Origin of the sequence: Rathayibacter sp. AY1A5, from assembly GCF_002930875.1 — a bacterium.
Lineage (GTDB): Bacteria > Actinomycetota > Actinomycetes > Actinomycetales > Microbacteriaceae > Rathayibacter.
Genome location: NZ_PSTM01000006.1, coordinates 110,776 through 204,934 on the forward strand (window position 1 = coordinate 110,776; position 94,159 = coordinate 204,934).

Here is a 94,159-nt window from a genome sequence, read left to right on the forward strand (position 1 = left end):
AGGTAGAGGCTGGTCTCCGGCTCCGAGGGGACCCAGTCGCCGTCGACCGCGATCAGCTGCCGCAGCGACTCGACGAAGAGGTCCGTCGGGAGCTCCGGCAGCGCGAGGCGGCGGGCCGAGCGCTGCAGGCGGCGCGCGTTCGCCTCCGGGCGGAAGGTCCAGACGGAGCCGTCCTCGTGGCGGTAGGCCTTCATCCCCTCGAAGATCTCCTGCGCGTAGTGCAGGACGGCGGCGGCGGGGTCGAGCGCGAGCGGGCCGTAGGGCTCGACGCGGGCGCTGTGCCAGCCGTCCGTGCGGGTCCAGCGGAGGCCGACCATGTGGTCGGTGAAGTGCATGCCGAAGCCGGGGTTCGCGAGGATCCGGGCGCGCTCCTCGGCGGAGCGGGGCGCGGGGGCGGCGGTCACCTCGAAGGCGAGGTCGGCGGGGGCGGAGTCGGTGCTCATCGTGGTGGTGTCCTTCTGCGGGGGATCAGCGGAGGCGAGCGACGACGGAGTCGCCGATCGCGGCCGTGGAGCGCGGAGTGCCGTCGCGCGACTCGATGTCGGCGGTCACGGCCGCGGTGACGCGGGCGGCCTCGTCGCTCCGGCCGAGGTGGTCCAGCAGCATCGCCGCCGAGAGGATCGCGGCGGTCGGGTCGGCGAGCTGCCGTCCGGCGATGTCGGGCGCGGATCCGTGGACCGGCTCGAACATGCTGGGGAACGCGCCGTCGGGGTTGATGTTGCCCGAGGCCGCGAGTCCGATGCCGCCGCTGATCGCGCCGGCCAGATCGGTCAGGATGTCGCCGAAGAGGTTGTCGGTGACGATGACGTCGAACCTAGCAGGGTCGGTCACGAGGAAGATCGTGGCGGCGTCCACGTGGAGGTAGTCGACGGCCACGTCCTCGAAGGCGGCCCCCACCTCGTCGACGATCCGCTTCCAGAGCGAGCCGGAGAAGACGAGGACGTTCGTCTTGTGGACGAGCGTCAGCCCGGAGCGGCGCGTGCGGGCGAGCTCGAACGCGTGGCGGACGACGCGCTCGACCCCGTAGGCGGTGTTGACCGACACCTCGTTGGCGACCTCGTGCGGGGTGCCCTGCCGGATCGAGCCGCCGGTGCCGACGTAGGGGCCCTCCGTGCCCTCGCGGACGACCACGAAGTCGACCTCCCCGGGAGCCGCGAGCGGCGAGGGGACGCCCGCGTAGAGACGGGTGGGCCGCAGGTTGACGTAGTGGTCGAGCTCGAAGCGCAGCCGCAGGAGCAGCCCGCGCTCGATGTTCGCGTCCCGGAGGCGCGGGTCGCCCGGTGCTCCGCCGACGGCGCCCAGGAGGATCGCGTCGTGCCCCGCGATCGCCGCGAGGTCCTCGTCGGTGAGGACGTCGCCGGTCTCGAGGTAGCGGGCGGCGCCGAGCGAGAAGGTGGTCGTCTCGAGCACCAGGTCGGAGTCGGCGGTGACGGCGTCGAGGACCTTGACGGCCTCGGCGGTCACCTCGGGCCCGATCCCGTCTCCGGGGATGACGGCGAGCTTCACGGTGCGGGGCATGGCGGTCCTCAGGCGTACGGGGTCGGAGTCCCCCCAGCGTACTCGCGGCCCGCCCGCGCCGCGGTCCGGGGCACGCGCCCCCCGTCGGGCTGGCGAGGGCCGCCCGGGAGGCGCTGCGCGTCCCGGGCGGCCTCCCTCGGGAGGAGAGGAGGAGCGTCAGCTCCGGCGGAGGCGCCAGGCGCCGACCGCGGCGGCGGCCAGCACGAGGACGACACCGAGCCAGGCCGACCAGCCGACGCCCGAGTCGAACGCCGCGCTCGCCGACGCGACGAGGCTCGCGGCGGAGTCGGCGGGCAGCTCGCCGGCGACCGAGACGGCGCCGCCGAGGGTCTCCCCGGCCCGCTGCGCCTGCGCGGCGTCGAGACCCTCGGGCAGCACGACTCCCCCGCGGTACACGGCGGTGAGGACCGTGCCGAGCGTCGCAGTGCCGAGGACGGCGCCGAGCTCGTAGGCGGTCTCGGAGACGGCGGAGGCCGCACCGGCCTTGTCGGCGGGCGCGTTGGCCAGGATCAGCTCGTTCGACACCGTCTCGGCCGCACCGATTCCCAGGCCGAGGAACGCGAAGGCGACGGCGACGGTGAGCGCGGACGCTCCTCCGGGCGCCCCGCTGCCGAGGGCCAGCAGGATGTACCCGACGGCCGAGACCAGCAGTCCGGCCGGGACGACGAGGCACGGAGCGACGCGGCGCGCGATCGGCACCACGCCGAGCCCGGCCAGGATCATCACGGCGAGGCCCGGCACGAGCACGAGGCCCGCCTCCAGGGGCGAGAGCCCGACCACGAGCTGCAGGTGCTGCGAGAGGAAGAAGAGCCCGCCGACCAGCGCGGTGACGCTGAGGAGGTTGACCACGATCGCCGCGCTGAACGAGCCGCGGCGGAAGAGCGAGAGATCGAGCATCGGCGAGGTCCGGCGCTGCTGGCGGCGGACGAACAGAACGCCCGAGACGACGCCCACGACGAGCGCCGCGACGCCGACCGCGTCGATCCCGTGCTCGGCGAAGGACTTCACCGCGTAGACGACCGGCGCCATGGTCGCCAGCGACAGCAGGATGCTGACCACGTCGACCGGGCCGGGCTGCGGGTCGCGCGACTCCGGCACCAGGATCGGCACCAGGACGACCAGCGGGAGCAGCACGGGCACCGCGAGCAGGAACACCGACCCCCAGGGGAAGTGCTCGAGCAGCACGCCGCCGACCAGAGGGCCGACGCCCGAGCCCACGGCGAAGCCGGTCGCCCAGATCGCGATCGCGAGGCGGCGCTGGTCGCGGTCGGGGAAGACGCTGCGCAGGAGCGAGAGCGTCGAGGGCATCAGCATCGCGCCGAAGAAGCCCAGTGCCGCGCGGGCGCCGATGAGCGCCGCGGCGGTGGGAGCGAACGCGGCCACGACCGAGACGGCGGCGAAGCCGACCGCGCCGACCAGCAGGAGGCGCCGCCGCCCGACGCGGTCGCCGAGACTGCCCATCGCCACCAGCAGGCCCGCGAGCACCAGCGGGTAGGCGTCGACGATCCACAGGAGCTCGGTGCCGGAGGGGCCCAGATCCTCGGCGATCGAGGGGAGCGCGAAGTTCAGCACCGTGTTGTCGACCGAGACCAGCAGCACCGGGAGCATCAGCACCGCGAGCGCCACCCAGGCGCGTCGCCCGACCCGGTCGGCGGCGCCGGCGGTGTCGTGGGTGGAGACGGGAGCGGTGCGCGCGGACACGGGGACGACCTTTCAGAGGAGAACGGAGAGAGTATACCGTCCAGCCGGTACAGTCGCCACTGATCCGCCGTAGGATGGTCGCTGTGCCTCCTGCCCCCGCCCGCGACCGCGTCCTCGACGCGTTCGAGCAGCTCCTCATCGAGCAGGGCGAGCGCGCCGCGACCCTCGACGCCGTCGCCCGCGAGGCCGGAGTCTCCAAGGGCGGGCTGCTCTACCACTTCCCCTCGAAGGACACCCTCGTCGACGGGCTCCTGCAGCGCCTCGACGCGCGGCGGGAGGCGGACGTCGCGCAGAGCCTCGCCGCTCCCGAGGGCGTGGTCGCCTACCTGCTGCGCACCTCCTTCGCCGCCGACTCGGCCTTCGACCGCACGATCCTCGCCGTGTCGCGCATCGCGCAGGGGCACGACGAGCGCGCCAGCGGCGGCCTCGCGCGGATCCACGACAGCTGGAACGAGGTGGTCGCCGACGCCGTGGGCGACCCGCTCGTCGCCCGGGCGATCGTCCTGATGAGCGACGGGCTCTACTACAACTCCGCCCTGCTCCCCACGGGCTCGCAGTCGCGCGGCGAGGCCGAGGACGTCCTCGCGGTCGTCCAGCGCCTCCTCGGGAGCTGAGCCGCGCCGCCCCCGGCGTACCCGCTACAGCTCGACGACCCCGTCGATCAGGGTCACCGTCGCGCCGCCGATCCAGATCGCGCCGTCCGTGCTCTCGACGCGCACGCGCCCGGCTCGGCCCAGCGCCGCCCCCTGAGCGGCCGTGTAGCGCTCGGGCAGCACGCCGCTGCCGATCAGCCACTGGGCGATCCCCGCGTTGAGGCTCCCCGTCACCGGGTCCTCGGACACACCGGCGTCGGGGATGAACGCCCGCACCTCGACCGCGCACTCGCCTCCCGCCGGATGCTCGCCCACGACGCCGACGGGGAGCCCGGCGAGGAGAGCCTGGTCCGGCCGCAGCGCGAGGACCTGCTCCGCCGACGCGAGCCGCACGGCCAGCCAGCCGGGACCGTTGTCGACCCACTCGTGGTCGAGGATCTCCGCGCGCGGGATCCGCAGAGCCGCAGCCACCCGCTCGAGCGTCGCCTCGTCGACCGGTCCGGTCCGCCGGCGGGGCGGGGCGGCGAAGGCGATGCCCTCCTCCGTCACCCTCAGCCGGACGAGACCCGCGGCGCACTCCTGCACGAGCTCCCCCGCCGCGCGGGCCGTCCCTCCGGCCGCGAGCCAGGCGTGCGCGCTCCCGAGGGTCGGGTGCCCGGCGAAGGGCAGCTCCCCGCCCGGCGTGAAGATCCGCAGCCGGTAGTCGGCCGCGGGGTCGCTCGGGCGGAGGAGGAAGGTCGTCTCGGAGAGGTTCGTCCAGCGCGCGAACTCCGCCATCGCGGCGTCGCCCACGCCGTCGCCGTCGACGACGACCGCCACCGGGTTGCCCCGGAACGGCGCGGCGCCGAAGACGTCGACCTGAGCGAACCGCCGCGTGCTCACTGCTCGGTGATGTCGATCTCCTGCATGAGGTCGGCGTCGATCGCGACGCGGACCTTCTCGAGCAGGCCGTCAGGGGCGGGAGAGTCGATGGTGATCACCGAGAGCGCCTTGCCGCCCGCCTCGGTGCGCGCGATCTGCATGCCCGCGATGTTGACCGCGGCGTCGCCGAACTCGCGGCCGTAGACCGCGACGATCCCGGGGCGGTCGACGTAGCTCATGACGACGAGGTGCTTCGCGAGGGGGACCTCGACGTCGTAGCCGTTGATCGCCACGATCTTCTCGACCTGCTTGGTGCCGGTCAGCGTGCCCGAGACCGAGATCTGCGAGCCGTCCGAGAGCGCGCCGCGCAGCGTGATCACGTTGCGATACTCGTCCGAGACCGGCTCAGTGATCAGGCGCACCTCGATGCCGCGCTGCTCCGCGAGCACCGGCGCGTTGACGTAGGACACCGTCTCCGAGACCACGTTGGTGAACACGCCCTTGAGAGCCGCCAGCTTGAGGACCTTCACGTCGTAGCCGGCGAGCTCGCCGCGCACCTCGACGTCGATGGACGTGACCGGCGAGTCCGCGAGGCCCGAGAAGACCTGGCCGAGCTTCTCGACCAGCGGGATGCCGGGGCGCACGTACTCGTCGATCACGCCGCCGGCGACGTTCACGGCGTCCGGCACGAGCTCGCCCGAGAGCGCGAGGCGCACCGAGCGGGCGACCGAGACGCCGGCCTTCTCCTGCGCCTCGTCGGTCGAGGCTCCGAGGTGCGGAGTGACGACCACGTTCTCGAGGGCGAGCAGCGGCGATCCGGTCGGCGGCTCCTTGACGAACACGTCGAGCCCGGCGCCGGCGATGGTCTTCGCGACGAGCGCGCGGTGCAGCGCGTCCTCGTCGATGAGGCCGCCGCGGGCCACGTTCACGATGAACGCCGACGGCTTCATCAGCGCCAGCTGATCGTCCGAGATCATGCCCGTCGTCTCGGGGGTCCTCGGCATGTGGATCGTGATGAAGTCGCTCTCGGCCAGCAGCTCCTCCAGGGAGAGGAGCGTGACGCCGAGCTGCTGCGCGCGGGCGCTGGTCACGTAGGGGTCGTAGGCGACGACGTTCACGCCGAAGGCCTGCAGGCGCGCGGTGATCAGCGCGCCGATGCGGCCGAGGCCGATGATGCCGACGGTCTTCTCGTAGAGCTCGACGCCCGTGTACTTCGAGCGCTTCCAGAGGCCCTGCGCGAGCGCGCTGTGCGCGGCGGGGATGTGGCGGGCGAGGCTCAGGATGTGGCCGACGGTGAGCTCGGCGGCCGAGATGATGTTCGAGGTCGGCGCGTTCACGACCATGACGCCCGCAGCGGTCGCGGCGGTGATGTCGACGTTGTCCAGACCCACACCGGCGCGGGCGATCACCTGGAGCGAGGGGGCCGCGGCGATCGCCTCCGCGTCGACCTGCGTCGCGGAGCGCACGAGGATCGCGTGCGCCGTGGCGAGGGCCTCGAGCAGCGCCGGGCGGTCGGTGCCGTCCACGGAGCGGATCTCGAAGTCGGGACCGAGCGCGTCCACGGTGGCGGGCGAGAGTTCTTCGGCGATCAGGACGACCGGCTTTGTCACGAGAGGCGCTTCCTTCGGAGAGGGGACGGAGCGGGCACCGAGGCGGGGGCGTCGGCAGCCCCCCGTCACTGTAGCGGAGGGGTGCGCGCGCCCCGCGCCGTGTGACGCCGCCGGTCAGCTCAGCGAGACCAGGCTCTCGACGCCGAGGACGAGCTGCTCGTCGAGCGAGAGCGCCGCCGAGAGGCAGAGGGCCGCCGCGAGCAGTCCGACGCGCGCCGGGAGCCCCCGGCGGCGCCCGAGCAGGACGGCGGCGACGAAGCAGGCGACCGGCAGCACCAGGCCGAGCAGGAGCACCGCCCAGCCCGTCGGATTCAGGTCGGTGCCGAGGGAGGCCGCGTAGCTGCGCAGGCCGATCAGGTTGCCGACCGCCTCCCAGACGTCCCAGGCGAAGAAGAGCGCGAACACCACGGCGACGAGGACGGAGGCGGCCAGGCGCCGGCCGGGCCGGTCGCGCCGGCCGGTCCCGCCGAGGGTGGCCCGGGTCGAGTCGGTCATCAGGCCCCCTTCAGGAACGGCAGCGGAGCGAGGAGGACGAGTCCGGCGACCAGCCAGAGCACGCGGGTGCGCACCCGGGAGTCGCGGGTGGCGAGGAGCACCACGGCGAACCACACCGGCGGCGCCAGGACCGCCAGCCAGAGCCCGAGCGAGTAGAGGGCGCCGCCGAGCGCATCGCCCGCGAAGCCGGCCGCGGCGACCGGCGACTGCCGCGTCGCCGTGATCGCCCAGGCGATGGCGTACAGGAGGTAGAGGCCGGCCGCGATGCCCGCGGCGATCAGCAGAGCCGACGAAGACGCGGCCTCGTCGTCGGGGTCCTCGTCCTCGGAGTCGTCGTCGTCCGAGCCGTCGTCCGCCGGGCCCGCCCCCGCGACCGTGCGGGGCGTCCGGCGCACGCGCGCCGTCCCCGCGGCGAGCGTCGGGTCCGCGCCCTCGCCCGCCCACTCCAGGGCCTCGTCGTCGGCGTCGTCCTCCGGGCCGGCGTCCGGCCCGCGGTCCGCCGGCGGGGTCGCCGCGTCGTCGTCCTCCGGGGAGCGGCCCGGTCCACCATCGATCACCGCAACACCCTAGCCGCGCGCACCTCGCAGGAGGCTCGGAGCCCGCCGCCGCCTCCCCGACACCCGGCGGACACCCCGCGTCCTCCCCCGGGGGCGAGGCTGAGCGGATGGACGACCGCCGCCGCCGCTTCGTCGCCCTCGGCGACTCCTTCACGGAGGGGGTCGGCGACCCGCACCCGCGCCTGCCGAACGGGGTGCGCGGCTGGGCCGACCGCGTCGCCGAGCGCCTGGCGAAGGCCGAGCCGGGCTGGGAGTACGCGAACCTCGCCGTCCGCTCGAAGCGCCTCGCCCAGATCACCGAGGACCAGCTCGCGCCCGCCCTCGCACTCCGCCCCACCCTGATCACGCTGTACGCCGGCGGCAACGACATCCTCGACCTCGGCACCGACACCGTCGATCTGATCACCCGCTACGAAGCGCTCGTCGACGCGCTCGCGACCACCGGCGCCTCCCTCGTGCTCTTCACCGGCGTCGACATCCCGGGACTGCCCGCCCCGCGGATGTTCCTGCGCCGCAACCACCTCTACAACAGCGCCGTCCGCCGGATCGCCCGCGAGCGGGGCGCGATCCTCGTCGACTACTGGGCGATGCGGGAGTTCCACTCCCCCGTGCTCTGGTCGCCCGACCGGATGCACCTCTCCAAGCGCGGGCACCGCGTCCTGGCCGGCCGCGTGCTCGACGCGCTCGGCGTGCCGCACACGATCTCGACCGGGCCCTGGGACGCTCCCGAGCCGCTCCGCCTCCGCGCACGGCTGCGCGAGCAGCGCCGCTGGGCGGCCGACTGGGTCCTCCCCCTCGTCGGCCGCAAGCTGCGCCGGGTGACGCTCGGCGACCACCTCTCGCCCCGGTGGCCGGACCCCGTCCTCGTCCCGCCGAAGGGCGGTCTCCGCCGTCTCGTCCGCGAGCTCGAGCGGTAGTCGCGCCCCGGACGCGGAGGAGCCCCGGCCCGGCGAGGGGTCCCGGTGGACGGGTCCCTCGTCGGGCCGGGGCTCCCCCGGTCGACGCGGTGCGACTAGCGCGCGACGCTGCCGTCGGTGTAGTCCTCGTCGGTCTGCTTCCAGGCGAAGAGCTTGCGCAGCTCGCGGCCGGTCTCCTCGATCGGGTGCTTCTCGCCCTTGGCGCGCAGCTCCTGGAACTCGGGTCCGCCCGCGTCCTGGTCGCCGATGAAGCGCTTCGCGAAGGCGCCGCTCTGGATGTCGCCGAGGACGGCCTTCATGTTCTCCTTCACGCGCGGGTCGATGACGCGCGGGCCGGAGACGTAGTCGCCGTACTCGGCGGTGTCGGAGACGCTCCAGCGCTGCTTGGCGATGCCGCCCTCCCACATGAGGTCGACGATGAGCTTGAGCTCGTGCAGCACCTCGAAGTAGGCGATCTCGGGCTGGTAGCCGGCCTCGACGAGGGTCTCGAAGCCGTACTGGACGAGCTGCGAGGTGCCGCCGCAGAGCACGGCCTGCTCGCCGAACAGGTCGGTCTCGGTCTCCTCGGTGAAGGTGGTCTTGATGACGCCGGCGCGGGTGCCGCCGATGGCCTTCGCGTAGGACTTCGCGGTCTCCCAGGCGGTGCCGGTCGCGTCGTTCTCGACGGCGATGATGTCCGGGATGCCGCGGCCGGCGACGAACTCGCGGCGCACGGTGTGGCCGGGGGCCTTCGGCGCGATGAGGATGACGTCGACGCCCGCGGGCGCCTCGATGTAGCCGAAGCGGATGTTGAAGCCGTGCGCGAAGGCGAGGGTCTTGCCCTCGGTCAGCGCGGAGGCGATCTGCTCGCTGTAGATCGCGCGCTGGTGCTGGTCCGGCGCGAGGATCATGATCAGGTCGGCCCAGGCCGCGGCGTCGGCGACGCTCTTGACCTCGAAGCCGTCGTCCTCGGCCTTGGCGGTCGACTTCGACCCCTCCTTCAGCGCGATGACGACCTGGACGCCGGAGTCGCGGAGGTTCTGCGCGTGCGCGTGGCCCTGCGAGCCGTAGCCGACGATCGCGACCTTCTTGGACTGGATGATGGAGAGGTCGGCGTCGGCGTCGTAGATGAGCTCGGTCACGTGGTGAGTCCTTTTCTGTAGTGGAGAGTTCGCGGTCAGTTCTTGAAGACGCGCTCGGTGATCGACTTGGAGCCGCGCCCGATGGCGAGCAGGCCCGACTGCGCGATCTCCTTGATGCCGTAGGGCTCGATCACCCGCAGGAACGCGTTGGTCTTGCCGGTGTCGCCGGTGACCTCGATCACCAGGGCGTCGGTCGCGACGTCGACCACGCGGGCGCGGAAGAGCGTGACGGCCTCGAGCACCTGCGAGCGCGTGACGTTGTCGACGCGGACCTTGACGAGCAGATGCTCGCGCTGGACCGACTGGTCGGTGTCGAGCTCGACGATCTTGATCACGTTGACGAGCTTGTTGAGCTGCTTCGTGACCTGCTCGAGCGGCAGGTCCTCGACGTCCACGGCGACCGTGATGCGGGAGAGCCCGGCCAGCTCGGTCGGACCGACCGCCAGCGACTCGATGTTGAAGCCGCGGCGGGCGAACAGCCCGGCGACACGGGTGAGCAGTCCCGGCTTGTCCTCGACGAGCAGGGAGAGAACGTGGTGCGTCATGCGGGTCTACTCCTCGTCGTCCCAGGTCGGGCTGTGGTCTCGGGCGTACTGGACGTAGCTGTTGGACACGCCCTGCGGGACCATCGGCCAGACCATGGAGTCGCGGCTGACGACGAAGTCGATCACCACGGGCCGGTCGTTGGTGGCGATGGCGAGGCGGATGGCGTCGTCGATCTCCTCCGGCTTCGTGACGCGGATGCCGAGCGCGCCGTACGCGTCGGCGAGCTTCACGAAGTCGGGCACCCGGACGGTGTCGTGACCCGTGTTGAGGTCGGTGTTGGAGTAGCGGCCCTCGTAGAACAGGGTCTGCCACTGGCGCACCATGCCGAGCGAGGAGTTGTTGATCACCGCGACCTTGATCGGGATGTCGTTGATCGTGCAGGTGGCGAGCTCCTGATTGGTCATCTGGAAGCAGCCGTCGCCGTCGATCGCCCACACGGTGCGCTCGGGCTCGCCGACCTTGGCGCCCATCGCCGCGGGCACGGAGTAGCCCATGGTGCCGGCGCCGCCGGAGTTCAGCCACGAGTTGGGGCGCTCGTACTTGATGAACTGCGCCGCCCACATCTGGTGCTGGCCGACGCCGGAGGCGAAGACGCCCTCGGGGCCGGTGATCTCGCCGATGCGCTTGATGACGTACTGCGGCGAGAGCAGGCCGTCGTTCGGCTCGGTGTAGCCGAGCGGGAACTCCGTCTGCAGGCCCTTGAGGTAGCTCCACCACTCGGAGGTGTCGGCGCGGCCGTCGGCGGAGGCCTTGGCGAACGCGTCGGTGAGGTCCGGGAGGACGTCCTTCAGGTCGCCCACGATCGGCACGTCGGCGGTGCGGATCTTGGAGATCTCGGCCGGATCGATGTCGACGTGCACGACCTTGGCGTGGGGCGCGAAGAGCGCCGCCTTGCCGGTCACGCGGTCGTCGAAGCGCGAGCCCAGCGCGAGGATCAGGTCCGCCTCCTGCAGCGCGAGCACCGCGGGGACGGTGCCGTGCATGCCGGGCATGCCCAGGTGCTGCTCGTGCGAGTCCGGGAACGCTCCGCGCGCCATCAGCGTGGTCACCACGGGAGCGCCGCAGGCCTCGGCGAACGCCTTCAGCTCGGCGGCCGCGCGGGCGCGGATGATGCCGCCGCCCACGTAGAGCACCGGCTTCCTCGACTCGACCAGCAGCTGGGCCGCGGCCTGGATCTGCTTGCCGTGGGCCTTCGTGACCGGCCTGTATCCGGGCAGGTCGATCTTCGGCGGCCAGAGGAACGGCGCCTGGTCCTGCTGCGCGTCCTTCGTGATGTCGACCAGCACGGGGCCGGGGCGGCCGGTGGTGGCGATCAGCGCGGCGGAGGCGAGGGCCGAGGGGATGTCCTCGGGACGCGTCACGAGGATGGAGTGCTTCGTGATCGGCATCGTGATGCCGACGATGTCCGCCTCCTGGAACGCGTCGGTCCCCATGAGCGTCGAGAACACCTGGCCGGTGATCGCGAGCATCGGGACCGAGTCCATGTAGGCGTCCGCGATCGCGGTGACCAGGTTGGTCGCTCCGGGGCCCGAGGTCGCGATGCAGACGCCGAGCCTGCCGGTCGCCGAGGCGTAGCCCTCGGCGGCGTGGCCGGCGCCCTGCTCGTGGCGGACCAGGATGTGCCGGATCTTCGAGGAGTCCATCAGCGGGTCGTAGACCGGGAGGATCGCGCCGCCGGGCAGGCCGAAGACGTCCTCGATCCCGAGCATCTCGAGCGAGCGGACGACCGCCTGCGCTCCGGTGAGGACCTCGGCCGCGGGGGCGGCCCCGGGAGCGTGGGCGGGTCGGGGTGGCTGGGGCGTCGGTGCGGGCTGCACGGCGGACGGATCCGGAGTCATGCGGGTGTCGATTCCTTCAGGAGGTGGTGCGGCGGCGGGCAGAGCCGGAGGCGAGTGCCCGGGAACGCGAGTGCGCGGCCGGCCGGAGCGGGCCGGGTCACCCGGTGACGGCGCCCTCGGCTGCCGAGCGGACGAGCTTGGCGTACTTGGCGAGGACACCGCGGGTGTAGCGCGGAGGGAGAGGGGCCCAGCCTTCTCGGCGGGCGGCGAGCTCGGACTCGTCGACGAGTAGGTCGATCGAGCGAGCGGCGATGTCGACCCGAATCGGGTCTCCGTCGCGAACGAATGCGATGGGACCTGCGTCCACCGATTCGGGAGCTATGTGGCCGATGCACAGGCCGGTTGTGCCGCCTGAGAATCGTCCGTCCGTCAACAGTAGTACATCTTTTCCGAGCCCGGCCCCCTTGATGGCGGCGGTGATGGCGAGCATCTCGCGCATGCCGGGGCCGCCCTTGGGGCCCTCGTAGCGGATGACCACCACGTCGCCCTTCTCGATCCGGCCCTCGGTCAGAGCGTCCATCGCGGCGCGCTCGCGCTCGAACACGCGGGCCGGACCCTCGAAGACGGAGGCGTCGAAGCCGGCGGTCTTGACGACCGCGCCCTCGGGGGCGAGCGAGCCCTTGAGGATGGTGAGCCCGCCGGTCGCGTGGATCGGGTTGTCGAGGGTGCGGATGACCTCGCCGTCCAGCGGTGCGATGTCCATCGCGGCGAGGTTCTCGGCGACCGTCCTCCCGGTGACCGTCAGGCAGTCGCCGTGGAGCAGCCCGGCGTCCAGGAGCGCCTTCATCACGGCCGGGACGCCGCCGTGGCGGTCGACGTCGTTCATGACGTACTTACCGAAGGGCTTGAGGTCGCCGATGTGCGGGATCGTGTCGCCGATGCGGTTGAAGTCGTCGATCGTGAGGTCGACCTCGGCCTCGTTGGCGATCGCGAGCAGGTGCAGGATGACGTTGGTCGACCCGCCGAAGGCCATCGCCACCGCGATCGCGTTCTCGAACGCCTTCTTGGTGAGGATGTCGCGGGCCGTGGTGCCGTTGCGCAGCAGCTCGACGACGGCCTCGCCGGACTTGCGGGCGAAGTAGTCGCGGCGGCGGTCGGCGGCGGCGGGCGAGGCGGAGCCGGGCAGGCTCATGCCGAGCGCCTCGGCCACGCTGGCCATGGTGTTGGCGGTGTACATGCCGCCGCAGGATCCCTCGCCCGGGGCGAAGGCGCACTCGATGCGCTTGGCGTCCTCCTCGGACATGATCCCGGCCTTGACGCCGCCGACGGCCTCGAAGGAGTCGATGATCGTGATGTCCTTCTCGGTGCCGTCCGAGAGCTTGACCCAGCCCGGGGCGATCGAGCCGGCGTAGACGAACACGGCGGCGAGGTCGAGGCGGGCCGCGGCCATCAGCATGCCGGGCAGCGACTTGTCGCAGCCGGCCAGCATGACGGTGCCGTCCAGGCGCTCGGCCATCATCACGGTCTCGACGGAGTCGGCGATGACCTCGCGGGAGACGAGCGAGAAGTGCATGCCCTCGTGGCCCATCGAGATGCCGTCCGAGACGGAGATGGTGCCGAACTGGAGCGGGTAGCCGCCGCCGGAGTGCACGCCCTCCTTCGCGGAGCGCGCGAGGCGCTCGAGCGAGAGGTTGCAGGGGGTGATCTCGTTCCACGAGGACGCGATGCCGATCTGGGGCTTCTCCCAGTCGTCATCGCCCATCCCGACCGCCCGCAGCATCCCGCGCGACGTCGTGGCCTCGATGCCGTCCGTGACGGTGCGCGAGCGGGGCTTCCAATCGATTTCCGGCATGCGATGAGGCTACCGCCTCGCGCGCGGTGCCCCTGCTCGCCGGGCGGACCCGGACCGGCCCGCGCACCCGTTCCTGCCCCGGCCTCCGGCAGCGGCACCGGATGCGGACGTCCTCGCGGATCTCCGACTCGTCGCGAACGGCCGCTCCCCGCGTCGGCGGACGGCCGTCCTCGGCGAGTCGGCGATCCGGGACCCGCTGGCGCTGACCGCCGGAAGGGGGCTGCTACTCCGCGCGCAGGTCGGCGAGCAGCCGGAGTGCGTGCGCGACCTGCTCGGGACCGCGGACCCGGTAGGAGGCCGCGGTGGTGCCCTCGCCGCTCTTGATGCCGACGTCGCCGGAGCCGAGGACCGCGAAGGCGTCCTCGTCCGTCACGTCGTCGCCCGCGTAGAGCACGGCGGTCGCGCCGGTGTAGCGGCGGAGGTGCTGCACGGCCTCGCCCTTGGTGGTCGAGCGGACCGAGAACTCCAGGACGTTCTTGCCCTCGCGGACGGTGACCCCCTGCACCTCGGCGCGCGCCTCGGAGAGGGCGACGACGTGGGCGACGCGGCTGTGGCGCTCGGTCGCGAGGCGGGTGTGCAGGGCGAAGCCGGCCGGCTTGTCCTCGATCCAGACGTTGTCGATCCCGCGGGCGATGCCCTTCAGGACGTCCTCGAGCACTCCCACCTTCTCGAGCTCGTCGTCGTCGAGCCGGACCGCGTCCTCCTCGGGGTCGAGGCGGATCTCGATGCCGTGGGAGCCGACCAGCAGCGCCTCGTCCGGCAGCTGCGAGACCTCCTCCAGGCTCCCGAGCGCCCGGCCGGAGACCAGCGCGACCCGGGTGCCGGGGAGGGCGAGGAGCCGCAGCACGGCCTCGCGCGCCTCGGGGAGCGCCCGCGCGCGGGCGGGGTCGTCGACCTCGGGCGCGAGGGTGCCGTCGAAGTCGAGGGCCACCAGGAGCCGGTCGGCCGCGGCGAGCTCCCGCAGCGCCGCCGCGAGCCGCTCGGGCACTCCCTCGCTCATCGCGCGCCGCCGTCGAGCTCGCGGTCGTCGGCGGCCTCCCGCTCGAGCTCGGCCGCCTGTCCGTGGGCCGCGTCGTCGCGGTGCTCGGCCTCCTGGCCGTGCGGCGCCTCCTGCCCGCGGGCGGCGGGCCGCACGTCGAGCTGCTGGCCGGCCGCGTGCTCCGCGAGAGCGGAGAGGAACGACTCGGACCAGCGCGCCACGTCGTTCTCGAGCACGCGGCGACGGAGCGCGCGCATGCGCCGGGTGCGCTCGACGCGCGGCATCCGCGCCGAGGCCTCCATCGCGTCCTTCAGCCCCGAGATGTCGTGCGGGTTCACCTGCACGGCCTGCTTGAGCTCGTCGGCCGCTCCGGCGAACTCGCTCAGCACGAGCACGCCGTCGTTGTCGAAGCGGGACGCGACGTACTCCTTCGCGACGAGGTTCATCCCGTCGCGCAGCGCCGTGACGAGCATGACGTCGGCGGCGAGGTAGAGCGCCACCATCTCCTCGCGCGGGTAGCCGTGATGGAGGTAGCTGATCGCCGGGTGCCCGAGCGTGCTGTAGTCGCCGTTGATCCGGCCGACCTGCAGCTCGATGTCGTCGCGCAGCTGCCGGTAGGTGTCCACGCGCTCGCGGCTCGGGCTCGCGACCTGCACCAGCACCGCGTCCTCGGAGGTGAGGCGGCCGTCCGCCAGGAGCTCGCCGAAGGCCTTCAGGCGGTGGCCGATCCCCTTGGTGTAGTCGAGCCGGTCGACGCCGAGCATGATCGTCGCGGGGTTGCCCAGCTCGGCGCGGATCTCGGCGGCGCGGGCCTGGATCTCGGGGGTGCGCGCCATCGCCTCGAACGACGCGGAGTCGATCGAGATCGGGAAGTGCCGGGCGACGACCGGGCGCACGCTCGCCCCGCGCCGCGAGCGGTTGACGCGGCGGGTGCCGCCGACGGCCTCCTCCTCGACCGGGACCTCGACGACCGTGCTGCGGGTGTCGTAGCCGAGCAGGCGCCGGACCGCGCGGAGGAAGCTGCCCGCGTCTCCCTGGCGCTGGAAGCCGATCACGTCGGCGCCGAGCAGGCCCTCGACGATCTGCCGGCGCCACGGGAGCTGCGCGAAGATCCCGTAGGGCGGGAACGGGATGTGGTTGAAGAAGCCGATCGTGACGTCGGGCCGGAGCTCCCGCAGCATCTTGGGCACGAGCTGGAGCTGGTAGTCCTGCACCCAGACCACGCCGTCCTCCTCCGTCACGGCCGCGGCCGCCTCGGCGAAGCGCTGGTTGACCCGCACGTAGGCGTCCCACCAGTCGCGGTGGTAGGTCGGGGGCGCGATCACGTCGTGGTAGAGCGGCCACAGCGTGTCGTTCGAGAAGCCCTCGTAGTAGTCCTCGAGCTCCTGCGCGCTGAGGGCGACGGGGACGATCTGCACGCCGTTGTCGACGAACGGGGCGACCTCCTCGTCGGCCACGCCGGGCCAGCCGACCCAGGCGCCCTCGTTCGCACGCATCACGGGCTCGAGCGCGGTGACCAGCCCGCCGGGCGAGGTCTTCCAGGAGGCGGTGCCGTCCTCGGCCACGACGCGGTCCACGGGGAGGCGGTTCGAGACGACCACGAACGCGTTGCGCTCGGTTCCTCCCGAGGTCCCGGCGTCGGTCCTGTCAGCGGCGGAGGAGGCGGAGGCGGAGTGCGGAGGAATGGTGGTCCCTTTTCGTCGGTCGAGCCGTCGTCGTGCCCGTCGAGGCTATCAGCCGGCCCCGCACGGGGGACGGGGGATCAGCCCTGCACGAGGGCGAGGGCGAGCGTCGCTCCGCCCACCGTCGGGACGACCGCGACGAGTCCGAGGAGCGCGTACTGGCGCCACGAGACGTGCACGCCCAGCGCGGTCAGCCTCTGGTGCCAGAGCAGGGTGGCGAGCGAGGCCCACGGGGTGATCAGCGGTCCGGCGTTCACGCCGATCAGCAGGGCGACCAGGCGGAGCGGATCCGCCGCGACGGGCTCGAGGGCGAGGTAGGCGGGCAGGTTGTCGACCAGGTTGGAGGCGACCGCGCCGGAGCCGGCGAGGCGCAGCAGGTCGAGCGTCCCGCTCCCCTCTCCCGCGACCACGGCGAGCGCCGCGCCCAGCCCGAGCTGGTGCGCCGCCTCCATCGCCACGAAGAGGCCCGACGCGAACACGACGAGCTGCCACGGCAGGAGGGCGGGCGTGAGCGCCGCGGGACGTCGCACCGCGAAGAGGACGATCAGCGCGACCGCGGCGACCGTCGCCGGGATCCACACCTCGAGGCCCGAGACGAGCGCCGGCAGGAGCAGAGCTACGACGATCCCCGCGCCGACCAGCAGCACCCGGTCCTCCACCGGCGTCCGCTCCCCCGGGGTGTAGCGCCCGGCCAGCTCGCGCCGGTACCGGATCGCGAGGATCAGCACGGGCACGACGGCCGCGACGAGCGCGGGCACCGCGGTCAGCGCGGCGAAGGCGAAGGGGCCCTCGACCCCCAGGCGCCGCTGCGCGAGCAGGTTGGTGAGGTTCGAGACGGGGAGGAGGAGGGAGGCGCAGTTCGCCAGCCAGACCGTGGCCATCGCGAACGGCAGGGGCGGGACGCGCACGTGCGCCGCGAGCAGGACCACGACCGGGGTCAGGAGCACGGCGGTCGTGTCGAGCGAGAGGAACACCGTGCTGACGACGGCCATCGCCACCACCAGCAGCCAGAGCACCGCGGTCCGCCCGCGGCCCCACTCGGCGGAGCGCTCGGCGACCACGGTGAAGACGCCGGCCTCGGAGGCCAGCTCGGCGACCACGGTCACCGCGACCACGAAGCCGAGGATCGGCGCCGTCCGCTCGACCAGCTCGCCCAGCGCGTCCATCGGGAGGACCCCCGTGACGACGGCCACCGCCCCGACGACGAGCAGCACCGCCCCGATCACAGCCGTGCGCATGTCGTTCCCGTTCTCCTCGGTGTGCCCCGGCTCGAGGATTCGGGTCCCGGCGGCGGTCCACCGTAGCGGGACAACCCCTCGGTGCTGTCAAGCGTTCCTCTGAGAGCTTTCGCACCCGCTAGCGTCGGGGTGAACACGGGAGGCACACGCATGCGCAAGTTCATCCTCAACTCCAGCGTCATCAGCGCGATCGTCGGCGGCTGGTCGATCCTGCAGACCACGCGCAAGGGCCCGCGCGACTGGCGCCTGGCCCTCCAGTGGGTCAGCTGGGCCATCTCGGTCACCGTCGCCCTGGGCTCCGTGTCCTACGACTCGAAGGAGATCGTCAAGGAGGAGCGCGGCAAGAAGCGCGACCACTAGGCCCTCCTGACGCGCCGCCTCCCCGCGGGGCGGCGTGTCAGCCGGTCTCCCGACCCGGTGGCGGCGACACTGTTCCCAGTCGCTGCCGGCACGGGAAACGGGGTTCGTCATGAGGTTTCGTCTGAGGCGTCGCAAGGCGGCCCCCGAGGTCGTCGATGCGGCCCCCGTTCTCACGCAGGACGAGCTCTTCGCCGTCGTCCACGAGCGGCTCGCTGCCTTCGTCGGATCCGAGGGCGCCTGGGTCGTCACGCGCCGCAGCCACGACGACCGCGACCCGATCTTCCACGGGATGCTCGCGCGCTCCCTCGCCCACGAGCTCTCCGCCGCCATCCAGGAGGAGCAGCTCCGCGCCGGCGCCGAGCGGACGTCGTCCCCGGTCACCGAGGCGATCCCCGTGATGCGCGCCTCCACTCCCCCGGTGGAGCCGGCCGCCCTCACCTGGGAGCCGAAGCCGATCGCCGTCTGGGCGGAGCCGGCCCCCGCCGACGTCGCCGTCGACACCCCCGTCGCGACCCGCTCCTGACCCGAGCGGTCGGCCGGCGGGCTCGCCCTCCGGCCGACCCGACGAGCGACGTCGCCCTTCCCGCTGATCGAGGAGGCGGCGCGGCCGCCGTCTCGAGATCCCCCGCGGCCGCCCCTCCCCCGGCCGCCCGTCAGAGCGTCGGCCAGCTCCCGGGTCCCTCGCTGCCCGCCGGGTACTCGTCGAGCGGCACCCGGTCCGCGTGCCACGCGTCGATCGCGGGCTGCACGATGCGCCAGCACTCCTCTGCGGCGTCCCCGCGGACCGAGAGCGACGGGTCGTCGTCGAGGATCCCCGAGATGACCTCGCCGTACGCCAGCAGCTCGCCCGCGCCGAAGGTCGCCTCCAGCGAGGCGCGCTCGAGCGTGTACGGGTCGCCGGGGCCGTTGATGTTCAGCTCGAGCGACATCTGGTCGGGCGCGAGGAACAGCCGCAGCACGGACGGCGCCTCGGTGCCCACGAAGCCGCGGGGCAGGTGCGGCACCGGCTTGAAGCGGATGACCACTTCGCGCCGCCGCTCCCCGAGCGCCTTGCCGGAGCGGAGGGTGAACGGCACGCCGGCCCAGCGCCAGGTGTCGATCTCGACGACCAGCTCGGCCAGCGTCTCGGTCCGGCGAGCGGGGTCCACGCCCTTCTCGTCCGCGTAGGCGGGCAGCTCGCGTCCGTCGATCGTCCCCGCCGTGTAGCGGGCGCGGCGCGAGCTCGCGGCGGGGTCGTCGCCGTGCAGGCGGGTGGCGCGCAGGACGATCGACTTCGCGTCCCGGAGGTCGGCCGCGTCGAGCGAGGACGGCGGCTCCATCGCGATCACCGCGAGGACCTGCAGCAGGTGGCTCTGGATCATGTCGGTCAGCGCGCCCGCGCCGTCGTAGTAGCTCGCCCGCCCCTCGAGGGCCAGCTGCTCGTCGTAGACGATCTCGACGCTCTCGATGTGCTCGGCCGACCACAGCGGCTCGAGGATCCGGTTGGCGAAGCGCAGGCCGAGCACGTTCATCACGGTCGCGCGGCCGAGGAAGTGGTCGACGCGGTGGATGCGGTCCTCGGGGACCAGCGCGGCGAGGCGCTGGTTGAGGGCGTGCGCGCTCGCCTCGTCGGTCCCGAACGGCTTCTCCAGCGCCAGCACGGTGCCCTCCGGCAGGTCGTGGGCGGCGAGCGCCTCGCAGGCCTTCGCCGCGATCGCCGGCGGGAGGGCGAAGTAGACCGCCACCGGACCGGCGCAGCTCGCGAGCAGTGCGGCGAGCGCCTCCGGATCGGTGACGTCGACCTGCTGGTAGCGCGTGCCGGAGGTGAGCGCGTCCACGCCCTCGCCCTGCGCCTCGACGGTGGCGAAGGAGGCGGTCAGCACCTCGTGCCAGTGCTCCTGGGTCCAGTCCTCGCGTCCCGCGCCGACGAGGTGGACCCGCCGGTCGGTCTCGCGGGTCAGCAGCTGGCCGACGGCGGGGAGGAGGAGCCGCGAGGACAGGTCCCCCGTCGCTCCGAGGATGAGCAGGGTCGAGACGGTCTGTGCCATGCGGCTCACCCTACGGCGGCGCTGAAGAGCCCCGCTCCGCCTTGACTGGGAGGCCACAGCCGCACCTGAGAGGATCGCCGCATGGTCTCCCCGATCGAGGACTACGCCGTCCTCTCCGACTGCCGCACGGCCGCTCTCGTCTCCCGCGACGGGGGGATCGACTGGCTGTGCCTGCCGCGCTTCGACTCCGCCTCCGTCTTCGGCGCCCTCCTCGGCGGCGACGACCAGGGGCGCTGGTCGCTCCGGCCGGTGGACGGGGAGGCGACGAGCGAGCGCCACTACCTCGGCGACACGCTCGCGCTGGTCACCCGGTGGACGACGCCCACCGGCGTCGTCGAGGTGGTCGACGTGATGCCGCTGCGCGACGAGCGCGCCGAGCTGGTGCGCCGGGTGCGCGGAGTGTCGGGGACCGTCCGGATGCGGCAGGAGCTGCGCATCCGCTTCGACTACGCCCGCACCATGCCGTGGGTGCGGCAGGAGGGGACGGACGAGGATCCGCTGCTCGTCGCCGTCGCCGGGCCCGACGCGGTCGTGGTGCGCGGAGTGCGGTTGAAGGCCGTCGACCACGCCCACGCGGCGGAGTTCGACGTCGACGCGGACGCGGTCGTCGACCTCTCGATGGCGTGGTTCCCCTCGCACCAGCGGGCGCCGAAGCGCCTCGACGTCGACCGCGCGCTGGAGCGCACGCTCTCCTGGTGGTCCGAGTGGGCGTCGGCGATCGACTACGACGGGCCGCACCGCGACGCCGTCGTCCGCTCGCTGCTGACCCTCCGCGCCCTGACCGACGACGAGACCGGCGGCATCGTCGCGGCGGCGACCACCTCGCTCCCGGAGCAGTTCGGCGGCGCCCGCAACTGGGACTACCGCTACGTCTGGCTCCGCGACGCCTCGCTCACCCTGCAGGCCCTGCTCGCGCACGGGTTCGAGCAGGAGGCGCAGAAGTGGCGGGCCTGGCTGCTCCGCGCGGTCGCGGGCGCGCCGGAGGACGTGCAGATCATGTACGGCCTCGCCGGCGAGCGCGACCTGCCCGAGCGGGAGATGCCGAGCCTGCCCGGCTACGACGGCGCCTCCCCCGTGCGGATCGGGAACGCCGCCGTCGACCAGTACCAGGCGGACGTGATCGGCGAGGTGATGGTCGCTCTGCACGAGGCCCGCGTGGCCGGAGTGGACGAGACGGAGTTCTCCTGGCCGCTCCAGCGCGCGCTCCTGGGCTTCGTCGAGACCAACTGGCAGCGGCCGGACAACGGCATCTGGGAGATCCGGGGCGAGCCGCGGCACTTCACGCACTCGCGGGTCATGATCTGGGCCGCGCTCGATCGGGGCGTCCGCGCCGTGCGCGAGAACGGCCTGCCCGGCCCGGTCGAGACCTGGGAGCGCCTCCGCGACGAGGTGCGCGCCGAGATCGAGGCCCAGGGCTTCGACGCCGAGCGCGGCCACTTCGTGCAGTCCTACGGCTCGCCCGAGGTCGACGCGTCGCTCCTCGTGCTGCCGATGGTCGGCTTCGTCCCCGCCGACGACCCGCGGATGCTGGGCACCGTCGCCGAGCTGGAGCGCGTGCTCCTGCAGGACGGCCTGCTGCACCGCTACCGGACCGAGTCCTCGGTCGACGGCCTCGCCGGCGGCGAGCACCCGTTCCTCGCCTGCTCCTTCTGGCTCGTCCGGCAGTACGCCGACTCCGGCCGGATCGACGACGCGCGGACCCTGATGGACCGGCTCGTCGGGCTCTGCAACGACGTGGGCCTCCTCTCGGAGGAGTACGACGTCGAGGGCCGCCGGCACGCGGGGAACACTCCCCAGGCCCTCTCCCACCTCGCCCTGGTGCAGGCGGCCGACGCGATCGCGGCAGCCCGATGAGGCGCCGCCGCATCGTGCTCGCGAGCATCGGCGGAGTCCTCGGAGTCGCGGTCCTCGGCTTCCTCACCTGGAGCTCGATCGTCAGCGGCCCCGACGAGGACGCCCTCGCCCGCGTGCGCGCCGATCCGGCGATCGCGGTCGAGCGCACGGACGACGCGCTCGTGATGACGCCGACCTCGACCGGCGAGCTGGCCGGCACGGGCCTGGTCTTCATCCCCGGAGCGAAGGTCGACGCCTCCTCCTACGAGGCGACCCTGGCTCCGCTGGTCGAGGCCGGGGCGACCGTCGTGATCACGCGGCCGATCCTGCACCTGGCCTTCTTCGATCTCCGCTCGCTCGAGACCTTCACCAGCCAGGCCGAGGGCGTCGACCGCTGGCTCGTCGGCGGCCACTCCCTCGGCGGCGTGAAGGCCTGCCAGTGGGCCGAGGACCCGGCGGTGGCGGGCCTGGTGCTGCTCGGCAGCTACTGCGCGAACGACCTCTCGGACTCCGGGCTCCCCGTCCTCAGTGTCAGCGGATCGGAGGACGGGCTCAGCACGCCGGAGAAGGTCGCCGACGCGAGCGTCCGGCTGCCCTCCTCCGCCGACCTCGTCGAGATCGACGGCGCCAACCACGCCGACTTCGGCTGGTACGGGCCGCAGGCGGGCGACGGCGAGGCGACCATCAGCCACGAGGAGGCGGACGCCCGCATCGCCGAGGCCCTCCTGGGCTTCAGCCGCGAGGTCGGCTGAGTCGCCCGCTCCCGCTTGACCTCGAGCGCACTCGAAGTCGTAGGTTGACGCCATGTCCACCGCCACCGCCGCCCCGGCCGAGCCGGAGGTGCTGTCGATCTCGCAGGTCGCCGCCGTCACCGGTCTCACCGTGCACACCCTGCGCTACTACGAGCGCGCCGGGCTCATGCTCGACCCGGTCGAGCGCGCCTCGTCGCAGCACCGCCGCTACCGGCCGGCCGACGTCGGCTGGGTCGACTTCCTCACCAAGCTCCGCGCGACCGGGATGCCGATCGCGCGGATCCGCGAGTACGCCCGGCTCCTCCGGATCGGGCCCGCCACGGAGCCGGAGCGCCTCGCGCTGCTCCGGACGCACCGCGAGGAGGTCGAGGCGCAGCTCGCCCGGACACACGCCAGCCTCGCCGCGATCGACATCAAGATCGCGGCGTACCAGGAGAGGACCACCCACTGATGAAGACGATCACCCTCGGATCCGACGTCGCCGCCCTCGAGGTCTCGCGCCTCGGGCTCGGCGCGATGGGCATGTCGGCGTTCTACACCGGCGCCGGCACCGACGACGCGGAGTCGATCCGCACCGTGCACCGCGCCCTCGAGCTCGGCGTCACGTTCCTCGACACCGCCGAGATCTACGGCCCGTACACCAACGAGGAGCTGCTCGGCCGCGCGCTGGCAGGCCGCCGCGACGAGGTGGTGCTGGCGAGCAAGTTCGGCATGATCCGCCACCGCGGCGACGAGGGCCGCGGACTCGACGGCTCCCCGGAGAACCTGCGGCTCGCCGTCGAGGGCTCGCTCGCGCGCCTCGGCACCGACCGCATCGACCTCTACTACCAGCACCGCATGGACCCGGGCGTCCCGGTCGAGGAGACCGCCGGGGCCTTCGCGGAGCTGATCCAGGAGGGCAAGCTCCGCGGCTACGGCCTCTCGGAGGCGGCGCCCGCGACGATCCGGCGCGCTCACGCCGTGCACCCGGTCACCGCTGTGCAGTCCGAGTACTCGCTCTGGACCCGCGACCCCGAGGCGGAGGTGCTGCCGGTCCTCCGCGAGCTCGGCATCGGCTTCGTCCCGTACTCGCCGCTGGGCCGCGGCTTCCTCACGGGCAGCATCCGCTCGGTCGCCGAGCTGGGCAGCGACGACTTCCGCCGCGACAACCCCCGCTTCGCCGACGGAGCGCTGGAGGCGAACCTCCGCATCGTGGAGGCCGTCGACCGTGTGGCGGCAGAGGCGGACGCGACCGCCGCGCAGGTGGCGCTCGCCTGGCTGCTCGCCCAGGGCGAGGACATCGCTCCGATCCCGGGCACCAAGCGCGTCTCGCGCATCGAGGAGAACGCCGCCGCGGACGCCCTCGTGCTGACCGCGGAGCAGCTCGACGTCCTCGGCTCGCTCGAGGCCCCCGTCGGCGACCGCTACGCCGACATGAGCTCCGTGAACCGCTGACCGCCCTGCGGGACGCCGCTCGCCGCGCGCACCCCGGGTGCGGCCGTGCGAGCGGCGTCCTCGCAGGAGTCAGTCCCGCGGCGGCAGCTCCCGCTTCGGGGTGTCCCGCTTCGGGGTGTCCCGCAGGTCGATGAGACCTGTGAACATCGCCCCCCGCTCGTTCGAGCGCTCGTCGCCCGAGAACAGGTTGTCCGGGGCGGAGGACCCGTGCCGGCGCGGGGTCGCGGCGGGAGCGGGCTCCCGCTCCATCTCGACGCGCTGACGCGGGAGGGCGACGGGGTCGTTCTCGTGCAGCCACGAGACGAGCCGCTCGCGCACGTAGCAGCGCAGGTCGAAGAGCGTCGGCGCGTCCTTCGCGGTGACGAGCACCCGGATCCGGACGAAGCCGCCCGTCGCGTCGGTCACCTGCAGCACGCTGGTGCGCCGGTCCCAGAGGTCGGTCTCCTCGAGCATGCGGTGCAGCTCGTCGCGCATCTGCTCGGGGCTCACCCGCCAGTCCAGGTCGAGCTCGACGGCGCCGAGCAGCTCGGACCCGGTGCGGGTCCAGTTCTGGAACGGCTGGGTCGTGAAGTAGTTCGTGGGCAGCACCAGGCGGCGGTCGTCCCAGAGGTGGACGACGACGTAGGTCAGCGTGATCTCCTCGATCCGCCCCCACTCGGTCTCGACGATCACCACGTCGTCCAGGCGGATGGCGTCACTGAAGGCGAGCTGCATCCCGGCGAAGATGTTCGTGAGGCTCGACTGCGCGGCCAGGCCCGCCACGATCGAGAGCACGCCGGCCGAGGCCAGGAGGCTCGCACCGGCCGTGCGGGCCTCGGGGAAGGTCAGCAGCGAGGCGCCGATCGCGATGACCACGACGGCCGCCACGGCGACCCTCCGGATGATCGTCATCTGCGTGCGGAGGCGGCGTGCCCGGCGGTTGTCGGCCGTGTCGGTCCGGTAGCGCTCGGCGCCCAGGTCCTCGAGGAACACGAACAGGGATCCGATCACCCACGCCGCCGCGCCGATCGTGGCGATCTGGAACACCCGCTGCACGAGACCCGGCCAGGGGTCGCCCGACACGGTGGCGGCGAGCGCGGCCCAGACCGCGATGGTCATCAGCAGCACGCGGAACGGGATGCGCAGACGCCGGATCAGCAGGCGCGCCCAGGTCTTGCGCTTGCCGACCGAGCGCAGCACGAGGGCGACGACGGCGGTCGCGACCACGGCGATCACGACCGCGATCACCACGGCGAGCGCGATCGAGCCGATCACGGGGAGGACGTCTTCGGGCACATCGGTCCTTTCTGGAGGGGAAACGGAAGCGAACGGAGATCCTGCCACGCGAACGGGGGTCGGTCCGCATTCTGCGCCGGACACCGTGCGGATGCTCAGGCGCCTGTTGGCGTCGGCGGACGGAGACGTCGACCTCGCCTGGAGCACCGTCGCCCGGGCCTTCACGCGGACGGGCATCACCCTGAGCCTGACCGCCGCCGCAGACGACCAGGGCCAGGCCTCCGACGCGCTCGACGTCGGGATCGGCTCCACGAGCGTCGGCTTCCGCGGAGTCCTGCCGCTGCTCGACCCGTCGACCGCCGCACCCTCCAGCGAGTGAGTACGGGCCGGCGCTCCCCCCGCGGGCGCTCCGAGGAGGTCGGGAACGGACTCGGTCCGGGAACGACGAAGCCCCGCACCTCACGAGGAGGTGCGGGGCTGGTGGTGCACCCCCTCGGACTTGAACCGAGAACCCACTGATTAAGAGTCAGTTGCTCTGCCGATTGAGCTAGAGGTGCGTTCCGGCCGGCTGATCGTGCGTGCCGAACCGAGGGATCACATTACCAGCGTCTCCCCCCGTCTCGTCAAATCGAGTGCGACGGAAAGCCCGCGGTAGCGATCGGAGGCTCCGCGGGACCCACCGGTATCGTGGTCGCGTGACCCCGCAGAGCAGTGACCAGAGCTTCGACGACGACCTCCGACTCGCCCTCCGCCTGGCGGACGCGGCCGATGCGATCTCGCGGGAGCGGTTCGGCGCGCTCGACCTCGTCGTGGACACGAAGCTCGACCGCACCCCGGTCACCGACGCCGACCGCGCCGTCGAGGAGGCGATCCGCGCGCTGCTCGCCGCCGAGCGTCCGGACGACGCGATCCTCGGCGAGGAGTTCGGCACCTCGGGCGAGGCCTCGCGGCAGTGGATCCTCGACCCGATCGACGGCACCGCCCACTTCCTCCGCGGCGTCCCGATCTGGGCGACCCTGATCGCGCTCGCGGTCGACGGCGTCCCCGTCGTCGGAGTCGTCTCCGCTCCCGCTCTCGGCACGCGCTGGTGGGCGGCCGAGGGCTCCGGCGCCTGGGCCGTCGAGCTGGAGGCCGGGGCCGAGCCGCGACCGCTGCGCGTCTCGGGGATCGACACGCTCGCCTCGGCGACCTTCAGCTACAACAGCATTCAGCAGTGGGAGGGCGCGGGCCGTCTCCCGCAGTTGCTCGAGCTCGCCGGCGCCGTCTGGCGCGACCGGGCGTACGGGGACGCGTGGCCCTACATGCTCGTCGCCGAGGGTCTCCTCGACGGTGCGGGCGAGTTCGATGTGAAGCCCTACGACCTGGCGGCCCTGGTGCCGATCGTGCAGGAGGCGGGCGGCCGCTTCACCTCCGCCGACGGGGAGGACGGGCCGTGGCACGGCAGCGCCGTCGCCACCAACGGCCTGCTGCACGACGAGGTGCTCGCGATCGTGGCGCCGCGATGAGGAGCCGGACGGCCGCGCTCGCCTCGGCGGCGCTCCTCCTGCTCCTCTCGGGCTGCTCCTCCGTCGTCGGGCCGGACGGCCCGGAGGCCGTGCGTGACGAGGGCGGCACGGTGGCGACCGCCGGCGTCACCGACGTGTTCTCGCTGCGGCGCGGCGACTGCCTGGCCGACCCGGGCGACGACCGCATCGCCGACGTGGACGTTGTTCCCTGCGCCGAGGAGCACGAACTGGAGGTCTTCCACACGTTCGCGCAGCCCGGAGACCGCTACACCAGCCGCAACACGCTGCTCGCCCAGGCCGAGGCGGGCTGCGAGCCGGAGTTCGGCGCCGTGATGGGGATCGCCTACGGCGACTCCGCCCTCGAGTACCGCTCGCTCGTCCCCTCCGAGGTCGGCTGGCGCCACGGGGACCGCACGATCGTCTGCGCGGTCCTCGATCCGGCCGACGACTCCACCACCGGCAGCCTCTTCGGCTCCGCTCGCTGACCACGGCTCCGATCGACCCCCGTTCGGCTCATTGACACGCGCTCCGGCGGAGCGCAGGGTGAAGGGACGACCGGCAGGCGCGAGGGGGCGCGGAGACCGGCGGCTCAGGAGTCGACATGCAGGACCGGCACGATCAGGAACCCCCCGAGCGCTCGCGCACGGCCGAGCAGCACTGGGGACCGGCGGACAGCCTGTTCCCGAGGCTCCACCGGCAGAGCTCCCTGCTCGCCGCGGCGGAGGCGGTCGCGCAGGTCGACGGGCCCGGCCCGGGCGACGTCTGGTCGCGGCTCCTGCACGACTACGCCCACGCCTCCGACCGCGTCGTCTCGGTGGACGGCGACGCCGAGGCCGCCACGCTCGGCTGGCTGAAGCCGCGCGGGGTGGTCTCGCTGCTGGTCACCGAGCGGTGCGACGACGACGCCGCCGCCGAGCACCTGGTGGCCGCGCTCGCCGCGATGAACGCCGTGACCCTCTCCGTGCACGAGGCGCGAGCAGTACGCCTCCGTCCTCTGCTGGACGTGCTGCACCGGCTCCTGCCCGACGCGTTCGCCGAGCTGCCGGTGGACCGCAGCGCGCACTACCCGGTCGGCACCGCCGTCGCCGTGCTGGCGCCGGGCGTGCTCTACCGGGACTGGGCCCCGCCGCAGGCTCTCGGTGGCCCGGCGCACGACGACGACGACCGGCTGGCGATGCTCACCCTCTACGGGCGGATCAGACAGCTCGACGTGCGACCGTCGTGAGGGCGGCGGAGCGGAGCTCCCAGTGTGCGACGACGACCGGTGGTGGAGATGGGGGGAATCGAACCCCCGTCCATCGCTGTGATTCTGCGCCTTCTACGGGTGTAGCCGATGAGAGCGTTCTGCTCGGCCCCGACCGTTACCATCGGCGCATCGGTCGACGGGCCCAGCCCGAGTGCAAGTCCCGCGTCGTCCTCAGGCGTAACGACGCAGCAAGTCCTCTAGATGACGCCAGGATCCGGGGCGAGGACGCACCCACGGGCTGACGGACTATCTACTCTGGCTTAGGCAGCGAGAGCGAAGTCGGTGCGCTTCTGTTCGGCACCTGTGTTTTCCAGGGATCGTTGACGAGATGACCCTGGATCCTCGACCCGCTTCTCGCAGTTTCGCAGGCAATGTCGAAACCGATCATCCCCGCGAGCACTCGACGGCCCGGAGGCCGCTGGAGTGGGTCGTTCGTCGCACACTGTGGAGTTACGAGTCCTAGTCTACCTCAGCTCCGCGGGCGGTCACCCGGCGGCGGCGCAGATCGAGCAGACCCAGCACGAGCGCGAGCGCGATCAGCCCGAGGGTGACGAAGTAGCCGTTGCGGAAGGCGTCGTGGTAGCGGTCCAGCCCCTCCGCCATCCCCTGCTCGCTCGCCAGCGTCGCGAAGAAGACGGCGGAGGCGCAGGCGGTGCCGACCGCGGTGCCCACGCGCTGGCCGAGCTGGCCCACGGAGCCCGCCACGCCGCCCTGCGCCGGCGGGATCTCGGCGAGGGTGAGCGTCTGGTTCGGCGACACGACGAAGCCGCCGCCGGCCCCGGCGACGAGCATCGCGGCACCCATGCCGTAGGCCGCGGTCTCGGCCGGGAGGAGCTCGGCGGCGAGCAGCACGAGCGTGAAGCCGATGACCACGAGCACGATGCCGAGCACCACCAGTGCGCGGCCGTAGCGCTGCACGAGCTTGCCGCCGTACCAGGCTGTCACCGCCGAGGTCAGCGCGAACGGGATGCTCACCATGCCGGCGAACACCGGCTCGAGGCCGAGCCCCTGCTGGAGGAAGAGCGTGGTGAGGAGGAAGGTCGCCGGGATCGCGGCGAAGTAGGAGGTCGCGACCAGGATGCCGTTGCGGTAGGAGCTGGTCCGGAAGATGCGGAAGTCGATGACGGGCGTCCGCCCCGACGCGGCGTAGTGCGCCTCCCAGCGCACGAAGACGGCGGCGGCGGCCGCGGCGAGGACCAGCCAGAACCAGCGGTAGGGCGAGTCCGAGGAGGAGCCCGTGGTCAGCAGGAACGGCAGCATGAACGCGAAGATCGCGACCGCCAGCAGGAGCAGGCCGACCGGGTCGAGGGACCGGTCTCCCTCGGGCCGCGAGCGCTTCTTCGGGATGAGCTTCCAGGCGAAGACCAGCGCGGCGACGCCCAGCGGGATGTTCATCCAGAACAGCAGGCGCCAGCCGTCCTGCTCGCCGCCGATCGCGATCAGGAGGCCGCCGAGGGTCGGGCCGAAGGCGGTCGACAGGCCGATGGTCGCGCCGAAGACCCCGAAGGCCCGGGCCCGCTCGGCGCCGGTGAACATCTGCTGCACCAGCCCGAGGACCTGGGGCATCTGGATGCCCGCGGCGACGCCCTGCAGGAAGCGCGCGACGACGAGCAGCTCGATCGACGGCGCGAGCGCGCAGAGCAGGCTCGTCACCGTGAACGCGGTCAGCCCGATGAGGAACAGCAGGCGGCGCGAGCGGATGTCGCCCAGCCGGCCGGCCGGCACGAGCGCCAGTCCGAAGGCGAGCGCGTAGCCCGCGACGATCAGCTGCAGCTGGCTCGCATCCGCTCCGAGCGAGCGCTCGATCGACGGCAGGCCGACGTTGACCTTCGAGAGGTCGAGGATCGTGATGGCCGCGACTCCGACGCTCACCGCGAAGGCGCGCCACCGCGTCTTCTCGTCGGCGGCGCTCAGGGCGGCGGGGGCGCTGTTCTCGGGGGAGGTCACGCGCCCCAGTCTCCCAAAGCACGGGGCGCGAAGAAGAGGCTTGCGCGGCACCCGTCGGACAGTGCCCGCCGGGGCCTACTCGCCGAGGCGGCGGCGGGTCGACATCGCACGGTCCGCCTCGCGGCGGTCCTGGCGCTCTCGGAGGACCTGGCGCTTGTCGTAGTCCTTCTTGCCCTTGGCCACGGCAAGCTCGACCTTGGCCTTGCCGTCGCTGAAGTACAGCGAGAGCGGGATCAGCGTGTACCCGCCCTCCTTCACCTTGTTGTGGATCTTGAGGATCTGCGCCTTGTGCAGCAGCAGCTTGCGCTTGCGGCGCGGCGGGTGGTTCGTCCAGGTGCCCTGGGCCCACTCGTTGATGTGGACGGCGTCGAGCCACGCCTCTCCCCCGTCGACGAACGCGTAACCGTCGACCAGCGAGGCTCGGCCGGCCCGGAGGGACTTCACCTCGGTGCCGGTGAGCACGAGGCCCGCCTCGTAGGTGTCCTCGATGAGGTAGTCGTGGCGCGCCTTGCGGTTGGTCGCGACGACCTTCTGTCCCTGTTCTCTGGGCACGGCTGCTCCTCGGGTCGCGAGCGGATGAAGGGGGCGGGCATCGTCGGGGCGATGCACCGGTGGGCCGCCCCGAACGGGACAGCCCACCAGTATACGTCCGGTCCGGGATCAGACCCGCAGGTACCGCGCGATCGCGACGTTCGCCGAGACCGCGGCCAGGACGATGCCGACCACGATCAGGATCGGCACGACGATCAGAGCGTCGTCGAGTCCCACGAAGGAGGTCAACGGGATCCGGTACGCCAGGAACCCCTGCACGAAGACCTGCACGATGGCGACCACCGCGACTCCCGCGAGGATCGAGCCGACCAGCGCGGCGAAGACCCCCTCGAGGATGAACGGGGTCTGGATGAACCTGTTCGAGGCCCCCACGAGCCGCATGATGCCCAGCTCCCGTCTCCGCGAGAACGCCGAGAGGCGGATCGTGGTGGCGATGAGCAGCACGGCCGCGACGAGCATCAGGACGGCGATGCCGATCGCCGTGTAGCTCGCCGCGTTGAGGATCGAGAAGATCTGGTCGAGGTACTGCCGCTGGTCGGTGACGCTCTCGACTCCCGAGACGCTCGACAGGCTCTCCACGATGACGTCCGACTGGGTCGGGTCCTTCAGGTTGATCCAGAAGGTCTGGTTGAGCAGGTCGGGAGTGACGTACTCGGCGACCGGGTTGCCCGCGAACTGCTCCTGGAAGTTCGCGTAGGCCTGGTCGTGGTCCTCGAAGTAGGAGCGGTCGATGTACGGCGCGAGCGTGGCGCCCTCGAGCTGGCCCTGCACCGCGTCGATCTGCTCGGCGGTGGCGTCGGAGCCGCTGCAGTTCGAGCCGCCGGAGGTGGCGGTGCACATGTACACCGCGACCTGCGCCTTGTCGTACCAGAAGTTCTTCATCTGGCCGATCTGCATCTGGAGCAGGATCGCCGTGCCGACGAAGGTGAGGGAGATGAAGGTCACCAGGATCACCGAGACGACCATGGAGACGTTGCGCCGGAGGCCGCTGGCGACCTCCGACCAGATCAGTGCGAATCTCACTTGACGGGTCCTACGTTCTGCTGGTCGTCGCCGGTCTCGTCGCCCTCGCCCGCGTGGGCGCGGAGGCCGAGGCGCGCGGCGAGCGACTCCTCGGGCAGGGCGCCGGTGTCGGCGGGGAGGAAGATCGGACCGGTCTGGCTCTGCAGCTCGACGACGCGCGGGGCGGCGGCGGGCTCGGCGGCCGGCTCCGGCTCGCGCTCCGGCTCGACGGCGGCGGAGCGGCGGCCCTCGGGGACGCGGGGCTGGGCGGCGGTCTGCGAGAGGCGGGCCGGCTCGGGCGGCGGGGCCGGGGCCTCCTGGCGCAGGTCGATCTCGGGGACCTCGGCGGGCGCGAGCTCGCTGTCGATGATCGCCGGGGGCGCGGGCTGCTCGGCGACCGCGTGGTCGTCGGCCGCCACGACCACGACGCCGTCGTGGACGACGGTGATGCTCTCGGTCTGGCCGTAGCCGCCCTGGCTCTCGTCGCGGACGATGCTGCCTGCCGAGAGCTCGATGACGCGGCGCTTCATCTGGTCGACGATGCCGGCCTCGTGGGTCGCCATGATCACGGTCGTGCCGCCCGCGTTGATCCGCTCGAGCAGCGCCATGATGCCGGCGCTCGTGGTCGGGTCGAGGTTGCCCGTGGGCTCGTCGGCCAGCAGGACGGCCGGCTTGTTGACGACGGCACGGGCGATCGCCACGCGCTGCTGCTCGCCGCCGGAGAGCTCGTGGGGCAGGCGCGACGCCTTGCCCGCGAGGCCCACCATCTTGAGCGTGTCCGGGACGGCCTCCTGGATGTAGCCCTTCGACTTGCCGATCACCTGGAGGCTGAACGCGACGTTGTCGAAGACGGACTTGTTCGGCAGCAGCCGGAAGTCCTGGAACACGACGCCCATGTTGCGGCGGAAGTACGGGACCTTGCGGCTCGAGATCTTGCCGAGGTTCTGCCCGAGCACGTGGATCGACCCGGAGGAGGGGCGCTCCTCCTTGAGGATCAGGCGGAGGCAGCTCGACTTGCCGGAGCCGGAGGCGCCGACGAGGAAGACGAACTCGCCCCGGAGGATCTCGAGATCGATGGCGTTGAGGGCGGGTCTCGTGCCGCCCCGATACTGCTTGGAGACGTTGTCGAAGCGAATCATGTCGGTACGAGGGTAAGCGACGATCCCGAAGAGTCCGCCGAGGGGGCGCGCGGCGCGTCGGTGGGGACGCGCCCGAGCCGCGCTAGGAGGACTTCCGCCAGCGGATCCCGGCGGCGATGAAGCCGTCCAGATCGCCGTCGAACACGTGCGAGGGGTTGCCGACCTCGTGGTCGGTGCGCAGGTCCTTCACCATCTGGTACGGAGCGAGGACGTAGCTGCGCATCTGGTCGCCCCAGCTCGCGGTGATGGTGCCGGCGAGCTCCTTCTTGGTGGCCGCCTCCTGCTCCTTCTGCAGCAGCAGGAGCCGCGACTGGAGCACGCGCATCGCCGCGGCGCGGTTCTGGATCTGGCTCTTCTCGTTCTGCATCGACACGACGGTGCCGGTGGGCAGGTGGGTGAGGCGCACCGCGGAGTCGGTGGTGTTCACCGACTGGCCGCCGGGGCCGGAGGAGCGGAAGACGTCCACGCGGATGTCGTTGTCCGGGATCTCGATCGCCCCGGCCTCCTCCATCAGCGGGATGACCTCGACCGCGGCGAAGGAGGTCTGGCGCTTGCCCGCGGCGCCGAAGGGGCTCATCCGCACGAGGCGGTGGGTTCCGGCCTCGACCGAGAGCGTGCCGAAGGCGTAGGGGGCGTCGATCTGGAAGGTGGCCGACTTGATGCCCGCCTCCTCCGCGTAGCTGGCGTCCATGACGGTCGCCGCGTACTTGTGCTTCTCGGCCCAGCGGAGGTACATGCGCATGAGCATCTCGGCGAAGTCGGAGGCGTCGACGCCGCCCGCTCCCGCGCGGATGGTCACCACGGCGGGGCGGTCGTCGTACTCGCCGTCGAGCAGGGTCTGCACCTCGAGCTCGCCCATGACCTTCTGGAGGGAGGAGAGCTCGGCGATCGCCTCCTGCTCGGACTCGGCGTCCTCGGCCTCGTTCGCCATCTCGACGAGCACCTCGAGGTCGTCCAGGCGCCGGTCGATCGCGGTGATCCGCGCGAGCTCGGACTGGCGGTGGCTGAGGGCGCTGGTCACCTTCTGCGCGTTGGCCGTGTCGTCCCACAGGTCGGGGGCGCCGGCCTGCTCGCTGAGCTCGGCGATCTTCGAGCGGAGGCCGTCCACGTCGATGACGGCGCGGATGTCGGCGAAGGTGGAGCGGAGAGCAGTGATCTGCTCGGTGAAGTCGTTGTCCAGCATGGTGCGTCCAGACTACCGGGGGCCGGGGGCCGCCCTCCGGCCCGGGCGTACCCTGGGGACGGTGACCAGCACCGCTCCGCGCCCCTTCCCGGTCGGGCCGCTGCTGCTGTCGACCTTCCTCCCCACCCTCCTCTTCTCCATCGGCGAGGGGGCGATCATCCCCCTCCTGCCGGCCGCGGCCGGCGACCTCGGCGCGACGCTGGCCCTGGCGGGCCTCGTGGCCGGGATGATCATGATCGGCGAGCTGGCGGGCGACATCCCCAGCGGCTGGATCGTCTCGCGGATCGGCGAGCGCGGCGCCATGCTCGGAGCCTCGGCCGCGTCGATCCTCGGGCTCGTGGTGTGCCTGCTCTCGACGTCGTGGGTCGGGCTGACGATCGGCGTCTTCGTGATCGGCCTCGCGACCGCGGTCTTCGCGCTGGCGCGCCACGCGTTCATGACGTCGTTCGTCCCAATCACGCACCGCGCCCGCGCGCTCAGCGCCCTCGCCGGGGCGTTCCGCGCGGGCTGGCTGATCGGCCCGTTCCTGGCGGCCGGGGTGGTGCACCTCACCGGCTCCGTCGAGTCCGTCTTCTGGGTGCACATCGTCTGCTGCATGGCGGCGGTCGTGGTCCTGCTGCTCGTGCCCGACCCCGCGACGGTCCTGCGGCGGGCGCAGGCCGCGGCCGACCGCGCCGCTCCGGAGGACGTGGTCGCCGCGGAGGCGTCCCCGACCGTCCCGGAGTCGCCGCAGTCGCTGCTCGGGACGCTGCGCGAGCACCGCGGGGTCCTCGCTCGGATGGGGACCGGCGCCGCCGTGATCGGGGCGCTGCGGGCGAGCCGGACGCTGATCCTCCCCCTCTGGGCGGTGAGCATCGGGCTCGCCGAGACCGACACCGCGATCATCATCGGCATCGCCGGCGCTCTCGACTTCGCCCTCTTCTACGCCGGCGGCCAGCTGATGGACCGCTTCGGCCGGGGCGCCACCGCGATCCCCTCGATGATCGGCCTCGGGCTCGGCCACCTCGCCCTCGCCGCCTCGGTGCTCGCCCTCGATCCGGTGCCCTGGTTCGTCGCCGTGGCCTGCGTGCTCGCGGCCGCGAACGGCATCGGCTCCGGGATCCTGATGACCATCGGCGCCGATCTCGCGCCTCCCGCCGATCCGGCCCCGTTCCTCGGCGCGTTCCGCTTCACCGGCGACGCGGGCAACGCCGCCGCCCCGATCGTCGTGTCAGCGCTCACCGCTCTGGTCTCCCTCCCCTTCGCCGCCGTCGTGATGGGGGTGCTCGGTCTGGGCGGAGCGGGGGCGCTCGCCCACTGGATACCCCGGTACCTCCCGCGAGCGGCCTCCCGCGGCTGAGGCGCGGGGCCCTCCTCCTACACTGGAGCCCGCACGCGGGAGTGGTGGAATGGCAGACACGCAGGATTTAGGTTCCTGTGCCGAGAGGCGTGAGGGTTCGAGTCCCTCCTTCCGCACGGGATCGGCCGGTACGCTGAGCGCGCTCGCGTGACCGCCGACCGGCCACCGGCCCCCGTCGACTGGAGATCCGTTGAATCACGCCGCCCTCGTCCCCTGGCTCGATCCGGAGACGATCCTGACCTCGTTCGGCCCCTGGGGCGTGCTCGTGGTCTGCCTCATCGTGTTCGCCGAGACCGGACTGCTGATCGGCTTCCTCTTCCCGGGCGACACGCTGCTGATCATCACGGGCCTGCTGGCGCACGAGAACGCGTCGAACGGCGGCCTCGGCGTCCCGATCTGGGTCATCTGCCTGGCCGTCGGGTTCTCGGCCTTCGTCGGCGGCGAGGTCGGCTACCTGATCGGGCACAAGGCCGGCCCGCGCATCTTCGAGCGCAAGGAGTCCGGCTTCTTCAGCATCGAGAACGTGAAGCGGACCAACGCGTTCTTCGAGCGCTTCGGCGGCCTCGCCGTGATCCTCGCGCGCTTCGTGCCGATCGTCCGCACCTTCGCGCCGATCGCGGCCGGCGTGGCCCACATGAACTACCGCAAGTACAGCCTCTACAACCTCATCGGCGCCCTGATCTGGGGCAGCGGGGTCACCCTGATCGGGTGGCTGCTCGCCTTCATCCCGCCGGTCGCCGACTTCGTCTCGCACTACATCGACGTGATCCTGATCGGCGCGGTCGTGCTCGCGCTGGTGCCGACGCTGTTCCACTTCTTCCAGCAGCAGCGCAAGGCGAAGCTCGCCGCCGACCCCGAGACCGACTCGACCGAGTCGGCCGCCTACGTGCTCGACGCCGACACCCTGGACGACAAGCACCCGAAGTCCTGACCTCCGCCTCCGCGAGATGCCACTCCGGCACGCGGCACGTCGACAGGCGTGCACCGGAGTGGCATCCCGCGGTGGGAACCCGCCGGGGTCAGAGCCGGGCGGACAGGGCGGCGAGCTCGGCGCGCAGCGCGGTGAAGGCGCGGGCGCGGTGGCTCCGGGCGTTCTTCTGCTCGGGAGCGAGCTCGGCCGCCGTGAGCGCCCCGGCCTCGGGGACGAACACCGGGTCGTAGCCGTGGCCGTTCGCACCGCGCGGGGCCGTCGCGATCGCGCCGTCCCAGCGGCCCTCGACCACCGTCTCCTGTCCGCCGGGGAGCACGGAGTCCGGCACCACGAGGGCGATGGTGCAGCTGAAGTGCGCACCGCGGTGCTCCGCCTTCACGTCGTGCAGCTGGGCCAGGAGGAGCTCGAGGTTGGCCGTCGCGTCGTGCGCGCGTCCCGACCAGCGGGCCGAGAAGATGCCCGGCGCGCCGCCGAGGACGTCGACGCAGATCCCGGAGTCGTCCGCGAGCGCCACGAGGCCGGTGTGCGCCGCCGCCGCGCGCGCTTTGATCAGCGCGTTCTCGGCGAAGCTCACGCCGTCCTCGACGGGCTCGGGTCCGTCATAGGCGCGGACGCCGACTCCGGGGAGCGCACCGGCCAGCATGGCGCGGAACTCCTCCACCTTGCCCGCGTTGTGGGTGGCGAGGACGAGGTCCAGGCTCACGCTCCGGGCTCCGCGGCGAGCGCTTCGGCCTGGATGCGGGCGAGGTCGGAGGCACCGGCGACCGCGAGGTCGAGCAGGGCGTCGAGCTCGCGGCGGTCGAACGGGGCCCCCTCGGCGGTGCCCTGCACCTCGACGAACAGGCCGCGTCCGGTGACGACGACGTTCATGTCGGTCTCGGCGCGCACGTCCTCGACGTAGGCCAGGTCGAGCATCGGCACGCCGTCGATGATGCCGACGGACACCGCCGAGAGGCTGTCGATCAGCGGCTGCGCCTTCTGCCCCACGTACTTCTTGCCGCGCGCCCACTCGATCGCGTCGGCCATCGCCACGTAGGCGCCGGTGATCGCCGCGGTGCGGGTGCCGCCGTCGGCCTGGAGGACGTCGCAGTCGATCACGAGGGTGTTCTCGCCGAGCGCCTTCGTGTCGACCACCGCGCGCAGGCTCCGGCCGATCAGCCGCGAGATCTCGTGCGTGCGCCCGCCGACCTTCCCCTTGACCGACTCGCGGTCCATGCGGGAGTTGGTGGATCGGGGCAGCATCGCGTACTCGGCGGTGACCCAGCCCTTGCCCTTGCCCTGCAGCCAGCGCGGCACGCCGTTCGTGAAGGAGGCGGTGCAGAGCACCCTGGTGTTCCCGAACGAGACGAGCGCGGAGCCCTCCGCCTGGGTGCTCCAGCCGCGCTCGATCGTCACGGTGCGCAGCTCGTCGGGCGCCCGCCCGTCCTTGCGCGCGGCCTTCGATGCGGTGCTGTCGGTCACTCGGGTCTCCCTCGATCGTGCGGGAGCGCGGCCCGGTCGAGCTCGCGCAGGTTGATGGTGCCGGTCTCGACGAGGTCGACGCTCGAGACCTCCGGACCGAGGAAGCGGCGGGCGAGGCGGACGAAGTCGCTCGAGCCCGTCTCCTCCCACCGGTAGGTCGGAGGCGCGGCGGAGGTGCGCTGCAGGCCGTGCGCCACGAGGGTCCGGTAGACGTCGAGCGCGGTCTCCTCTGCGCTCGAGACGAGGCGGACGTCCGGCCCCATCACGTACGCGATGGCACCGCGCAGCAGCGGGTAGTGCGTGCAGCCGAGGACGAGCGTGTCGACCCCCGCGGCCTTGAGCGGCGCGAGGTACTCCTCCGCCACCGCGAGCAGCTCGTCGCTCCAGGTGACGCCCGCCTCGACGAACTCGACGAAGCGCGGGCAGGCGGCGGTGAACAGCTGCAGGTCGGGCGCGGCCACGAAGGCGTCGTCGTAGGCGCGGGAGCGGATCGTCCCGACCGTGCCGATCACCCCGACGCGGCGGTTGCGGGTGTCGCGGACAGCGCTGCGGACGGCGGGCTGGATGACCTCGATCACCGGGATGCCGCGGCCGAGCGTGTAGCGCTCGCGGGCGTCGCGCATCATCGCGGCCGAGGCGGTGTTGCAGGCGATGACGAGCAGCTTGGCGCCCTGGTCGACCAGCGTGTCGAGGGTGTCGAGGGCGTAGGCGCGGACGTCGGCGAGCGGCTTGGGACCGTAGGGCGAGTGCGCGGTGTCGCCGAGGTAGACGATCGACTCGTTCTGCAGCTGGTCGATCACGGAGCGGGCGACGGTGAGCCCGCCGACTCCGGAGTCGAAGATGCCCAGCGGTGCGTCCGTCACGGAGGAACAGCCTACCCGCGCCCTGCGGCCCGGTCCCGGCCGCACGCCGTTCCCGGGCCCGGCGGCGTGCGCAAGCCCCGGCACCCGCGCCTGGGCGCGCGGGGGCGGCCGTGGAACACTGAGCGGATGGACTCCACGGCCTTCCTCACCGACCGGTACGAGCTCACGATGGTCGAGGGCGCCCTCGGCAGCGGCACCGCCGATCGCCGCTGCATGTTCGAGGTGTTCGCCCGGAGCCTCCCGCCGGGACGCCGCTACGGCGTGCTCGCGGGCACCGGCCGGCTCCTCGAGCTGATCTCGCGCTTCCGCTTCGGCGACGACGAGCTGTCCTGGCTCCGCGACAACCGCGTGGTCGACTCCCGCACGCTGGACTGGCTCGCCGACTACCGCTTCCGGGGCTACGTCTGGGGCTACCGCGAGGGCGAGGTCTACCTCCCGGGCTCCCCCGTGCTCATCGTCGAGGCGCCCTTCGCCGACGGCGTGCTGCTGGAGACCCTGGTGCTCAGCGTCCTCAACCACGACAGCGCCGTGGCGAGCGCCGCCGCGCGGATGGTCTCGGCCGCCGACGGGCGACCGCTCGCCGAGATGGGCTCGCGCCGCGCCGGCGAGCGGTCCGCCGTCGCCGCGGCTCGCGCCGCCTACATCGCCGGATTCGGCGCCTCCTCGAACCTGGAGGCGGGCCGCAGCTTCGGCGTGCCCACGATGGGCACCTCCGCGCACTCCTTCACCCTCCTCCACGACTCGGAGGAGGAGGCGTTCCGCGCGCAGGTCGCCGCGCTCGGCCCCGGCACGACCCTCCTGGTGGACACCTACGACGTGACAGCCGCCGTCGACCTGGCGGTCCGCGTCGCCGGCACCGGCCTCGGCGCTGTGCGCATCGACTCCGGCGACCTCCCCCAGCAGGTGGCCGCCGTCCGGCAGCAGCTGGACGCGCTCGGCGCGACCGGCACGCGCATCACCGTCACCAACGACCTCGACGAGTACGGGATCGCCGCGCTCGCGGCCTCACCGGTCGACTCCTACGGCGTCGGCACCTCGGTGGCGACGGGCTCGGGCCACCCGACGGCGGGCATGGTCTACAAGCTGGTCGCGCACGAGGACGACGCGGGCGAGTGGGTCGCGGTGGCGAAGAAGTCGGTCTCGAAGGCGTCGATCGGCGGACGGAAGGCCGCCGGCCGTCTGCTCTCCGACGACGGGATCGCCGAGGCCGAGGTCGTGCACGTGGGCGCCGGCCCCGAGGGCGCCGTCGGCGAGGGCGAGCGGGCGCTGCTCGTCCCCCTGATCGAGGACGGGACGATCCGTCCCGAGCACCTCGGCATCGAGGGAGTGGCGGCCGCCCGCGCGCACCACGCGAACGCGGTCCTCGAGCTGCCGATCGACGCGCTCCGGCTCGGCCGCGGCGAGCCCGTCCTCCCGACCCGCTACGAGTGAGCGGGGCGGGAGCTCACTTCATCTTCGCGTAGATCTCCTTGCAGGCCGGGCACACCGGGAACTTCTCCGGGTCGCGGCCCGGGAGCCACTTCTTGCCGCAGAGCGCGCGGACCGGCTTGCCGGTGATGGCGCTCTCGAGGATCTTGTCCTTCGGCACGTAGTGGGAGAAGCGCTCGTGGTCGCCCGGCTCGATGGACTCCTGGTTGAGGAGCTCCTCGAGCTCGCGGTCGAGCGTGGCGGTTCCTCCGCCTCCCTCGAGGGGGTCGGTGCTGCTGTTCTGGACACGCGGAATCATGCCGACGATCCTACGCGCGGAGCCCGGGCCCGCGGCCGTGCGCTCCGGATCGGGCGGCGCTAGTAGCGGCTGGTGAACGCGACCAGCTCGGTCGCGCGGCGCTCGAACAGCCGGCCGCCGAGGAGCACGCCGAGGGCGAAGACGACCACGGCGCTGCCGAAGCCGACGAGCACGGCGTCACCCGCCGCCTCCGGGTCGACGAACAGGGCCCGGACGCCGAGCACCACGGCCGGAGCCGAGAGGAGCAGCCCCAGGCCGAACGCGAGGGACTGCGGACCGGCGCCACTGGCTCCGGGGGCCTGGGGCTGCGTGAACGCGCTGTCGCCCGGGCGCGGGGCCGGATAGGCGAGCCGTGCCGAGACGGCGCTGGCGACGCCGGCGGGGACGAGCAGGAGGCAGGTGTTCACCGCGAGCACGACGGGCAGCGCATCGGGGAGCCCCGAGGTCGCGCTGCTGATCAGCGAGCCGAGCACGACGACCGGCACGCCGAGCAGGAGGGTCGGGAAGGCGCGGCCGAGCCGGTCCGACCAGCCGCGGACGCCCGCGGCCACGTGGAGCCAGAACGCCGATCCGTCGTAGGCGACGTCGTTGTGCAGGAACCAGCCGAGGAACAGCGCGATCAGCGGGACCGGGAGCAGCGAGAGCAGCGGGAAGGGGACGCCGACGACCGCGAGCAGCAGCAGGGCTGCGACCGGCAGCACCGGCACGGCGACGAGCGACGCCTGGTAGCGCGGATCCCGGAGCCAGTAGGTGATGCTGCGCGCCGCGATCGCGCCGGTCCGGGTCGAGCCGAGGACGTCGAACCAGCCCAGCCGGAGGCCGCGCGGCGGCCGGTGCGTGCGCTCGGGGCGCTCCGTCAGCAGGCGGACGACGAGCCACCAGAGCGCGCCCGCCGCGACGAGCGTCGCCAGGGCCAGCAGGAGCGGGCCGAGCGCGTCGCCGGTCCGGGCGGCCGGGGCGATCATCCACGCCGCGCCGAACGGAGTGGCCCCCATCGCCGCGCCCCAGCGCTCGAGCACCGGGGTGTCCCCCGTGTCGACCAGCGCGGCGGCGCCGAGGGCTGCGGGACCGCCGAGCATCAGCACCAGGCCGAGGACGGCCAGCAGCTCGCGGGCGGTCCGGGAGGGGACGAGGGCGGCGGAGGCGGCGAGGCCGATCCGCGCGAACAGCGAGGCCGTCGCCACCGCGAGGAGCGGGCCGACCACGGCGAGGGCGCCTGCGCCCGGGACGAGCGGCGCGCTCGCGAGCCCGACCACCAGCAGGGCGAGCGTGGGGACCGAGACGAGGCCGGCCAGGGCGAGCGCCCCGGCGAGGCGGAGCGGCGGAAGGCCGAAGAGGCGGAACGCGCGCGGATCCATCGGGTCGAGCGGGCCGAGCAGGAAGGGCAGCACCAGGAAGCCGACGGAGACGAGGCCGCCGGCGGTCACGAGAGCGCCCGCCGCCGCGTCCGAGGAGCGCAGAGCGCCGATCGCCGCGATCAGCAGGGCCGTCACCGCGACGACCACGAGCACGCCCAGGACGGCGCCGGCCGAGCGCGCGGGCCCGGAGCGGAACGCGCCCAGGAGGACGTCGACCCTCAGCCGGAGAAGTCGTGCAGCCACTGCAGCCCCTCGGCGATCTGCTTGCCGCCCGCGAGCTCGAGGAAGCGCTCCTCCAGCGTCGCGGTGCCGGCGACCTCCGCGACCGTCCCGGAGGCGAGCACGCGCCCGCCGACGATCACGGCCACGTCGTCGCAGACGCGCTCGATGAAGTCGAGCCCGTGGCTGGAGAGGACGACGGTGCCGCCGCCCTCGACGAAGCGGCGCAGCACGGTGATCACGGCGGCCGAGGAGACCGGGTCCACCGACTCGAACGGCTCGTCGAGGACCAGCACGCGCGGGGCGTGGATCATCGCCGCCGCGAGGGCGACCTTCTTCGCCATCCCCGCGGAGTAGTCCGAGATCAGGCGCTCCAGCGCGTCGGAGAGGCCGAGCGCCTCGGCCAGCTCGACCGTGCGCTGCTTCGCCGTGGCGAGGTCGATGCCGCGCAGCGCGGCGGAGTAGGCGAGGAACTGGGCGCCGGTGAGCCGGTCGAACAGCCGGAGGCGGTCGGGCAGGACCCCGATCAGCGGCTTCGCGGCCGACGGGTCCTTCCAGACGTCGACGCCGTGCACGAGGACGCGGCCGGTGTCGGGTCGCAGGAGGCCCGTCATCATCGAGAGCGTGGTGGTCTTGCCCGCGCCGTTCGGGCCGATGATCCCGTAGAAGGTCCCCGCGCGGACGGCCAGGTCGATGCGGTCGACCGCCACCGTCCTCCCGAAGGTCCGGGTCAGCTGGTGCAGCTTGAAGACGACGGGCGAGGCGCCGTCCGGATCCGCGGCACCCTCAGCGGGCTCGGCGTTCGTCACGGACGTCATCCGGCTACGGTACCAACTCGCCCGCGGGCCCCCGGCGCCCGCGCCGACACCCGGCGACACGGCGAGAGGTCAACCACCCTGGCCCCGGGGGGCGTGAACTGTACACTAGGTCTCTACCCGAGGAGTCGACCAGATCGAGACGCAGCGGTTAATTCGAGGAGAACACACGATGATGCACACAGGTTCGACGAGCAGCAGCCCTGCCACCGTCGTCATCCTCGCCGCAGGGATGGGCAGCCGGCTCGGCCGCTCCCTCCCCAAGCCGCTCACGCCGCTCAGCGACGGGCGCACGATCATGCAGCAGCAGTTCGACAACATCCACCACGCCTTCGGCACGAAGGTCCCGGTGAGCATCGTCGTCGGCTACAAGCTCGAGCACATCATCGAGGCCTTCCCCTCGGCGACGTTCGTCTACAACGAGCAGTACGACCAGACCAACACCTCCAAGAGCCTCCTCCGCGCGCTGCAGGCGAGCGGGCAGGGCGGCGTGCTGTGGATGAACGGCGACGTCGTCTTCGACCCGCGCATCCTCGACCGGGCGGCCGCGCTGATCGCGAAGGACGTCTCCTTCGTCACCGTCAACACCTCGAAGGTGTCGGACGAGGAGGTCAAGTACACGACGAGCGCCGAGGGCTTCATCCAGGAGCTCTCCAAGACGGTGCGCGGCGGCCTCGGCGAGGCGGTCGGGATCAACTACGTGTCCGCCTCCGACAAGGCCGCGCTGGTGCGCCAGCTCGCCCGGGTCGACGCCCAGGACTACTTCGAGCGTGGCATAGAGTTGGCGATCGAGCAGGACCGCCTGCTCGTCGAGCCGATGGACATCTCCGACCTCTACGCCGTCGAGGTGGACTTCGCCGAGGACCTCGAGCGCGCGAACCTCTTCGTCTGACGCTCCCGGCTCCTCCCCCGGCTCGAGCGGAGCCGACGGGAGGAGTCGCGCAGTGAGCACGGCCGACACCCTCGCGACCGAGACGGCGCTGCGCCACCGGCGCTCCCGGGCCTGGCGCTACCGCCACTCCCTCTGGCTGCTCACCAGGCGCGACCTCACCGTCCGGTACGCCACGAGCGCGCTCGGCTACGTCTGGTCGGTGCTCGACCCGCTCGTCATGTCGGGCATCTACTTCTTCGTCTTCACCGTCGTCTTCCAACGGACCGTCGGCGAGGACCCGTACATCGTCTTCCTGCTCGCGGGCCTGCTGCCGTGGATGTGGTTCAACCAGGCGACGTCCGACGCGACCCGCGCGTTCCTCCGCGAGGCGAAGCTGGTGCGGTCGACGTCGATCCCGCGGACCATCTGGGTCGGGCGGATCGTGCTCTCGAAGGGCATCGAGTTCGTGGCGAGCCTGCCGGTGCTGGTGCTCTTCGCCGTGATCGCCGGCGCGCACCTGACCTGGGCGGCGCTGCTGTTCCCCGTGGCGATCCTGCTGCAGGCGGTGCTCACGCTCGGCGTGGGTCTGCTGGTGGCCCCGCTCGTGGTGTTCTTCCGCGATCTGGAGCGGGCCGTGAAGCTCGTGCTCCGGTTCCTCTTCTACGCGTCGCCGATCATCTACTCCACGGCCAACCTGCCGGAGCAGATCCGGCCGCTCGCGGCGCTCAACCCGCTCAGCGGGATCTTCGCCCTCTACCGCTCCGCGTTCTTCGAGAGCGAGCTCGACGTCCCGCTCATCCTCGCCTCCGCGGGCATCTCGGTGCTCGTGCTGGCGCTGGGCCTCGTCGTCTTCCGCCGCTCCGAGCGCGCGGTGCTGAAGGAGCTGTGATGGCCGACGCCCCGGTGGTCATCGAGTGCCGCGGCCTCGGGATCCGCTTCCGCCGCAACCGGCGGGGCCGCCGCTCCTTCAAGGACCTCTTCGCCGGCCGCTCCCGCCGCTCGCGGCCCGGCGAGTTCTGGGCGCTGCGCGGGCTCGACGTGCAGGTGCGGGCGGGCGAGGCCATCGGTGTCGTCGGCCGGAACGGTCAGGGCAAGTCGACGCTGCTCAAGCTCGTCGCCGGCGTGGTGCTGCCGGACGAGGGCGCGGTGGAGGTGCGCGGGGGCGTCGCTCCGCTCATCGAGATCACCGGCGGCTTCGTGGCCGACCTGAGCGTCCGCGAGAACGTCTACCTGACCGCGGGTCTCCACGGGATGTCCAAGCGCGAGGTCGACGCGCGCTTCGACTCGATCATCGAGTTCGCCGAGATCGGCGACTTCCTCGACACCCCCTACAAGCACCTCTCGAGCGGGATGAAGGTGCGCATCGCCTTCTCCGTCGTGTCGCGGCTCGAGGAGCCGATCATCCTGGTGGACGAGGTGCTCGCGGTCGGCGACAGGGCGTTCCGCGAGAAGTGCTACGCGCGGATCGAGGAGCTGCTCGCCTCCGGCCGCACCCTCTTCTTCGTCTCGCACAATGAGCGCGACCTCCGCCGCTTCTGCACGCGCGGCCTCTACCTGGACAAGGGCCGCCTGGTGCTGGACGCGCCGATCGAGGAGGTGCTCGCGCGTTACGCTGAGGACTACGCGCCGACACCGCGGAGCAGCACGGCGCCGGCCGAGGGCCCGCCCGTCCAGGGCACCGTCTCCGACGACTGACCCCTCCCGCACGCGGCGCCCGAGGACGCAGGAGTGCACGACATGGCCCAGAAGGACCGCAAGCGCGAGCGCGCCGTGGAGTGGGCCGGCGAGGTGGAGCAGGCCGACGGCTCCGAGAACGCTCAGCTGGCGAAGCTGCTCGACCGGCTCCTCGCGGTGCAGCGCCCGGCCGTGCTGGCGAACATCCGCCTGCTGCGGCGCCGGCGTCCCGGGGCGACTCCGGAGCAGATCATCACGTCGCTCGAGCGGCAGTACCTCTCGAGCGTGGCCGCGGGAGGCGCGGCGATCGGGGCGACCGCCGTCGTCCCCGGCATCGGCACGGCCGCCTCGGTGGCTCTCTCCGGCGCGGGAGCCGCAGGGTTCCTGGAGGCGAGCGCGCTCTTCGCGCAGTCGGTGACGGAGGTGCACGGGATCCCGCTCGAGGACCCGGACCGCGCGCGGGCCCTCGTGCTCACGCTGATGATGGGCTCCTCCGGCAGCGAGATGGTGCGCCAGGTGGCCGGGCAGGCCGTCGGCGGGGGCAGCGGCCTCAACCAGTACTGGGGCTCCGTGGTCACGAAGGGCCTGCCGTCCTTCCTCGTGGGCGAGCTGGCGGACCGCGCGAAGAAGTCCTTCGCCAAGCACTTCCTCGCCCAGCAGGGCGCGGGCCTGGTCGGCCGGGCGATGCCGTTCGGGATCGGAGCGGCACTGGGCGGCGTCGGCAACGCGATGCTCGGCCGCAAGGTGATCCACAGCGCGCGCGATGCGTTCGGGCCGGCACCGCAGGCGTTCGGCAACACCCTCGTGCTCGAGCCGACCCGCGCCGAGCGGAAGGCGCTGGCCGCCGCGCCGGCCGAGCCGCTGGCGCTGTTCGTCCGCGACTACGGCGGAACGGGCGAGCGGACGGCGCTCCTCCTCCACGGCCTCGGCTCCGACTCCCGGATCTGGTACGCCCTGGTCCCGACGCTGCACGAGCACGGCTACCGCGTGGTGGCCCCCGATCTCGCCGGTCACGGCGGCTCGCCGGCGTCGCCCGTGTACTCGCCGGAGCGCTGGGCGTCGGACGTCCGCGCCTCGGTGCTGCAGACCCCCGATCTCGTCATCGGCCACGGCCTCGGCGCCGTCGTCGCCACCCGGCTCGCCCCGGAGTACGGCGCCGACCGGCTCGTCCTGCTCGACCCCGCGTTCTCGGACGCCCGCGGACTGACGAGCGCGCTCCACCGCGGCGGCTCGGTCGCGCACGTCGAGAAGGGCGACGCCGACTCGCTCCGCCACCGCCACCCGATCTGGACGGACGAGCAGATCGAGCTCGACGTGTCGGCCCACGCGCTCTGGGAGCAGGACTCCGCCGGCGGGCTGACGGCACGGGGTGCGGCCGAGGCCCCCGAGACGTTCCCCGTGCCGACGCTCGCCGTGATGCCTGAGGACCCGCTGGGCCACGGCTCGCTGGGCGGCGTCCTCGCCGGCCGCGGCGTCGAGGTGCGGACCGTGCCGGGGGGCGGGGCCTCGATCCTCCGCGAGGACCGCGCGGCGCTGATCGCGGCGCTGGAGGACCGGATCTAGCTCAGGATCTGCTCCAGCTCAGGGCCTGCTCCGCGCGCGATGGTCCGGAGCCGTCGGAGGCGTTCGGTCAGCGTTCCCGAGGCCGGCGCCCGGGCGCGACGAGCGGCATCCCGAGCACGGTGCGGACGAGTCCGCCGCCGTCGCGGTCCTCGGCGATCACGCGGAGGCCGGTCTTCTCGGCGACGCGCCTCGAGGCGGCGTTGTCCGGGTGCACGAGCGCCACGAGTCGTCCCGCGAGGCGGTGGGCGAGCGCGAGGTCGCGGCAGGCCGCAGCCGCCTCGGTGGCGTAGCCGCGGCCGTGCAGACCGGCCCGCACGTGGTAGCCGACCTCGAGCTCGATCCCGCCGTCGACGCGCTGCCAGGTCAACCCGCAGTCGCCGACGAACTCGCCGTCGAGGGTCTCGACGATCCACAGCCCGAAGCCGTGCTCGCGGTAGTTGCGCCGGTTCCACTCGATCCAGGCGGCTGCCTGCTCGCGGTCCTTCGGCGCGGGGTAGTACCGCATCACGACCGGGTCGCCGAGCAGGTCCGCCATGTCGGGGAGGTCCTCGGCGGTCATCTCACGGAAGCGCAGCCGGGCGGTGGCGGCGGGGATCATCGGGTCGGGCTGCTCGGCCTGCGACTGCGGAGACGGCGACCGGGACCGTCGTCGAGCGCTCGATCCATCCGGCCGCCGCCCCCGGCCCTACTTCTCCGCCTTGGCGGCGGCCTTCGCGGCCTGCTTGGTGGCGCGGACCTTCGTCAGCGACTCCGGAGAGACGATGTCGGCGACCGAGCGGAAGGCGCCCTCCTCTCCGTAGGCGCCCGCGGCCGAGCGCCAGCCCTCCCCCGAGAATCCGCGCTGCTTGCCGAGCAGGGCGAGGAAGATCCGCGCCTTCTGCTCGCCGAAGCCGGGCAGCGCCTTCAGACGCGCGAGGACCGTGCGGCCGTCGGGCTCGTCGCGCGTCCAGACCGCCGCGGCGTCGCCGTCCCAGTCGTCGACCAGAGCGCGGCAGAGGACCTGCACGCGCCCCGCCATGCTCGCCGGGTAGCGGTGGATCGCGGGCGGAGTCCGGCAGAGCTCCGAGAACGCGTCCTCGTCGAAGCCCGCGATCGACGCGGCGTCGAAGGAGGCGCCCTCCGCCTCGAGGCGCTCCTCGATCTTGCGGGGCCCGGAGAAGGCCGTCTCCATCGCGACCTGCTGGTCGAGGAGCATCCCGATCAGCAGCGCCAGCGGGTCGCGGCTGAGCAGCGCGTCGGCGTCGGGATCGTCGGTGATGTGCAGGGCGGAGTCGCGGGTCATCCTCCAGGGATACCACGGACGGCCCCGGCGGCGAGCGCGCGGACGGTCCGGTCGACGAGGTCCAGGGCCGCAGCGAGCTCGAGGTCGCCGACATGGCCGTAGCCGAGGACCAGCGCCTCGGTCGCAGCCCGTCCCGACAGGGCGTACTCGTGCAGAGTGGCGACGAGCAGTCCCTCCCGGAGCAGCGCGGCCGCGACGGCGTGCGCGTCCAGAGGCGCGGGCAGGGAGAGGACGACGTGCAGACCCCCGTCGAGTCCGCTTGCGCGCCCCCACGGCACCGACTCCCCGAATGCGTGGACCAGCTCACGGCGGTGGGCGTAGCGCCGTCTCGAGCGCGTGAGATGCCTCCGGAACGCCCCGCTCGCCATGAACTGCGCGAGCGCCGCCTGCGTCGGACCCGAGGCGGAGGCGTCCTTCTCGTCGTCGAGGCCGGCCAGCGCCCCGCGGAGCCAGGACGCCGGCGGAACGGCCAGGTAGGCGATGCGGAGCCACGGCGAGACGGTCTTCGAGAACGACCCGACATGGGCGACTCCGCCGCCGGAGTCGAGCGAGGCGAGCGCGGGCAGCGGGGCGCCGACGTAGCGGAACTCGCTGTCGTAGTCGTCCTCCACCACGAGCAGGGGGCCGGCCGACGCGCGGCGCACCAGCTCCAGGCGCTCGGCGAGGGCGAGCCTGCCTCCGGTCGGGTACTGGTGCGACGGAGTCACGACGACCACGTCCGCGCCGGAGCTCGCGAGAGCGTCGAGGTCGATGCCGTCGCCGCGCACCGGGACGCCGACGACCTCGTGCCCGTCGGCGCGCAGGCGGCGCCGGACGGCCGGGTAGCCGGGGTCCTCGACGGCGACGCGCACCTCGCGTCCGAGCGAGGCCGAGGCGGCGCGGGCCAGGAGCGCGACGGCGCCCGCGGTGCCGCTGGTCACCACCACGTCCGACGCCTGCACGTCGACGCCGCGGGACCGGCGCAGCTGCTCGGCGATCTGCTCCCGCAGGGCCGGGTCCCCGGAACCCCGAGGAGGCGCCGAGGGCGGCGAGGCGAGCGCCAGGCGCCAGGCGGCCCGCCACTCCGGGGTGTCGAGGGCGCGGGTGTCCGGCCGGCCCGGCCTCAGGTCCGCCGCGGCGGGCGGGACGACGGTCTCCCGGGACTCCGGCCGCGGCTCCTGCGGCGCCGTCGCCAGCAGTCCGTCGGAGGCGACCGTCACCGCTGCGCGCGGGTGGGCGACGAGGTAGCCCTCCCCCACCAGCTGATCCACCGCGGCGACGACGGAGCCCCGCGAGACGCCGAGCCGCTCGGCGAGCACGCGGCTCGACGGGATCGGATCGCCCGCCCGGTAGCGCCCGTCCAGCACCGCCTGGCGCAGCGCCTCGGCGAGCCCGGCGCGGACCGAGCCGCGCGGCGACGGCCCGAGGAGGAGCGGGATCTCCAGATCGCCCGACGCCATCGACCGCTCCGCTCTGGACCACTCCGATCGCGGCCCAGTGGCATCCTGGCAGATCCAGTCGGCGCGGGACGATTCCGACATGGACAGCCTCCCCGTCACCGACCGCACCCGCGTCTCCCGTCTCCGCGACCGCCAGCGCACCGATCCCGCCGAGCTGCACGCCCTGCTCGACGAGGCGCTCGTCGCCCACGTCGCCGTCGTGCGGGACGGCGCCGCGATCGTGCTGCCGATCCTCTTCGCCCGCGACGGCGACTCCCTCCTGCTGCACGGGTCGAGCGGCGGAGGACTGCTGCGGGAGGCGGCTCGGCACTCGCTCCTCACCGCCTCCGTCACGCTGGTCGACGGGCTGGTCGTCGCCCGCTCCACCTTCGACAGCTCGATGAACTACCGCTCGGCGATGGTGATCGGCCGGGCCGAGGCGCTGGAGGGCGAGGAGAAGGCGCGGGCCCTCGATCTGCTGGTGGCACGCCTCCTCCCGGGGCGCGACGAGGAGGTGCGAGCGAGCACCGCCCGCGAGATCGCGGCCACGCTGGTGCTGCGCCTCCCCCTGGCCGAGGCGAGCCTGAAGGTGCGCGCGCACGGAGCCGGCGACGAGCCGGAGGCCGGGGTCTGGGCGGGCGTCGTGCCGCTGGTCACCCGCACACTCGCGCCGGTGCCGGCGGAGGAGGGCGTCGCGGTCCCGGAGTCGGTCCGCCGCTTCACCGCCGCGGTCGACGGCGCGGTGCCGCCCTGGCGCTGAGCGGACCGGCCGTCGCGGTGCGGTCCGCTACTTGGCGTCCTGACGGGGGAAGACGACCTTCTGCACGACGATGATCACCGAGGCCGCGACCGGGATCGCGACCAGGGCGCCGAGCACGCCCGCGATGGTGCCGCCCGCGACCGCCGCGATCACGACGACCGCACCGGGGACCGAGACGGCCTTGTTCATGATGCGGGGGCTGAGGAGGTACGCCTCGACCTGCATGTAGACGAGGTAGTAGATCGCGGCGACCAGCGCGGTCAGCGGCGAGGCCAGGAGGCAGGCGAGCGAGATGATCACGGCACCCGAGAGAGTGCCGACCAGCGGGATCAGGGAGCCGAGGAACGCGACGCAGGCCAGCAGCGCCGGCACCGGGGCGCCGATCGAGAGCAGCAGGATGAACGTGAGCACGCCGTTCACGCCGGCGAGCGAGACCTGGCCGACCACGTAGCGGCCCACGGCGCCGGTGATCTCGTCGCCGACCTCGTGCGCCTTCGCGCGGTGCGAGGCGGGGGCGAAGCGGTAGGCGACGGCCTTCATCGAGCGCAGCGACGCGAGGAAGTACAGCGTCAGGATCAGCACGATGACGGCGCCGGTCACGCCGCTGGCGATCCCGGTCCCGACCGCGATCAGTCCGCCGCCGAGCGAGAGCAGGTTGTTGGGGTTGCCGATGAAGCTCTGGACGCTCTCGATCAGCTCGTCGATGTCGATCACGCCGCGCAGCTGCTGCTCGAGGTCGAGCACCCACTGCTGCGAGGCGATGTCGGTGACGATCTGCGGGGCGCTCGTGACGAAGATCGTCAGCTGCTCGACCAGGATCGGGATGATGTAGACCAGCAGGCCGGCGAAGATCAGCACCACCGCGGCGAATACCGCTGTGATCGCGAGCGGCCTCGGCAGGCGCTTGCTCTCGAGCCAGGAGACCAGCGGATCGAGGCCGAGCGCGAAGAACAGCGCCACGAAGATGTAGGTCAGCACCGTGCCCAGCTGCACGACGAGGCCGCCCAGGACGAGCGCCACCAGCACGCCGAGCGCGCCGAACAGGCCGATGCGGAAGGAGCGGATCGTGAAGACCGGCTTCTCCGGGTCGGCGGAGACCACGATGTCCGGCTCGACCGCGGGCTGGGCGGGTGCCGACCGGCGCCGGCGGGAGCGGGCGAAGGCGCGCGGGGTCATCATGGGACGAGCGTAGCGGGGCGCCGGGAGGCCGCCCGGCGACCGGCCCACCCTTGACGCGGCCGTCCGAGCGGTGCTCCCGCCCGCTCAGCCCTCCGGATCGTGGTCGTCGACCGCGCCGTCGCCCCGGTGCAGAGCGGCGTGCCGCTCCCACTCGGTGAGCAGGTGCTCGATCGCCTCGTGGAAGCGCCGCGTGGCCGCTCCGGGCGACGTGTCGCCGAAGTAGCGGTGCACCCAGCGCTCCAGCCGCTCGACCGACTCCGGATCGTGCTCGGCGCTGTCGATCCGCGCGATGATCGCGGAGGCGTCCTCGGCGTGCAGCCACTCCGCGTCGCCGAGGTAGCCGCTCTCGTCGACCTCGGCCTCGGCGCTGACGGGCCGGGTGACCAGCAGCGGGCGCCCCGTGGCCAGCCGGTCGTAGACCATCGCCGACACGTCGAGGATCGCGAGGTCGGCGGCGGCGAGCTGCCAGCCGAGCTCGGCACCGGTGTCGTGCACGTGACCGGCGCGCGGATCGGCCGCGTTGGCGGCGGCGATCATCGCGACGATCGCCCGGTCGGCCGCGGCGTAGTCGGAGTCGACCGCGCCGCTGCGGGGATGCGGGCGGTAGACGAGCCGGAACCGCGGGTCGGCCAGGAGCCCGCGCACGAGGGCCGTGCCGTGGCTCCGGATCGAGCCGTAGCCCGCGGCGGGGCGGTCGCCCTCCCAGGTCGGCGCGTAGAGCACCACGCGGCGCTCGTCGGGCGTGAACGGCACGGCGCCGGCGAAGTGGTCCGCCTGAGGACGGCCGATGGCGAGGGCGCGCCTGTCGAAGTCGTAGTCCCAGAGCACGCGGCGCAGCCGGGCCAGGGCGGCGTCCCCGGCGATCATGCTGTAGTCGTACGCCTTGAACTGGTTCGTCGTCATGTACATCTTGTCGCTCTCGCCGTGATTGACGAAGACGTGCCAGCGGCGCCCGTAGCGCATCATCTGGAAGTTGCGGGCGTTCTGGTTGACGTAGAGCACGATCCGCAGCGGCTGGCTCGCGATGGTGCTCTCGAGGTCGGCGACGGAGCGGACGTAGGCGACGGGGACCGGGCTCTCGCGCAGCAGCACCTCCGCGGCGCCGGCGTTGCGGCTGAGGAGCACGACCGGATGCGTCTCCGCCAGCTCGGCCAGCGGCCGGTACCACTGCCGCAGCTGGTACAGGTTGATGTCGCCGTCGGCGAAGTAGACGCCGATCTCGAACCGGCCCTCGGGCAGCGGCCCGCGCTCCGCGAGCAGCCGGGTCACCGCGTGGCGGGCCCGGCGGGCCGCGAGAAGCTCGCCGCCCACCTTGCGCGCGAGTCGCGCGTCGGTGCGGAGGCGGGCGAGGAGGGCGCAGGGAGCGGGAGTCATCCGCCCCAGGGTACCGGCGACGGCCCCCGCGCCGGGGGCCTCGCGCGGTCCGATCAGGCCGTGGTCACCCTCAGCCAGACGAACTGCAGCGGCGCGAGACGGAAGCCCTCGCGCAGGTCGACCGCGATCTCGGTGACCAGGTCGACCGCCTCCGCGGCGAACCCGCCGAACCGCTCGGCCGCGACCTCCTGGACCTCGTCCGACACGTTCGCGAGCACGAGCACCGACTCCCCGTCGCCGGGGCGCTGGTAGCCGAGCACGTGGTCGTTGACCGGGTCGAAGACGCTCAGCTCGGTGCCCGCGAACATCGGCACGGCCTTGCGCACGGCGATGAGGTGCAGCAGCCCGCCGAAGACCTCGCTCGCGGCCGTCCCCGGGACCTCGCGCTCGTCGTAGCGCTCCGCGGGGCGGCGGGGCCGGTTCACCCAGCGCGAGTCGCCGGCCGTCGTCGGGTCGTCGAGGTAGCCGTGGTCGTTGAGCTGGCCGACCTCGTCGCCGAGGTAGAGCAGCGGCAGCCCGCCGGTGCTCAGGGCGATCGAGTGCGCGAGCAGCACGCGGTCGATCCCGTAGGCGTCGCCCGCCTCCACTCCGGCGAGGGACGCGGTGGTGCCCGAGACGCGGCGGTCGCCGGTGCGCGGGTTCTCCTGGAACGGCACTCCGCGGGCGAAGGTGCCGTCGAACCGGTCCGTGTAGAAGTCGTTGAGGAAGCGGCGGTGGCCGGCCGCGTCGATCCCGAGCTCGGCGGCGTCCTCGTCGGCGAAGGTCCAGCCGATGTCGTCGTGCCCGCGCACGTAGTTGACCCAGGCCGTGCCCTCGGGGAGGGCGTGCCGGCGCTCGAGGGCCTGCGAGAGGAGACGGACGTCGCGGGTGGCGAGCGCCTCCCAGGTGAGCGCCATCTGCAGCGGGTTGTACGAGAGCTGGCACTCCTCGACGTCGATGTACTCGATCACCTCGTCGGGGTGCACGATCGCCTCGGACTTGAACAGCAGCGCCGGAGCGGCCAGGCGGCAGACCTCGTTGAACGCGCGCAGCAGCAGGTGCGCCTGCGGCTGAGACTCGCAGGTGGTGCCGAGCTCCTTCCAGATGAACGCGACCGCGTCCATCCGCAGGGCGTCGACGCCCTGATTGGCGAGGAAGAGCATCTCTCCCGCCATCGCCCGGAACACCTCGGGGTTGGAGTAGTTGAGGTCCCACTGGTAGCGGTGGAACGTGGCCCAGACCCAGCGCCCGTCCTCCAGCTGAACGAAGGAGCCGGGATGGTCGTCCGGGAAGATCTCGCGCGTCGTGCGCTCGAAGGCGTCGGGCTGCTCCCGGTCCGGGTAGATCCAGTAGTAGTCCTCGAAGCGCGGCTCGCCGGCCAGCGCGCGCTGCGCCCACTCGTGCTCGTTCGAGGTGTGGTTGAAGACGAAGTCGACCACGAGTGCGATGCCCTGCTCACGCAGCTCGGAGGCCAGCCCGCGGAGCTGCTCCATGTCGCCGAGGTCCGGCCGCACGCGCCGGTAGCTCGAGACCGCGTAGCCCCCGTCCGACTCGCCCTCGGGCGCATCGAAGAGCGGCATCAGGTGCAGGTAGTTCAGGCCGATCTCGCGGAGGTACGGGATCTCGGCGCGCAGCCCCTCGAGGTCGCCCGCGTAGCGGTCGACGTAGCAGACCCCGCCCAGAGCCTTGTTCGAGAGGAACCAGGTCGGGTGCTGCTCGCGGGCGCGGTCGAGCGCGCGGAGCTCCTCGGGCCGCTCCTCCCAGGAGGCGGCGGCGAGCTCGACGATCGCGACCAGCTGGTCCTCGAGGTCCTCGCGGCCGGCGTACACCGTGGCGAGCAGATCGACCAGGCGCGGGAGGTGCTCGTCGAGGCGGCCGGAGAACTCGTCGTCGACGGCGCCGAGGCGCTCGCGGACCGCCGTGAGGAGGTCCGGTCCGGCAGGGGTCGTCTCCGCCTCGGCGCGCTCAGGCGGGGAGAGCTGGGTCGAATCGAACACCGTCGTCCTTTCGGGGGCCCCGGCGGGGGCGGATTCCCCGATGCTAGACGATCGGCGGACGCCCGGCGAACGCCATCCGGAGCACCGTGCGGGCCGAGAGGACGCGCCGGCCGCCCGGATCCGAGCGCCATCCCTCCCGCCAGCCGGCGAACCAGGCGCGCAGGGCGGCCGGGTCGCGACGCCAGCGGAGGCACTGGATCGCGGTCCAGGACGCCACGTAGACGAGCGCCAGAGGTGCGGCGAGGTTGCGGCGGGCGAGCCAGACGCGGTTGCGCGCGTTCAGCCGGTAGTAGTCGGCGTGACGGGTCGGCTGGATGACCGGGTGCTGGGCGACGAGCTCTCCCGCGTACCAGGCGGTGCGGCCCGTGTCCCAGACCCGCCAGGCCAGCTCGATGCCCTCGTGGGCGTAGAAGAACGGAGCCGCCCAGCCGCCCGTCCGGGCGAACACGTCGCGCCGCAGCACGACCGCTCCCTCCCAGACCGAGAAGACGGGGCCGGAGCGGCGGGGGTCGCCCTTGAGGATCCGCGGGATCCAGCGCCGCGGGCTCGGCGTGCCGTCCGTGCTGTCGACGCGGGGCTGCACCAGGCCGATGCGGCGGTTCGAGGCGAGCAGCGCGATCGCGTCGACGAGGAAGCGGGGGGACGGGATCCGGGCGTCGTCGTCGAGGAAGAAGAGGTACTCCCCCGCGACGGCGTCGACTCCGGCGTTCCGGCCCGCCGGGATGCCGAGGTTCTCGGGGAGCGCCAGGGCGCGCACTCCCTCGGGCAGGCCGTCCGGCTCCCAGCCGTTGCCGACGCAGACGACGTCCAGCTCGACGCCCTCCTGCGCGAGGACGCCGGCCAGCCCCGCGGCGAGGTCGTCGGGCCGGGTCCCCTGCGTCAGGACGACGACGCCGACCCGCGGCTCAGGAGCGGACACGCTTGGACGCCATGATCGCGACGAAGTGGCCGACCAGGGCGAGGAGGGCGAGCGGCAGCAGCGCCCCGACGAGGACCCGGTCGGCCGTGCCCGCTCCGACGACGAGGCCCACGAGGGCGGTCGCGAAGGCCAGCATCGTCAGCTCGACGGAGTGGTAGAGGCGATGGAAGGGCAGGAAGCGGGCCGCGCGGCGAAGCCCCGCCAGCCCGGACGAGGACGGCACCGCCTCGCCCTTCGTGTCGGCCAGCTTCGTGAGACCGGCGTTCGCGCGCGCCACGTGCACCATGTCGTTGAGCGCCTTGTTGAGGACGATCACCAGGGCCAGGGCGAAGCCGATCGTGGTCCAGAGGAAGTCCGCCGGCGCCTCGAACGGGACGCCCGCCGCCCGCAGCCCGAGCGCGATCGGGATCAGCGCCTCGGTCGTGTAGTGCCCGACCTTGTCGAGGAACACGCCCGCCGGCGAGGACGTGCGGCGCCAGCGCGCGACCTCGCCGTCGCAGCAGTCCACCAGCATCTGCAGCTGGCCGAGGAGCAGCGCCAGCGCCGCTCCGGCGATCCCCGGGATCAGGAGGGCTGCCGCCGCGCTCCAGCCGACCAGGATCATCAGCCCGGTGACGCCGTTCGCCGAGATCGAGGTCTTCAGCAGCAGCCAGGTCAGGTAGGGCGAGAAGCGGCGCAGGTAGAGCGACGCCGTCCAGTGCTCGGCGTTGCGGCGGCCGCGCACCTCCGGGGGCTGCGCGACGGCGCGCAGCTCGGCGATGGAGCGGGGTCTCGTCGTCGTGGTCATGCGCCCCTCGGCGAGTCGGACCGCGGCTGGTGGCGGTGGGCGGAGATGTTGCTGGTCAGCCCGGCGAAGCCGAGCACGAAGCCGGTCCCCCAGGCCACGTGGACCGCCGGGATGACCACGGCGAACCACAGCATCGCACGCGCGCCGTCCGGCCGCGCGACCACGAGAGTGGCCGCCGCCACCAGGAGGAGGTAGGCGGCGGGCACCGCGAACCCGAGCAGGAGCCAGGGCGCGGCTCCGGCGAGCGCCTGGACGACTCCCGCCAGCCCGACGAGCAGCCCGATCGCGAGCATCGCGACGAGCACGGGCGGAGCGAAGTAGCGCAGCGACCGCGAGGCCGGGAACATCCGGGTGAGCTCGCCGCGCCACATCCCGGTCGAGAGGAACTGCCGGAGCAGCGCGCGCATCGAGGGCCGCGGCCGGTAGATGACGGTGAGGCGCGGAGTGAACCAGACGACCGCGCCGCGCTCGCGCAGCCGCCGGTTCAGCTCCCAGTCCTGCCCGCGCTTGAAGCGCTCGTCGAACAGGCCGGCGCGCTCGAGGGCGGAGCGACGGAAGACGCCGAGGTACACCGTGTCGGCCGGGCCCTCCTCGCCTCCCACGTGGTGGGGCGTGCCGCCCAGCCCGATGCGGGAGCCGTAGGCCCGGGCGACCGCGCGCTGGAACGGGGTGAGGCCCTCCGCCGCCATCACTCCGCCGACGTTCGCCGCTCCGGAGCGCTGCAGCGCCTCGACCGCCGTGCGCGCGTACTCGGGCGGCAGGACGGAGTGCGCGTCGACCCGGACGACGACCGGGTGGCGCGAGGCGCGGATCGCGGCGTTGAGGCCCGCAGGAGTGGAGCCGACCTCGTTCGGCACGACGCGGATCCGCGGGTCGGCCGCGCTCAGCTCGGCGACGAGCTGCTCCGTGCCGTCGATGCTCGGGGCGACGGCGAGGACGACGTCGAAGGGGCCGGTGTAGTCCTGATGCAGCAGCGAGTCGACCGCGGCGCGCACGTGGGCGACCTCGTTGAGGACGGGCATGACGTAGGAGACGCCGGGCAGGTCGGAGAGGTCGTCTTCCGGGATCTCGTGCTGCATGGGTCCAGTTCGTGCGGGAGGAGCGCGGGCGCAGGGATCCACCACCCTACCAGCGGGGAGCGCCGCGCCCCGGGCCGGGCCCGGACGCGGAAAAGCCCCCCGGGGACGGATCCTCGAGGGGCTGTGCGCGGCGGCGGAGGGTCAGCCGGCGGCCATCTGGCCGAGCGTCGCCTTCGCCTGGTAGCTCTGGCCGTTGCGGACGTAGGTCAGCTCGACCGCGGCGTTCGCGGCCTGCGCGCGGACCTGCGCGGTGAGGTCGGACGCGCTCGTGATCGGAGTGCTGTCGATCGCGGTGATGATGTCGCCCTTGGCGAGACCGGCCGCCTGCGCGGCACCGCCTCCGGAGACCTCCTCGATGCGGGCGCCGAGGACGTCCGCGGTCGAGTCGGAGACGCTCGCGCCGAGCAGGCCGTGCGAGGCGGAGCCGTTCGCGATGATCTCCTTCGCGATGCGCTCGGCGATCGCGCTGGGGATCGCGAATCCGACTCCGATGTTGCCGGACTGGCCGCTCGAGGAGGACTGGCCGGCGCTCGCGATCGCGACGTTCACGCCGATCAGCTCGCCGTCGCTGTCGAGCAGCGCGCCGCCGGAGTTGCCCGGGTTGATCGCCGCGTCGGTCTGGATGACGGGCAGCGAGATGGTGCTCTTCGCCTGGGTCGGCGCCTGCTGGCCCGGGATGTCGAAGTTGAACGGGCTCTCGGTGCCGCCGCTCGAGCTGTCGCCCGAGTCGTCCGGAGCCGCCGAGGAGGCGACCTGGATGCTGCGGTTGAGCGCGCTGACGATGCCGTCGGTCACGGTTCCGGAGAGGCCGAGCGGGGCGCCGATGGCGACCGCCGTGTCGCCGACGTTGATCTTGGTGGAGTCCGCGAACGTCATCGGGCTGAGGTCGGTCGCGCCGGTCAGCTTGATGACGGCGAGGTCGAGGGTCGGGTCGGTGCCGACGACGGTCGCGTCGAAGATCCGGCCGTCGCTGGTCGTGACCGAGACGGTGCCGTTCGCGATCTCGCCGTCGAGGGTGACCACGTGGGTGTTGGTCAGGACGTAGCCGTCCTTCGAGAGCACGATGCCGGAGCCGGTGCCGGCGGACGAGCTGCCGCTCACCGCGATGGTGACGACGCTCGGAGTGGCCTTGGCGGCGACCGCGGTGGCGGTCGTGGCGTCCTCGGCGTTGTTGACCGTGATCGTCTGCGAGCCGCCGGCGGAGACCACGCGGGTCCCGCCGCCGTTGGAGGCGGACCAGAGGCCGAACACGCCCGCTCCCGCGACTCCGCCCACGACCGCGCCGATGGCGAGCGCCGCGACGACGCCCACTCCGGCGCGGCGCTTCGTGGCGGTGGGGGCGGGGGTGTACTCGGCGCCCGGGCCGAAGGGGCTCGAGGAGGGCGGCTCCTCGGAGCCGTGCAGGGTGTTCGCCGCGGGCGGCGCGTACTGCCCGTAGCGGGCCGGCTGGGAGACGGGCTGCGCCTCGTTGCCGGCCGTCGCGTTCGGCGTGTACGGCGGCTGGGTGGCCGAGGAGGAGGGGTAGGGGACGGTCGGGTTCTCGCTCTCGCGGTGCGCTCCGCCCCGGTGGATCGGCTCGGTGGGCCCGGTGGTCGAGGACGACTCTCCGGAGCTCTCGCCGGGGGTGCGCTCGGTCGCCTCTCGGGCGCCGGACTCCGTCGGCGTGGTGGGTTCCTCCGGCTGACGAGGACCCTCGTGACTCTCGGTCATGGGTGCTGCTCCTTCCAAGCGGGGATAGCTTGGCGATCGTACCTGGGGGTTTCTTATGACGGGCCTGCGAGCGGGAAATGAAACCGGCCGGACTGCTCGAGCGGGCACACTGGGCACGTGAGCATTCCCGGATCCTGGTCCCGCGCCGCGGCGGGCGCCGGCCTCCTCGGCCCCGGTGGCGAGGTCGCCGCCACCGTCTTCAGCGAGATGAGCGCGCTCGCCCTGCGCACCGGAGCGGTGAACCTCGGCCAGGGCTTCCCGGACGAGGACGGCCCGCGCGAGATCCTCGACGCCGCGCGCGACGCCATCGCGTCCGGGCTCAACCAGTACCCGCCGGGTCCCGGCTTCCCCGTCCTGCGCGAGGCGATCGCCGCGCACCGGCTGCGCTTCTCCGGGATCTCCCTCGACCCCGACGGCGAGGTCCTCGTCACCACGGGCGCCACCGAGGCCCTGGCCGCGGCTCTGCTGGCCCTGCTCGAGCCGGGCGACGAGGTCGTCACCTTCACTCCCCACTACGACGCCTACGGAGCCCTGATCGCCCTGGCAGGAGGGGTGCATCGCACCGTGCTCCTGCGCGGCCCCTCCTTCGCGGTCGACCACGACGAGCTGACCGCCGCGGTGAGCGACCGCACGCGCGTCATCCTGGTGAACGACCCGCACAACCCGACCGGTGCCGTCCTCCCGGCCGAGACCCGCGAGCTGATCGTGCGGCTCGCCGAGCGGCACGACGCCGTGATCCTGACGGACGAGGTCTACGAGCACCTGCGCTTCGACACCCCGCACGTCCCGCTGGCCTCCCTTCCCGGAGCCTTCGAGCGGACGCTGTCCGTCTCCTCGGCGGGCAAGACCTTCAGCACCACGGGCTGGAAGATCGGCTGGGTGACGGGCCCGCGCGAGCTGATCACGGCCGTCCTCGCCGTGAAGCAGTTCCTCACCTACGTCAGCGGCTCGCCGTTCCAGGGGGCCGTCGCCCTCGGGCTCGGGCTCCCGGACGCCTTCTTCACCGGCGCGGCGCAGACTCTTGCGGCCAAGAAGGACCTGCTGTCGGCGGGCCTGGCTGCTGCGGGCTTCGGCGTCGCGCCCTCCTCGGGCGGCTACTTCGTCGTCGCGGACGCGGCACCGCTCGGCTACGACGACGGGGTCGCGCTCTGCCGGGCGCTCCCGGATCTCGCGGGAGTGGTGGCGGTGCCCGTGTCGGCGTTCTGCCGCCCCGAGGACGCCGCTCCCTACCGCTCGCTCGTCCGCTTCGCCTTCTGCAAGCGGTTCGAGGTGCTGGAGACCGCGGTCGCGGGCCTCGCCCGCATGGCGCGCTGAGGAGCCGGCCTCAACGGATTCGGTCGGCTGCCCGGCGCCGTCGGGCCGGGGGCGGCGGTCAGAGCGGCAGCACCCGGAAGCGCCGCAGCGCCAGAGCGGGGTTCTTCGCGCGCGCCGCGTCGATCCGCTCGCGCGAGACCCAGGCGACGGCGACATCCTCGACCTCGCCGAGGGTGACGGTCTCGACGCCCATCGGATCGACGATCATGCTCGTGCCGACCCCGATCGGCGGGGTCTGGTCGGCTGCGACGAGGTACACCGTGTTCTCGAGCGCGCGGGCGGTGACCAGCGTCCGCCAGTGCGCCTCCTTGAGCGGGCCGCGCACCCACTCGGCCGGTGCCGCGATGACGTCGACCCCGGCGTCGACCAGCCAGCGGCTGACCTCCGGGAAGCGCAGGTCGTAGCAGGTCTGCAGCCCGACGACGAGGCCGCCGACCTCGAACGTCTCGGGTGCGGCGATCTCCCCCGCGGCGACCCACTCCGACTCGGTCTGGCCGAAGGCGTCGTACAGGTGCAGCTTGCGGTAGCGGGCCACGAGCGCGCCCTCGGGGTCGAGCGCGACGAGCGTGTTCGCGATGCGGCGCCCGTCCACCGCCTCGACCATGCCCGCCACGAGGTGGATCCGGAGCTCGCGCGCGAGCGCCGCGAGAGCCGTGACGAACGGGCCGTCGAGCGCCTCGCCCGCCGCGACCAGCTCGGGCCCGAGCGGATCGGTGAAGGCGGAGCTGTACTCCGGCAGCACCACCATGCTCGCGCCGCGCTCGGCGGCGATCCGGGCCAGGCGCCCGATCGTCGCGATGTTCGCCTCCCGGTCCGTCGAGGGGGCGAACTGCGCGACGGCCATGCCGACGGCGCCGGTCATCAGCTCGGCGGGTAGAGGAAGAGGGCGACCTGGGAGGCCGGGATGGTGCGCTTGTGGTACGCGTGGTCGTTGCCCCAGTTGTACTCCTCGAGCGAGACCGTGCCGTCGGAGTTGACGGCCTGCACGTACGCGACGTGGTTGCCGGTGAACCAGGCGACCGCGCCGGGGACGGGCGTGCTGCTGGTCACCCAGCCGTGGGAGGCCCACTGGCCGGCCCACGCGTAGGCGCTGCCTCCACCCGGGGTCATGTTGCCCCAGGTCCACTTGAAGGGTGCGCTCGTCGAGCCCTGGTCGCGGTTGATCCGCCAGGCGACGAAGTCGACGCACTCGCGGTAGTAGTACCGCAGCGGCGAGAGGCCGCCGCCCTGGTCGTCGGTGAGCTGGTCGCGCCAGGGGTAGTCGTCGCCCTCCTCGCGGGGTGTGACCGAGGTGCTGGTGCCGCCGCTGCCTGCGGCGGCGCCGTCCGCGCCGGTCGTGCCTGCCGCGGCCTGCGCCTCCTGGGCGAGGCGGGCGGTCTCGGCGTCGCGGGCGGCCTGCTCGGCAGCGGCGAGCGCGCGCGCCTGGGCGGCCGCCTCGTCGAGCTGGGCCTGGGTCGGTGCGGTGAAGGAGTCGCGGATGACCTGCTCCTGGACCGCGGTCGGCGCGACGGTGAGCTTCTGGTTGCCGAGCGCCTGCACGCGGGCGGCGGCCTCGACGGCGGCCTGCGAATCGGGTGCCGGGTCGAAGGAGTAGGCGGGGAGCGCGGAGACCGCCACGAGGCCCGCGATGGCGGCGAGGGCGACCGTGCTGACGGTCGCGCGGAAGACACGGCCCCGGCGGCGCCGCACGGGGCGGACGGGCGTGAGGACCGGAGTGGCGACGCGTGCCGCGGGCAGCGCGTGCGGCGCCTGCCGCGGGCTCCGCCGGGTCGGGCGGTCGCCGAGCCCCTCGACCGAGCCGTCGTCTCCGCGTTCGTCCCTCACAGCAGCACCCCTCGCATCGGGGTCGAGCCTAACGTGCGGGCCGGTCCGGCACACGCGTCGGCGCGGAGCGTCGGGAGGCCGGTCCGCGGATGCGGGTCGCGCGAGACCGGCTCGCGGTCGGCGGCGCCGCGGGCGGATCCGACGGTGACGCGGACGGGCGACCGGAGTAGCGTCCGGAGCGGAGCGGGCGCGACGGTGCGGCCGCGGGACGGAGGACGGCGATGATCCGGAGCGAGAGGGCCTTCAGCGGCTTCAGCGTGGACGACGTGGAGGCGGCGCGGGCCTTCTACGGCGGAGTGCTCGGGCTCGAGGTCGAGCTGAACGCGATGGGGATCCTCGACATCCGGCTGCCGGGCGGAGGCCGCGCGATCGCGTACCCGAAGCCGGACCACGAGCCGGCGTCGTTCACGATCCTGAACTTCTCGGTGGAGGACGTCGACGTGGCGGTCGCCGAGCTGCACGCGGCAGGCGTCACCACGGCGATCTACGACGACCCGTCGCTGCCGACCGATGCGGACGGAGTGATGCGCGGCCACGGGCCGACGATCTGCTGGTTCCGCGATCCGGCGGGCAACGTGCTGAGCGTGATCGAGGGCGACTGAGGTCTCCGCCCGCGCACTGTCAGCCGCGGGCAGCACGTCCGCGACCCGTGTTAACGACGAAAGCCGGCCCTTCTCAGGACCGGCTTTCGCTTTCTTGTTGCGGGGGCAGGATTTGAACCTACGACCTCTGGGTTATGAGCCCAGCGAGCTACCGAACTGCTCCACCCCGCGGCACAAGAAGAGACATTACACGCGTTCTGGCGCCGGTGCAAATCGACGCGGCGGTGGGAGCGGGCTCCGGTCTCAGGCGGGCTTGGCGGCGCGCGGCACGGCGCTCCCGTCCACGCTCAGCCCGACCGCCGTCAGGGCGGCTGCGAGCTCGGACGAGGTGCGCGACCAGGTGCGGACGTCGGCGTCGACGAGAGCGGACGACGACGGGACGACGAGCACCGCGCCGCCGGGGGCGACGAACCACTCCACCAGCCGCGCCCACTCCTCCAGGTCGGGGAGCCACGAGACGACGCCGGCGCTGCAGAGCACGACGTCGAACGAGTCGGGCTCCGGCAGCATGTGCCGCAGCTCGTAGAGGTTCGCGCAGACGAAGCGGGCGGAGCCGGCGAGGTCCCTGTCCGCGGCGCCGGCGCGTGCTCGGCGCACGGCGGGCATCGAGAAGTCGACGCCCACCACGCGGGCGCCGCGCTCGGCGAGCTCGAGCGCGTCGAGCCCGTCGCCCGAGCCGAGCTGGAGGATCCTCGGCCCGGGGCCGAGGAGCGCCGCGGTGACGAGCTCCGGGTGGAGCGCACCCTCGCCGGTGCGCTCCTCCCAGTACGTGCGGTTCAGCTCGAGCCACTCCCCCGAGCGGAGGTGCTCGCCGCGGTCGACCTGCACCATGCGGGCTACTGGCCGCCCTCGGCCTGCAGCGCCCGCGAGAGCGCCTCGGTCAGCTGCTCGTCCGCCGCCGCGAAGGCGGTGAGGTCGCCCGCCTTGAGGGCGTTCTCGCGAGCCGTGAGTGCGTCCCGCGCGTCGTTCAGCGCCTGCTGCAGCGCCGTCTGGTCGCCCGTGGCCGGCGTGGAGCCGGTGCCGCCGGTCGTGCCGCCCGCGTCGCCTCCGGTGTCGCCGCCCGAGGTGCCGGTGCCGACGTCCGGAGTCGTCGGCGTGCCGGTGTCGCCCGCGTCGGCTCCCGAGTCGCCGCCGAAGAGGCTGTCGAGGGCCGCGTCGAGGGTGTCCTCGAAGGCGATGTCGTCACCGAACGCGACCAGCACCTTCTGCAGGAGCGGGAAGCTCGTGTCTCCGTTGGAGCGCACGTAGATCGGCTGGACGTAGAGCAGGCCGCCGCCGACCGGCAGCGTGAGCAGGTTGCCCCTCGTGACGGTGGTGTCGCCGCGGGAGAGGATGTTCAGCTCGTTCGCGACCGTCGGGTCGGTGGTGAACGCGTTCTGCACCTGGCCGGGGCCGGGCACCGTGTCGTCCTTCGGCAGCTCGAGCAGGCGGAGCGTGCCGTAGCCGTCGGCCACGGAGCCCGCCGTCGAGCCGGCGTCGGAGTCGGCCACGAGGTAGCCGGTCAGCACGTTGCGGCTGGCCTGCGCGCCCTGGACGCTCGCCGGGATGTACGTCGAGTAGAGCGAGTACGACGGCACGTCCTGATCCGGCGTCTGCAGCGTCAGGTAGTACGGCGGCTGCAGGCTGGTGCCGGTCGCGGCGGCCGTGGTCGCGGCTCCGCTGGTCGGGTCGTTCGGCGTCGCCCAGGCGTCCTCGCGGGAGTAGAAGGAGCCCGCGTCGGTCACGTGGTAGGTGCCGAGGACCGCGCGCTGGACCTTGAAGAGGTCCTCCGGGTACCGGACATGGCTGAGCAGCTCACCCGACATGTCGCTCACGGGCTTCACCGTGGTCGGGAAGATCTTCTGCCAGGTCTGCAGGATCGGGTCCTCGGTGTCCCACGCGTAGAGCGTGACGCTGCCGTCGTACGCGTCGACGGTCGCCTTCACCGAGTTGCGGATGTAGTTGACGTCGTCGGTCGGGAACTGCTGCTGCGTGTTCGTGTCGGCGATCGCCTGCGAGAGGCTCTGCACCTCCGAGTACGGGTAGTCGGCCGAGGTGGTGTACCCGTCGACGACCCACTTCACGCGGCCGTCGACGACGGTCGGGTAGGCGTCGGAGTCGAGCTTGAGGTACGGCGCGACCTTCTGGACGCGCTGCACGGGATCGCGGTCGTAGAGGATCTGCGAGTCGTCGTTCACGCCGTCCGACAAGAAGATCTGCTCGGACTGGAACTTGATCGCGTAGACGAGCTTCTTGAAGACGTTGTCGAGAGCGGGGCCGCCCTCGCCGTCGAAGGTCGTGTAGGTCTGCTGCGCGCCGTCGGTGCCCGAGGGGTAGTCGAGCTCGATGTCGCGCGAGTCGTTGCCGCCCACGATCGAGTACGGCGGGGAGTTCTCGCCGAAGTAGATCCGCGGCTCGTAGTCGCCGAGGTCGCCCGTCGTCGGGACACCGGACTCGATGAACACCGGCTCTCCGTCGGCCGAGCGCTGGTTGCCGTACGCGGCGACCAGGCCGTAGCCGTGGGTGTAGACCAGCGTCTGGTTGTACCAGGTCTGGTTGGTGCCGAGGCCGTTGAGGTTCAGCTCGCGGACGCCGACCACGGCGTCCTGCGTCGATCCGTCGATGGAGTAGCGGTCGACGTCGAGCGCGTTCTGCGTGTCGCCGAACTTGTAGTACTGGCGGAACTGCTGCAGCTGCGAGAACGCGTCGGTGACGACGGCGGGGTCGAGGATGCGGATGTTGGCGGTGGTCTCGGCGTCCGAGCGCAGGGCGCCCGGCTCCGCGTCGGTGGTCGCGTCGTAGGGGATGACGTCGACGTCGCTGACGCCGTAGGCCTGGCGCGTCATGTCGATGTTGTTCTGGATGAAGGGCTGCTCGAGCGTGCGCTCGTTGGGCTCGACCTGGAACTTCTGCACGATCCAGGGGTAGAGGGAGCCGACGAGCAGGCTCGACACGATCAGCAGCGCGGTGCCGATGACCGGGAAGCGCCAGCGGCCGATGAAGGCGGTGACGACGAAGAGGATCGCGACCAGCGCCGCGATGCCGGCCAGGATCTGCAGGCCCGGGATCGTCGCGTTGACGGTGGAGTAGGTGGCGCCGGTGATGCGGGGCCCCTGCTGCGCGAGCGTCGCGTACTGGTCGAGCCAGAGGCTGACCGCCTGCACGGCGAGGTAGAGGGCGGCGATGACCGCCAGCTGGATGCGCGAGGCCTTCGAGATGCGGATCTCGCGGCCGTTCACCCGGATCGCTCCGTAGAGGTAGCCGGTGGCGAGGGTCGCGAGCGCCGAGATCAGCAGGACCGCCGACGCGAAGCCGACGATGCTCTGGTAGAAGGGCAGCTCGAAGAGGTAGAACGACGTGTCGAGGCCGAACTGCGGATCCGTGGTGCCCGAGGGCGTGCGGTTCCAGAAGGTGAGGCTCGTCTGCCAGCGGGTGGCGGAGGAGACGCCGGCGAAGAGGCCGAGCACCGCGGGGATCCCGAAGGTGGCCAGGCGCCGCAGCGGCTCCACGACCTGCTGGTAGCGGTCGATCTGCGAGTTGAGCTTCGCGTAGACCGGCCGGAGGCGGTAAGCCAGCATCAGGCTGATGAACACCGGCACCGCCATGGCGACGAAGCCGATGACGAAGAGACCGCCCGCCGCCGCCCACTGCGTCGTGAGCACGGAGAGGAAGCCGAGCTGGTCGTACCAGAGGATGTCGGTGTACAGACCGGCGAAGACGAAGAACGCCACCACCAGGACGGCCACCACCACGACAGTGACGGCGAGGACGCTCCGTCTCTTCCGCGGCGGGGTTTCGGTTGCTGTGGAACTCACGTGAGGGCCTCTTGCTGTCGAGATGTGAGGGGAGGCCACCCATGCTATGCGACGGCTGTCCGGCTCACCTGGGCGTCGACCCGGGGTCGGCGGGCGGGATCAGTCGAGGGGAGCGGCGGTGCTGCAGTCCGGCAGCCCGGAGGTGTCGCCCGCGGCGATGCCCTTCAGTGCGGCGAGGGCGTCGTCGAGGGTCGAGACCGCGAGCACGTCGAGCCCGTCGGGGACGTGGCCGACGACCTCGTTGCAGTTGGTCGCGGGGGCGAGGAAGTACTCGGCTCCGGCGCCCTCCGCCCCGTAGAGCTTCTGGCGGATCCCGCCGATGGCGCCGACCTCGCCGGCCGCGTCGATCGTGCCGGTCCCGGCGACGCTCCGCCCGCCGTTGAGCTCGCCCTCGGTGAGCTTGTCGATGATCCCGAGGGCGAACATCATGCCCGCGCTCGGCCCGCCCACGTCGTCCAGCTGGATGTCGACCTCGAACGGGAAGTCGAAGGCCGCTCCGGGGAGGACGCCGATGACGGCGGCGCCGTTCGAGTCGCGCGGCGTGACCTCCACCTCCTGCCGGGCGCCCTCGCGCTCGATGCTGACCTGCACCGGGGAGCCGGTGCCCAGGGTCTGCAGGGTCGCGCGCAGGGCGGTCGCGTCGGCGACGGGGGTGCCCGCGACCGCGAGGATCTCGTCCCCCGCCTCCAGGAGGCCCTCGGCCGGGGAGCCCTCGGGCACCTGCACGACCGAGACGCGCTGCTCGACGGGGTAGCCGAGCTCGGTGAGCGCGGCGGCGATCGCCTCCTGCTGGGAGTCGGTCATCTCGGCCTGGTTGGCCTCGTCGCGCTCGTCGACCGTGGAGGAGGGAGGGAAGATCGCGTCGACCGGGACGACCGCCTTGGTCCTGTCGAACCAGGCGCTCGCGACCTCGACCCAGGTGGGCAGGCTCTGCGGGTTGCCGACGACCGACACGGTGAGCATGTCGAGCGTGCCGGCCGTGGGGTAGGTGGTGCGGTCCGGGATCGAGATGAGGGGCACGTCCTTGCTGCTGCCCAGGGTGTCGAACACGGGGCCGGGCTGCTCGATCACGTAGGGGGCGGGCGCGACGCCCAGACCGACCACGACGGCGACACCCGAGAGGAGGACGACCGGTCCGACCCACGGGCGGCGCGGGGAGGAGGAGGGGCGCGGGTCGTCGGAGAACAGCGACACGGGGGCCTTTCTGGCAACGGGTGGAGCGGCTCCGCCGGGATGTTCGCGGCGGGCGGAAGCGGGCTGGGCCCGAGCGGTGCTCTGCACGCCGAGGCCCCGGGCGCTCGGGCTAACGTAGCTTGCACGACTGGGAGTCGCGCCGGAACCGGCGCCCTGTGCAGGGCCGCGGAGGCGGTGCGGCGACCGGATTCAGGTGAGCGACGGAGGGCTGATCCCGATGGCCGATGGCGACAGTGCGGACCGAGCGGGCGGCGGCTCCGAGGACGAGTTCCGGGAGATGCTGCGGCAGTTCCTCTCGGGGAACGGCCCGGTCGACCCCTCGCAGCTCGCCGGAGCGGCAGGCCTGCCGAACGACCCGGTGGCCCTGCAGAACCTGCTCTCGCAGCTGCAGAGCGCGATGCAGCAGAACGGCGACGGCGGCGTCAACTGGACGCTCTCGCTCGAGCAGGCGAAGCAGCTCGCGCGCGCCGAGTCCGTGCCGGTGTCCGACTCCGTGCGGGCTCCGATCGACGCGGCCTTCGGCGTCGCCGCGCTCTGGCTCGACGAGGTCGCGTACGTCTCCGAGCTGAGCCGCACGCCGCGCTCGATCAGCCGCCTCGAGTGGATCTCCCTGACGATGCCGGTCTGGACCCAGCTCGCCGAGCCGGTGGCGCTGAGCATCTCGGACGCGCTGACCCGCGTGCTCCGCGAGCAGGCCCCGGAGGAGATGCAGGCGATGATCGCCGGTGCCGAGGGCATGATGCGCGGGATCGGCGGCACCCTGTTCGCCCTGCAGCTGGGCCAGGTCGTCGGGCAGCTCGCCGCCGAGGTCGTCTCGGGCGGCGACATCGGCATCCCGCTGCTGGAGGAGAACGACGCGGCGATCCTGCCGCAGAACGTCGCCGCGTTCGGCGAGGGCCTCGACATCCCGCTGGACCAGGTGCAGCTGTACCTGGCGGTCCGCGAGCTCGCGCACGCCCGCCTCTTCCGGCACGGCAAGTGGCTCCGTCTCGCCCTCATCTCCCAGATCACCGACTTCGCGCGCGGGATCAGCATCGACACCACCCGCCTCGAAGAGCTGGCCGAGGGCTTCGACCCGTCGAACCCCGAGGAGCTCCGCGACGCGATGACCTCCGGCGCGCTCATCCCGCCGAAGACGGAGGAGCAGCTCGCCGCGCACGGCCGCCTCGAGACCGTCCTCGCCCTTATCGAGGGGTGGGTCGACGTCGTCACCGCGGCGGCGACCACTCGCCTGCCCAGCGCCGGGGCGATCGCCGAGACGGTCCGCCGCCGCCGCGCCTCCGGCGGCCCGGCCGAGTCCGCCTTCGCGACCCTCGTCGGCCTGGAGCTGCGCCCGCGCCGCCTCCGCGAGGCCGCCGCGATGTGGCAGGCCGTGACCGACGCCGTCGGGCCCGAGGCCCGCGACTCCCTCTGGTCGCACCCCGACCTGCTCCCCGGCTCGGAGGACCTGGACGACCCGAGCGCGCTCGTCGCCCGGCTCACGGCCGAGGCCCGCGGCGAGACCCCGGAGCCCGACGAGATGGACCGCGCGCTGGAGGACCTGCTGAACGGCACGATGCCGCGCGAGGGCGACGGCGCCTCCGGAGACGCTCCGGACACGACCGACGACGCCGGCTCGCCGGACGACGACGACCGCGGCTCCTCCCCCACGGGCGACCGCCCCGTCTGACCCCCCCCCGTCCGGCGCCCGCCTGTGGACAACTCGCGCGGCGCCGGGCCGGTCTCGGCCATGATCGCCGGATGGTGCTCCGGCTCGATCCCCGACTCCCCCTGCTCTGGCGCTCCGCGACCGCGGTGCAGCTCGGCCTCGACCGGCCGCACGCGGTGCTGGACGGCATCGGCTACCCGGAGGAGCTGCTGCTCGACGCCCTCCGCGTGGGCACCAGCGCCGGCACCGTCCGCCTGATCGCGGCGCGCGCCGGAGCGAGCGAGGCGCGGGTCGACGAGGTGCTCGAGGCGCTCCGGCCGGTCCTGCTGCGCAGCGTCGAGCCCGGCCCTCCCCCGGCACCGCGGGTCGTCGTCGAGGGGACGGGCGCGGCACCGGACGCACTGCGCACGCTGCTCCGGAGCGAGGGCTGCTCGCTGCTCGCCGACGACGGGACGCCGGACCTCGCCGTGCTGATCGCCGACTTCGCGGTCGCCCCCGCCCGCGCCGCGCACTGGCTCGCGGCCGATGTGCCGCACCTGGCGGTGGTGTTCGGCGACGAATCGGTGCGCCTCGGGCCCCTGGTGGAGCCGGGGTCCGGACCGTGCCTGCACTGCGCCGAGCGGGACCGGATGGATCTCGACCCGGATCGCGCGCGCCTCGTGATCCAGGTGCTCGGCCGCTCAGCCCCCACCCGCACGCCGCTCGCGAGCGCGGCGATCGCCGTGGCGGCCGCCGACGCCGTGCTGCGGCGGCTGCTCGCGGGCTGGCGAGGGCTCCGCGGGGCCGAGCGGATCTACAGCGACGCCTCCGGAGCCTTCACCGTGCGGGAGCGGGAGCCGCACCCCGAGTGCGCGTGCCGAGCTCTTCGAGGAAGCGCGACGGCTCCCTCCGCGTGACGCGGCCGACCGTCGAGCGCGCCCACGAGAGGCGCAGGCGCCGGCGGGCCCGGGTGATGCCGACGTAGAGGAGGCGCCGCTCCTCGTCTATCGCCTCGAGGCCGGCGGCGTACGAGATCGGCAGCAGGCCCTCGGCGAGCCCCATCAGGTGCACCGACTCCCACTCGAGGCCCTTCGCCGAGTGCAGCGTGGCGAGGGTGACCGCGCCGCGGTCCGGCTCGTGGTGCACCTGCTGGCGTGCGATCAGGTCGTCCGTGAACTGCCGGAAGGTCCATCCGGCAGGGGCCTCGTCGACGAGGCGGGCCAGCGTGTCCAGCGACTCCCACCGGTCGCGCACCGCACCGGGCGCCGACGGGGGCTCGGCGCTCCAGCCGAGCGAGCGGAGGACGTCGCTCACCGACTTGAACAGCGGCTCGCCGCTGATCGACACGGACGCCGCGCGCAGCTGCATCACGGCCTGCTTCACCTCGGGGAGGTCGAAGAAGCGCTTGCCGCCGCGCATGTGCGCGCTCACTCCCCGCTCGTGCAGGGCGTGCTCGATGACCGCCGACTGGCTGTTCGTGCGGAAGAGGACCGCGATGTCGGAGGGGCGCACCCCCGCCTCGATGTCGGCCGCGACCCGCGCCGCGATCCCGCGCGCCTCCGCGATGTCGTCCGGGTAGGCGTCGATCGCGGGCTCCGGCGCCTCGGCGGCGGCGACGGCGTGGAGCGAGAGGGCGCCGGGCCTGCCCCGCATGAGGCGGTTCGCGGTCTGCACGATCGGCGCGGCCGAGCGGTAGTTCTCCTCCAGACGCACCACGGTGGCGGCCGGCCAGCGGGACGGGAAGTCGAGGAGGTAGTCGGCCCGCGCACCCGCGAAGGAGTAGATGGTCTGGCTGGCGTCGCCGACGACGCAGAGGTCGCTCCGGTCGCCGAGCCAGAGCTCCAGGAGCCGCTGCTGCAGCGGCGAGACGTCCTGGTACTCGTCGACGACGAAGAAGCGGTACTGCTCGCGCACCTGCATCGCCATCGCGGGCTCGGACTCGAGCATCCCGGCGGTCACGAGCAGGACGTCCTCGAAGTCGATCTGGCGGCGCTGGTCCTTCAGCCCCTCGTACTCGTCCACGAGCGCGACCGTCTGCTCCAGGGTGAGCCGTCCGGGCAGGGGGCGCGTGCGGGCGGCGACGGCGTACTGCTCGAGCGAGAGGGCGGACACCTTCCGCCACTCGATCTCGGCCGAGAGGTCGCGGAGCGTCGCCGTGTCGAGCTTCAGGCGGAGCCGCTCGGCCGCGTGCCCGAGCAGGCGGGCCTTGCCGTCGAGCAGCTGCGGCATCGTGCCCCCCACCAGCTGCGGCCAGAAGTAGCCGAGCTGCGAGAGAGCCGCTGCGTGGAACGTGCGGGCCTGGACGCCCCCGGCGCCGAGCACCCGCAGGCGCGAGCGCAGCTCGGCCGCGGCGCGGCTGGTGAAGGTCAGTGCCATGACGCGACCGGGCGTGTAGACGCCGGTCGCCACTCCGTGCGCGATGCGGTGCGTGATCGTCCGGGTCTTGCCGGTGCCCGCTCCCGCGAGGACGCAGACCGGCCCCAGCAGCGCCTCCGCCGCCTCGCGCTGCCCCTCGTCGAGTCCGTCGAGCAGGGTCACGCGATCGGGCCGTTCTCCAGCTCGCCTCCGTACCAGTCCTCGATCATCGCGCGGGCGATGGACGAGCGGCCGGGCAGCAGCACGGACTCGAGCGAGTCGTGCAGCTGCTGCCGGGTGAACCAGCGCAGCTCGACGATCTCCTCGCCGTCCGGGAGCAGATCCTCCGGGGACTGGTCGTCGGCGAGGCGGGCGGTGAAGCCCACCATGAGGGAGGCGGGGAAGGGCCAGGGCTGCGAGCCGAGGTACTGCGGGTCGACGACGCGCATGCCCGACTCCTCGCCGATCTCGCGGATCACGGCGGCCTCGAGCGACTCGCCCGGCTCGACGAAGCCGGCGAGCAGGGAGAAGCGGCCGGTGCCCCACATCGCGTTCGAGCCGAGGAGGAGGCGGTCGTCCGCGTCGAGGACGCAGACGATGATCGCCGGATCCGTGCGCGGGAAGACCTGGCTGCCGTCGGTGGGCGAGCGGCGGACCCAGCCGCCCTGCTCGACGACGGTCGGGTCGCCGTTGCGGGGCGAGTAGCCGTGCGAGGCGTGCCAGTTCGCGATGGCGAGAGCCTCGGTGAACAGGCCCGCGTCGCGGTCGCTCAGGCGCTCGGCGATCGGGCGCAGGCCGTTCCACCGCTCCTCGTCGGGCTCGAGCTCGGCGGCGGCCGCGTCGGTGAGGACGGTCGCGATGACGGGGGTTCCGACCGGCTCGCCGGGGGCCTCGGCGAGCGTGCGGCCGAGGTAGATCCGGAGGGTTCCGGCGGTCACGTCCTCGGGGCGGCGCAGGAGGAGGCGGTCGGCCTCGACCAGAGTCCGGTCGTGGTGCAGGACGAGCACGCGGGTGGCGGGATCGGCGAGCAGCTCGTCGAAGAGCGCGGGCCGCGAGCGTCCGACGCCGTCGCGGTCGGCTGCCTGTCGCGAGAGCGGGAGGCGATCGGCGAAGGGCAGTGACATCCGGGGCTCATTTCGTGACGGGGGCCGCGAGGACCGCTGTCGCGGGCCTTCGACGGCATCGGCGGGACAGCGCGTGGCGGCGGGCCGGCCGGGCACGAGCCGCCTACCCTGGAAACCATGGCCAGATCCCATCTCACTCTAGCCGCGCTGGCCACCTCGGCCGTCGAGGGCCTCGACGTCCGCTCCGCGCGCCCCTTCACCTCCTCGACGCACGGCGACTTCGACTCCGCCCTGCTGACGACGCGCGAGGGCGCCCGCCTCGTCGTGCGCGTTCCCACGTCCGCGCTCGCGGAGCAGGAGCAGCTCGGCGACCTCGTCGCGCTCCGAGCGCTGACCGCCGGCATCCGCAGCCGCCTGCCCTTCGATCTGCAGGAGAGCGTCGGGCAGACGCCGTTCGACGGCACCCGCGCGGTCGTCTACGAGTACCTCGAGGGAGATCGCGTCCTCATCGACGACGTGGCCGCGCAGAGCGGGCTCGCGGACTCGATCGGCCGGGCCGTCGGGGCGATCCACTCGCTCCCGGTGTCGTTCGTCCAGGAGGCGGGCCTGCCGATCGCGACCGCGCGCGACAGCGTGAACGAGACGGTCGCGGTGATCGAGCGCGCGGCCGACACCGGCCACGTCCCGGCGGCGCTCGTCGCGCGCTGGGAGTCGGCCTCCTCCGACGAGGCGCTCTGGCAGTTCGACCCGACCGTGGTGAACGGCTCGATGACCGCCGACTCCTTCCTCCGCTCGGGCGACGTCGTCGCGGCCGTGCTCGGCTGGGCGGCGCTGCGGGTCGGCGATCCGGCGCGCGACCTGCACTGGCTGCTGAGCGCCCCGGGCTCCGAGACGGCGCTCTCCGCCTACTCCCGGATGCGCGCGGGAGCAGTGGACCGCACGATCCGCCAGCGCGCCCAGCTCTACGCCGAGCTCGAACTCGCCCGCTGGCTGCTGCACGGCACCGAGACCGACGACTCCGCCATCGTGGACGACGCGGTCGCCATGCTCGACACGCTGGTGGACAGCGTGCTCGGCGACCTCTCCGCGCCCCTCTCGACCGACACCGGCCCGGTGCTGGAGGTCTCGGAGGTCGAGGAGCTGCTCAACCGCACGCCGGGAGCCCGCACGGGCTCCTCCGCTCACGGCCGCGGGCTCGCTCCCGTCGCCGAGGAGAGCGACTCCGCGAGCTCGCGCTCGGAGTAGAACCGCTCGGGCCGCAGCACGAGGTCGTCGGCGACGAAGTAGAACACGGCGTCGACGCTCTCGAGCGGCACCCCCCGCCAGCGCGAGTAGGCGAGCCGGTACAGCGCGAGCTGGAACTGCTTGAGCTCGAGGTCGGCGGCGTCCTTCGGCGCCCGCCCGGTCTTCCAGTCGACGATCTGCACGCCGTCCTCCGTCGGGTACACCGCGTCGAGCTTGCAGACGACGACGTGGCCTGCGAGCTGGAGGTGGATCTCGATCTCGACCGCCTCCGGGCGCCGGTCGGCCCACTCCGAGCGCTCGAAGGTGGCGATCAGGGCGTCGAGCCGCTCCTGCTCGACGCTCGCGGGGCCGGCGTCGTCGAGCTCGTCGGGGAAGGTGTCGACCGCCTCCGCCCCGCCCTGGACGCCGAAGCGGTTCTCGACCCAGGAGTGGAAAGTCGTGCCGAGCCGGGTCTGCCGGTAGGGGCGATCCGGCATCGGCCGGCGCAGCTGCGCCGCGACCTCGTCCGGCGTGCTGACGATGTCCTTGAACCGGGAGGCGGGGATGCGGGTGGGCAGCGGCGTGCGCTCGCCCCCGGCCAGCCGCACCGCCCGCTCGGCGAGCAGCAGGCGGATGTCGTCGCCGCGCGCTCCGAGCAGAGCGGGCTCGGCGCTGCGGACCCGGGCGGCGGCGGCGCGGACCCGGTCGCCGCGGGAGCCGAGCGGATCGTGGGGCCAGCGGAACGTGCGCGGGGCCCGCTCGAGCGGGTTCTCCTCGTTCGCGGGCTCGGTCGGCAGCGGCGGGATCGTGCCGGCCTCCTCGAGGTCGCGGAGGAAGACGCCCGGTCCGCGCGGCTTGGCCTGGCCGGCCCACCACGAGCCGCTGAGCAGGAGGTGGTGACGCGCCCGCGTGACGGCCACGTAGGCGAGACGCCGCTCCTCCGCCTCGTTGCGCTCGCGGAGGGTGTCGCCGAACGCTCCGATCGCGTCGACGACCTCCTTCTGCGTGCTGCAGCCGCGCCAGGCGAGATCGGGGAGCTCGGCGGCGTCGCCACGGAACGCGTAGGGCATCGCACCCAGTCTGACCCACCCGCGGAAGCCCTCGACCGGCGTGCCGGGGAGCTCGCCGTCGACCATCCGCGGGACGGCGACGAGGTCCCACTCCAGACCCTTGGAGCCGTGGATCGTCAGCAGCTGCACCGTCCCCGGCTCCGGGTCCTCCGGTCGCGGGGCCAGGCCGTCGCGCTTGTCCGCGAGGACGAGCCAGCGGAGGAATCCGCGGAGGGAGGAGCCGGTGCCGGCGCCGCGGTCGTCCGTCTGCAGGTACCCGGCCACCGCCTCGCGGAAGGCCTCGAGGTTGGCGCGGCCGTCCCCGCGCGACTCGTTCGCCTCGACCTCGATGTCCAGGCCCAGCTCCTGCTCGACCAGGGTGACGAAGTCGAGGAGGTCGAGCCCGGCCCGGGCGCGCAGCCGGGCGAACAGGGTGCCCGCCTCGTGCAGGCGCCGCAGGCCCTCGGCGCTGAACCCGCCGAGCGCGGAGTGGTCGATGCGCCCGTCGTCGCCGGGGCGGCGCGCCGCGATGAAGTCGAGGGCCTCGACGATCGAGCCGCCCTCTCCCTCGGTGACGGAGGCGCGCATCCGCTCGCGCACCTCCTCCGGAAACAGCCTGTGCGCGTGGTCGCGCGCCGCGAGCCACGAGGCGAGGTCGCGCAGCGCCTTGAGATCGCGGACGCCCAGACGCCAGCGGGCGCCGGCCAGGAGGCGGACGAGCTCGCTGCCGGCGGCCGGGTCCTCGACCACGGTGAGCGCGGCGACGAGGTCGGCGATCTCGGGCTGCCGCAACAGGCCCCCGATGCCGAGGATGTGGTACCGGACGCCGTGCTTCGCCAGCGCGGCGGCGAAGCGGTCCATGTGCGCGCGCACCCGGAAGAGCACCGCGGCCGACGGCGGCTCGGCGCTCTGGCGCAGGCGCCCGGCGAACCAGGCGGCGACGTCGTCCGCCTCCTCCTCGATCGTCTCGGGGAAGGTGAGCTCGACCGGGTGCTCGGAGGCCTGAGGACCCGCGCTCAGCGTGTCGACCGCGACCGCGCTCCCCGCCGACAGCGGCTCCACGATCGCGTTCGCGGCGGTCAGCACGCGGCGGCCGTTGCGCCAGCTCGTGCTGAGGGAGAAGCGGCCCGCTCCCCCGAAATCGGTGCCGAAGCGGCCGAGCCCCTCGGCGCTCGCACCGCGCCAGCCGTAGATCGACTGGTGCGGGTCGCCCACGGCCATCACTCCCTGCCCGGCGAAGAGCCGCGAGAGGAGGCGGGTCTGCAGCACGGAGGTGTCCTGGTACTCGTCGAGGAGCACCACCCGGTACCTCGCGCGGTGCTCGTCCACGATCCGCGGCACCCGGTCGACGATCCGCAGCGCGAGGGCCACCTGGTCCGAGAACTCGACGAAGCCGCGCTCGGCCTTCGCCTCCTGGAACCGCTCGGCGAGCGCCGTCAGCACCGGCAGCGCGCCCACGGCCTGCAGCGCCTTCTCGAGCTCGCGGTAGAGCCCCGAGCCGCTGCCTCCGCGCGGCAGCTCGCCCAGGCGGAGGAAGTCCTCGGCGAACGCGGCGACCGCGGCCGGATCGGCGAGGTTGTCGGCGAGGTCGTGCGCGAGCGAGACGACGAGGTCGGTCAGCCGGTCGATGCCCGCCTCCACCTCGAGGATGCGCGGATCGGCCGTGTCGGCCACGACTCCCCGCGCGAGATGCCAGGCGGAGGCCTCGGAGAGCACGGTCGCGTCCCCCTCGCGGCCGATCAGGGCCGCGTTGTCGCGGAAGATCGTGTTCGCGAAGGCGTTGTAGGTCGAGACGGTGGCGGCCTCGAACGGGTCGGGCGCCGACTGCCCGGGCGCGAGCGGGAGCAGGCCCGCCGCGCCGAGCTGGTCGATCCTCCGCCCGATGCGCTCGCCGAGCTCGGCCGCCGCCTTGCGGGTGAAGGTGAGGCCGAGCACCTCCGACGGCGCCGCGTGGCCGTTCGCGAGGAGCCAGAGGACGCGGTTCGCCATCGTCTCGGTCTTGCCGCTGCCTGCACCGGCGACCACCAGGGCAGGCTCGAGCGGCGCCTCGATGACGGCGCGCTGCTCGGCGGTGGGCGGGCGCAGGTCGAGGCGCTCGGCGATGGTCAGGGCGTCGATCACGGCAGCTCCTCCTCGGAGACGGCGGAGGGGTCGGGGTCGGCGGGGCCGGAAGGATCGGCCGGCGCATCGGGACCCGGCTCCTCGGAGTCCTCCAGGTCCTCTGTCTCGTCGACCTCGTCGATCGCCAGGAGTCCGTCCCCCGGGACCTCGGGCACCGCGTGGATGCGGTACCGCAGGGCGTCGCCGGGGGAGAACGGGGTCGCGTCGAGCAGGCCCGAGAAGCCCGCCGCCGCCATGCTCAGGGCCGCGGCGCGGACGCGATCGCGCAGCCGCTCCAGCTCCTCCTCGCCGAAGCGCTCCTGGACCACCTCGCGGTACGGCTTCCCGCGCACGCCCGTCGCCACGAAGAGCAGCTTCGCGCCTCCCCCGTCGGCCGGGTCGGCCGCCTCGATCGCCCCTTCGGCGACGGCGAGCTGATAGCTGCCCAGCTGCGCGTGCTCGGCGATGTCGTCCTTGCGGGGGGTGCTGCGGCCCGTCTTGAGATCGACGATCGTGACGGAGCCGTCGGGCGCGCGCTCGACGCGGTCGATCGAGCCCCGCACCCGGGCGGGCGGGACGTCGAGCTCGAACTGCTGCTCGCGGCCGAGCACCACGCCTCCCCCGCGCTCGAAGTCGGCGAGGTAGCCCGCGAGGCCGTCGATCAGCCGCCGTGTGACGCGCTTCTGCCGCTCCCCCAGCCAGGGCGACTCGAAGACCAGCTCGGGCCACCGCGACTCGAGAGCCGCCCACAGCTCCTGCGGATCGGGCCGCTCGGCGTTCTCGAGGACCCAGTGCACGAGGGTGCCGACCCCCATCGCCGTGCTCGTCGTGGAGCCGGAGACGGCGTCGACGAACCAGTCCAGAGGGGACCGCTCGAAGGCCTCGAGGCGGCTCGGCGAGACGGAGACGGGACGCTCGGGGTCGCCGACGTCGAAGAGCGGCTCCGTGGTCGAGGGCTCGAGCACCCCGGACCAGGAGGAGGGGTCGGCGCCGGGGACCTCCGCGAGCGCCAGGGCGCTGAGCCCTCGGATGGCGGCGGGAGCCTCGGTCGAGTCCGGTGTGGTGGCGGTCCGGCGCAGCGCCGCCACCGCCCCGCGCAGCGTGAGCGGCACCGCGGAGGCCGGATCGAGCCGCGGCGCGTCCGGCGGGGTGAGCCGGAAGAAGAGGGAGGGCGTCTCGTCCTCGCCCGCGACGGCGCTGAGCACCAGCTGCCGCCGGGCGCGCGAGGCGGCCAGGGCGAACATCCGGAGCTCGTCGTCGAGAGTGGCCTTGCGGGCGTCGAGCGGCAGTCCGCCCTCGCCGCGGGCGTGCCGCAGCAGGCCGTCCGGATCGAGCAGCGAGCCGCGCTGGCGGAGGTTGGGCCAGACGCCGTCCTGCAGCCGCGCCACCACCACGACGTCGAACTCCAGGCCGACGACCGAGGAGGGCGTGCCGATGAGGACCGCGTCCTCGACGGAGCGCGGAGCGAGAGTGTCCTCGGGGACCTCCGCCTCGAGGATCTCCGTGACGAAGCCGATCGCGGAGTGCCCGGTCGCCCGCTCCACGAACCGGCGCGCGGCGCTGAAGAGGGCGACCACGCCGTCGAGGTTGCGGTTGGCCTCGGCGGCGGTCAGGCCGGTGCCGAGGGCGAGCTCGCGCCAGGAGGACGCGACGCGGCTGGACTCCCACGCCGACCACAGGAGCTCCTCGATCGAGCCCCCCTCCTCGTGCAGGCGGCGGACCCGGTCGATCGTCACGGCCAGCCGCTCGGCCTGCCGGGCGGGAGCGGAGTCGATGGTCGCGAATCGGCCGGGCGCGGCGAGGGCCTCGACCAGCAGCGGGTCGCTCGCGCGGATGCCGCCGCCGGCCAGCTCCTCCGCCCGGAGCGCGAGCCGGAGCCTGCGCAGCCCCAGCCGGTCGACCCCGCCGAAAGGGCCGAGCAGCAGCTCCGCCGCGAGCTCCGCGTCGAGGGGCCGCTCGCCGATCGCGACGCCGACCAGCACGAGCAGCGCCCGGGCCGCGTGATCGTCGCGCAGCGCCCGTCCGGCGAGCACGGAGCGGGTCGGCACCTCCGCCACCGCGAGCGCCTTCACCAGCGGCTGGACCGCGGCTCCGGAGCGGACGACGACCGCCATCCGCCGCCACGGCACTCCGTCGCGCAGCCGCCGCTCGCGCAGCAGCCGCGCCACCGTCGCCGCCTCCCGCGCCGCCGTCGGGGCGTGCAGCACCAGGACGGGCGCCGGGCCCGCCTCGGGGGCCGGAGCCGCGACCGCCGCCCGCTGCCGGCCGGCCGCCGCGGTGCCGATCCGCTCAGTGGCCGCGGACACGACCGCCCGCAGCGCGGCCGAGTGGCGGTGCACGCGCGCGAGCACCAGCGTCTCGACGTCGGACGCGCCGATGCTCGCGGCGAACCGGCCGAGCGTGTCGGAGGCCGCGCCGCGGTAGGCGCTGGTCGCCACGTCCGGATCGCCCAGCGCGATCACGGTCACCCCGCGCTCCGTCAGCGCCCGCAGCAGCACGAGCGTCGACTCGCTCGCCTCCTGGAGGTCGTCGACGACGACCAGACGCAGCGCGTCGATCCGCTCGCCGCCCTCGCCCGCGCGGATCGCCTCGGCCGCATAGGCCGCGAACTCCGCAGCGTCCAGGCGGGTCCCCGCCTGGGGCGCCATCCACTCGACCACCTCGCGCAGCTCGTCGAGCACGTCGGCCGCCGCGCTCCACTCCCCTCGCTCCGCGTCGATCCCGAGGGCGCGGATCGCGTCCGAGTCGAGCCCGTGCTCGGTCGCCCGCATCCCGAACTCGCGGAGCTCGGTCCGGAAGGTCCGCAGCCGCAGCACCTCGGGGCTGAACTCCTCCGGCCACCGCGGGCCGGTCCCCTCCTCGAGGTGGCCCTCGACGAGCTCCGACAGGAGTGCGTCCTGCTCGCCGCCGGTCAGGAGGGTCGGCCGCTCGAGGCCTCGCTCCTTGGCGGAGGAGGTGACCGCCTCGAACGCGAGCGAGGTCGCGGTCCGGGCGAGCGGGCCCCGGGTCGGCACTCCCAGCCGCAGGGCGAGCACGTCGCGCAGGGCGGTGGCGGCGGTGCGGCTGGCCGCGAGCACCACGACCGACTCGGGCGGGTACCCCCGCTCGAGGACGCGCTCGGCGACCAGCTCGACGACCGTCGTGGTCTTGCCCGTCCCCGGCGCCCCGAGCACGGCGGCGCTGCGGCCCTCGGGCAGCGCGAGCACCGCGCGCTGGGAGTCGTCCAGCACGACCGCGGGCTCGCCCGGGAGCGCCTCGCCGACGGAGGCTGCGGTGGAGGGAGCGGGGGTCGCGGGAGCGGTCACACGACCACGGTAGCCACCGGGTCCGACACTCCCGCCCGTCCCCGCCGGGAGCCCCGGCCGCCCGCTCCGCTCACCGCGAAACCGGCGCGGTCGTCCGAGCGCGGTCCCGTATCCTGACACCCTCGTCCCCTCCCGAAAGGCACTGCTGGTGGAAATCCGTATTGGAATGGTCAACACCCCGCGCGAGCTCAACTTCGAGTCGTCGATGTCCGTGACCGAGGTCGAGAAGACGGTGACCACCGCTCTCGAGGCCGGCACCGCCGTCCTCCGCCTCCGCGACGAGAAGGGCAAGATCTACATCGTCCCGACCGCCACCATCGCCTTCGTCGAGGTCGGCTCCGAGGAGTCGCGCCGCGTCGGCTTCGTCGCCTAGAGCGTCCCGGGCGGACACGTCGTGGAGCTCCTCTTCATCACCCTGTTCGGGGTCCTGATCGGTCTCGCCGCGCGCTACGGGCTGCCGCACCGGCACCTGCACGGCTCCGTGCTGGTCCCGGCGATCGGCGGCCTCGTCGCCGCAGTCGTCTGGGTCGCACTGACCTGGGCGGGCCTGCCGTGGGACGGCGGCCTGATCTGGGTCCTGTCCCTCGTCGCGACCGCCGTGGTCGTCGTCCCGGTCGGCCTCTCGCTCGGGCGCAGCCGCGCCCGCCGCGACGAGGCCTCCCTGCAGGCGATGCTCTCGGGACGCGTCGCCCCCTGATCCGAGCCGGAGGCGCGGGAGTCCTCGGACTTCCGCGCCTCCGTCGTTCCGGATTCCGGGGCAGTGCGACGCCGGGAACCGTCAGGCCGTGAGCCCCAGCGCGTCCATCCGGCGCGTGTGCGAGGCGATGAGCTCGGTGAACACCGGCTCGATCCGCGACTCGTCGGAGTCGTGGTTGCCCGACCCCATCAGCGCGGAGCGCGCCACGAGAAGGGTGTCGCCCACCAGGCGGCGGCCCCAGACGGCCAGGCGCGAGCCCAGGCGCTCGTCCGCGGCGATCTCGCGGCGGAGGATCGCGATCACGCCGTCGACGCCCGTGTCCGCGCCGAGCGTCTGCGCGATGCGCGGCCCCACGTCGGTGGGCAGCCCGCCGGTGAGGCGGATGAAGAAGTCGTCGAGCAGGCCCGCCGTGATGTACGCCGAGAGCAGCGTCTCGTGGAGGTCCGCACCGCGGGTGAGCCGCTCGAAGGTGTCGATCGCGGGGCGGAACGGAGTCATGGCCTCGCCGGGCTCCACGTCGCGGCGGCGCAGCTCGGCGACGACCGCGTGGTGCTTCGCGAGCGCCGTGCCGGCGGCGGAGGAGATGGCCTCCTTGTCCGCGAGGTCGTCGGTCTCGGCGACGGCGCGCGCCAGCACCTCGAACACCGCGAGCTGGAGGTAGGCGACCTGGCCGAGGTAGGGCAGCACCTCGGGGGTGAGGTCGGCGAGGTCGACGCGGTCGCGCTTCTGGCTCGACTCCCCGCGGGGCGTCAGGCGGGGCACCTCGAGCAGGGGACGTCGACGTCGGAACCAGGCAGCCATTTCCTCAGCATAGGGCGCCGGAGGAGCGGGGTTCCGGGGCCGGCGGGGCCGGGAGCAGTAGACTCGCCGGGATGTCACCGGCGTTGGATCGGTGACCCTGCGCCCGGAGTCGTACAGGGGCGTAGACCGTTCGACACGACAGGCGCTTCACTCCGTGACTTTCTCCGATCTGAACATCGACGACGACATCGTCGCCGCACTCGCCGCCAAGGGCATCCTCGAGCCGTTCCCCATCCAGGAGCAGACGATCCCCCTGGCCCTGCAGAAGCAGGACATCATCGGCCAGGCCAAGACCGGCACCGGCAAGACCTTCGGCTTCGGCCTCCCCCTCATCCAGGCCCTCGGCACCGACCCGGAGCCGGGCGTCAAGGCGCTCATCGTCGTCCCGACCCGCGAGCTCGCCGTGCAGGTCACCGAGGACATCGAGCTGGCCGCCTCCAACCGGCCGACCAAGATCGTCTCGATCTACGGCGGCAAGGCCTACGAGGGCCAGATCGAGCAGCTGAAGGCCGGCGCGCAGATCGTCGTCGGCACCCCCGGCCGCCTCCTGGACCTCGCCGGGCAGCGCCTGCTCTCGCTCGCCAACGTGCAGGTGATGGTCCTCGACGAGGCCGACAAGATGCTCGACCTGGGCTTCCTCTCGGACATCGAGAAGCTGTTCGCGCAGACGCCGCCCACCCGCCACACCATGCTCTTCTCGGCGACGATGCCGGGCGCGATCGTCGCGCTCGCGCGCCGCTTCATGAACAAGCCCATCCACATCCGCGCGACCGACCCCGACGAGGGCATCACGCAGGCGAACATCAAGCACATCGTCTACCGGGCGCACTCGCTCGACAAGGACGAGGTCATCGCGCGCATCCTGCAGTCCGAGGGCCGCGGCAAGACCGTCATCTTCACCCGCACGAAGCGCGCCGCGGCCCGCATCGTCGAGGAGCTCAACGACCGCGGCTTCAACGCGGCGGCCGTGCACGGAGACCTCAACCAGGAGCAGCGCGAGCGCGCGATGGCGGCGTTCAAGGCCGGCAAGAAGGACATCCTGATCGCCACCGACGTCGCCGCGCGCGGCATCGACGTGAACGACGTCACCCACGTGATCAACCACACGATCCCGGACGACGACCAGACCTACCTGCACCGCGTCGGCCGCACCGGGCGCGCGGGCAAGACCGGCATCGCGGTGACCTTCGTCGACTGGGAGGACCTGCACAAGTGGGCCCTCATCAACCGGGCGCTGGAGTTCGGCCAGCCCGACCCGGTCGAGACCTACTCGTCGTCGCCGCACCTCTACACCGACCTCGACATCCCCGCGGGGACCAAGGGACGGCTGAAGCCGACCCCGATCCCCGCCGAGGCGAAGGCCGACGCGCGCCCGGACCGGGGCGAGCGCTCCGACCGCGGCGAGCGCTCCGAGCGGGGCGACCGGCCGCCGCGTCGCCGCACCCGCTCCGACTCCGCCGACTCGACCGCTCCGCAGCAGACCGGCCCCGCTCCCTCGAGCGAGAGCAAGGAGCACCACGACGGCAACAGCGAGCCGCGCCGCCGCACCCGGTCGCGCCGCCGCTCCCCGCGCCCCGACGCGCAGGCCTGAGCCTCCGCGCCCCGAGCCCGTCCCCCCGCGATCCGTCGCGGGAGGGCGGGCTCTCGGCGTCTCAGCGGCTCTCCCGCGACTCAGCGGGGTCCCCACGCGACTCAGCGGCTCTCCGCCCCTCAGCGGTCACGGTGATCCGGCGGCTCTCCGCCTGTCAGCGGCTCTCCGCGACTCAGCGGGCGGAGGAGCGGATCGCGTCGACGGTCGCGCGCGCAGTCGTGTTCTCGCCCAGGCGGTTGGGCTTGCCCGTGCCGTGGTAGTCGCTCGAGCCCGTGGTGACGAGCGAGTACTGCTCGGCGAGCTCGCGCAGGCGGCGCTTGCCGTCGGCCGTGTTCTCGCGGTGCTCGACCTCGAGGCCGAACAGGCCGGCGTCGACGAGCTGCGGGAGGATCGACTCGACCGCGATCCCGCGGGCGCTCGCGGCCGGGTGCGCGATGACCGGGACCCCGCCCGCCGCGCGGACCAGGCGCACGGCGTCGACCGGGTCGGGCGCGTAGTGCGGGCGGTAGTAGCCGCCGCGCCAGTCGAGGATCCCCGCGAAGGCCGCGGAGCGGTCGGTGGCCAGGCCGCGGGCGACGAGCGCGTCGGCGATGTGCGGACGCCCGATGGTCGTGCCCGGGCTGGTCTGGGCGAGGACGTCGTCCCAGGTGAGGTCGTAGTCGGCCGCGATCGCAGTGACGATCGCCTCCGCGCGGTGCGTGCGGGCCGAGCGGATGCGCGCGGTCTCGGCCACGAGCCCCGGATCCGCCGGATCGACGAGGTACGCGAGGACGTGGACGCTGGCCCAGCCGACGCGGGAGGAGAGCTCCATGCCGGGCAGCAGGTCGATGCCCGCCTCCTCGGCCGCGGCGAGCGCCTCGGCCCAGCCGCCGGTCGTGTCGTGGTCGGTGAGCGCCACTCCGGCGAGCCCGGCCGCGGCCGCGGCCCGCACCAGGACGGCCGGAGCCTCGGTGCCGTCGGAGACGACGGAGTGGGTGTGGAGGTCGTAACGGCCCCCGTCGACATGCATGCGCTCATCGTAGACGCGCCGCCTGCGAGCCCTCCGATGCCCTAGTAGCCTGGGCGGCGATGGGGACGAGACTGGTGAAGACCGCGGTGGCGGTGATCGTGGCGATCGCTCTGCTGGTGGTCGCGGCGCCCGGCTTCTTCGGGATCGCCCGGGAGGCCCCCTTCGCCCAGCTGGTGCCGTTCCGGCTCGCGACGGGCGCGGCGGCCGTCGGGCTCGCCGCTGTCCTGGTCGTGATCGCGGTCCTCGTCGCTCCGGTCAGGCGCCTCGCGCTGGCCCTCGCGGCGCTCGGCGTCGTCTTCGCGCTCGTGCTCGCGGGAGTGCAGGGAGCGCGGGGCTACGACTCCGCCGCTCCGCGCGCCCACCGCCTCGCCGACGTGCGCCTCGCGACCTGGAACGTGCTGCACGACGGCGTGCCCGTCGACACGATCGCCTCGCTCGCCCGGGAGAGCGCGGTCGACGGCATCGCCCTCCTCGAGGTCTCGCAGACGCACGCGCAGGACGTCGTGAACGCGCTCAGCGCCCAGGGGATGTCGATGACCCTCCACTACGCCGGGTCGGGCGCCGACGACGGGGCGGCCCTGCTGCTCGCCCCCTCGCTCGGCGGCTACAGCGTCGACACCGCCGCGGTCGTCACCGTATCGACACCGTCCCTCGTCGCACGCCCCGACACTCCCGAGCGCCCCGTCCTCGCCGCGGTGCACACCATGGCGCCGATCCCCTCGCGCCTCGCGGAGTGGCGGAGCGATCTGCTCTCGGTCTCCGCGCTCTGCTCCGCGGAGGAGGACGTCGTGGTCCTCGGCGATCTGAACTCCACGGTCGACCACTGGACCGGGCTGCCGGGCTCGGCCGCGCTGGGCGGCTGCCGCGACGCGGGGACCGTCGCGGGCGGCGCCGCCCTGGGCACCTGGCCGTCCTCGGTCCCGCCCGCGCTCGGCGCCCCGATCGACCACGTCCTCTTCTCCGGACGCTGGGAGGTCTCGGGCTACCAGGTCGTCGACGACCGCGACGACGCCGGGAGCGACCACCGGCCGCTGGTCGTCCAGCTCTCGGTCCGCGGGATGGTGAAGGACGCGTCCTGACGCTCCTCCCCGGCGCCGACTCCCCGTCCTCCTCCCCCGCCCGGCCCGTGCGGCCCCCGCGGCCGTGCGGAGGAGGACAATGGGAGTCATGACGAACACGGAGGAGCGGACCGCCGCTCAGACGCCCGACCCCGCCGCCGCCCCGCGCCCCCGCGCCACCGCGAACCGCTCGACGACCCCCGCCTCCGACCGCTTCCGCGACTTCATCGCGTCCGGCTGGGCCGAGCGGGAGGAGCCGCTGCCTGCTCCGCGCGAGCAGGCGTCCTTCGCCGCCTCCCGCCGCGAGCGCCTCTCCGCGCTGCACACCGGCGTGCGCATCGTCGTCCCGGCGGGCCGCCTCAAGCAGCGCGCGAACGACACCGACTACCCGTTCCGTGCGCACTCGGCCTTCACCTGGCTCACCGGCTGGGGCTCCGACTCCGAGCCCGGCGCGGTGCTCGTCCTCGAGCCCGCCGGGTCCGGCCACAGCGCGACGCTCTACTTCCGCGAGCGCGCGGGCCGCGACTCCGACGAGTTCTACGCCAACCCCGAGATCGGCGAGTTCTGGATCGGGCCGCGTCCGTCGCTCGCGCAGGTCGCGAGCGATCTCGGCCTCGCCACCCGCGGGATCGCCGAGCTCGACGCGGTCCTCGACGCGCACGACGGCGTCCCCCTCGCCGTGCTGCGCGAGGCCGACCCGGCGGTGACCGGCCGTCTCGACGCGGTCGAGGCCGACGAGCGGGCGGACCGCGACGCGGCGCTCGAGCGCGACATCGCCGAGCTCCGCCTGGTCAAGGACGCCTACGAGATCGCCGAGCTGCGCGCCGCCGTCGACGCGACGGGCCGCGGCTTCGAGGACGTCCTGTCCGACCTGCCGCGCATCATCGCCCACGAGAAGGGCGAGCGCCTGATCGAGGGCGTCTTCAACGGACGCGCGCGCGCCGACGGCAACGCGGTCGGCTACGACACCATCGCCGCGGCGGGCCCCCACGCCTGCATCCTGCACTGGACGCGCAACGACGGGCCGGTGCGCCCCGGCCAGCTGGTGCTGCTGGACGCCGGCGTCGAGCAGGACAGCTACTACACCGCCGACATCACGCGCACCTTCCCGGTGGACGGCCGCTACACGGACGCCCAGCGCCAGGTTCACGAGACGGTGCGGGAGGCGGCCGACGCCGCGTTCGCGATCGTCCGACCCGGCATCCGCTTCCGCGAGGTTCACGCCGCGGCGATGGCCGTCATCGCGCGGCGCACCGCCGAGTGGGGCCTGCTGCCGGTCAGCGCCGAGGAGGCGCTCGAGGCCGACAACCAGCAGCACCGCCGCTACATGGTCCACGGCACCAGCCACCACCTCGGGCTCGACGTGCACGACTGCGCCCGGGCACGGCGCGAGATGTACCTCGACGGACTGGTCGAGGAGGGCATGGTCTTCACGATCGAGCCCGGCCTCTACTTCCAGCCCGACGACCTCACGGTCCCGGAGGAGCTGCGCGGCATCGGCGTCCGGATCGAGGACGACGTGCTCGTCACCGCCGACGGCGCCGAGAACCTCTCGGCCGGCATCCCGCGCTCGGCCGACGACATCGAGGCGTGGATGGCCCGACTGGCCCGCTGAGCACGGTCGCCCGCGGGGAGCCCCGGCCGCTCAGGCGGCGAGGGGCAGCGCGAACTCCCCGCGGGCGGCGGCGAGCGCCAGCCCGTCGAGCAGCGTCGCCAGCTGACCGGCGGGAGCGTCCGGGTCCTCGGGGTGCCACTGCACGCCCACGAGGGGGGCCGCGACGTGCTCGACGGCCTCGATCACGCCGTCCTCCGCCCGGGCGACGACCCGCAGCCCCGGAGCGAGCAGGTCGACCGCCTGGTGGTGCGCGCTCTGCACCGCGAGCGCCTCGGACCCGAAGAGCCCGCCGAGCACGGAGCCCGCCGCGAGCCCGACCTCGTGCCGGTGCATGCGCTGGTGAGCGGGGGCCGCCGCGTTGACGTGCTCCGCCTCCGGACCCAGGTCCTGCACCAGCGTGCCGCCGAGCGCGACGTTGACGATCTGCAGGCCGCGGCAGATGCCCAGCAGCGGGGTCCGGCGGGCCAGTGCCCGGTGCACCAGCGCGATCTGGGCGGCATCCGCGCGCTCCGCGTGGGGGCCCTCGGCCGGGTAGCCGCGGTCGGCGCCGTACTGCTCGGGAGCGATGTCCTCGCCGCCCGCGAGGACGAGGGCGTCCGCCCCAGCCGTGCGCGCCAGCAGCTCCTCCGTGCCCAGCTCCTCGGCGGCGAAGCGCTCCGCCCGCCAGCCGCGCTCGTGCGCGAGGGCGAGGATGCGGCCGTTCAGGATCTGCACGTAGGCGTGGTACTCCTCGCGGCCCGGTCGCACGCGGGCGACCTCGACGATGGCGAGCGAGCGGGTCATGACTCCATCCTGGGCACGCCGCCGCCGCCGGTCGAACCGCCGTGTCACGCGGTGTCACACTCCGGCCGTACGATCACGGAGTGACCTCGCCGAGCCCGTCCCTCCCGGAGCGCGTGCAGCAGGCGCGCTCCGAGGTCTCCGTCCTCGCCGGGACCACTCCCGAGCGCCGGGTCCGACCGCTGCGCGAGGCCGTCGAGCACGTCGCCGCCGGCGGCTCCCCCGATCCCGACGCCCTGCTCGACGCGGTCGACTCGCTGGTCGGGCTCGTGACCCGCGCCGAGGTGCAGCTGAGCGGCGTCGAGCGCTCCGTGCGGGACGACCTGGAGCGGGCCGCCACCCTCTCGGACCTGCGCACCTCGGCGCAGCTCGCCTCCGCCGCCGACGTGGCCGTCGCGTGCGCCGCGGCACGGTCGCTCCTCCTCGACGCCGACGACGCCCGGTCGGCCGGCGCCCGCCACGATCCTGCCGCGCTGCTGGTCCTGCTGCTCGACGCCGACTCCGCTCTGGACGCCGTCGTCTCCGGATACCGCGAGCCGCGCGCCCAGGCCGAGCGCCAGCTCCTGCTGTTCGAGGCGGCGCGCACCGCGGCCCGGCTCGGTGCCGAGTCGGTGCTGCTCCTGGCCGCCGTGCACGGCGAGCGCATCACCGCGGCACCCCGGATCCTCGCCGAGGAGACGCTCGGGCAGCTGGACACCGCGGTGCGCCGTGCGGCAGGCGATCCGGCCGGCGCTCTGGACGAGGCCCGCGCTGCCGCCGACCGCGCCCGCTCCGCACTCGACGAGGCCCTGGTCGACCTCGACGGCGCACCCCCGTCGCTCCGCCCCGCGGCCGTCCCCGGAGGCCTGCCCGCGGCCTGAGGACGCAGGCACCCGGCAGCGGCGCGCGTGCCATAGTGAGGGACATGGCCTCCTTCCTCGTCGTCCCCCAGTGGCAGGGCTCGGCGTCGACGCGCGCGATGCGCCTCGTCGACGGAGCCGAGGCGATCCGGGGCGATCTGCCCTCCTCCGCCACCACGACCCTCGACATCCCCGCCGAGGCGGGCGACGCTCAGGACACCGGCATCCGCCGCTACGCCTCGGTCGCCACCGTCGCCGAGCGGGTGCGCGAGGCCCTCTCGGGCCGCACCGGTCCCGTGATCACGATCGGCGGCGACTGCGGCGTCGAGTTCGCGGCGATCGGGCACGCCGTGCGCTCGGCACCGGGCCCGGTCGCGCTGGTCTGGCTCGACGCCCACCCGGACGCGCACACTCCCGAGTCCTCCCCCAGCGGCGCCTTCTGCGGCATGGTCCTCTCGGCCGCGCTGGGCCGCGGCGTCGGCCTCCTGAGCGCGGGCGCCGAGGAGCGGGTGGCCGACGAGCGCGTCGTCCTCGCCGGTGTCCGCTCCGCCGACGACGGCGAGCTCGAGCCGCTGGTCGAGCGGGGGGCCGCGGTGCTGACCGCGGACGCCCTCGACCCGGAGTCGCTCGTCGCGGCGGTCGAGGCGACCGGTGCCGCCTCCGTCTACGTGCACCTCGACCTGGACGTGCTCGACCCCGCCGATCTCGCCGGGCTGTTCGACCCGGTGCCCTTCGGCGTGCCCGCGTCGCGCCTCGTCGCGAGCCTCGACGCCCTCCGGTCCCGCTTCCCGCTCGCGGGCGCCGGCGTCACCTCGTTCGCCCCGTCGTCGCCGACCGCGGCCGAGGACGACCTGCCCACGATCCTCCGCCTCCTCGGCGCTCTGTCCCGCGGGGCCTGAGAGAGCCCTGCCATCGGCGCGCAAGCCCGAGCGCGTGTCGGCGGCACCCGGCAAGATGGTCGGACGCGACCGAGCGGAGGAACGATGAGCGACGAGAGACCGCGCGTGCGCACCGAGCGGCGCGGGACCGTGCTCGCGATCGTGCTGGACCGGCCCGAGAAGCGCAACGCCGCCGATCTGCGGCTGCTCGCGGAGCTGGCGTCCGCGTACGGCGAGCTCGACCGCGACCCGGAGCTGCGCGCCGGCGTCGTCCTCGCCGAGGGCGGGCACTTCACGGCCGGGCTCGACCTCGCCGACATCGGGCCCCGCCTGGGCTCCGACGGCCTCGACTTCGTGCCCGAGGGCGGTCTCGACCCCTGGGGCCTGCGCACCCGCCCCGTGAGCAAGCCGGTGGTCATCGGCCTCCAGGGCACCTGCCTCACACTCGGCATCGAGCTCGCGCTCGCGAGCGACGTCGTCCTCGCCGAGCGGTCCACCCGCTTCGGCCAGATCGAGGTCGCCCGCGGCATCCTGCCCTTCGGCGGAGCGACGCTGCGCTTCCCCCGCGCCGTCGGCTGGGGCGACGCGATGCGCTGGATCCTCACCGGCGACCTCTTCGACGCCGAGGAGGCCCACCGCATCGGCCTCGTGCAGCAGGTCGTCCCCGACGGGACGGTCGCCGAGGCGGCCTGGGCGCTGGCCGCCCGGATCGCCGCGCAGGCGCCGCTCGCCGTGCAGGCCGCCCTGGCCAGTGCACGGCTCGCGGTCGCCGCGTCCGACGCCGAGGCCGCGGCCGCGCTCCCCGGGGCGCTCGCGCGTCTCGCGGCGTCCGAGGATGCGCGCATCGGCACCGAGGCCTTCCTCCAGCGCACGACGGCGGAGTTCACCGGACGATGAGCGACGAGAGCACCACCGTCACGGCGCCCGGCGGCTCCTCCCTCGAGGCGCAGCAGGAGCGGGCCGCGCAGCAGCTCGAGATCCGGCTCCGCTACGGCGACCAGGTGTGGGAGTTGCGCGAGGTCGACCACTTCGCCGTCTTCTCCCGCCGCAGCACCGCACGACGGGCCGGGCGCGTCCTCGTGGCCTCCGGCTTCCAGATCGCGATCTCGCGGCTGAGGCTGAGGCAGGTCCTCGTCGCGAGCCACCACGCCGCGGTCGACGAGGAGTCGACCACCGCGTTCCTCCGCCAGGTGATCGAGGCGGTCGAGAGCCACGGCGGCCGCTACGACGGCTGGCGGGCCGAGATCGTGCCGGCGCATTGAGCGCCGGGCACCCACACACGACGGGGCTCGACGCCTCCGAGAACCCCAGGGAGACAGCATGAGCAGCACGACGGACGAGTTCGACGTCATCGTCATCGGAGCAGGGCCGGTGGGCGAGAACCTCGCGGACCGCGCGGTCCAGGGCGGCCTCACCGCGGCCGTCGTCGAGAGCGAGCTCGTCGGGGGCGAGTGCTCCTACTGGGCGTGCATGCCCTCGAAGGCGCTGCTGCGGCCGCCGATGGCGCTCCGCGCCGCCCGTGATCTCCCCGGCGCGGCGCAGGCGGTGAGCGGAGGAGTCGACGTGCCCGCGCTCCTGGCCCGCCGCGACTCCTTCACCAGCCACTTCGACGACCACGGCCAGGTGCAGTGGCTCGAGGGCGCCGGCATCGAGCTCGTCCGCGGGCACGGCCGCCTGAGCGGCGAGCGCGAGGTGACCGTGACCGGACCCGACGGCGAGGTGCGCGTGCTCCGCGCCCGCTCCGCCGTCGCCGTCGCGACCGGCACCACCGCCGTCGTCCCCGACATCCCGGGCCTGCGCGCGGCATCCCCCTGGACGAGCCGCGAGGCCACCTCGGCCGAGGAGGTGCCGCCGCGCCTCGTCGTCATCGGCGGCGGAGTCGTCGCGACCGAGATGGCGACCGCCTACGCCGGCATGGGCTCCTCCGTCACGCTCGTCGCCCGCAGCGGACTCCTCGCGCCGTTCGAGCCCTTCGCCGGCGAGCTCGTCGGCTCGGCGCTCCAGGAGCTCGGCGTCGACCTGCGCCTCGGCGACTCGCCCGTCTCGGTCGAGCGCCGGTCCGACGGCACCGTGGCCGTGACGCTCGAGGGCGGCGACGTCATCGAGGCCGACCAGGTGCTCGCCGCGACCGGCCGCGCCCCGCACACCCGCGACGTCGGCCTCGAGACGGTGGGCCTCGAGCCCGGCTCCTCGCTGACGGTCGACGACACGATGCTCGTGCTGGGCGGCGACGGTGCTCCCCTCGGCGGTGGGCGTCCGTGGCTCTACGGGGTGGGCGACGTGAACCACCGCGCACTGCTCACGCACCAGGGCAAGTACCAGGCCCGTGCGGCAGGCGACGTGATCGTCGCTCGCGCCACCGGTGCCGAGGTCCACGACGCCCCCTGGGGAGCGCACGTCGCGACCGCGGACCACGAGGCCGTGCCGCAGGTCGTCTTCACCGACCCCGAGGTCGCGTCGGTCGGCCTGACCGCCGCGGCCGCCGAGAAGGCCGGCTACCGCACCCGCGTCGTCGACTACGAGATCGGCTCGGTCGCCGGCGCCGCCCTCGCCGCCGACGGCTACACGGGCACCGCGCGGATGGTCGTGGACGAGGACCGGAAGGTCGTCCTCGGCGTCACCTTCGTCGGCAAGGAGGTCGGAGAGCTGATCCACTCCGCGACGATCGCCGTCGTCGGCGAGGTGCCGCTCTCGCGCCTCTGGCACGCGGTCCCCTCCTATCCGACGATCAGCGAGGTCTGGCTGCGGCTGCTCGAGACCTACGGACGCGACAGCGCGTGAGCGCGCTCCGTCGAGCCGTCGCGACGGTGGCCCTGGATCCGGCGATCACCCGGCCGGGCTACCTCTTCGCGTGCGCGGTCGGACTCGCCTGGGGCGCGCTGTGGAGCACGGGCCCGATCCGGCGCAGCCACGGCCTCGTCGTCTTCACCGGTCTGCCCTCCTGGGCGTTCGGCCGCGGAGGGTCCTGCGTCGGCACGAGCTACCTCACGGGCACCAACGTCTCCGACAGCGTCCTCGAGCACGAGGCCGTGCACAAGGAGCAGTGGCGGCTCTACGGGATGTGGTTCCCGTTCGCGTACACGGTGGCGGGTCGCGATCCGCTGCGCAATCGATTCGAGATCGAAGCCGGTCTCGAGAAGGGCGGATATCTCCGTGGTCACTGACATGACGGGGCGCGTCGTCGTCCTCACCGGAGCGAGCTCCGGCATCGGCCGGGTCGCGGCGGGAGCGCTGGCGTCCGCCGGTGCCCGCGTGGCCGTGGTCGGGCGGAACCCCGAGCGCACCCGCGCGGTCGCCGCCGACGTGGGAGGGGACGCGTTCCTGGCCGACTTCGACCGGCTCGACGACGTCCGCGCCCTGGCCGACGGCCTCCTCGAGCGCTACGAGCGGATCGACGTGCTGGCGAACAACGCGGGCGGGCTCGTCTCCCACCGCGCCGAGACGGTCGACGGCCACGAGCGGACGATCCAGAGCAACCATCTCGCGCCGTTCCTGCTCACGCGGCTCCTGCTCCCGCGGATGATCGAGACCTCGAGGGAGCGGGCCGGCGTCCGCGTCGTCTCCACGGCGAGCCTCGCGAACCGCTTCGGTCGCCTGAGGCTCGACGACCTCGACAATCGCCGCGGTCCGTGGCTCGGCGGCTGGCGGGCGTACGGCACGTCGAAGCTGGTGACGATCCTCTTCATCCGCGAGCTGGCGGAGCGCCTGCTGACGACGTCGGTCGACGCGTACTCGTTCCACCCGGGCGTCGTCTCGACGAGCTTCGGTGCCGACAGCACGATGATGAAGCTGATGACGAGCCTCTCGGTCGGCTCCTTCGGGATCTCCGCCGAGGCGGGTGCGGTGCCGCTGATCACCCTCGCCTCCGAGCCCGACGTCGGTGCCGCCAGCGGCACCTACTTCGACCAGCTGACACCGCACGGCTCCCTGAACCCCCAGGCCCGAGACCGCGCTCTCGCCCACGACCTCTGGACCCTCTCCAGCCGCCTCGTGGGCGTCTCTCCCACCCTGTAGCCCGCTGCCGCTCCCCGCCGCCGCCGACTCGACGCGGGGGCGGCGCGGAGTACCCGACCCGCTCGCCGGGAGGATCTCGACACACCCTCTCCGAGGGCTGCCCGATCAGCAGGTCTGTGCGCGGTCGCCCGACTCGGTGTGTGCCTGCGAGCTTCTCGATCAGCCGCGAGATCGGTCGGGCGTGGATCTCGATACTCCCTCCCCGAGGGCTGCTCGATCAGCATGTCCGGGCGTGGTCGCCCGACTCGCCAGGCACCCGAGGACCGCTCGATCGCGCGCGAAGTCCGTCGGGAGTGGATCTCGAGACGCCCTCTGCGAGGTCCACTAGATCAGCATCGTCCTCCGCGGTCGCGCCCCCGGCGCGCCGTCCCCCGCGGCCGCCCCCCGGCGCGCCGGGGGCGCGACCGCGGAGGACGATGCTGATCTAGTGGACCTCGCAGAGGGCGTCTCGAGATCCACTCCCGACGGACTTCGCGCG

The 94,159-nt window shown here is 73.3% G+C and carries 86 protein-coding genes, 3 tRNA genes and 1 other RNA gene (1 of these 90 cut by a window edge); 38 read left to right on the forward strand and 52 right to left on the reverse strand.

What is annotated here, in order from left to right; translation table 11 throughout:
- The 3 genes from C5B98_RS05850 to C5B98_RS05860 all read right to left on the reverse strand — a co-directional run.
- Positions 1-443 carry the beginning of a branched-chain amino acid aminotransferase gene (locus tag C5B98_RS05850; RefSeq protein ID WP_104226252.1) on the reverse strand. 664 nt of this gene lie to the left of the window's left edge, so only the first 443 of its 1,107 coding nucleotides appear in the window; it begins with the start codon at positions 441-443; its stop codon lies off the left edge, out of view.
- A gap of 25 nt (positions 444-468) precedes the next feature.
- A complete protein-coding gene (locus C5B98_RS05855; protein ID WP_104327446.1) occupies positions 469-1,518 on the reverse strand; it encodes a 3-isopropylmalate dehydrogenase in 1,050 nt (349 codons plus the stop codon).
- Between the two features lie 156 nt (positions 1,519-1,674).
- Complete coding sequence (locus C5B98_RS05860) at positions 1,675-3,219, reverse strand: MFS transporter (RefSeq protein WP_258063445.1); 1,545 nt, start codon at positions 3,217-3,219, stop codon at positions 1,675-1,677.
- A 74-nt stretch (positions 3,220-3,293) separates the two neighbouring features.
- On the opposite strand from C5B98_RS05860, the gene C5B98_RS05865 reads away from it, so the two are divergent.
- Positions 3,294-3,833: a TetR/AcrR family transcriptional regulator gene (locus tag C5B98_RS05865; protein ID WP_219814430.1), complete on the forward strand. Its 540-nt coding sequence runs from the start codon at positions 3,294-3,296 to the stop codon at positions 3,831-3,833.
- Between the two features lie 24 nt (positions 3,834-3,857).
- Here C5B98_RS05865 and C5B98_RS05870 read toward each other — a convergent pair whose 3' ends face one another.
- The 4 genes from C5B98_RS05870 to C5B98_RS05885 all read right to left on the reverse strand — a co-directional run bounded on the left by C5B98_RS05870 (position 3,858) and on the right by C5B98_RS05885 (position 7,335).
- On the reverse strand, positions 3,858-4,694 hold the full coding sequence (locus C5B98_RS05870; protein WP_104268716.1) for a PhzF family phenazine biosynthesis protein: 837 nt from the start codon (positions 4,692-4,694) through the stop codon (positions 3,858-3,860).
- The gene (gene serA, locus C5B98_RS05875) at positions 4,691-6,283 is read right to left on the reverse strand and encodes a phosphoglycerate dehydrogenase (RefSeq protein ID WP_104223535.1); all 1,593 of its coding nucleotides are present in this window, start codon (positions 6,281-6,283) and stop codon (positions 4,691-4,693) included. Before serA ends, C5B98_RS05870 begins: the two co-directional genes overlap by 4 nt.
- Positions 6,284-6,397: 114 nt before the next feature.
- Positions 6,398-6,778: a hypothetical protein gene (locus tag C5B98_RS05880; RefSeq protein ID WP_104327448.1), complete on the reverse strand. Its 381-nt coding sequence runs from the start codon at positions 6,776-6,778 to the stop codon at positions 6,398-6,400.
- Positions 6,778-7,335: a hypothetical protein gene (locus C5B98_RS05885; RefSeq protein ID WP_104327449.1), complete on the reverse strand. Its 558-nt coding sequence runs from the start codon at positions 7,333-7,335 to the stop codon at positions 6,778-6,780. The genes C5B98_RS05880 and C5B98_RS05885 overlap by 1 nt, the downstream gene beginning before the upstream one ends.
- 107 nt (positions 7,336-7,442) lie before the next feature.
- On the opposite strand from C5B98_RS05885, the gene C5B98_RS05890 reads away from it, so the two are divergent.
- A complete protein-coding gene (locus C5B98_RS05890) occupies positions 7,443-8,252 on the forward strand; it encodes an SGNH/GDSL hydrolase family protein (protein WP_104292018.1) in 810 nt (269 codons plus the stop codon).
- Between the two features lie 95 nt (positions 8,253-8,347).
- On the opposite strand, the gene ilvC is transcribed toward C5B98_RS05890, so the two are convergent.
- From ilvC to C5B98_RS05925, 7 genes are all read right to left on the reverse strand, one after another.
- Positions 8,348-9,373 (reverse strand): ketol-acid reductoisomerase, encoded by a 1,026-nt coding sequence (gene ilvC, locus C5B98_RS05895; protein ID WP_104223539.1) that lies wholly within the window; start codon positions 9,371-9,373, stop codon positions 8,348-8,350.
- 35 nt (positions 9,374-9,408) lie between these two features.
- A complete protein-coding gene (ilvN, locus tag C5B98_RS05900; protein ID WP_104223540.1) occupies positions 9,409-9,918 on the reverse strand; it encodes an acetolactate synthase small subunit in 510 nt (169 codons plus the stop codon).
- 6 nt (positions 9,919-9,924) lie between these two features.
- On the reverse strand, positions 9,925-11,757 hold the full coding sequence (locus C5B98_RS05905; protein ID WP_104226247.1) for an acetolactate synthase large subunit: 1,833 nt from the start codon (positions 11,755-11,757) through the stop codon (positions 9,925-9,927).
- Between the two features lie 97 nt (positions 11,758-11,854).
- Positions 11,855-13,549: a dihydroxy-acid dehydratase gene (gene ilvD / locus C5B98_RS05910; RefSeq protein WP_104250142.1), complete on the reverse strand. Its 1,695-nt coding sequence runs from the start codon at positions 13,547-13,549 to the stop codon at positions 11,855-11,857.
- 223 nt (positions 13,550-13,772) lie between these two features.
- Positions 13,773-14,549, reverse strand: coding sequence for a trehalose-phosphatase (gene otsB / locus C5B98_RS05915; RefSeq protein ID WP_104226245.1), 777 nt, complete (start codon positions 14,547-14,549; stop codon positions 13,773-13,775).
- On the reverse strand, positions 14,546-16,129 hold the full coding sequence (locus tag C5B98_RS05920; protein ID WP_104250140.1) for a trehalose-6-phosphate synthase: 1,584 nt from the start codon (positions 16,127-16,129) through the stop codon (positions 14,546-14,548). Before C5B98_RS05920 ends, otsB begins: the two co-directional genes overlap by 4 nt.
- Positions 16,130-16,290: 161 nt before the next feature.
- Complete coding sequence (locus C5B98_RS05925) at positions 16,291-17,448, reverse strand: SLC13 family permease (RefSeq protein ID WP_104233214.1); 1,158 nt, start codon at positions 17,446-17,448, stop codon at positions 16,291-16,293.
- Between the two features lie 150 nt (positions 17,449-17,598).
- Here C5B98_RS05925 and C5B98_RS05930 point away from each other — a divergent pair, with 150 nt between their 5' ends.
- Positions 17,599-17,808: a hypothetical protein gene (locus tag C5B98_RS05930; RefSeq protein ID WP_104327450.1), complete on the forward strand. Its 210-nt coding sequence runs from the start codon at positions 17,599-17,601 to the stop codon at positions 17,806-17,808.
- A gap of 109 nt (positions 17,809-17,917) precedes the next feature.
- Complete coding sequence (locus C5B98_RS05935) at positions 17,918-18,331, forward strand: hypothetical protein (protein WP_104327451.1); 414 nt, start codon at positions 17,918-17,920, stop codon at positions 18,329-18,331.
- Positions 18,332-18,461: 130 nt separating this feature from the next.
- Here C5B98_RS05935 and C5B98_RS05940 read toward each other — a convergent pair whose 3' ends face one another.
- The gene (locus C5B98_RS05940) at positions 18,462-19,835 is read right to left on the reverse strand and encodes a glucose-6-phosphate dehydrogenase (RefSeq protein ID WP_181065465.1); all 1,374 of its coding nucleotides are present in this window, start codon (positions 19,833-19,835) and stop codon (positions 18,462-18,464) included.
- 81 nt (positions 19,836-19,916) lie between these two features.
- Between C5B98_RS05940 and C5B98_RS05945 the strand changes: the two genes are divergently transcribed.
- From C5B98_RS05945 to C5B98_RS05960, 4 genes are read left to right on the forward strand one after another with little or no spacing between them, the layout of a single operon-like run.
- On the forward strand, positions 19,917-21,689 hold the full coding sequence (locus C5B98_RS05945) for a glycoside hydrolase family 15 protein (RefSeq protein WP_104223549.1): 1,773 nt from the start codon (positions 19,917-19,919) through the stop codon (positions 21,687-21,689).
- A complete protein-coding gene (locus C5B98_RS05950; RefSeq protein WP_104327452.1) occupies positions 21,686-22,420 on the forward strand; it encodes an alpha/beta hydrolase in 735 nt (244 codons plus the stop codon). Before C5B98_RS05945 ends, C5B98_RS05950 begins: the two co-directional genes overlap by 4 nt.
- Before the next feature lie 52 nt (positions 22,421-22,472).
- Complete coding sequence (locus tag C5B98_RS05955) at positions 22,473-22,871, forward strand: MerR family transcriptional regulator (protein ID WP_104223551.1); 399 nt, start codon at positions 22,473-22,475, stop codon at positions 22,869-22,871.
- Positions 22,871-23,854, forward strand: coding sequence for an aldo/keto reductase (locus C5B98_RS05960; protein ID WP_104327453.1), 984 nt, complete (start codon positions 22,871-22,873; stop codon positions 23,852-23,854). The genes C5B98_RS05955 and C5B98_RS05960 overlap by 1 nt, the downstream gene beginning before the upstream one ends.
- A gap of 69 nt (positions 23,855-23,923) precedes the next feature.
- Here C5B98_RS05960 and C5B98_RS05965 read toward each other — a convergent pair whose 3' ends face one another.
- Entirely contained in the window at positions 23,924-25,129 is a 1,206-nt protein-coding gene (locus C5B98_RS05965) for a mechanosensitive ion channel family protein (protein ID WP_258063446.1), read from the reverse strand.
- 91 nt (positions 25,130-25,220) lie between these two features.
- Between C5B98_RS05965 and C5B98_RS16860 the strand changes: the two genes are divergently transcribed.
- A complete protein-coding gene (locus tag C5B98_RS16860; protein WP_181028778.1) occupies positions 25,221-25,448 on the forward strand; it encodes a hypothetical protein in 228 nt (75 codons plus the stop codon).
- A 102-nt stretch (positions 25,449-25,550) separates the two neighbouring features.
- Here C5B98_RS16860 and C5B98_RS05970 read toward each other — a convergent pair.
- Positions 25,551-25,626, reverse strand: a tRNA-Lys gene (locus tag C5B98_RS05970).
- A gap of 138 nt (positions 25,627-25,764) precedes the next feature.
- On the opposite strand from C5B98_RS05970, the gene C5B98_RS05975 reads away from it, so the two are divergent.
- From C5B98_RS05975 to C5B98_RS05985, 3 genes are all read left to right on the forward strand, one after another.
- Positions 25,765-26,574: an inositol monophosphatase family protein gene (locus C5B98_RS05975; RefSeq protein WP_104223554.1), complete on the forward strand. Its 810-nt coding sequence runs from the start codon at positions 25,765-25,767 to the stop codon at positions 26,572-26,574.
- On the forward strand, positions 26,571-27,059 hold the full coding sequence (locus tag C5B98_RS05980; RefSeq protein ID WP_104233204.1) for a septum formation family protein: 489 nt from the start codon (positions 26,571-26,573) through the stop codon (positions 27,057-27,059). The genes C5B98_RS05975 and C5B98_RS05980 overlap by 4 nt, the downstream gene beginning before the upstream one ends.
- 116 nt (positions 27,060-27,175) lie before the next feature.
- Complete coding sequence (locus C5B98_RS05985) at positions 27,176-27,799, forward strand: hypothetical protein (RefSeq protein ID WP_104327454.1); 624 nt, start codon at positions 27,176-27,178, stop codon at positions 27,797-27,799.
- A gap of 40 nt (positions 27,800-27,839) precedes the next feature.
- On the opposite strand, the gene ssrA is transcribed toward C5B98_RS05985, so the two are convergent.
- The 6 genes from ssrA to prfB form a co-directional block, all read right to left on the reverse strand.
- Positions 27,840-28,212: a transfer-messenger RNA gene (gene ssrA, locus C5B98_RS05990) on the reverse strand.
- A 67-nt stretch (positions 28,213-28,279) separates the two neighbouring features.
- The gene (locus tag C5B98_RS05995; protein WP_104223557.1) at positions 28,280-29,767 is read right to left on the reverse strand and encodes an MFS transporter; all 1,488 of its coding nucleotides are present in this window, start codon (positions 29,765-29,767) and stop codon (positions 28,280-28,282) included.
- Positions 29,768-29,842: 75 nt separating this feature from the next.
- Positions 29,843-30,319, reverse strand: coding sequence for an SsrA-binding protein SmpB (gene smpB, locus C5B98_RS06000; protein ID WP_104223558.1), 477 nt, complete (start codon positions 30,317-30,319; stop codon positions 29,843-29,845).
- A gap of 108 nt (positions 30,320-30,427) precedes the next feature.
- A complete protein-coding gene (gene ftsX / locus C5B98_RS06005) occupies positions 30,428-31,342 on the reverse strand; it encodes a permease-like cell division protein FtsX (protein WP_104223559.1) in 915 nt (304 codons plus the stop codon).
- Complete coding sequence (gene ftsE / locus C5B98_RS06010) at positions 31,339-32,460, reverse strand: cell division ATP-binding protein FtsE (RefSeq protein ID WP_104233202.1); 1,122 nt, start codon at positions 32,458-32,460, stop codon at positions 31,339-31,341. Before ftsE ends, ftsX begins: the two co-directional genes overlap by 4 nt.
- Before the next feature lie 82 nt (positions 32,461-32,542).
- Complete coding sequence (prfB, locus tag C5B98_RS06015; RefSeq protein WP_104226967.1) at positions 32,543-33,643, reverse strand: peptide chain release factor 2; 1,101 nt, start codon at positions 33,641-33,643, stop codon at positions 32,543-32,545.
- A 61-nt stretch (positions 33,644-33,704) separates the two neighbouring features.
- Here prfB and C5B98_RS06020 point away from each other — a divergent pair, with 61 nt between their 5' ends.
- From C5B98_RS06020 to C5B98_RS06030, 3 genes are all read left to right on the forward strand, one after another.
- Entirely contained in the window at positions 33,705-34,982 is a 1,278-nt protein-coding gene (locus C5B98_RS06020; RefSeq protein ID WP_258063447.1) for an MFS transporter, read from the forward strand.
- Positions 34,983-35,017: 35 nt separating this feature from the next.
- Positions 35,018-35,098, forward strand: a tRNA-Leu gene (locus C5B98_RS06025).
- A 74-nt stretch (positions 35,099-35,172) separates the two neighbouring features.
- Positions 35,173-35,913: a DedA family protein gene (locus C5B98_RS06030; RefSeq protein ID WP_104223563.1), complete on the forward strand. Its 741-nt coding sequence runs from the start codon at positions 35,173-35,175 to the stop codon at positions 35,911-35,913.
- Between the two features lie 88 nt (positions 35,914-36,001).
- Here the strand turns inward: C5B98_RS06030 and rdgB are convergent, their stop codons facing one another.
- From rdgB to murI, 3 genes are read right to left on the reverse strand one after another with little or no spacing between them, the layout of a single operon-like run.
- Complete coding sequence (gene rdgB / locus C5B98_RS06035; RefSeq protein ID WP_104223564.1) at positions 36,002-36,616, reverse strand: RdgB/HAM1 family non-canonical purine NTP pyrophosphatase; 615 nt, start codon at positions 36,614-36,616, stop codon at positions 36,002-36,004.
- Positions 36,613-37,374 carry a ribonuclease PH gene (gene rph / locus C5B98_RS06040; RefSeq protein WP_104233199.1) on the reverse strand — a complete coding sequence of 254 codons (762 nt, stop codon included), beginning with the start codon at positions 37,372-37,374 and terminating at the stop codon, positions 36,613-36,615. Before rph ends, rdgB begins: the two co-directional genes overlap by 4 nt.
- Positions 37,371-38,237 (reverse strand): glutamate racemase, encoded by an 867-nt coding sequence (gene murI, locus C5B98_RS06045; protein ID WP_104223566.1) that lies wholly within the window; start codon positions 38,235-38,237, stop codon positions 37,371-37,373. Before murI ends, rph begins: the two co-directional genes overlap by 4 nt.
- A gap of 126 nt (positions 38,238-38,363) precedes the next feature.
- Here murI and C5B98_RS06050 point away from each other — a divergent pair, with 126 nt between their 5' ends.
- Entirely contained in the window at positions 38,364-39,668 is a 1,305-nt protein-coding gene (locus C5B98_RS06050; protein ID WP_104327456.1) for a nicotinate phosphoribosyltransferase, read from the forward strand.
- 13 nt (positions 39,669-39,681) lie between these two features.
- On the opposite strand, the gene C5B98_RS06055 is transcribed toward C5B98_RS06050, so the two are convergent.
- From C5B98_RS06055 to C5B98_RS06065, 3 genes are read right to left on the reverse strand one after another with little or no spacing between them, the layout of a single operon-like run.
- The gene (locus C5B98_RS06055; protein ID WP_104223568.1) at positions 39,682-39,963 is read right to left on the reverse strand and encodes a DUF3039 domain-containing protein; all 282 of its coding nucleotides are present in this window, start codon (positions 39,961-39,963) and stop codon (positions 39,682-39,684) included.
- Positions 39,964-40,022: 59 nt separating this feature from the next.
- Positions 40,023-41,564, reverse strand: a complete 1,542-nt coding sequence (locus C5B98_RS06060) for an ABC transporter permease (protein WP_104327457.1) — start codon at positions 41,562-41,564, stop codon at positions 40,023-40,025.
- A complete protein-coding gene (locus tag C5B98_RS06065; RefSeq protein WP_104327458.1) occupies positions 41,540-42,358 on the reverse strand; it encodes an ABC transporter ATP-binding protein in 819 nt (272 codons plus the stop codon). The genes C5B98_RS06060 and C5B98_RS06065 overlap by 25 nt, the downstream gene beginning before the upstream one ends.
- A 172-nt stretch (positions 42,359-42,530) precedes the next feature.
- Here C5B98_RS06065 and C5B98_RS06070 point away from each other — a divergent pair, with 172 nt between their 5' ends.
- Genes C5B98_RS06070 through C5B98_RS06085 form a run of 4 tightly spaced genes read left to right on the forward strand, consistent with a single transcriptional unit; the run spans position 42,531 to position 46,463 of the window.
- Complete coding sequence (locus C5B98_RS06070; protein ID WP_104226983.1) at positions 42,531-43,247, forward strand: NTP transferase domain-containing protein; 717 nt, start codon at positions 42,531-42,533, stop codon at positions 43,245-43,247.
- A 52-nt stretch (positions 43,248-43,299) separates the two neighbouring features.
- Positions 43,300-44,115, forward strand: a complete 816-nt coding sequence (locus C5B98_RS06075; RefSeq protein ID WP_374953048.1) for an ABC transporter permease — start codon at positions 43,300-43,302, stop codon at positions 44,113-44,115.
- Positions 44,115-44,921 carry an ABC transporter ATP-binding protein gene (locus tag C5B98_RS06080; RefSeq protein WP_104223571.1) on the forward strand — a complete coding sequence of 269 codons (807 nt, stop codon included), beginning with the start codon at positions 44,115-44,117 and terminating at the stop codon, positions 44,919-44,921. Before C5B98_RS06075 ends, C5B98_RS06080 begins: the two co-directional genes overlap by 1 nt.
- A gap of 42 nt (positions 44,922-44,963) precedes the next feature.
- On the forward strand, positions 44,964-46,463 hold the full coding sequence (locus tag C5B98_RS06085; RefSeq protein ID WP_104327459.1) for an alpha/beta fold hydrolase: 1,500 nt from the start codon (positions 44,964-44,966) through the stop codon (positions 46,461-46,463).
- A 67-nt stretch (positions 46,464-46,530) separates the two neighbouring features.
- Here the strand turns inward: C5B98_RS06085 and C5B98_RS06090 are convergent, their stop codons facing one another.
- From C5B98_RS06090 to C5B98_RS06100, 3 genes are all read right to left on the reverse strand, one after another.
- Positions 46,531-47,061 (reverse strand): GNAT family N-acetyltransferase, encoded by a 531-nt coding sequence (locus tag C5B98_RS06090; protein ID WP_104247834.1) that lies wholly within the window; start codon positions 47,059-47,061, stop codon positions 46,531-46,533.
- Between the two features lie 87 nt (positions 47,062-47,148).
- A complete protein-coding gene (locus C5B98_RS06095; protein WP_104223574.1) occupies positions 47,149-47,745 on the reverse strand; it encodes an HhH-GPD-type base excision DNA repair protein in 597 nt (198 codons plus the stop codon).
- Positions 47,742-49,184, reverse strand: coding sequence for a PLP-dependent aminotransferase family protein (locus C5B98_RS06100; protein WP_181065466.1), 1,443 nt, complete (start codon positions 49,182-49,184; stop codon positions 47,742-47,744). Before C5B98_RS06100 ends, C5B98_RS06095 begins: the two co-directional genes overlap by 4 nt.
- Before the next feature lie 79 nt (positions 49,185-49,263).
- Between C5B98_RS06100 and C5B98_RS06105 the strand changes: the two genes are divergently transcribed.
- The gene (locus C5B98_RS06105) at positions 49,264-49,923 is read left to right on the forward strand and encodes a pyridoxamine 5'-phosphate oxidase family protein (protein WP_104327461.1); all 660 of its coding nucleotides are present in this window, start codon (positions 49,264-49,266) and stop codon (positions 49,921-49,923) included.
- 27 nt (positions 49,924-49,950) lie between these two features.
- Here C5B98_RS06105 and C5B98_RS06110 read toward each other — a convergent pair whose 3' ends face one another.
- The 7 genes from C5B98_RS06110 to C5B98_RS06140 form a co-directional block, all read right to left on the reverse strand.
- Complete coding sequence (locus C5B98_RS06110; RefSeq protein WP_258063449.1) at positions 49,951-51,102, reverse strand: AI-2E family transporter; 1,152 nt, start codon at positions 51,100-51,102, stop codon at positions 49,951-49,953.
- An 84-nt stretch (positions 51,103-51,186) separates the two neighbouring features.
- Entirely contained in the window at positions 51,187-52,476 is a 1,290-nt protein-coding gene (locus C5B98_RS06115) for a CDP-glycerol glycerophosphotransferase family protein (protein ID WP_258063450.1), read from the reverse strand.
- Positions 52,477-52,529: 53 nt separating this feature from the next.
- A complete protein-coding gene (locus tag C5B98_RS06120) occupies positions 52,530-54,452 on the reverse strand; it encodes an amylosucrase (RefSeq protein ID WP_104327462.1) in 1,923 nt (640 codons plus the stop codon).
- A gap of 43 nt (positions 54,453-54,495) precedes the next feature.
- Positions 54,496-55,371: a glycosyltransferase family 2 protein gene (locus C5B98_RS06125; protein WP_104313672.1), complete on the reverse strand. Its 876-nt coding sequence runs from the start codon at positions 55,369-55,371 to the stop codon at positions 54,496-54,498.
- Complete coding sequence (locus C5B98_RS06130) at positions 55,358-56,158, reverse strand: CDP-alcohol phosphatidyltransferase family protein (RefSeq protein WP_104223579.1); 801 nt, start codon at positions 56,156-56,158, stop codon at positions 55,358-55,360. Before C5B98_RS06130 ends, C5B98_RS06125 begins: the two co-directional genes overlap by 14 nt.
- Entirely contained in the window at positions 56,155-57,237 is a 1,083-nt protein-coding gene (locus C5B98_RS06135; protein ID WP_181065467.1) for a glycosyltransferase family 2 protein, read from the reverse strand. Before C5B98_RS06135 ends, C5B98_RS06130 begins: the two co-directional genes overlap by 4 nt.
- A gap of 141 nt (positions 57,238-57,378) precedes the next feature.
- A complete protein-coding gene (locus C5B98_RS06140) occupies positions 57,379-58,947 on the reverse strand; it encodes a S1C family serine protease (RefSeq protein WP_104226955.1) in 1,569 nt (522 codons plus the stop codon).
- A 117-nt stretch (positions 58,948-59,064) separates the two neighbouring features.
- Here C5B98_RS06140 and C5B98_RS06145 point away from each other — a divergent pair, with 117 nt between their 5' ends.
- Positions 59,065-60,261 carry an aminotransferase class I/II-fold pyridoxal phosphate-dependent enzyme gene (locus tag C5B98_RS06145; protein WP_104308145.1) on the forward strand — a complete coding sequence of 399 codons (1,197 nt, stop codon included), beginning with the start codon at positions 59,065-59,067 and terminating at the stop codon, positions 60,259-60,261.
- 58 nt (positions 60,262-60,319) lie between these two features.
- Here the strand turns inward: C5B98_RS06145 and C5B98_RS06150 are convergent, their stop codons facing one another.
- Positions 60,320-61,123, reverse strand: a complete 804-nt coding sequence (locus C5B98_RS06150; RefSeq protein ID WP_104262671.1) for a carbon-nitrogen hydrolase family protein — start codon at positions 61,121-61,123, stop codon at positions 60,320-60,322.
- Positions 61,123-62,085: a CHAP domain-containing protein gene (locus C5B98_RS06155; protein WP_104327463.1), complete on the reverse strand. Its 963-nt coding sequence runs from the start codon at positions 62,083-62,085 to the stop codon at positions 61,123-61,125. Before C5B98_RS06155 ends, C5B98_RS06150 begins: the two co-directional genes overlap by 1 nt.
- Before the next feature lie 221 nt (positions 62,086-62,306).
- Between C5B98_RS06155 and C5B98_RS06160 the strand changes: the two genes are divergently transcribed.
- Positions 62,307-62,687: a VOC family protein gene (locus C5B98_RS06160; RefSeq protein ID WP_104308148.1), complete on the forward strand. Its 381-nt coding sequence runs from the start codon at positions 62,307-62,309 to the stop codon at positions 62,685-62,687.
- A 97-nt stretch (positions 62,688-62,784) separates the two neighbouring features.
- Here the strand turns inward: C5B98_RS06160 and C5B98_RS06165 are convergent.
- The 4 genes from C5B98_RS06165 to C5B98_RS06180 all read right to left on the reverse strand — a co-directional run bounded on the left by C5B98_RS06165 (position 62,785) and on the right by C5B98_RS06180 (position 67,675).
- Positions 62,785-62,858 (reverse strand) — tRNA-Met (locus C5B98_RS06165).
- 72 nt (positions 62,859-62,930) lie between these two features.
- Positions 62,931-63,518: a class I SAM-dependent methyltransferase gene (locus C5B98_RS06170; RefSeq protein ID WP_104327464.1), complete on the reverse strand. Its 588-nt coding sequence runs from the start codon at positions 63,516-63,518 to the stop codon at positions 62,931-62,933.
- Between the two features lie 5 nt (positions 63,519-63,523).
- A complete protein-coding gene (locus C5B98_RS06175; RefSeq protein ID WP_181065468.1) occupies positions 63,524-66,481 on the reverse strand; it encodes a UPF0182 family protein in 2,958 nt (985 codons plus the stop codon).
- A gap of 99 nt (positions 66,482-66,580) precedes the next feature.
- A complete protein-coding gene (locus C5B98_RS06180) occupies positions 66,581-67,675 on the reverse strand; it encodes a PDZ domain-containing protein (protein WP_104327465.1) in 1,095 nt (364 codons plus the stop codon).
- A gap of 217 nt (positions 67,676-67,892) precedes the next feature.
- On the opposite strand from C5B98_RS06180, the gene C5B98_RS06185 reads away from it, so the two are divergent.
- Positions 67,893-69,344 (forward strand): zinc-dependent metalloprotease, encoded by a 1,452-nt coding sequence (locus C5B98_RS06185; protein ID WP_104327482.1) that lies wholly within the window; start codon positions 67,893-67,895, stop codon positions 69,342-69,344.
- Positions 69,345-69,415: 71 nt separating this feature from the next.
- Entirely contained in the window at positions 69,416-70,219 is an 804-nt protein-coding gene (locus tag C5B98_RS06190) for a hypothetical protein (RefSeq protein WP_104327466.1), read from the forward strand.
- Here C5B98_RS06190 and C5B98_RS06195 read toward each other — a convergent pair.
- The gene (locus C5B98_RS06195) at positions 70,140-71,840 is read right to left on the reverse strand and encodes an ATP-dependent helicase (protein WP_104327467.1); all 1,701 of its coding nucleotides are present in this window, start codon (positions 71,838-71,840) and stop codon (positions 70,140-70,142) included. The two genes, C5B98_RS06190 and C5B98_RS06195, sit on opposite strands and share 80 nt — an antisense overlap.
- Positions 71,837-72,781, reverse strand: a complete 945-nt coding sequence (gene nudC / locus C5B98_RS06200) for an NAD(+) diphosphatase (protein WP_104327468.1) — start codon at positions 72,779-72,781, stop codon at positions 71,837-71,839. The genes C5B98_RS06195 and nudC overlap by 4 nt, the downstream gene beginning before the upstream one ends.
- 117 nt (positions 72,782-72,898) lie before the next feature.
- Here nudC and C5B98_RS06205 point away from each other — a divergent pair, with 117 nt between their 5' ends.
- Positions 72,899-73,966, forward strand: a complete 1,068-nt coding sequence (locus C5B98_RS06205; protein ID WP_104224838.1) for a phosphotransferase — start codon at positions 72,899-72,901, stop codon at positions 73,964-73,966.
- Here C5B98_RS06205 and C5B98_RS06210 read toward each other — a convergent pair.
- Positions 73,903-77,115, reverse strand: a complete 3,213-nt coding sequence (locus C5B98_RS06210) for an ATP-dependent DNA helicase (RefSeq protein ID WP_104327469.1) — start codon at positions 77,113-77,115, stop codon at positions 73,903-73,905. The genes C5B98_RS06205 and C5B98_RS06210 overlap by 64 nt on opposite strands.
- The gene (locus C5B98_RS06215) at positions 77,112-80,399 is read right to left on the reverse strand and encodes an ATP-dependent DNA helicase (protein ID WP_104327470.1); all 3,288 of its coding nucleotides are present in this window, start codon (positions 80,397-80,399) and stop codon (positions 77,112-77,114) included. Before C5B98_RS06215 ends, C5B98_RS06210 begins: the two co-directional genes overlap by 4 nt.
- Before the next feature lie 148 nt (positions 80,400-80,547).
- Here C5B98_RS06215 and C5B98_RS06220 point away from each other — a divergent pair, with 148 nt between their 5' ends.
- A complete protein-coding gene (locus C5B98_RS06220) occupies positions 80,548-80,772 on the forward strand; it encodes a DUF3107 domain-containing protein (RefSeq protein WP_104224841.1) in 225 nt (74 codons plus the stop codon).
- 21 nt (positions 80,773-80,793) lie between these two features.
- A complete protein-coding gene (locus tag C5B98_RS06225) occupies positions 80,794-81,096 on the forward strand; it encodes a hypothetical protein (RefSeq protein WP_104226942.1) in 303 nt (100 codons plus the stop codon).
- Positions 81,097-81,177: 81 nt separating this feature from the next.
- Here the strand turns inward: C5B98_RS06225 and C5B98_RS06230 are convergent, their stop codons facing one another.
- Positions 81,178-81,897 (reverse strand): ferritin-like fold-containing protein, encoded by a 720-nt coding sequence (locus tag C5B98_RS06230; RefSeq protein WP_104224843.1) that lies wholly within the window; start codon positions 81,895-81,897, stop codon positions 81,178-81,180.
- A 154-nt stretch (positions 81,898-82,051) separates the two neighbouring features.
- Between C5B98_RS06230 and C5B98_RS06235 the strand changes: the two genes are divergently transcribed.
- A complete protein-coding gene (locus C5B98_RS06235; RefSeq protein WP_104224844.1) occupies positions 82,052-83,488 on the forward strand; it encodes a DEAD/DEAH box helicase in 1,437 nt (478 codons plus the stop codon).
- A 172-nt stretch (positions 83,489-83,660) separates the two neighbouring features.
- On the opposite strand, the gene C5B98_RS06240 is transcribed toward C5B98_RS06235, so the two are convergent.
- On the reverse strand, positions 83,661-84,497 hold the full coding sequence (locus C5B98_RS06240) for a PHP domain-containing protein (RefSeq protein ID WP_104224845.1): 837 nt from the start codon (positions 84,495-84,497) through the stop codon (positions 83,661-83,663).
- A gap of 59 nt (positions 84,498-84,556) precedes the next feature.
- On the opposite strand from C5B98_RS06240, the gene C5B98_RS06245 reads away from it, so the two are divergent.
- Together C5B98_RS06245 and C5B98_RS06250 are read left to right on the forward strand one after the other, a co-directional pair.
- Positions 84,557-85,576 (forward strand): endonuclease/exonuclease/phosphatase family protein, encoded by a 1,020-nt coding sequence (locus C5B98_RS06245; protein ID WP_146076896.1) that lies wholly within the window; start codon positions 84,557-84,559, stop codon positions 85,574-85,576.
- Positions 85,577-85,664: 88 nt separating this feature from the next.
- Entirely contained in the window at positions 85,665-87,170 is a 1,506-nt protein-coding gene (locus C5B98_RS06250) for an aminopeptidase P family protein (RefSeq protein WP_258063451.1), read from the forward strand.
- Positions 87,171-87,200: 30 nt separating this feature from the next.
- Here the strand turns inward: C5B98_RS06250 and C5B98_RS06255 are convergent, their stop codons facing one another.
- On the reverse strand, positions 87,201-87,953 hold the full coding sequence (locus C5B98_RS06255) for a gamma-glutamyl-gamma-aminobutyrate hydrolase family protein (protein ID WP_104225036.1): 753 nt from the start codon (positions 87,951-87,953) through the stop codon (positions 87,201-87,203).
- Between the two features lie 80 nt (positions 87,954-88,033).
- Between C5B98_RS06255 and C5B98_RS06260 the strand changes: the two genes are divergently transcribed.
- From C5B98_RS06260 to C5B98_RS06290, 7 genes are all read left to right on the forward strand, one after another.
- Positions 88,034-88,810 carry a hypothetical protein gene (locus C5B98_RS06260; protein ID WP_104225035.1) on the forward strand — a complete coding sequence of 259 codons (777 nt, stop codon included), beginning with the start codon at positions 88,034-88,036 and terminating at the stop codon, positions 88,808-88,810.
- Between the two features lie 44 nt (positions 88,811-88,854).
- A complete protein-coding gene (locus tag C5B98_RS06265; protein ID WP_104225034.1) occupies positions 88,855-89,688 on the forward strand; it encodes an arginase family protein in 834 nt (277 codons plus the stop codon).
- An 84-nt stretch (positions 89,689-89,772) separates the two neighbouring features.
- Complete coding sequence (locus C5B98_RS06270; RefSeq protein ID WP_104256199.1) at positions 89,773-90,564, forward strand: crotonase/enoyl-CoA hydratase family protein; 792 nt, start codon at positions 89,773-89,775, stop codon at positions 90,562-90,564.
- The gene (locus C5B98_RS06275) at positions 90,561-90,929 is read left to right on the forward strand and encodes a ribonuclease E inhibitor RraB (protein ID WP_104225032.1); all 369 of its coding nucleotides are present in this window, start codon (positions 90,561-90,563) and stop codon (positions 90,927-90,929) included. The genes C5B98_RS06270 and C5B98_RS06275 overlap by 4 nt, the downstream gene beginning before the upstream one ends.
- A 58-nt stretch (positions 90,930-90,987) precedes the next feature.
- Positions 90,988-92,448 carry an NAD(P)/FAD-dependent oxidoreductase gene (locus C5B98_RS06280; protein ID WP_104225031.1) on the forward strand — a complete coding sequence of 487 codons (1,461 nt, stop codon included), beginning with the start codon at positions 90,988-90,990 and terminating at the stop codon, positions 92,446-92,448.
- A complete protein-coding gene (locus C5B98_RS06285; protein ID WP_104227423.1) occupies positions 92,445-92,831 on the forward strand; it encodes a Fe-S oxidoreductase in 387 nt (128 codons plus the stop codon). Before C5B98_RS06280 ends, C5B98_RS06285 begins: the two co-directional genes overlap by 4 nt.
- On the forward strand, positions 92,821-93,681 hold the full coding sequence (locus C5B98_RS06290; protein WP_244230659.1) for an SDR family NAD(P)-dependent oxidoreductase: 861 nt from the start codon (positions 92,821-92,823) through the stop codon (positions 93,679-93,681). The genes C5B98_RS06285 and C5B98_RS06290 overlap by 11 nt, the downstream gene beginning before the upstream one ends.
- The last annotated feature ends 478 nt before the right edge of the window (positions 93,682-94,159 follow it).

What these genes read in the sequence shown, in the direction of transcription:
- ilvD (WP_104250142.1), bottom strand. Translation starts at nt 13,549, where the DNA reads ATGCCGGAAATCGATTGGAAGCCCCGCTCGCGCACCGTCACGGACGGC.
- C5B98_RS05935 (WP_104327451.1), top strand. Translation starts at nt 17,918, where the DNA reads ATGAGGTTTCGTCTGAGGCGTCGCAAGGCGGCCCCCGAGGTCGTCGAT.
- C5B98_RS05855 (WP_104327446.1), bottom strand. Translation starts at nt 1,518, where the DNA reads ATGCCCCGCACCGTGAAGCTCGCCGTCATCCCCGGAGACGGGATCGGG.
- C5B98_RS05890 (WP_104292018.1), top strand. Translation starts at nt 7,443, where the DNA reads ATGGACGACCGCCGCCGCCGCTTCGTCGCCCTCGGCGACTCCTTCACG.
- C5B98_RS05925 (WP_104233214.1), bottom strand. Translation starts at nt 17,448, where the DNA reads ATGCGCACGGCTGTGATCGGGGCGGTGCTGCTCGTCGTCGGGGCGGTG.
- C5B98_RS06140 (WP_104226955.1), bottom strand. Translation starts at nt 58,947, where the DNA reads ATGACCGAGAGTCACGAGGGTCCTCGTCAGCCGGAGGAACCCACCACG.
- C5B98_RS06280 (WP_104225031.1), top strand. Translation starts at nt 90,988, where the DNA reads ATGAGCAGCACGACGGACGAGTTCGACGTCATCGTCATCGGAGCAGGG.
- C5B98_RS06115 (WP_258063450.1), bottom strand. Translation starts at nt 52,476, where the DNA reads ATGACTCCCGCTCCCTGCGCCCTCCTCGCCCGCCTCCGCACCGACGCG.
- C5B98_RS06130 (WP_104223579.1), bottom strand. Translation starts at nt 56,158, where the DNA reads ATGACCACGACGACGAGACCCCGCTCCATCGCCGAGCTGCGCGCCGTC.
- C5B98_RS06095 (WP_104223574.1), bottom strand. Translation starts at nt 47,745, where the DNA reads ATGACCCGCGACTCCGCCCTGCACATCACCGACGATCCCGACGCCGAC.
- C5B98_RS05905 (WP_104226247.1), bottom strand. Translation starts at nt 11,757, where the DNA reads ATGACTCCGGATCCGTCCGCCGTGCAGCCCGCACCGACGCCCCAGCCA.
- C5B98_RS06150 (WP_104262671.1), bottom strand. Translation starts at nt 61,123, where the DNA reads ATGACCGGCGCCGTCGGCATGGCCGTCGCGCAGTTCGCCCCCTCGACG.
- C5B98_RS06230 (WP_104224843.1), bottom strand. Translation starts at nt 81,897, where the DNA reads ATGGCTGCCTGGTTCCGACGTCGACGTCCCCTGCTCGAGGTGCCCCGC.
- C5B98_RS06055 (WP_104223568.1), bottom strand. Translation starts at nt 39,963, where the DNA reads ATGATTCCGCGTGTCCAGAACAGCAGCACCGACCCCCTCGAGGGAGGC.
- C5B98_RS06275 (WP_104225032.1), top strand. Translation starts at nt 90,561, where the DNA reads ATGAGCGACGAGAGCACCACCGTCACGGCGCCCGGCGGCTCCTCCCTC.
- C5B98_RS06240 (WP_104224845.1), bottom strand. Translation starts at nt 84,497, where the DNA reads ATGCATGTCGACGGGGGCCGTTACGACCTCCACACCCACTCCGTCGTC.
- C5B98_RS05940 (WP_181065465.1), bottom strand. Translation starts at nt 19,835, where the DNA reads ATGGCACAGACCGTCTCGACCCTGCTCATCCTCGGAGCGACGGGGGAC.
- C5B98_RS05945 (WP_104223549.1), top strand. Translation starts at nt 19,917, where the DNA reads ATGGTCTCCCCGATCGAGGACTACGCCGTCCTCTCCGACTGCCGCACG.
- C5B98_RS06050 (WP_104327456.1), top strand. Translation starts at nt 38,364, where the DNA reads ATGGACTCCACGGCCTTCCTCACCGACCGGTACGAGCTCACGATGGTC.
- C5B98_RS06090 (WP_104247834.1), bottom strand. Translation starts at nt 47,061, where the DNA reads ATGATCCCCGCCGCCACCGCCCGGCTGCGCTTCCGTGAGATGACCGCC.
- C5B98_RS05950 (WP_104327452.1), top strand. Translation starts at nt 21,686, where the DNA reads ATGAGGCGCCGCCGCATCGTGCTCGCGAGCATCGGCGGAGTCCTCGGA.
- C5B98_RS05955 (WP_104223551.1), top strand. Translation starts at nt 22,473, where the DNA reads ATGTCCACCGCCACCGCCGCCCCGGCCGAGCCGGAGGTGCTGTCGATC.
- C5B98_RS05880 (WP_104327448.1), bottom strand. Translation starts at nt 6,778, where the DNA reads ATGACCGACTCGACCCGGGCCACCCTCGGCGGGACCGGCCGGCGCGAC.
- C5B98_RS05865 (WP_219814430.1), top strand. Translation starts at nt 3,294, where the DNA reads ATGGTCGCTGTGCCTCCTGCCCCCGCCCGCGACCGCGTCCTCGACGCG.
- C5B98_RS06205 (WP_104224838.1), top strand. Translation starts at nt 72,899, where the DNA reads ATGGCCAGATCCCATCTCACTCTAGCCGCGCTGGCCACCTCGGCCGTC.
- C5B98_RS06190 (WP_104327466.1), top strand. Translation starts at nt 69,416, where the DNA reads ATGGTGCTCCGGCTCGATCCCCGACTCCCCCTGCTCTGGCGCTCCGCG.
- C5B98_RS06245 (WP_146076896.1), top strand. Translation starts at nt 84,557, where the DNA reads ATGGGGACGAGACTGGTGAAGACCGCGGTGGCGGTGATCGTGGCGATC.
- C5B98_RS06160 (WP_104308148.1), top strand. Translation starts at nt 62,307, where the DNA reads ATGATCCGGAGCGAGAGGGCCTTCAGCGGCTTCAGCGTGGACGACGTG.
- C5B98_RS06085 (WP_104327459.1), top strand. Translation starts at nt 44,964, where the DNA reads ATGGCCCAGAAGGACCGCAAGCGCGAGCGCGCCGTGGAGTGGGCCGGC.
- C5B98_RS05980 (WP_104233204.1), top strand. Translation starts at nt 26,571, where the DNA reads ATGAGGAGCCGGACGGCCGCGCTCGCCTCGGCGGCGCTCCTCCTGCTC.
- C5B98_RS06070 (WP_104226983.1), top strand. Translation starts at nt 42,531, where the DNA reads ATGCACACAGGTTCGACGAGCAGCAGCCCTGCCACCGTCGTCATCCTC.
- C5B98_RS06135 (WP_181065467.1), bottom strand. Translation starts at nt 57,237, where the DNA reads ATGCAGCACGAGATCCCGGAAGACGACCTCTCCGACCTGCCCGGCGTC.
- ilvN (WP_104223540.1), bottom strand. Translation starts at nt 9,918, where the DNA reads ATGACGCACCACGTTCTCTCCCTGCTCGTCGAGGACAAGCCGGGACTG.
- C5B98_RS06250 (WP_258063451.1), top strand. Translation starts at nt 85,665, where the DNA reads ATGACGAACACGGAGGAGCGGACCGCCGCTCAGACGCCCGACCCCGCC.
- C5B98_RS06100 (WP_181065466.1), bottom strand. Translation starts at nt 49,184, where the DNA reads ATGGCGTCGGGCGATCTGGAGATCCCGCTCCTCCTCGGGCCGTCGCCG.
- C5B98_RS06270 (WP_104256199.1), top strand. Translation starts at nt 89,773, where the DNA reads ATGAGCGACGAGAGACCGCGCGTGCGCACCGAGCGGCGCGGGACCGTG.
- C5B98_RS06080 (WP_104223571.1), top strand. Translation starts at nt 44,115, where the DNA reads ATGGCCGACGCCCCGGTGGTCATCGAGTGCCGCGGCCTCGGGATCCGC.
- C5B98_RS05985 (WP_104327454.1), top strand. Translation starts at nt 27,176, where the DNA reads ATGCAGGACCGGCACGATCAGGAACCCCCCGAGCGCTCGCGCACGGCC.
- C5B98_RS05960 (WP_104327453.1), top strand. Translation starts at nt 22,871, where the DNA reads ATGAAGACGATCACCCTCGGATCCGACGTCGCCGCCCTCGAGGTCTCG.
- ftsE (WP_104233202.1), bottom strand. Translation starts at nt 32,460, where the DNA reads ATGATTCGCTTCGACAACGTCTCCAAGCAGTATCGGGGCGGCACGAGA.
- C5B98_RS06185 (WP_104327482.1), top strand. Translation starts at nt 67,893, where the DNA reads ATGGCCGATGGCGACAGTGCGGACCGAGCGGGCGGCGGCTCCGAGGAC.
- C5B98_RS05930 (WP_104327450.1), top strand. Translation starts at nt 17,599, where the DNA reads ATGCGCAAGTTCATCCTCAACTCCAGCGTCATCAGCGCGATCGTCGGC.
- C5B98_RS06170 (WP_104327464.1), bottom strand. Translation starts at nt 63,518, where the DNA reads ATGGTGCAGGTCGACCGCGGCGAGCACCTCCGCTCGGGGGAGTGGCTC.
- C5B98_RS06255 (WP_104225036.1), bottom strand. Translation starts at nt 87,953, where the DNA reads ATGACCCGCTCGCTCGCCATCGTCGAGGTCGCCCGCGTGCGACCGGGC.
- C5B98_RS06105 (WP_104327461.1), top strand. Translation starts at nt 49,264, where the DNA reads ATGGACAGCCTCCCCGTCACCGACCGCACCCGCGTCTCCCGTCTCCGC.
- C5B98_RS06065 (WP_104327458.1), bottom strand. Translation starts at nt 42,358, where the DNA reads ATGACGTCCGTGACGAACGCCGAGCCCGCTGAGGGTGCCGCGGATCCG.
- prfB (WP_104226967.1), bottom strand. Translation starts at nt 33,643, where the DNA reads ATGCTGGACAACGACTTCACCGAGCAGATCACTGCTCTCCGCTCCACC.
- otsB (WP_104226245.1), bottom strand. Translation starts at nt 14,549, where the DNA reads ATGAGCGAGGGAGTGCCCGAGCGGCTCGCGGCGGCGCTGCGGGAGCTC.
- C5B98_RS06110 (WP_258063449.1), bottom strand. Translation starts at nt 51,102, where the DNA reads ATGATGACCCCGCGCGCCTTCGCCCGCTCCCGCCGGCGCCGGTCGGCA.
- nudC (WP_104327468.1), bottom strand. Translation starts at nt 72,781, where the DNA reads ATGTCACTGCCCTTCGCCGATCGCCTCCCGCTCTCGCGACAGGCAGCC.
- C5B98_RS16860 (WP_181028778.1), top strand. Translation starts at nt 25,221, where the DNA reads ATGCTCAGGCGCCTGTTGGCGTCGGCGGACGGAGACGTCGACCTCGCC.
- C5B98_RS06265 (WP_104225034.1), top strand. Translation starts at nt 88,855, where the DNA reads ATGGCCTCCTTCCTCGTCGTCCCCCAGTGGCAGGGCTCGGCGTCGACG.